The sequence below is a fragment of the Streptomyces sp. NPDC033216 genome, assembly GCF_055577115.1.
On record NZ_JBVIQK010000006.1, the window covers coordinates 282,407 to 371,441 of the forward strand.

Consider the following 89,035-nt stretch of genomic DNA (forward strand, 5'->3'; position numbering starts at 1 on the left):
GGCGAACCGGCCGATGGTGAAGCCGGCGATGGCGTGCTCGGTCCCGAAGTCGAACCCGAGGATGTTGAGGTTCGGGATGGAGGAGATGCCGTTGGAGCCGTTGGTGAGGTCGGGTCCGGAGGTGCCGTCGAGGTTGTTGGCGGTGATGCGGAAGATCTCGCCGAAGCCGAGGGTGACGATGGCGAGGTAGTCGCCGCGCAGTCGCAGCGTCGGGGCGCCGATGAGGACGCCGAAGACGAGCGAGGCGGCGGCGCCGACCAGGACGGCGGCCCAGAACGGGAAGTGCACGTCGAAGGGGGAGCTGGGGGAGCCGGAGACCAGGGCCGCGGCGTAGGCGCCGACACCGAGGAAGGCGACGTATCCGAGGTCGAGCAGGCCGGCGAGGCCGACGACGATGTTGAGGCCGAGGGCGACGGTGCCGAAGATCAGGATGTAGACGCCGACGGTGGCGTACTGGTCGTCGGTCTGGGTGAAGGGGAACATCGCGGCCGCGACGAAGGCGCCGCAGATGGTGATGTTCTGGTGCCGGGCGGTGATCTGGGAGGCCTGGGCGACGAGGCCCGCCTTGTTGAGCGCGGCGAAGCCGAAGGCGGCGGTGATCAGGAAGCCGATGAAGAGCTCGTCGTACTCGGTGCCGATGCCGTAGGTGAACACGGTGAGGCCGAGGCCGAGGACGGCGACGATGATGAGGATCTCGGCGTAGGAGGGCAGGGCGCCGACGGGGCGGGCGGTGCCTCCGGCGAAGGCGGCCTTGGTGATGTCCCGGCCGCCGCGCAGGCGGTGGCGGAACAGTTCCCAGCCGGTGTCGTCCGGGTCGTGGGGTTCGGGCTCGGGCCGCTCGAAGGGGAGGGCGAGAGCGCCGAGAAGGCCGACCAGGGAGGCGAGGGCGGCGATGTAGCCGCCGGGCTCCAGGTTGACGACGCCGCCGAGGTCGACGGTGATCGCGATGACCGTGTACCAGACGGTGGCGAAGGCGGCGAGGGCGGCGAACTTGATCGCACCGTCGGCGCCGGCCGGGGTGAGCCAGCCGAGGCCCTTCACACCGTAGGAGGACAGGCCGAAGAGGGTGGTGAGGGCGCCGCCGATGAGGGCGAGCACCTGAAGACCGCCGGGGTAGCCGTAGACGGTGAGGTCGCCGGGGAAGGCGTCCGTCCAGGTCCAGGCGAGGAAGGTGGAGACGACGGTGAGGGCGCCGCCGCCGGTGGCGAGGGCGCGGCCGAGGTGCGGCGGGATGCCGATGAGGCCGGTGGCCGGCCCGGAGGCGGGGGTGTTCGGGATCCCGGGTGCGGTGGTCTGTGTGGTCATCGGTGTCACGCCCTGTCCGCGACGCGCTCGCCGAGCAGGCCTTGTGGCCTGAACAGCAGTACGAGGATGAGAAGTACGAAGGCCCAGACGTCGGCCCAGGACTGGCTGCCGAACTGGTCCATGCCGGGGATGTCGGCGATGTAGGCGGTGGCCAGGGTTTCGGCGATGCCGAGGACGACGCCGCCGATCATGGCGCCGTAGATGTTGCCGATGCCGCCGAGGACCGCCGCGGTGAAGGCCTTGAGGCCGAGGATGAAGCCCATGCGGTAGTCGATCTGCCCGTACTTCAGGCCGTAGGCGACACCGCCGACGGCGGCGAAGACGGCGCCGAGGGCGAAGGCGATCACGATGATGCGGTCGGTGTTGACGCCCATGAGCTTGGCGGTGTCCGGGTCCTGCGCGGTGGCCTGCATGCCGCGTCCGGTACGGGTCTTCATGACGAAGTAGGCGAGGACGGCCATGCTGATGGGGGCGGCGGCGAGCAGGAAGACATCACCGGTCTGGATGGTGATGTCGCCGAGGTGGAAGGGGCCGCCCTCGATCTGGGGGAAGGTACGGGCCGACGTGGCCTCCGGGTACCAGGCCCAGACCGCCTGCTGGAGGGCCAGGGAGAGCCCGATGGCGGTGATGAGGGGGGCGAGGCGGGGTGCGCCGCGCAGGGGGCGGTAGGCGAACCGTTCCGCTCCGATGGCGACGAGGGCGGCGACCAGCATGGCGCCGATGAGCATGAGCGGCAGGGCTATCCACATGGTCGTGCCGTTGGGCAGTATCCAGAGGTAGACGGAGAGAGCCCCGAAGGCGCCCGTCATGAAGATCTCGCCGTGGGCGAAGTTGATGAGCTGGACGATGCCGTAGACCATCGTGTAGCCAATGGCGACCAGCCCGTACATGGATCCCAGTAGCAGGCCGTTGACCAGCTGCTGCGGCAGTTCGTTCACCGCATGTCCTCCGAGACGTTCGGATGATTTCGACGGATGTGTCCGGATGTGAGTCCGCGCGGGGCGCCAGTGGAACAGCGCCCCGCGCGGCTCGTGTGATGCGGGGTGGGTCAGCCGGTGTAGGTGCCGGACTTCACCGACTTCCACGTACCGTTCTCGACGGCGTACACGGTGAGCTGCTTGTTGGTGGCGTCACCGAACTCGTCGAAGGAGACCTTGCCGGTCACACCGTCGAAGGAGACGTTCTGCATGGCGGCGGTGACCTTGGCGCGGGCGTCGTCCGGAAGCTTGCCGTCGTTGTCGTCGACGACCTTCTTCACGGCCTCGATGATCGCCCAGGCCGAGTCGTAGGAGTAGCCGCCGTAGGCCTCGTAGGCCTCCTTGTAGCCACCGTTCTTGTAGTTGGCGACGAACTCCTTGGCGGAGGGCAGCTGCTCGACCGGCGCGCCGACCGACGTGGCCAGGTCACCGGCGGCGGAGGCGCCGGCCAGCTTGATGAAGTCGGCGCTGTAGATGCCGTCGCCGCCGACCACGGGGATCTTGGCGCCGGCGGCCTTGATCTGCTTGCTCAGCGGACCGGCCTGCGGGTACTCGCCGCCGTAGTAGACGACGTCGGCGCCGGAATTCTTGACCTTCGTGGCGATGGCCGAGAAGTCCTTGCTGTCCGGGTTGATGTGCTCGGTGCCCGCGACCGCGCCGCCCAGCTTCTTGAACTCCTCGGTGAAGGTGGCGGCCAGGCCGGCGCCGTAGGTCTTCTTGTCGTCGATGACGAAGACCTTCTTCTTCTTGGCGTCGTTGAACAGGTACTGGGCCGCGAACGGGCCCTGGACGGCGTCCGTGGTCGCGGTGCGGAAGTACGAGTTGTAGACGCGCTTCTTGGAGTTCTGCCAGTCGGTGCCCTGGGTGAGCGCCGGGTTGGTGTTGGCCGGGGAGACCTCGACCAGTTTGGCGTCGTCGAAGACCTTCTGCATGGACTCGGCGACGGAGGAGTTCAGCGGGCCGACCACACCGAGGACGGACTTGTCGGCGACCAGCTTGGTGGCGTTCTGCTGGCCCGAGGACGGCTGCGCCTGGTCGTCGAGCGCCTCGATCTTGAAGGTGACGCCGTCGACGTACTTCTTCTTGTTGGCCGTCTTGGCGGCGAGGTCGACGGAGTTCTTGATGCCGAGACCCAGCGCGGAGAGATCGCCGGTCAGCGGGGCGTCGACGCCGATGGTGACGGTCGTGCCGCCGCCGCTGTCGGAACCCTTGTCGTCGCTGTCGCGCGAGCCGCAGGCAGTGAGGGTGAGTGCTCCCGCGGACAGCGCAGCGGTGATGGCGATAAGCGAACGTTGACGCACGTTCCAGTCCTTTCCGTGGGCGGCCCTCCCCCCTGGAAGAGGCCGAGTCGAGCGCTGCGGCCGAAGGGGTATTCCAGCTGCGCGGTGACTGGCCGTGACTCTAAACGGGTGAAGGTGACGCGGAGGAGGCTCTGGCCCATGATGTGACGCTCTTGTTATGACACGAGGTAATGCAGAGCGGTACTGAGGGGGTGGAACCGAGGAATTCAGGCCGATTCGCCCTGTCCGCATGCTGAGAATCCGCAGGACGGACCCTGCTGGTTTCAGGAGTCTCAGGCATTTTGGTGATTACGGGGATTCGTTGCTACAGGCGACTTGTAGGGCCTGGGAGAGGTCCTGCGCATACCGGGGGCCGAGGATGAAACTGTGGTCCTGCATTGCGCGCGCATTACGCAGAGTTACATCCAGGAAAGGCAGTCCGGCGTCGTCCGGCACATTTCCGCAGTCCGTCACATGCATCGTGACGACGATCCTGCGGGCGGAACCCGCTTCCGTGCGGAAAGGTGCTCGCGGCTGCGACGTCAGGAAGATTCCGGCGTACGGCTGCGCCAGCCGCGTCGTCGTGACCGGCGGACCCGCCGCCACGCTCAGCAGCACCTCCAGCGCGAACGTCTTCGGCCGGGTGCCCGGCGGCACCGGGATCCGCCCCAGATACTCGACGTCCACGACCTGGGAGGGGAACGGCGGCTCGGGTACGGCCAGTTGACGCTCCCGCGGTCGGGTCGCCCAGAGCAGACCGCCGCCGACCAGGAGGGCGACGGCCGTCAGCGCCCCGAGAACGGCGCGACGGTGACGCCCGTGGAAGAGGACCGGCCGGCTGCCCGTAGCGCCCGTCCCCGGGGCGTCCTCGGCCTCCCACGCGCGCGTGCCCTCGCCCGGTTCCACGGGCCCCACACCGCCGCTCACCGCCACGGAGTCCCGCCCGCAACGCCCGAGGGGTAGCGGGCGGCACAGGCGTCGCGCGACCGCCGGCCGATCAACTCGTGCGCCGCGCGGGCGCCTTCGCGCTTCTTCTCGGCCCGCGCGGCGTCCACGACCGACCGCAGGATCTCGTACTGGCCGTTGGACAGCCCCATCGACTGGTAGTCCCCGTAGGTGCCGCCGTCCAGCACCTCGCGCGACCAGTGGGCGACGATCCGGGCGCACAGCACCTCGGGGGGAGTCGCGGAGGGCGACGGCGTGTGGTGTGCCCCCGTGGCGCCGGAGCCGGCGCAGGCAGTCGCCAGCAGCCCCGCCCCCAGGGCCGTTCCCAGCCGTCGCGCTGTCCCGAGCCGTCGTGCCGTAGCGGGCCCTCGTGCCGTAGCAGGCCCTCTCGCCGCCCCCGGCCGGAGGGGCCCTCCCGTTGCCATGCCCCGACGCTAGGCCGCGAGGGCGGCAGCGGGCAACGGGGCGGACGGCGGGCCGCGGAACGAGGCGTCGGCGGCCTCAGCCGGCCGCGGGCGCCGCCTCGCCGGGGTTCACCTCGCGCAGCAGACACGTCAGCCGTGCCGTGCACACCCGCTTGTCCGCCTCGTCACTGATCACGATCTCGTACGTCGCCGTGGACCGGCCCCGGTGCACGGGCGTGGCCACGCCGGTGACCAGGCCGGAGCGGGCGCCGCGGTGGTGGGTGCAGTTGAGGTCGACGCCGACGGCGAGCTTGGAGCTGCCGCCGTGCAGCATGGCACCGACCGAACCGAGGGTCTCCGCGAGGACCGCCGAGGCGCCGCCGTGCAGCAGTCCGTACGGCTGGGTGTTGCCCTCGACCGGCATGGTGCCGACGACCCGCTCGGCGGACGCCTCGACGATCTGCACCCCCATGCGGGTGCCCAGGTGCCCGGCGGAGAAGAGGGCGCGCAGGTCGACGCCGAGCGCCGCGTACTCGTCGATGACCTCTTGCGGGAACTTCACATGCTGCTGCTCGCCCATCGGGACCTGCTCCGTTCGTCGTGACCAGGGTCGTGACCCGTACGGTTGCCGTACTGCTGAGCGAACGCTCAGTCGGTGGCCGATTGTTCCAGACGGACGACGACGGACTTGCTGGCCGGGGTGTTGCTCGTGTCCGCGGTGGCGTCCAGCGGCACCAGGACGTTGGTCTCCGGGTAGTACGCCGCCGCGCAGCCCCGCGCCGTCGGATAGCACACCACGCGGAAGCCGGGCGCCCGTCGCTCGACCCCGTCCCGCCACTCGCTCACCAGGTCCACGTACGAGCCGTCGGCGAGGCCGAGCGCGTCGGCGTCCTCGGGGTTGACGAGGACGACCCGGCGGCCGTTCGTGATGCCCCGGTAACGGTCGTCCAGCCCGTAGACGGTGGTGTTGTACTGGTCGTGCGAGCGCAGCGTCTGCAACAGGAGGCGGCCGGTGGGCAGCTGAGGGAACTCGACCGGCGCCGCGGTGAAGTTGGCCTTGCCGGTGGCGGTGGGGAAGCGGCGCTCGTCGCGCGGGGCGTGTGGCAGCGCGAAGCCGCCGGGCCGGGCGACGCGCGCGTTGAAGTCCTCGAAGCCGGGGATCACGCGCGCGATGCGGTCCCGGATGGTCGCGTAGTCCTTCTCGAACTCCTCCCACGGCACCCGGCTGTCCTCGCCCAGCACCCGGCGCGCCAGCCGGCACACGATCGCCGGCTCGGACAGCAGTCGCGCGCTCGCGGGCGCCAGCCGGCCACGGGAGGCGTGCACCATGCCCATGGAGTCCTCGACGGTCACGAACTGCTCGCCGCCGCCCTGCACGTCACGCTCGGTGCGGCCGAGCGTCGGCAGGATCAGGGCGCGCGCGCCCGTGACGACATGCGAGCGGTTGAGCTTCGTCGACACGTGCACCGTCAGCCGGGCCCGCCGCATCGCCGCCTCGGTGACCTCCGTGTCCGGGGAGGCGGACACGAAGTTGCCGCCCATGGCGAAGAAGACCTTCGCCTCGCCGTCCCGCAGCGCCCGGATGGCCCGCACGACGTCGAAGCCGTGCTCGCGCGGCGGCGCGAAGCCGAACTCCCGCTCCAGGGCGTCCAGGAAGCCCGGAGCCGGGCGCTCGAAGATGCCCATGGTGCGGTCGCCCTGCACGTTCGAATGGCCGCGCACCGGGCACACCCCCGCGCCCGGACGGCCGATGTTGCCGCGCAACAGCAGGAAGTTGACCACCTCGCGGATGGTCGGCACGGAGTGCTTGTGCTGGGTGAGGCCCATCGCCCAGCACACGATGGTGCGCTCCGAGGCGAGCACCATGCGCAGCGCCTCCTCGATCTCCGCGCGCGTGAGACCCGTCGCGGCGAGCGTCTCGTCCCAGTCGGCGGCACGGGCGGCCGCGGCGAACTCCTCGTAACCGTGGGTGTGCTCGGCGACGAACCGCTCGTCGACCGCACCCTCCGTCTCGAGGATCAGCTTGTTGAGGAGACGGAACAGGGCCTGGTCGCCGCCGAGACGGATCTGGAGGAACAGATCGGTGAGGGCGGCGCCCTTGAGCATGCCCTGCGGGGTCTGCGGGTTCTTGAAGCGTTCCAGGCCCGCCTCGGGCAGCGGGTTCACGCTCATGATCCGCGCGCCGTTGGCCTTGGCCTTCTCCAGGGCGGAGAGCATGCGTGGATGGTTGGTGCCCGGGTTCTGACCGGCCACGATGATCAGGTCGGCCCGGTAGAGGTCCTCCAGCAGGACGCTGCCCTTGCCGATGCCGATCGTCTCCGTGAGAGCCGAGCCGGACGACTCGTGGCACATGTTGGAGCAGTCGGGCAGGTTGTTGGTGCCCCACTCACGCGCGAAGAGCTGGTAGAGGAACGCCGCTTCGTTGCTCGTACGGCCCGAGGTGTAGAACACGGCCTCGTGGGGGGAGGCCAGGGCGGCCATCTCCTCGGCGATGATGTCGAAGGCACGCTCCCAGGAGACCGGCTCGTAGTGGTCGCCGCCCTCGGGCAGGTACATCGGGTGCGTGAGCCGGCCCTGCTGGCCCAGCCAGTAGCCGCTGCGGTTCGCCAGGTCGGCGACCGGGTGCGCGGCGAAGAACTCCGGGGTGACCCGGCGCAGGGTGGCCTCCTCGGCCACCGCCTTCGCGCCGTTCTCACAGAACTCCGCGGCGTGCCGGTGGTCCGGCTCCGGCCAGGCGCAGCCCGGACAGTCGAAGCCGTCCTTCTGATTGACGCGCAGCAGCGTCAGCGCGGTCCGCTTCACCCCCATCTGCTGCTGCGCGATCCGCAAGGTGTGCCCGATGGCCGGCAGCCCCGCCGCCGCGTGCTTCGGCTCGGCGACCTGGGGCGCGTCCTGAACCGGGTCGGCCTTGGGCGGCTTCGTTGCCATCGAGGCACTCCTTCACTGACACGGGTGACCACTCCCACCGATCCTCGCACGCGGCACCGACACGGAGGACGCGCGGACGGACGGGGACGGGAGCGACGGAGGACGCGCGGGCCGGTGGGGACGGGAGCGACGGTTGCCGGGTGGCGGAGGCGTTCGGTGAAGGGACGCATGCCGCGTGGTGTACGGCGGGGGCCGGGGCACCGGCGTCCGCTTCGGTGCGCGTCGCGCGCAAGGGGGCGCCGCGGCGCCGGCGTCACCCGTGGGGCGGTGACGTGGTCGCGCCCGAGGGCACGGCGAGCTGACGCGGGTGCGTGTGGGAGGCCTGCGCGGCGGCCTGTGCAAGCACCGGCCCTGCCGCCGACACGGGCGGCTCCCGGGCCGAGGGGCGCTGCCCTTCCGCCGGACGGCTCGGTGAGCGGCTGTGCGGCCGTGGTCACCGACCGTGTCCGGGCGCCGTCCCCGGGCCGCTCAGCCGCCGGAGGCACGCGTGGGCCGGAGTGTCAGTGGGGCGTGGCAGGATCGGGGGCGTGGCAGAAACAGCATCGAAGAAGACCGAGAACACCTCCGGCGCCGACCGGCCCCGCCTGATGCTCATGGACGGGCACTCGCTGGCCTACCGCGCGTTCTTCGCGCTGCCCGCGGAGAACTTCACCACCGCGACCGGCCAGCCGACGAACGCGATCTACGGCTTCGCGTCGATGTTGGCGAACACCCTGCGTGACGAGTCGCCCACGCACTTCGCGGTGGCCTTCGACGTCTCCCGCAAGACCTGGCGCTCCGAGGAGTTCACCGAGTACAAGGCGAACCGCTCCAAGACGCCGGACGAGTTCAAGGGCCAGGTCGAGCTGATCGGGGAGCTGCTCGACGCGATGCACGTCTCGCGGTTCGCGATCGACGGCTTCGAGGCCGACGACGTGATCGCCACGCTCGCCACCCAGGCCGAGGCCGAGGGCTTCGAGGTGCTGATCGTCACCGGCGACCGCGACTCCTTCCAGCTCGTCAGCGAGCACACCACGGTGCTGTATCCCACGAAGGGCGTCTCCGAGCTGACCCGCTTCACGCCGGAGAAGGTCGTCGAGAAGTACGGCCTGACGCCCGCCCAGTACCCCGACTTCGCGGCACTGCGCGGCGACCCGTCGGACAACCTCCCCGGCATCCCGGGCGTCGGCGAGAAGACCGCCGCGAAGTGGATCAACCAGTTCGGTTCGTTCGCGGAGCTGGTCGAGCGGGTCGACGAGGTCAAGGGCAAGGCCGGACAGAACCTCCGCGACCACCTGGAGTCCGTCAAGCTCAACCGGCGCCTGACGGAGATGGTCCGCACCGTCGAGCTGCCCCACACGGTCCGTGACCTCGAGCGCGCCCCGTACGACCGCACGGCCGTCGCCGTGGTCCTGGACACCCTGGAGATCCGGAACCCGTCGCTGCGCGAGCGGCTGCTGGCGGTCGACCCGGGCGCCCAGGAGGCCGAGACGACCCCGGTCGTCGCGCCCGGTGTGGCACTGGACGGCACGGTGCTGGGCACGGGCGAGCTGACCGGCTGGCTCTCCGAGCACGGCGGCGAGCCTCTCGGTGTCGCCACCGTCGACACCTGGGGCCTGGGCGCCGGCTCGGTCGCGGAGGTCGCGCTCGCCGCGGCAGGCGGACCGGCCGCCTGGTTCGACCCGTCCGAGCTGGACGAGGCCGACGAGCACACGTGGGCCGCCTGGCTGGCCGCAGAGGACCGCCCCAAGGTCCTGCACAACGCCAAGGGCGCCATGCGCGTCTTCGCCGAGCACGGCTGGAGCGTCGCCGGCGTCTCCATGGACACCGCGCTCGCCGCCTACCTGGTCAAGCCGGGCCGCCGCTCCTTCGACCTCGACGCGCTGTCGCTGGAGTACCTGGGCCGGGAGCTGGCCCCGCCCGCCGCGGCCGACGGCCAGCTCGCCTTCGGCGCGGACGACGGCGCCGAGGCCGAAGCCCTGATGGTGCAGGCCCGCGCGATCCTCGACCTCGGCGAGGCCTTCCGGGGCCGGCTGGAGGAGGTGGGCGCGGCGGACCTTCTCCAGGACATGGAGCTGCCCACCTCCGCCCTCCTCGCGCGCCTGGAGCGGCACGGCATCGCGGCGGACCGGGCCCACCTGGAGGCCATGGAGCAGATGTTCGCGGGCGCCGTCCAGCAGGCGGTGAAGGAGGCGCACGCCGCCGCCGGACACGAGTTCAACCTCGGTTCGCCCAAGCAGCTCCAGGAGGTCCTCTTCGGCGAGCTGGGCCTGCCCAGGACGAAGAAGACCAAGACCGGTTACACGACGGACGCCGACGCCCTGGCGTGGCTCGCCGCCCAGACGGACAACGAGCTGCCGGTGATCATGCTCCGGCACCGCGAGCAGGCCAAACTCCGCGTCACCGTCGAGGGCCTGATCAAGACGATCGCCGCCGACGGCCGCATCCACACCACCTTCAACCAGACGGTCGCCGCGACCGGCCGCCTGTCGTCCACGGACCCGAACCTCCAGAACATCCCGGTCCGCACGGACGAGGGCCGGGCGATCCGGAGGGGTTTCGTCGTCGGTGAGGGCTTCGAGTCCCTGATGACGGCCGACTACAGCCAGATCGAACTGCGGGTGATGGCACATCTCTCCGAGGACGAGGGCCTCATCGAGGCGTTCACCTCCGGCGAGGATTTGCACACCACGGCCGCCTCCCAGGTCTTCGGCGTCGAACGGGACGCCGTGGACGCGGAGATGCGCCGCAAGATCAAGGCGATGTCGTACGGACTGGCGTACGGCCTGTCGGCGTTCGGCCTGTCCCAGCAGCTGAACATCGACGCGGGCGAGGCCCGCGCCCTGATGGACGCCTACTTCGAGCGCTTCGGCGGCGTACGGGACTACCTGCGCCGGGCGGTCGAGGAGGCACGGGCGACGGGCTACACGGCGACGCTCTTCGGGCGCCGCCGCTATCTCCCCGACCTCAACAGCGACAACCGTCAGCGCCGCGAGGCGGCCGAGCGGATGGCCCTCAACGCTCCGATCCAGGGCACTGCGGCGGACATCGTCAAGATCGCCATGCTCAAGGTGGACGCGGCCCTGCGGAAGGCGGACCTGAAGTCCCGCATGCTCCTCCAGGTCCACGACGAGATCGTCCTGGAGATCGCCCCCGGCGAGCGGCCGGCCGTGGAGGAACTGGTCCGCCGCGAGATGGCCGACGCGGTCCACCTCAGGGCCCCCCTGGACGTCTCGGTGGGTGCGGGCCGCGACTGGGAGTCGGCAGCCCACTGACCCACAGCGCCGGAGCCGAGAGGGACCCCGCCGGGCAAGCGGGGTCCCTCTCCTTGCCCGTGCCCCCGCGCGGCTGCGGCGCCTCTCCTCGGCCCGCGCGGCTTCCCCGTCGTTCCCGCTCGCCCGCCCACCGGCGCGCCCGGACGCCCCCCCCGTCTCCCGTCCCCCTCTCCCATCGCCCCGTCACCCCGGGTACATCCCCTGAAGGGACCTCACCCACGTGGCCCTCGAGAAGGCGGCCTCGTGAGCTCCCGGCCGCCAGGATGCGGCCATGGGTATACGCATGCTTCACCGCCGGAAGGCCTCCGCACGCGTTCACGCCACGGCCGCCGCCGGAACACGGGGCGGTCCTGACGCGACGCCTTCCGAGCGGCCGTCTCCGGCCCTTGCGCCCGGCGCCGCCACGCCCCGCCTCCCCGGGTCCCCCCTCAGGACGCCGCACCGGACGGCCGTGCGCCTCCGACGCCGCGCCCTCGCGCTCCTCAGCCGTCGGGGCGGCACTCGGCGCCTCGCGGCCGCGCTCGCACGCGGCTGCCTGGCCCTCGCCCTCGGTGCCCGGCCCCGACGCCGCAGGCCGCGGGCGGGACGCCGTATCACCGTCTTCGTCGCGAGCGCGACACCTGACGCCGACCGTTTCCGCGGGTGCTGACCCAGGTCGGCGGTCGTCCCGCTCCCGCCTCCTCAACCGACGCCGACCTCATCCCCCTGCCGCGAGCCCCGCCCCGCCCCGCGCCACACCCGCACCCGCACCGCACCCGCGTACAGCAGGACCCCCAGCACCAGCCCCGCCCCCGCTCCGAAGCACAGGGTCGGGATCAGCTCGTAGGGCTTGCTGCCCGGTCCGCGGACATCCCACCAGCGGAGCGTTCGGCGAGCGGCAGCCGCCAGGGCGAAGCCGCCGATCACGGCCGCGGCCCACCAGCGGTCGCGCGCCGACAGCACCGGCACGCCGAGTGGCTCGGCCGCGGGGGTCCGGCGCAGCGCGTGCGTGACGAACGTACCGATCACGACCGCCGCGACGGCCGAACCGCCGTACTGGAGGTACCAGTACAGCGGGGAGCCCGCGACCGACTCGCCGAGGACGGGGAACACCCGCATGCCCCACCGGTCGAGGTGGGTGAAGGCGTCCCAGACGACGTGCGTCAGGGCGCCGAGGACCGCGGACGCGTACCACCGGGCCACCGCGGACGGCCGGACGCGCGCGTGTGGCACCCCGCAGCGCGTCAGGACGGCCGTGCGGCCCTGCCGCGCGCGTGGCAGCAGCGCCACGAGCGGCTCACGCACCGACAGCCACAATCCCACCAGCGCCCAGGCGAGGAGCACGTCGACGGTCAGGACGCCCGGGAAGGAGTGCGTGACGTCGCCGAACTCCATCGCTCCGGGCCGGACACTCGCCGCGTAGTAGGTCATGTCGGGAGCGAACGACCCGGCGACGAGGACGGCGGGCACCAGGCGTCCGCGGCCGGTGCCGTCGGCGCGAACGGCGGGCAGCACGGCCGCCGCATGACTCAGCGTGAACGGCAACGAGGCTCCCCGGCACGGATGTTGCCGGACCCGCCGGCCCGGACATCGACGACCCGACCAGTATGCGGGACGCCTCCCGCGCCCCACGGCTTATGGCCGGGTGGTGAAGACCCCCCTCGAACGGGTGCCGGTCGCACCGAAGTTGTCGTAGGGTCGCCTGGGCCGCCACCCGCGCGAACGGCGGTCGGACAACCGAACAGACCAGCGCAAATCGCCCGTGACCGAAACTCTCGCGGCCGGTCGGTCGTCTCCCAGGGGGCGAGCGAGGCAGGGCGTCCCACGGGACGGCGAGACAGAGGAAGACGGGCAATCGAGTGTCCACGGGAGGGGTTCACTTCATGTCGGCGCATTTCGGCAGCAGGCTGCGCAAGGGTGCGGTCAACACCACCGTGGCCGCATTGGCCGTCGCGGCTCTGGCCGCCTCCCAGGCGCCGGACGTCACGGCCGGCGGCGCGGGCGGGCGGACGGCCGCGGACGCCCCGTCCGCCGACAGCGGCTCCGCGACCGGCACCGACGAGAGCGCCACCGGCAACTCGCCGTACTACACGGACCTGCCGCCGCTGAACAGCCCCACCCCGGCGCCGAGTCAGAGCACCGGCATCACCCCGGCCGGCACCGGCGGCACGGAGGCCGGCATCCCCGCGACCGTCCTGGACGCCTACAAGAAGGCCGCGGCGGCGCTCGCCGGTTCCAAGCCCGGCTGCAACATGCCGTGGGAACTCCTCGCGGCCATCGGCAAGGTGGAGTCGGGCCACGCCCGCGGCGGCAACGTCGACGCCGACGGCACCACCCGCTCCGCGATCCTCGGCCCGGTCCTCGACGGCAACGGCTTCGCCGACATCAGCGACACCGACAACGGCGCTTTCGACGGCGACACCGTGCACGACCGCGCCGTCGGCCCCATGCAGTTCATCCCGTCCACCTGGGAGTGGGCCGGCCGTGACGGCAACGGCGACGGCACGAAGGACCCCAACAACGTCTACGACGCCGCGCTGGCCGCCGGTCACTACCTGTGCCGCTTCAGCTGGGACATGTCCACCGACGCCGGCCTGCGCAGCGCGATCCTGAGCTACAACAACTCGACCGACTACTACAACACCGTCGTGTCGTGGCTGGAGTACTACCGCAAGGGCACGCACGAGGTCCCGGACGGCGCCGGCACCCTGCCGGACAACCGCAGCGACGAGAACGGCGGCGGCACGGCCACCTCGCCGTTCCCCGACCTGTCGCCCGAGCCGCCCACGAAGACCCCGCCCCCCGCGACCACCCCGCCCCCCGCGACCAACCCGCCGACCACCCCGCCCCCCGCGACCAACCCGCCGACCACCACGCCCCCCGCGACCACCCCGCCTCCCGCGACGACCCCGACGGACTCCGTCCACCACCTGGAGGACGCGGGCACGGCACGCCTCACCGCCATGGCAGGCGACGTGTTCGGCGACCGGATCGGCACCCGCGCCGAGACCAAGGCCGGCACGGCCGTCGCCAAGGTCCGGGTCCGTTTCACGATCGTCGGCGACACCGACGCACGCTTCACGGGCGGTGAGAGCGTCGCCACGGTCATCACCGACCGCCGGGGCATCGCCACCGCGCCCGCCCTCCAGGCGGGCGAGAAGACCGGCTCCTTCACGGTCCGCGCCACCGTCGTGGGCCGTACGGTCGCGGCCGTGAGCTACTCGGCCAAGGTCACCGCGCGCGCCGCCGACGCCCTGGCCCGCCTCGGCTCGACTGCCCTGACCTGCGTCGCGGGCGGCGAGTTCGCCGACCGGGTCGAGGTGAAGGCCACCTACAAGGGCGCCGTGGCGGGCAAGGTGGATGCCACCGCCACGCTCGTGAAGTCGGCCGACGACCCGACCGCGAACGGCAAGGGTCCCTACTTCAAGGACGCCGCCGGCAACCCGGTCCGCACCCTGACGGACCTCCGCACCGACACGAACGGCGTGCTGACCCTCCCGAAGCTGTACGCGGACGACGCCGCCGGCACGTACCTGCTGCGCGTCACCACCGAGGGCGGCGCCACGCTCACGGTCGAACTGACCGTCACGGCGGCACCGCCGTCCACGCCGACTCCCTCGGACACCCCCTCCGGCACTCCCTCGGACACCCCCTCCGGCACTCCCTCGGGGAGCACCTCCCCGAGCCCCTCCGGAGCGACGACGACCGGCTTGTAGCAACCACCACCGCACCACCGCAGGCGCCCCGCTCCACGCGAGCGGGGCGCCGTCGTCGTGCGCGACGTGTTCTCATCCCGCCCGCCCGTTGCTACGGTGCCGGATCTGACGACCAGTCAGTTCTACTGGCACCTCCGCGGGAGGCCCGCATGCGCGCCCTGATCGCCGCCGCGACCGGCCTCGCCCTCGCGTTCGCCCTGGTCCTCACCCTCGTCGCCCTGGGCACCCCGACCGGCGAGACCTCCCCGAAACCACTGCTGACGACGGTGCCCGCACACCCGTGACCACTCTGGGAGGGAGGCCGACATGCGCCGCAAGGCCGGCCTGATCCTGCTCGCCCTCGCCGTGTTCTTCACGGCGCTGTCCCCGCTGCTGCGCTGGTACGCCTTCCCCCGCCTGGCCAAGGTCCCCGCCAACGCCTACCAGGCCATGGTGCTGGAGGCCCACGACGCCACCCTCCTCGACTACGGCACGATGACCGCCCGCACCGTCCCCAAGGTCACCGTCGTGCAGACCCTCAAGGGCAACGTGGAGGAGTCGGAGCGGATCGAACGCACGGCGGGCCGCGACGTCGTCGTCTGGGACGGCCTGTCCTACGTCCAGGGCCCCGACGGCAAGATGGTCTCCCGCATCCCCGAGCGCTACATCTTCGACGCCCACACCCAAGAACCCGTCCACGCCACCGGGGAGATGGTCGACGGCACCCCCGTCCGCCGCGAGGGCCTGGAGTTCAAATGGCCCTTCCGCGCGGAGAAACGCGACTACGCGTACTTCGACGCGCAGGCCCGTGTCACCGCCCCCATCCACTACAAGGGCACCGAGAGGTTCCGCGGCCTGGAGGTCTACCGCTTCGAGCAGACCATCCCCTGGACCCAGGTCCCCATGCCCAGGACGATGCCCGTCGCCGGGATCACCCCCGAGACCGTCGCCAGGACCGGCACCACCCGCTGGTACACCACCGTCCGCAGGTTCTGGGTCGAACCCGTCACCGGCGCCCCCGTCCACGGCGAGGAGATCCACCGGGAGGAACTGCGCGGCGGCACCCTCCTCGGCGACCGCGACAGGGTGACGGCCTTCGCCGGCCACGTGAAGATGCGCGAGGACTACATCGAGCACACCGTCGACCTGGTCGGCGCCAACCGCACCCTGGTCCTGCTGATGACGTCCTACCTGCCCTGGGGCTTCCTCGCCCTCGGCGGCCTGCTCCTCGCCCTCTCGCTGTACCTGGAGGCCCGCGGCCGGCGCCCCGCCGGCCCGGAGCCTGTCCCCGCCGCCGACGCCGAACCGGTCACCGCCTGAGCCGCGCGTTGGTGTGCCGGGTCGGCTCGGCACCGGCCGGGTCCTCCGGCCACGGATGCTTGGGATACCGGCCCCGCAGCTCCGCCCGCACGCCCTTGTAGCCGTCCTTCCAGAAGGAGGCGAGGTCGGCGGTCACGGCGGCGGGCCGTCCGGCGGGGGACAGCAGGTGCACCAGCAACGGCACCCCCGCCACCCGCGGCGACTCCTGTAGCCCGAACATCTCCTGGAGCTTCACCGCCAGCACCGGCTGTCCGGGGTCCGCGTAGTCGATTCGGATTGCGGACCCACTCGGCACCGTCATCCGCTCCGGCGCCAGTTCGTCCAGCCGCGCCGCCTCCCCGGACGCCCAGGGGAGCAGCCGCGCGAGCGCCTTCCCGGCGTCGATCCGCGCCAGGTCGCCGCGCCGCCGGGCCCGGCTCAGCTCGGGCTCCAGCCACTCGTCCACGCGCGCGTGCAGCGCCGCGTCGGAAACGTCCGGCCACGGCTCCCCGAGACGCGACCTCAGGAACGCCAGTCGCTGCCGCAGCCCCTGCGCCTCCGCCGACCACCGAAGCAGCCCCGGCCCCTCCTCCCGCAGCCCCTCGAGCAACGCCTCCCGCAGGAGCCCGGCGTCGGCGTCGCGCAGCGGCCGCGCCGCCAGCTCCACGGCCCCGAGCCGCTCGACCCGCCGGGCCACGACGTCCCCGTCGAACCAGTGGACCTCCTCGCGCACGTCGAGCAGCGCGCCGGCCGCGAACCGGGCGATCTCCTCGTCGACGACCGCCGCGAGCTGCACCCGCGCGTGTCCCTTGCCTACCGGCCGGTCGGCGACGGCGACCGCGATCCACGGGGCGCCACGCAGCCCCGAGCCGTCCCGCACCTCGGCCCGCGTCCCGGACACCATCAGGTACGAGCCGCCGTCGGCCCTGGCGACCCGCTCCGGGAAGGCGAGAGCGGCGACCACACCGACCCGGCCGTCCTCGCGGGCCGGCGCCGACGGACCCCCGACGGCCCCCTCCACCGGGCCGGAGAACTCCGTCGCCACCGCCCGCAGCCGCCGTACCTCCGCCCGCCAGCGTCCCGCATACGCGTCACTCCCGCGCCGGGCGGCGCGCAGCGCCCCCGCGAGATCGTCGCCGTACTCCCGCGGAGCCTCCTCGCTCAGCAGGGCGACCACCTCCGCCGCCCGTTCCGCCCCCATCAGCGTCGCCCCGTCGAGCAGCGCCCGCCCCAGGCGTGGATGCAACCCGGCCCGCGTCAGCCGGACCCCGCGCTCCGTCGCCCGGCCCGCCGTGTCCACCGCCCCGACCGCCCTCAGCAGCCGGCCCGCCGCCGCCATCGCCCCGCCCGGCGGCGGATCCAGCAGCGCGAGCCCGGACGCCCCGGGATCGCCCCAGCAGGCCGCCTGGAGGGCGAACGCCGTCAGGTCGGCCACCTTGATCTCCGGCGACGGGAACCGGGGCAGGCGGGCGTTCTCGGCCTCCGCCCAGCACCGGTACACCACCCCCGGCGCCTCACGTCCGGCCCGCCCGGCCCGCTGCCGTCCCGCCGCGACCGACGCCCGCACCGTGGCCAGCGCGCTCAGTCCCCGCGCGTGATCCACCCGCGGCTCCCGCGCCAACCCCGAGTCGACGACCACCCGCACGCCCGGCACCGTCAGGGACGACTCGGCGACGGACGTGGCCAGCACGACCCGGCGACGCTCCCCGGGAGCCAGCACCGCGTCCTGCACCGCCGCGGAAGCCCGCCCGTGCACCTGGAGCACGTCCACCCCGTCCAGATCCCCGAGCCGCCCCGCCACCCGCGCTATCTCACCGACCCCCGGCAGGAAGCACAGCACGTCCCCCGGCCGCTCCTCCAGCGCCCGCCGCACCACCGACGCCACGTGCGCCAGCAGCGCGGGGTCCACCCACATGCCGTGCGGCGGCCGCACCGGCCGGATGGGCGGCACCCACACCACCTCGACGTCGTACGACGATCCGTGGGCCTCGACCACCGGCGCGCCGCCCAGCAGCCGGGACCAGCTCGCCGTGTCGGTCGTGGCCGACGCGGCGACCAGCCCCAACTCGGGGCGGAGCGTCTCACGCACGTCCCACAGGAAGGCGGCCGCCGTGTCCGCGTCCAGATGCCGTTCGTGGCACTCGTCCAGCACCACCACGTCGACCCCGGTCAGCTCCTGGTCGCGCTGGAGGCGCTGGATCAGCACACCGGTGGTGACGACCTCCACGCGCGTGTGCCGTCCGACGACACGCTCGCCCCGCACGGTGTAGCCGACACGCTCGCCGGCCCGCTCACCGAGCAGCCACGCCATCCGCCGGGCCGCAGCCCGCGCCGCGATCCGACGTGGCTCCGCCACCACCACCCGCCGCACCGGCCCCTCACCCACCAGCCCGGCCAGCGCCAACGGCACCAGCGTCGTCTTGCCGGTACCGGGCGGCGCCGCCAGCACGGCGGTCCCCCGCCCGGCCAGGGCGTCGCGCAGAGCGGGCAGGGCGGCCCGCACGGGCAGCGCGTCCAGGGCGTCGTAACGGATCACGCCACCCAGTGTCGTACGCCGCAGGAGACGCCCACGCACGCGCGTACCGGCACGGGCGGGCGCGCGTGGGCGTACAGGCGCGCTTACGCCTACAGGGAGGAAGCCGTGCGGATCAGTCCCGCTCGCAGACGAAGATCGCCGTTCCCGGGATCAGACCGCCGCGCAGCGGCGACCAGCCGCCCCACTCCGCCGTGTTCCAGACCGGCCACTCCGGCTCGACCAGGTCCACCAGCCGGAAGCCTCCCGCCACGACGTCACGGACCCGGTCGCCGATCGTCCGGTGGTGCTCGACGTACACCGCCCGGCCCTGGTCGTCCTGCTCGACGTAGGGCGTGCGGTCGAAGTACGACGAGGCGACGGACAGGCCCTCGGGGCCCGGCTCGTCAGGGAAGGCCCAGCGGATCGGATGGGTCACCGAGAAGACGAAGCGTCCGCCCGGCCGCAGCACCCGGCGCACCTCCTTCAGAACCAGCACCGGCTCGGCGACGAAGGGCAGCGCGCCGTACGCCGAACAGGCCAGGTCGAAGGAGCCGTCCGCGAACGGCAGGACGGCCGCGTCGGCGCACACCAGGGGGAACGCCGCGCCGATCCGCAGCGCGTGCTGGAGCTGGCGGTGGGAGACGTCCAGGGCGACCGGGCGGGCACCCTGGGCGGCCAGCCAGCGCGCGCACTGGGCCGCGCCGGCGCCGATCTCGAGGACCGCCTTTCCCTTCAGGTCCTCCGGCGGGCCGAGCAGCTCGGCCTCCACCTCGTCCAGGCCCTCGGGACCCCACACGAAGCGGTCGTCGCCGAGGAAAGTGCCATGTTCGATCTGGTACTCGTCCGCGTTGCGGTCCCACCACCCGCGGTTGGCGCGCGCGCTCTCCGCGACACCGGCCTCGCGGCGGGTGGCTTCCGGCTCGAGGGCCGGCTCAACCTCCGGCTCGAACTCCGGCTCGGACGATACGGGCTCTTGGATGACCGGCTCCCTCGTCGTAATCTTCCGTCCAACCGGCCTCAGGGGGCGCCGTCCCGGTAACCCCGGAAGGGGACTTCCCGCGGTCCGTTTGGCCTCGGAAGAGAGGTTGTGTGCCGGGATTGCGGCGATCCGCCCCGGGTGTGCGCCTTCGCGCATTGACCCTGCCCGGCTGCCCCCGTATGCTACAAGTTGCGCTGCGGGCCTGCGCACCTCAGACGTAGCAGGTTGCGCTCGCATCTGTATGTATGTCCCCTCGGTTGTCGAGGCGCCATCACCGGTTCGGTGAGGCGCTTCCTTGGCTGTCCGGCCTTCTGCAGAGCGAAACGGGCTCCCGGCGTAAGCAGTACCTACGACTCTCTGTCCGTACCGGAGCCCTTTCCCACATGACGAGCAGCACCGAGACCACCGCCACCACCCCGCAGGTTGCGGTCAACGACATCGGTAACGAGGAAGCTTTCCTCGCCGCGATCGACGAGACGATCAAGTACTTCAACGACGGCGACATCGTCGACGGCGTCATCGTGAAGGTCGACCGGGACGAGGTCCTGCTCGACATCGGTTACAAGACCGAAGGTGTCATCCCGAGCCGCGAGCTCTCGATCAAGCACGACGTCGACCCGAACGACGTGGTCGCCGTCGGCGACGAGATCGAAGCCCTCGTTCTCCAGAAGGAGGACAAGGAAGGCCGCCTGATCCTCTCGAAGAAGCGCGCCCAGTACGAGCGCGCCTGGGGCACCATCGAGAAGATCAAGGAAGAGGACGGCATCGTCACCGGTACCGTCATCGAGGTCGTCAAGGGTGGTCTCATCCTCGACATCGGCCTCCGTGGCTTCCTGCCGGCTTCCCTCGTCGAGATGCGCCGTGTCCGCGACCTCCAGCCCTACGTGGGCAAGGAGCTCGAGGCCAAGATCATCGAGCTGGACAAGAACCGCAACAACGTGGTCCTGTCCCGCCGTGCCTGGCTGGAGCAGACCCAGTCCGAGGTTCGCCAGACGTTCCTCACCACCCTCCAGAAGGGTCAGGTCCGCTCCGGCGTCGTGTCCTCGATCGTCAACTTCGGTGCCTTCGTGGACCTGGGTGGCGTCGACGGCCTGGTGCACGTCTCCGAGCTCTCCTGGAAGCACATCGACCACCCCTCCGAGGTTGTCGAGGTCGGCCAGGAAGTCACCGTCGAGGTTCTCGACGTGGACATGGACCGCGAGCGTGTCTCCCTGTCGCTGAAGGCGACGCAGGAAGACCCGTGGCAGCAGTTCGCCCGCACCCACCAGATCGGCCAGGTCGTGCCCGGCAAGGTCACGAAGCTGGTTCCGTTCGGTGCGTTCGTCCGCGTGGACGAGGGCATCGAGGGTCTGGTCCACATCTCCGAGCTGGCCGAGCGCCACGTGGAGATCCCGGAGCAGGTCGTCCAGGTCAACGACGAGATCTTCGTCAAGGTCATCGACATCGACCTCGAGCGTCGTCGCATCAGCCTCTCGCTGAAGCAGGCCAACGAGGCGTTCGGCAGCGACCCGGCCTCGGTCGAGTTCGACCCGACCCTGTACGGCATGGCCGCGTCGTACGACGACCAGGGCAACTACATCTACCCCGAGGGCTTCGACCCCGAGACCAACGACTGGCTCGAGGGCTACGAGACCCAGCGGGAGGCGTGGGAGCACCAGTACGCCGAGGCGCAGACCCGCTTCGAGCAGCACCAGCAGCAGGTCATCAAGTCCCGCGAGGCCGACGCTGCCGCTGCCGCCGAGGGTGGCGAGGCTGCCGCTCCGGCCGCGTCCGGTGGCGGTGGCGGTGGTTCGTACTCCTCCGAGGGTGCGGACACCTCCGGTGCCCTCGCTTCGGACGAGGCGCTCGCCGCGCTCCGCGAGAAGCTGGCCGGTGGGCAGAGCTGAACGCCCACTGAGCACTAGCTCATGACTGAGGGCCCGCACCTTTCGAGGTGCGGGCCCTCAGTGCTGTTCCGTGCGGACGTCGGTTCCTGGCGGACGACGAGCCGTCGCGGCGGAGCCACCCGCGAGACGACCTGCGGGACGCACGAGCAGCTGACGGGACGTCACCCGGCACCGGGACTTCCCGGTCGTCCTCGGGTCTTCGTTCCAGAGCCGGAGGACGGACCTCCGCACGCCGGACGGTGACCGCCCTCCCCACGCGCGTCCCGGCTTACCGGCCCGGCCCTCCCGCGCAGGTCGCACGAAGTCACCGCTCATGTCGTTGCCCCTCCCTGGACCGGGAGTCACGCGTTCGCTCGCCGGTCACTGGCCGCCCCCTGATCAGGGGGCGTGGGCCGGGAATGCCCACGCCGGACCGGACGTTGTCCAGTACGAACACGAGGAGGAGCGGTCCAAGTGCTTGATCCGCAGGGTTTGTACGCATGGGAGCCGAAGGGCCTGGCCGTCGTCGACATGGCGCTCGCCCAGGAGTCGGCCGGACTTGTCATGCTCTACCACTTCGACGGATACATCGACGCGGGGGAGACCGGCGACCAGATCGTCGACCGGCTCCTCGACTCGCTGCCCCACCAGGTCGTCGCCCGCTTCGACCACGACCGGCTGGTGGACTACCGCGCCCGTCGCCCGCTGCTGACCTTCCAGCACGACCGGTGGACGGACTACGAGGAACCGACCATCGAGGTCAGGCTCGTCCAGGACGCCACCGGAGCGCCCTTCCTGCTGCTGTCCGGCCCCGAGCCGGACGTCGAGTGGGAGCGCTTCGCTGTCGCCGTGAAGCAGATCGTGGAGCGCCTCGGCGTGCGCCTGTCGGTGAACTTCCACGGCATTCCCATGGGCGTCCCGCACACCCGCCCCGTGGGCCTCACCCCGCACGGCAACCGCACCGACCTCGTACCGGGGCAGCGCAGTCCCTTCGAAGAGGCTCAGGTGCCGGGCAGCGCCGAGGCTCTCGTCGAGTACCGCCTCATGGAGGCCGGACACGACATCCTGGGCGTCGCCGCGCACGTCCCGCACTACATCGCGCGTTCCGCCTACCCGGACGCCGCGCTGACCGTCCTGGAGGCCATCACGGCCGCCACCGGCCTCGTCCTGCCGAGCGTCGCGCACGCCCTTCGCACGGACGCACACCGCACCCAGACCGAGATCGACCGCCAGATCCAGGAGGGCGACGAGGAGCTGACGGCCCTCGTCCAGGGCCTGGAGCACCAGTACGACGCCGCCGCGGGCGCCGAGACCCGCGGCAACATGCTCGCCGAGCCGGTCGACATCCCGTCCGCCGACGAGATCGGGCGGGAGTTCGAGAAGTTCCTGGCCGAGCGGGAAGGCGAGGGCTGAGGCAGGCAGGGCGCACCCGCGGGGTCTGCCGCGTGCGCCGCGGGCGGCAGGCCCTAAGCTTCCCGTCATGCTGAAGGTGGGCCTGACCGGCGGAATCGGCGCCGGCAAGAGCGAGGTGTCGCGGCTGCTCGTGGAGTGCGGCGCCGTACTGATCGACGCGGACCGCATCGCGCGCGAGGTCGTCGCGCCGGGGACGCCCGGCCTCGCGGCGGTCGTCGAGACCTTCGGCGAGGGCATCCTCGCCGACGACGGCAGCCTCGACCGGCCAGGGCTCGGTGCGATCGTCTTCGCCGACTCCGACAGGCTCGCCGCGCTCAACGCGATCGTGCACCCCCTGGTCGGTGCCCGCTCGCGCGAACTGGAGACCGCCGCCCCCGAGGACGCCGTCGTCGTCCACGACGTCCCCCTCCTCACGGAGAACGGGCTCGCCCCCCTGTACGACGTGGTGGTGGTCGTCGACGCCGACCCCGCCACCCAACTCGACCGGCTCGTGCGGCTGCGTGGCATGAGGGAAGAGGACGCCCGCGCGCGGATGGCCGCACAGGCGACCCGTGAGCAGCGCCGGCGGATCGCCGACATCGTCATCGCCAACGACGTACCGCTGCCCGACCTGGAGCGACGCGTGAAGGACGTATGGGCCGACCTGGTCCGCCGGGCGCACGCATCCGGGCGGTCCGGCCACCCGTCCGGCGAGCGGTCGAAGGAATAGCGGCCGCAGCCGTGCGCGTTGAACGCTACGAGTGAGGGAAGGAATTTTCCGTGCCCGAAACCAGCGGTCCGACCGGACGTACTCCGGAGACGCACGTCATCGACTTCCGCGCGGCCGAGCAACTTCTGGCCGCACGGGATCCGCGGGGCGCGGTGAAGCTGCTAGACGGCGTCATCGCCGCGTATCCCGAGAACACCGCCGCCCGGCTGCTGCGGGCGCGCGCCTTCTTCGCCGCCGCGCAACTGCGGCCCGCCGAACTGGAGTTCACGATCGTCCTGGAGCGGGAGCCGGACAACGCGTTCGCCCACTTCGCGCTCGCCCGCACCTACGAGCGGCAGGGCCGCGCCGACCAGGCCAAACGCCACTTCCGTCTGGCCGCCGCGCTGGACCCGAACCCGCAGTACCTGAAGGCGGCACGGTTCGAGTCCTAGCGGTCGTCGGGCCACTGGTGGTCGATTCAGCGGTCGTCGAGTCCTGGCCTGGTCTCGCCCTCAGGGGTGGTGCTGCTCCGGCGGCCGGTACGGCGGGACGTCGGGGCCCGGCTGGTAGTGGGGCCCCTGGCGAAGATGCCTGCTGATCCTCGACAGGTCGATGCCGATCACCAGCCACAGCACCCCGCAGGCGATCGCCCAGCCGGGACGCCCCACGAGCGCGAAAGCGACCGTCCCGAAGATCGCCCAGAGCAGCCCCCACACACTCAGCCACAGCCTCATCCTCAGAGCACTGCGCGCTGTCACCGGCTCACTGCCCGTACGCATCGGATCATCACTCCTCTCTGCAACGTACTCCTCGGTCCGGACGTTCTCCAGGGGGGCAGGGGGGCAGGGGGGCAGGGGGGGCAGGGACCGAGGGCCGGGAGGCGGGGCGAGGGTCCGGGGTGGGGCGAAGAGAGGCGTCCCATCGAGGTCACCGCGTTCACCGCGTTCACCGAAAGCGCGACCCTCACTCGAACGAATGAACCGGCGGAGTGGGGGAACGGCCGTACGGGCATGGGCCGTTGGACGGGTATGAGGCTGGAAATGCGAGAGGGGCACGACGGGACGGGCCCCGGTGCCATCACCCCCGACGGCTGCGCGGTCGAGCTGTACAGCCGCCTTCCGGTGGGTGACGAGCCCGACATCATCACCGCCGCCGTTCCCGCGGGCGCGCACATCCTGGAGCTGGGCAGCGGCGTCGGCCGCGTGACCCACCCGCTCCTGGAGCGCGGGTTCACGGTGACGGCGGTCGACGAGTCCGCCGAGATGCTCGACCGCGTCCGGGGGGCGCGCACCCTGTGCGGCCCCATCGAGGCCCTCAACCTGGACGAGACCTTCGACGTGGTGATGCTCGCGTCGTTCCTCGTCCACGCGGGGGACGAGGAGGTCAGACGCGGCTTGCTGCGCACCTGTGCCCGGCACATGGCGAAGGACGGGTGTGTCCTGATCCAGCGGGAGGGCGAGGACTACCACACCGACCTGCCCCGGGAGCGCATTCACCCGAGCGGCTTCACCACGCGGATCCTGTCGGCCGAACCCGTCGGTGACGGCGTCAACTCGGTGCGCGCGGAGTACGTGTTCCCGGACGCCACATGGACCCAGACATTCCGCTCCCGGCCCCTGACCAGGGACCAGTTCGAGGAGGCACTGGCGGAGGCGGGACTGAAGGTGGACCGGTATCTGACCGAGGACCGCGTATGGGTGAGGGCGGTGAAGCGATGAAGAGCGGCGGAGACCGATGAGTTCACGGTGGGGGAGCGGTCCTTGTCTCCGACACATGACGAACCGCTTCCCCCAGGAGACCCTGTGCCCGAGACCACGGCCCCCCTCCCCTCCGCCGCCACCACCCGCCCCGAGTCCCGGACCGCCGGACGACGGCGGGCCCGCATCGCACTGCACGGCCTGGAGGTGCTGCTCGCCCTCTTCTACGGGATCGCCAGCGCACTGCCGAAGCTGATCGCCCATCCGTCGGCGGCCGAGGGCTTCGACAAGCTCGGCTGGGGCGCCACCGGCATGTACGCCATCGGTGTCCTCGAGCTGGCCGGTGCCGTGGCCCTGCTGATCCCGGTGCTCCGGTCGGTGGCCGCGGTCTCCCTGGGGGCGCTCATGGTGGGTGCGTTCATCGTGACGATCGTCGCCATGGACGGGCAGAACGCGGCGACACCCCTCGTCCTGCTCGTCCCGCTGGGCCTCATCGCCTGGGCGCGACGCGACTCCGTGAAGGATCTGCTGCGGCTGGTGCGGCGCACACCGGCGACCATCTGATCCTTCGGTCCCGGCGCCACCGTCCTACCGTGGGCCCATGGACTCGGACGACTATCTGGACACGCATCCCCTTCCCGCCTTGGACCGGCGGGTCGCGGGGTGCCGGGCCTGTCCCCGGCTCGTCGAGTGGCGGGAGGAGGTGGCCCGTACGAAGCGGGCGGCCTTCGCCGACCAGACGTACTGGGGGCGGCCGGTGCCGGGGTTCGGTCCGGCCGACGCGCGGTTGCTGATCGTGGGGCTGGCCCCGGCCGCGCACGGCGGGAATCGCACGGGCCGTATGTTCACGGGCGACCGCTCCGGAGACGTGCTGTACCAGGCGCTGTACGACGTGGGGCTCGCCTCGCAGCCGACCTCCGTGTCCGCCCACGACGGCTTGGCCCTCCACGGGGTGCGGGTCACCTCGCCCGTGCACTGCGCGCCGCCCGCGAACAAGCCGACCCCGCGGGAGCGGGACGCCTGTCGCCCCTGGCTCGTCCAGGAGTTGCGGCTGCTGCGGCCGACCCTGCGGGCAGCCGTCGTGCTGGGGGGATTCGGCTGGCAGGCCACGCTGCCGGCGTTCGCGGAGGCGGGGTGGGCCGTGCCCCGGCCCCGGCCGGCCTTCGCGCACGGGGCACGGGTGCCACTCGACGGCCTGCACCTCTTCGGCTGCTTCCATGTCAGCCAGCGCAACACCTTCACCGGACGCCTGACCCCGGAGATGCTGCGGGAGGTGCTGAGTACGGCGGCGACGGCGGCGGGCCTGAGCTGACCGGCCCGACCGTGCCGGGCCGCGCCCGATCGGTGGGGTCCGGCCTGTTACCGAAGAGATGCCGCAGCGTGGAGCGGTGGCCGGTGGCCGGTGGCCGGTAGCCGGTGGACCGGTAGTCGGTGAAGCGGTCGGCGTGGGCCGCGACCGCGTACTGGTCGTGATGTACCAGCGCTCCGGTCCAGCCCCGCATCCGCAGTCCGGCCAACGACACGTACCGTCGTTCGTCCTCCGCGTACCTCACAGCCTCCGACTCCCCCCGCAGTCCCGCCCCGTCGTGACACTCCGTGACGACACGTCCATTGAAGCGCGCCCCACTGACAATCGCCCTCGCCGCGATAACCGCTGGACGGACACGGGCCTCGGGCGCCACCCTTCCTCCCATGCGCACCAAGCATCTGGGCCGTTTCTCGGCGGCGGACTTCTAGCGGGCCGCGCCGGAAGTCCCGGCGGGCTCGCGGAGGTCTGCCATGTCCCGCACCGTTCACCACATCCGCCCCCGGCACCGCAACCATCACCCGGCTCCCTGGTCGACCCGGTGGGCCGGTCTACGTTCCGGGCACCGCCTCGTCCAACTCCGCCTCACCACCGAGGAGTCGGCCCGCGCGCGGCGCGAGGGCCGCCGCCCGCGCCGCGTCCCCGTCGCGTGCGCCTTCACCGCGTACACCTATCCGCGCTCTCTCGGGGCGGGAGTCGACGGCCCGTACGAGTCGCGCGCCCGAGCAGCCCTGGCCGTCTTCCGCACGACCGCCCGCAACCGTCTGCGCGCGGCCCCGCCCGGCGCCCTGCTCGACGTCGCCGAGGACCTGGACCACCCGCCGACCCGCCACCGTCACCGAGACATCTGGGACTTCTGATGGACGCAGCCTTCCTCCACGCCACCACCGACCGCCTGGCCGCCCTTCCCGGCGTCCGCGCTGTCGCCCTCGGCGGCTCCCGCGCCCAGGGCACGCACCGCCCCGACAGCGACTGGGACCTGGCCGTCTACTACCGGGGCGCCTTCGACCCGGCCGACCTGCGGGCCGTCGGCTGGGAGGGCGAGGTGTCGGAGATCGGCGCGTGGGGCGGCGGCGTCTTCAACGGCGGCGCCTGGCTCACCATCGACGGACGGCGCGTCGACGTCCACTACCGTGACCTGGACGTCGTCGCCCACGAACTGGGCGAGGCGGAGCAGGGCCGTTTCCGCGTGGAACCACTGTTGTTCCACCTCGCGGGCATCCCGAGCTATCTCATCGTCGCCGAGCTGGCGATCAACCAAGTGCTGCACGGGGAGCTGCCGCGACCGGCCGCCTACCCGGGCAGGCTCCGCCGCACGGCATGCGACCGCTGGTACGGCGCCGCTAGCGCCACCCTCGCCTACGCGACCGCCCACCACACGGCCCAGGACCGGCGCACGGAGGCCGCGGGCGCCCTGGCCGTCGCCGCCGCCCAGGCCGGGCACGCGGTGCTCGCCGCGCGGGGGGAGTGGGTGACGAACGAGAAGCGGCTGCTGGAGCGGGCCGGGCTGCGGGGCGTCGACGACCTTGTCGCCCGGATCGTCCACGGCGGCGTCCCGGAGGCGCTCGACCGGGCCCGACTCCTCTTCGAGGAGACGGTGGCGGCGGCCGAGGCCACGCGCGCGTGAGAAGTCGCGACCACCCCGGGCGCCGCCCAGGCAGTTGCGTTCATCACCACAGTTGCGTTCATAAAGAATCCGGGATCCGACCCAGGCGTCACCTTCCCGCAACGTGGCTGTCCCACCTTCTCCAGAAGCAACCCGTACCGTGGAGACCCAGTCCGAGCAGCAGCCCCGGTCACCGTCGCCCGAAGGCACTCCCCGCCCTCGTCCGAACGGAGCCATGTGTCCCCGCGTTCCGCCGTTGCCGATCGCACCATCGCCGCCCTGCCCCCCTGGCTCGCGCACGCCCTGCGGGCCCAGCGGGGACCCGTCCCGTGGAGCGCGGTCGTACGGGGCGCGCTCGCCGCCGGGCCGCTCCTGCTCATCGCCGTTCTCGCCGGCCGTACGTCCCTCGGAGTCGTCGCCGCCATCGCCGCCATGCTCGCCGGGATCAACGACCGCCCCGGCAGCCGGCGCGCCGCCGTCCGGCGGCTCGGGGCGCCCGCGCTCGCCGGGGCGGCCGGACTCCTCGTCGGGACGTACGCCGGGGACCACGTCGGCGCGGTCGCGCTGACGCTCGTGCTCACCGCCCTGGGCCTCCTCGCCGGGGGCATGAGCGCCATCGGGCCCGTCGCCTCGGGAGGCGGAACCCAACTCCTCGTCGCCGCGGCCGTCGGCGCCGGGATGCCGCTGCCCGACAGCGGCTGGGCGCGGGCCCTGGCCTTCCTCGCCGGTGCCGGATGGCTTATCGTGCTGCGGCTCGCCCTGCCCACCCCCGGCGCACTGGCCGGGGATTTCCGCTTCGACGGGGAACGGGCGGCCGTGGCTGGCGTGTACGAGGCCGTCGCCGCTCTCCTCGACGCCGTCGGCAGCGAGCACGCCACCGCCCGCCGCGCCGCCCTCACCGCTGCCCTCGACCACGCCGAGGACGCCCTGGCCGGCCCCCGGCTGCGCCGCTACGCCAGTTCAGCGGCCGAGCGCCGACTGCACGCCCAGTACGCCGCCGCCCTGCCCCTGGCCGAGGCGGCCACCGCCCTCGCCTGGGCCGGCGGCCCCCTCACCGACCGGGTCGCCGAGGGACCCCGGCGCCTCGCCGCCGCCGTACGGGAGAGCACGGCCACCGGGCCGCTGCCCGCGCCCGCCCGGTCGGCGCCCGCGCTGCGCGCCCTCGACGACGCCCTGCTTCAGGCCGCCCACGCCTTCGACCAGGGCGACGGCGCGGACCTGCACACCCGCCGGCGCGGTGCCCGGGACCTGCTGCGGACCGTCTTCGGGGCCGGCGGGCGCGAGTACGGGCTGCGGGTCGCCCTCTGCTTCGGCGCCAGCGCCGCCATCGCCCAGGCCCTGCACCACTCCCACTGGTACGGGCAGCACACGCACTGGTACTGGCTGCCCGCCACCGCGGTCTTCCTCGTCAAGCCCGACCTGGGGCCGCTCGTCTCCCGCGTACTGTGCCGGGCCGCGGGTACCGTCCTCGGGGCGCTGATCTTCGCGGGGCTCGCGGTGGTGCTGCCGCACCCGGAGGGGCTGGTGGCGCTGGTCGCCGTCTGCGGGGCGCTGATCCCCGTCTCCACCCGGCACTTCGCAGCCCAGACCGCCGTCGTCACGGTCCTCGTCCTGTCGCTCGTCATGGCCGGCGGGGAGCCGCAGGCGTCCGTCGGGCGGATCGGGGAGACGCTGCTGGCCTGTGCGATCGTGCTGTTGGTCGGTCATCTGCCGATGCCTGGGGAGCGCGGCGGTCATGTGCGTGCCCGGCTCGCGTCCGCCGCGGGCGCCGCGCACCTCTACCTCGTTCACGTGCTGGACGGCTCGGACGACCGCGCCGCCCGCTGGACCCTGCGCCGCGAGGCCTACCGGACGCTCGCCGAGGCCCGTGCCGCCATCGCCCTCTCGGCCGCCGAACTGCCCGCGCTCGCCCGGCACACCGAAGGTACCGACGAGGTCGCCGCCCTCCTCGAACGCCTCGTCGACACGACCACCGCCGCCGCCGTCCACCTCGACGACACCGGACGGCTCGACCGCCGCCACCGCGACCGGCTCACCGAACTCCTCGAAGAACTGGCCGCGCACCGGGAACGGGTGGGGCTGCCGACGGGCGTCACGGGCCGGGCCGTCACGGTCTGACCGGAACCCCGTGCTCTTCCGGGCACCGGACGAGCCGACGTAGGACCGGAGCGGGCTGTCGAAGCCCTCCAGGCACCGTCGTGGAGCCGGGCGAGCCGTCGTGGGGCCGTCGGGCTCGCCACGGAAGGTGCCGCCTCCGACGGCAACCTCGACGTCCGGGAGTGGACGCGAGGACTCGACGGGCTCGGCTCCACCACCAGGCTGCTCGACCTGACGGCCCTCGGCCGCAAGGAGCACTGGGAGGAGCCGAAGGGGCGGTCGTCGACTCTCGGCGCGCCGGCGGGCGGTGCGCGCGTTCGCTATCACGACGTGTACGAATTCTGGCGCGTAGAGTAACCGGCGTGTTCACGAGGTGACCGGATCCTCACACTCCGCGTTGAACTTGTGTCAACTACGTCTCAGTCCCGTCACTGACCGAGGCGTTCCACCTCCGACAGCGTTAACTCCTACAGGTACAACGCTTATCGGAGGTGTGCGAGATGGTGAACGGGCGAACAGTGCTCGAACGCTTTCCCGCGGGCGGGCCGCGCGGGTCGTGGCCCGCTGAGGAGTTCGCGCAGGCGCGGCGCATGGAGGGACTGGCAGCCGAGGTTGTCATGGACCTCGCGACCGACACGTTCCTGGTGGTCGTCCGCGGCGGCGAGGCCACCGACTGACGCCGTGGTCAGCCCGCGTTCGAGGCGGACACCGGACCCGTCGACGGGGTGGTGAACTGCTCCGCCTGAAGCGCGTACAGCTCCGCGTAGACCCCGCCCTTGGCCAGCAGCTCCTCCGGAGTTCCGGACTCCACGAGCCGGCCCTGCTCCAGGACGTGCACCAGGTCCGCGTGCCGGACGGACGCCAGCCGGTGGGTGATCAGCACGACCGTCTGGCCGCCGTCGGCCAGCGCGCGGATCTTCTCGAAGACCTCCAGCTCCGCCCGCGCGTCCAGGGCCGCCGTCGGCTCGTCCACGATCAGGATGCGGCCACGCCGGTACGCCGCCCGTGCGATGCCCAGCCGCTGCCACTGACCGCCGGACAGTTCATGTCCGCCGCTGAAGTGGCGGGCCAGCAGAGTGTCCAGGCCGCGCGGCAGATCCGCGACCACCTCCTCGGCGCCCGCCTCGCCGATCGCGTCGGCCAGCCGCTCCTCGGTCAACGGCGCCGATGAGCGGCCGACGGCCACGTTGACCCGGGCCGTGAACGGCCACCGCTTGAAGTCCTGCGCCACCATCGCGATGCGCTCCGCCAGCCGGCGCCGGTCGGCGTCGGCCGCGTCCACGCCGTCCCACAGGATCCGCCCCTCATCCGGCCGGTACAGCCCCGCCAGCAGCTTCACCAGGGTCGTCTTGCCGGAGCCGTTCTCCCCGACGAGCGCGATGATCCGGCCGAGCGGCAGGGTGAGTGTCACGTCGTCCAGGGCGGGCCGGGCGGACTCCCCCGGATAGCGGAAGGAGACGTTCTCGAAGCGGATCTCCCGAGGATCCTCCGGCAGGGCGCTGCCGCCCTCCGGGATCGCCCGTTCGGCCGCCTCCACGTACAGGCGTTGCAGATCGCCCACGAACAGCGCTTCCTCGTGGAGCTGGTTGACCTCCAGGACCAGCGTGTTCAGGCTCGCCGACCCGCTGCGGATCGCGATGACGGCCGTGCCGGCCACCGCCAGCGCCATCGTCCCGGTGAGCAGCAGACCGCCGAGCGTGGCGTACGTCGCCAGCGTGGCCAGGCCCGTCCAGGCCGCCGCGAACAAGCCGGTGCGGGCGGCGAGCCGGGCCAGGCGGGCCTGCTCCGCCTCCGCGGTCTCCGACATCGCCCGGAAGTGCCGCAGCAGGAAGGGGCCGACTCCGTGGACGCGGATCTCGGGGGCCGCCGCCGGCTCGGTGAGCAGGCCCGCGAGCAGGTGGCCCGCGCGCGCGTGCTGCACCCAGGTGTGGAAGGACTCGTAGCGGCGCCGCGCGTTCGTCAGGGCGCTCCAGGCGCTGGGCAGCGTCATGGTGGCCAGCAGCGGGTGCAGGACGGTCAGCACGCCGGCGGCCGCGATCAGCGAGATCAGCGCGTTCACCACGCGCGTGCCGTGACTGATCATGTAGCGGCTGGACCGGGCGCCGTACTGCGCGGTGTCCAGCAGCTTGTGGAAGGCGTGGTCCTCGATCGCGGCCAGCTCCACGGCGGCCGCCCGCTCCAGGTACCGCTCGGTCGCCACCCGCTCCACCTTGGGCTCGAGACGCCCGGTCGCGTACGTCGACGCGGCCCGCAGCACCACGGCGACGAGCAGGACGGCGGCCACGACGGCCAGTGCGGGGGCCGCGCCGCGCAGCCGGTCCTCGATCGGGCCGCCGGCGATGAGCCGGCCGAGCACGGTGTTCACCGCCAGCAGGCTGACCGCCTGCGCCACGCCCCGGCCCAGCTCGGCGGCCACCACGATCCGGGCCGCCTGCGGATCGGCGTGCCGGGCCAGCCGGAGACTGGCGGACAGGAGGGACGGCAGCCGGGTCACCATGGCGCGGAAATTCAGCTCCAGGAACGCGTCCCGGTGCTGGTTCCACCCCATGTCGTAGCGGAGCGGGCCCCCGAAGAGCAGGCGCTCCGACTCCGACACCTCGCGTTCGTCACGACCCTTTTGTCCCGGCGCCTTCCGCACCCTCGGCCTCCCCCGATCGTGGACGGATGGCCACTATCGCGGGCGGAGCTTCGGGAGGGCAGGGCGCGGGACCAGGTCGGGCGCCGCGCGCGGGCGTACGCCGTGGGTGGAGGCGGGAGTCGGTCAGGGTCGTGCGGCCGACGCGCGTGCGCGTGTCACGCGCTGATCGGCCGTGACCAGGTGGGCGGGGTGTCCGTGAGGCGGCACAGGGTCAGATAGAGGGGGATGGGCGGGGTGTACGGCAGTGTGCCGTCCGGCCGGTGGATGAGACCGGGAACCTGCGGGGAATCCGGCACGATCGCGCCCGTGGCGTACCGCGCCGGGGCGGGCCAGTCCAGGGCGTAGTCGGAGTCCGTCGGGACGAGCCACCACCAGTGCGCCTCGTCGGCGTACACGCAGCCCACGCGCGGGAGGCGGGGCAGGACCAGCGGACCCAACCGCGCCGGGACGGCTACGGCGTCGCAGCCCAGCGGCGCCGTCATGCCCTCGGGAACAGTGAGCCGGTGCGGAGCCCGCGAAGTGTCGCCGACGGAGCCGCGCCGCAGGCGCACGAGTGTGTCCAGGGTGAGCACCCCGATCCGGCCGGTGACGGCGCTCACGCCGTGTCCCGGTCGCGCGGTGGGGAGCCCAGGGGACCCGCGCCGGGGTGTGGGCGCCAGGCGGGTGCCCCGTTCGTCAGGTCGAACGCGTGGTCGGTGCGGTCGGCCGGTGCCGAGGCCACGCCGGTCCCCGGCCCGCGGTGCCACTGCGGCGCGACGCGGGACAGCGGGCCGTCGGAGAGGCGCGGGAGCCGGCCGGGGGTCCCGCTCGACCGGGGGTCGGCCCGGCCGTCGGCGGCCGGAGTGTGGTGGGGCCGGTGTGCGTGGCCGGGGGCGCGGGCTCCCGTGGGGTGCGCCCTGTGCGTCTGCTCGGCGGGCCCCGGGCCGCGGTGCGCCGCGTCTCCTTGATCACCTTGTTCGGTGGGGGGCTCGCCCCCGTCGTCCGAGCCGTCGGCGGGGTCCGGCTTCGGGCGGGCGCCCCAGCCGAGGTCGGCGCGCGGCGCGGAGGCCGGGTGACCGCCGTCGGAGGCGGCGAGGCCCTCGTGCCGCTCGGCCGGGTCCGCGCAGGAGGCGGGCGCCTCCTGCCGGGGCAGGTCGGCCCAGACCAGCAGGCCGGGACCGTGTTCCTGGGCGCCCCAGGAGTGACAGAGGGCGTCGACGAGGAACAGGCCCCGTCCGTGCTCCTCATCGGGGCGCTGCGGCGAGGGATGCGGCTCACCTGGCGCGCAGCCCTCGTCGCGCACGGCTATGCGCACGTGGTCGTCGCCGTCGTACAGCTCGCAGACGACCACGCCGCTCGCCGTGTGCACGATGGCGTTGGTGACCAGCTCGGATATGACCAGGGCAGCCGTGTCGCAGGTGTCCTCGCACACCGACCAGCCGGTCAGCCGGGCCCGGGCCAGGCGTCTGGCCTGCGCTGGGGAGCCCGGATGTGCGGCCAGCTCGAATCGGAACCGACGCTCGGCAGCGGCCTGGTCAGGGCCTGCTCCCGCGGCGGCACCGAGACCCTGGGGGTGGCCTGCGGCGTCTGTTCCTAAGGGCGCGGACGGAATCACGCTTGCCACTATCGCCCCGCCGTGAACACTTGGCAAGTGTCACTCTGAAAAATGCAGAGTGCTGTGTGACGCGGTGAAGCGCCGTGGCACACTGCTCGCAACAGCATGTCGAGCGGCGCCAGTTGGGATCACCGGAGATCCGTATTCAGTCGTACGTATCTTCGAATCAGGTCTTCGCGTGGCGCCGCAGGGCTGTCGGGATCTTTTCGTGACCGGCCGACCGGACCAAGTGGCCCGTCGGTCGGCTCTTGGTGGAGGTGGGGCGTGAGCGAACCGCGGTCCGCGCCGACGGTGGGACAGGTGGTACTCGGCCGACGTCTGCTGGACCTGCGGGAACGCGCCGGGCTCAAGCGCGAGGAGGCGGCCCGCATCCTCCGTGTCGCGCCCGCCACGGTCCGCCGTATGGAGATGGCCGAGGTCTCGCTCAAGATCCCGTACCTCCAGCTGCTGCTGAAGGCCTACGGCGTCACCGACGCGGAGGCCGAGGGCTTCGTCCAGCTCGCCGAGGAGGCCAACAAGCCCGGCTGGTGGCAGCGTTTCCACGACATCCTCCCCGGCTGGTTCTCGATGCACGTCAGCCTGGAGGGCGCGGCCGCCCTGATCCGCCAGTACGAACCGCATTTCGTCCCCGGCCTGCTACAGACCGAGGACTACGCGCGCGGAGTGCTGAGGTCCGGAGCCATCGGCCAGACCCGTCCGGAGGACATCGAGCGCCACGTCGACCTGCGTATGCGACGCCAGGGCCTGCTCACCCGTGCGGACGCGCCCCGGCTGTGGGTCGTCATGGACGAGACCGTGCTGCGCCGCCCGGTGGGCGGCCCGGAGGTGATGCGCGCGCAGATCGACAAGCTGCTCGACGCCACGAAGCTGCCCAACGTGACGCTCCAGGTCGCCCCGTTCTCCTCGGGGCCGCACCCCGGTACGTACGGGCCCTTCGTGCTGTTCCGATTCGCCATGCCCGAACTTCCGGACCTGGTTTACAGCGAGTACCTGACCGGTGCCGTCTACCTGGACGCGCGCACCGAGGTGGCGACCCATCTCGAGGTCATGGACCGCATGGCGGCGCAGGCCGCTACGGCACATCGCACGAAGGAGATCCTCCGGGATCTCCGCAAGGAGCTGTGAATGGATCGCATCAAGTCCCCGACCAGGCCGCGTGGCCGCGCTCAGCGGATCTACAACGGCATGCCCGCGAGGGAACTGGGCAGCGAGGGCTGGCACAAGCCGTGGAGCGGCGGCAACGGAGGCAACTGCCTGGAGGCCATGAAGCTCGCCGACGGCCGGATCGCCGTCCGTCAGTCCACCGACCCCGACGGCCCGGCGCTGATCTACACCTCCGACGAGATGACGGCCTTCATCGAGGGAGCGAAGGCGGGAGAGGCGGACTTCCTGTTGTCCTGAACCGACCCACCTGTTCCTTCTTCCTGTGCACTCTTTGTTCAACTTCCCTATCTTGGTGCTGACTTGATCATTATTCGTGTCACATGCCCATGGAGTTCCTCATGACCGGGCCAGAGCCCGCCGGCGCCTTCGAGATCGACACCAGCAAGCCCCATCCCGCGCGGATGTACGACTGGTACCTCGGCGGCAAGGACAACTACCCCGTGGACGAGGCGATGGGCCGGCAGATGCTGGCGCTCGATCCCCGCGTACCGGTGATGGCCAGAGTCAACCGGGCGTTCATGCACCGCGCCACGCGCTGGCTCGCGGGGAACGGCGTACGGCAGTTCCTCGACATCGGCACGGGCATTCCGACCGAGCCGAACCTCCATCAGGTCGCCCAGCAGGTCGCGCCCGACGCCCGCGTCGTCTACTGCGACAACGACCCGATCGTCCTGGCCCACGCGGCCGCGCTGCTGCGCAGCACACCCGAGGGCGTCACCGAATACCTTCAGGCGGACGTCCGTGACCCGGCCGCCATCATCGAGGGCGCCAGGAAGATCCTGGACTTCCAACGTCCCGTGGCGCTGTCCCTGATCGCGCTGCTGCACTTCGTCTCCGACGAGGACGGGGCCCACGAACTGGTCGACCGGCTGCTGGCCGCACTCCCCTCGGGCAGCTACCTGATGATGACCCACGCCACCGCCGACTTCACGCCGGAGGAGTCCGCGGCGGCCACGGCGAAGCTGAAGGCGGCCGGCGTCACGCTGGCACTGCGCTCCCGCGAGAAGTTCGGCCGCTTCTTCGACGGGCTGGAACTGGTCGAACCGGGTGTCGCGGTCGTGCCCGAGTGGCACCCCGAACTCGGCGAGCCGGTACCCGGCCAGGACGACGGCGTCATTCCCGGCTACGGGGCGGTGGCACGCAAGCCGTAGCGTGTGTGCGGGCGGGGCGTCCCGGCGCGCAACGCGGCGCAACGGCGGGCCCCCGGTCGGACCCGGGACCCATGCGCGGGGCGTCCACCCGGCGGCTGACGGGACGGCCTCGCGCCACGCCAGGCGGCGTGGGCCAGGGTGCGCAGGTGGGGGACCACCGCGGCCTGGGTGTCGGGAGCCCCGGACGTGGTGGGGGACCACCGCCTGGGTGTCGGGAGCCCCGGACGCTCGGCCTCGCTCCGGCCGAGAAGCGGCCCGTGGCCGCGTCCGCAGCACCCACGGGCGGCCGACACGCGAGGCACGGCGGCGACCGTAGGCCCGCCGCGTGGTTCCTCCTGCGGGGCGGACTCCGCCCCCTCATCCCCGCGCAGGGGGGGGGCGGCACGCCGGAGCCTCCTCCACAGGCAGGTCGGCGCCGCGGCGGGCCGGGTCCCCGGTACCTACGGCAGCACGCCGCGCAGTGCCTCCAGCGCGGCCCCGTACGCGTGCTCGGGCGGCGTCGCGTACCCCACGACGAGACCGTCCCGCGCCTCCATGGCCGTATCCGGATGCCGGAAACCGGCCAGACCGTCCAACGCGATGCCCCGCCGGGCGGCCGCCTCGACGGTGGCCCGCTCGGTGCCCGGCGGCAGCCGCACCACCGCGTGCAGCCCTGCCGCGACCCCCGTGATCTCGGCTCGCGGCGCGTGCTCGGCGAGCGCCGCGACCAGACGGTCCCGGCGCCCCCGGTACCGCTGGCGCATACGCCGCACGTGCCGGTCGTAGGCCCCGGAGACGATGAAGTCGGCCAGACTCAGCTGGTCCGGGACGCTCGCCCAGGCCTCCCGGTCGCCCTTGGCCGCGAGGACATCGCCGACGTAGCGCTGCGGCAGCACCATCCAGCCCAACCGCAGCGCCGGCGACAGGCTCTTGCTGACCGAGCCGAGGTGGATCACGCGCTCGGGATCCAGGCCCTGGAGCGCGCCCACGGGCTTGCGGTCGTAGCGGAACTCGCCGTCGTAGTCGTCCTCCAGCACCACCGTGCCACGCGCGCGTGCCCAGTCGATCACGGCGGCCCGGCGACTCGCGTGCAGCGGACCGCCGGTCGGGAACTGATGTGCGGGCGTGAGCAGCACGCCCCGCTCGCGCCCCAGCAGGTCGACCCGCGCCCCGTCCTCGTCGAGGGGCAGAGGCGCCGTCCGCACGCCCGACGCGGCCAGCAACTCACGGTGGAACGCCAGCCCGTACGCCTCCACCGCCAGCGGACCGCGCAACACCCCGCCCCGACCGGACAGCAGCCGCAGCGCGTGCCCGAAGCCGGAGCAGATCACGATGCGATCGGGGTCGGTGCGCACACCGCGCGCGCGTGCCAGGTACTCGGCGAGCGCCTCGCGCAACTCGCGGCGCCCGGCGGGATCGCCCGGCCCGAACACCTCGTTGGGCGCCTGCTGGAGCGCCCGCCGGTAGGACGCCAGCCAGGCCGCGCGCGGGAACGCCGACGCGTCCGGGGTGCCCTGCCGGAGGTCGTGCCGAGGGCCACGCGCGCGTGGAGGTGCCGTGACCGGCGTTCGCACGGCGTGGCGCAGGGGTTCCGTGCGGTCGGCGACTCGCGTTCCCGACCCCTGCCGAGCCGTCAGCCAGCCCTCCGCCACCAGTTCCGCGTAGGCGTCGGCCACCGTGTTGCGGGCGACCCCGAGATCTGCGGCGAGCGAGCGGTACGGCGGCAGCCGGGTGCCGGGAGGAAGGCGCCCCCCGCTCACGGCCTCGCGCAGCGCCCGGATCAGCGCGGCCCGCCGCCCGCCCGGACCGGGCAACTCCAGATGCAGGTCGACACCGATCCGCTCAGCGGAATTGACCCATGATTCCTTCATGGACAAGCACCCTACAGAGGGTCTTTCCGGTCGATGGATCGCATTGATCCGTGTGACGGCGACGGACACGAGCGGGCTGCCGCCGGCGGACCGGCGGGGCGGTCACCGGCCGCCCGTGGGTCGACGGGGCGGACACCGGCCGCACGGTCATGGGTCGTCGGTGGGCCGGCCGCACGGTCATCGGTCGTCCGTGGACCGGCGGGGCGGTCACCGGCCGCCCGTGTCCTGCACGCTCATCGGCCGGTCGTACGGTCCGATGGGTGCCGGCAGCCGTGAGCTGCCCGTCAGATGGCGGTCGACGGCCGCGGCGACCGCCCGTCCCTCCGCGATCGCCCACACGATCAGCGACTGCCCGCGGGCGGCGTCCCCGGCGGCGAACACGCCGGGCACGTTCGTCGCGAAGCCCGCGTCCCGGGCGATCGTGCCACGCGACTCCAGCGCCAGCCCCAGCTGCTCGATGAGCCCGTCGTCCCGATCCGGGCCGGAGAAGCCGAGGGCGAGCAGCACGAGATCGGCGGGGAGCGCCCGCGCGGTGCCCTCCACCGGCCGCCGCCTCGCGTCGACCTCGATGAGGTGCAGCGCCCGGACGTGCCCGTTCTCGTCGCCGGTGAAGCGGAGGGTGGACGCCGCGAACAGGCGCGCGTCCGCGTCCGCCGCCGGCGCGACGCCCAGGTCGCGGGCCTCCTCGTGCGCGGCGGACAGCCGGTAGACCTTCGGGTACGTCGGCCACGGATCGGTGTCCTCGTCGCGTTCGGCGCCCGGCTGGGCGTAGATGTCCAGCTGGGTCACGGACGCGGCGCCCTCCCGGATCGCCGTGCCCAGACAGTCGGCACCCGTGTCGCCGCCGCCGACGATGACGACGTGCTTGCCCGCAGCGGACATCGGGGACCGCTCCAGATCACCCTCGCACACCCGGTTGGCCAGCGGCAGATACTCCATCGCCTGCTGGATGCCGGTCAACTCCCGTCCCGGTACGTGCAGTTCTCGCCACTCGGTCGCTCCCGTGGCGATCACCACGGCGTCGTAACGCGTCCGTAGGTCCTCGGCCATGACGTCCCGCCCGATCGTGGTCGACGTACGGAACTTCGTGCCCTCCGCCCGCATCTGCTCGATCCGGCGCTCCAGATGCCGCTTCCCCATCTTGAACTCGGGGATGCCGTACCGCATCAGCCCGCCGACCCGGTCGTCCTTCTCGTAGACGGCGACCGTGTGCCCGGCCCGCGTCAACTGCTGGGCGGCGGCCAGCCCGGTGGGCCCGGAGCCGATCACCGCCACCGTCCGGCCGGACAGCCGGTCCGGCGGCCGGGGCGGGGTGAGGCCCTCCGCCCAGGCCCGGTCGGCGATGGCGACCTCGACGTTCTTGATGGTGACGGCGGGCTGGTTGATGGCGAGCACGCACCCGGCCTCGCACGGTGCGGGACACAATCGCCCGGTGAACTCGGGGAAGTTGTTCGTCGCGTGCAACCGCTCGCTCGCCGCCCGCCAGTCCTCACGGGAGACCAGGTCGTTCCACTCGGGAATCAGATTGCCCAGCGGGCAGGCGTCGTGGCAGAACGGGACGCCGCAGTCCATGCAGCGGTCGGCCTGTTCGCTGATGATGGGGAGCAGCGCCCCGGGGACGTACACCTCGTCCCAGTCACGGACCCGCTCCCCGATCGGCCTGCGCTGCCAGTCCTGGCGGGGCGTGGTCATGAATCCCTTGGGATCGGCCATGGCCGTCTTCCTCGCGTGCGCTTACGACGGGGCCGTGCGGCATCGGGCGGCACTCTTGACGCCACGATACGTCCCCTGCCCGCCCCGCGCAGAGCGCCGGACAGCGCTTGCTGCGGGCGGGCCCGGCCGTCAGGTCAGAGCCAGCGCGTATGCGAGGGCGGCGGCGGTCGAGGCGACCGTGCGGACGTGGTTCCAGGCCGTCCACTCGCGCACGTACGCAGGCCAGTAGGAGGCCGCCTCCGAGGTGCCGGACGCCACTCCGAGCAGCGCGTTGTTGCGGGGCACGTTCGCGATCACGGTCACCCCGAACGAGCCGAACAGATACAGCGCGCTGCCCAGCAGCAGCTCCACCGTCCCCTCGTCCGGCCACCGCAGGAACGTCACCACCGCGATCACCGCACAGAGCGCCGCGGTGCCGACGAACAGGAGCATGAAGGCCGGCCTCACCGCCGTCACGTTGATCGCCTTCATCGCGGCGACGCCCTGTGCGGGCGGCAGCGCGGCCAGGCCCCTCATCACGAAGGTCGAGAACCCGCAGAAGACCCCCGCCACCAATCCGGTCCCGAGCACCCCCAGCACCGCCAGCACGAGACACGGTCCCTCGTTCACGTCGTCCTCCCACGCTCCGCCGGTCACCGGCCCGTTTTCGGCCGTCCCCACCAGTGAAGTGCCCCGGCCGAACGGTCACCATCGCCGAGAGCCTCGGGGGCATACGCGAACGTCCAGAGCGGGCCGGGCCGGGGAGGGGAGGATCGGGACGGGGCGGCCAGGCGGGTCGGGGCGACGACGCGGGGACGTCGCGCCGCCTCAGCGACCGGCGGCGTCGGCCCTCGCCTCCCGTCCCCACTCGCGCAGCACCGCCGCCACGCCCGCCGCGATCCGCTGCCGGGCCTCCCGCCGCGGCACCCCGCTCATCAGCAACCCGTCGTACGAGGTGTCCAGATGCCGTACGGACGCCACCACCGCCGAGACGACCGCCCCCTCCGACAACGCCCGTCCGGCGGCACTGCGCCCCACCCGCCCGCTGCCGCGTACCGACGCGTGCGCGGCGATCGCCCCGGCCCGGTCCGGCGGGCAGCCGGGAAGCAGCCGCAGGATCTCCGCCGCGAACGCCTCGGCGAACCGCGCGTCCTGTGCCGCCCGCCGCCGGGCGTCCCGCACCCGGCGCCGCCTGCGCGCCTCGGCGTCGGCCAGGCATCGCGCTTCCGCTCGCACCAGCCCCACATCCTCGACGAGGACGCCCTGCCGCTCGTAGCGCCCCTTGCGGCGGTTGAACCGCACGACGACCACCGAGAGCGTGCTCTCCTCCCGCGCCCTGCGGGTGAGCGCCGTGTCCCCGCGCGGCAGGAACACCAGATGCCCCAGGTCCGCGCAGCCGAGGCAGTGCGGCGCGCCGTCCTCGACGACGAGCATCGGCAGCGGCCCGCGCCGGCAGCCGGCACAGTGCCGCCGCCGCGACGGCTGGATCACGACAAGCCCGTTACGGGGCAGGGGACTTGAGAGGTCCTGCATACCCGCGGCATTCCCCCTCCCGAGCCGGGCACCACACGATCACTCCGCCGAGTCGCAACGCTCCTACGGCGTGTTCACCGCCACCGCGTACGGTGGGGCGTCGACGCCTCGATCGCGGCCGGCGCCGGAACCGGCCCGCCGTTCCGCCGTCGGAACCGGCCCGCCGTTCCGCCGTCGGCACCGGCCCGCCGTTCCGGCACCGGAACCGGCTTCCCCTCCGTCACCGTCACCGCCCGCCGTCCTGCCCTTTCCGTGTGGGCGACGCGTGGACCGGCGTGGTCGTCCGCTGTCCGTAGGGCGGCTCCCGTCGCTGCCCGGGGGGGTCCGCGCCGGTTTCACCGAACCTCGTGCCCCACTGAGCGACCCCTCGGTGACGGTGGTAGTCAGGCAGGCGTGTGCCGGGCCGTCGTGCTGGGCGCTGCGTGAGGGCGTCCATACGGTTCCTCACGGTGGGCTCCGCCGCGGCCACGACGACCAGGACGGGCGTGGTGGCCAGGAGACTGCCTTCGACGCCCTGTGCCCATCGTCCTGGGGGTGAAGGGCGCTGCGAAACTCCTTCCGGAACCAGGAGCCGCTGCATGTCTGCCGCCCCTCGCAGGAGGGCGGCAGCCGCCCCGTGCGAGGTATCGCTACTTCCCCTTCCCCCTGATCAGGAAGAAGGCGACAACCGCGCCTCCGAGGAGCAACATGATGACGGTCGCCGGCCAGTTGTCGGTTATCGCCGCTGCCTGTGGGTGCATGTCTTCTCCTCGAACCTCTCCGTCGAGAACCCCGCCGGCCCAGTACGCTCCGTCGACGCCCGGATCCATCGCGCGGGAAGCTTTCGATGCCTTGGTTGCCGAATCCGACCTCGCCTCCGACGAGACCGACAGCGACACCTGCCGCGATTTCGGACGCCCTCCTGTCCTCCTGGCGCCTCCAGCAGCTTCCATGCCCGCCCATGCCTACGGCGGCCGGACCGAGGCCGACGGCCTGCCCACCCGTGGGACGGACACGGCGGCAGGTCCGACAGCCCGGCCGCCACGCGAGAGGCACTCGCCGTCTGACAAGCCGAGGAGGTCCGAACCGGCGGGGGGTCGATGCGGTCGACCGGGCGTCGGCCTGCGGGCCGTCACGCCCAGGGTGCGCAGCGAGCCCCCGCGCAGGACGCGTCCGGCCCGGCTCCTGTCGCATCATGGGCCGTGTGCGACTCGAAGCGATCACCTGGGAACGGCTCGGCGACCTCCTTGCCGACCGCCTGCTCGACCTGAAGCCGGAGGACGGCGGCCCCTGGCCGCGCATCGCCTTCGACGGTGCCCCGGCGGCCCGCCCCGGAGACCTCGCCGACCGTGTCGCCGAGGTGCTGCGAATACGCGGCCGCCCCTCCCGCGTCGTCGACACCCAGGGCTTCCTGCGCCCTGCGTCCGTCCGCCTGGAGTACGGCCATCACGACGTCGAAAGCTTTTACGACGGCTGGTTCGACACCGGCGCCCTGTGGCGTGAGGTGTTCGGCCCCCTCGAAGCCGGAGGCGACGGACGGATCCTGCCCGACCTGTGGGACCCGGTCACCGACCGCGCCACCCGTAGCGCCTACGTCCAACTCCCGCCCGGTGGGTTGCTGTTGCTGCACGGTCCCTTTCTGCTGCGGCACTGGTTCCCCTTCGACCTGACCGTCCACGTCCTCCTCTCCCCGCCCGCCCTGCGCCGCCGCACCCCCGAGGCGGACCGGTGGACGCTGCCCGCCTTCGAGCGCTACGACCGGGAGGCCGACCCGGCGGCCACGGCCGACGTCCTGGTCCGCGCGGACGATCCGCGACATCCGGCGTGGAACGGGTGATTGGCCACTGATCCGCGACGCTGTCGCCGCCAACCCCTTTTGGATGCACGTGCATGGAACTAGGGTGCTGTCATGACGGTTTCCTCCAGCACTCCCGTCACCCTGGACGCCTCGGTCCGCACCCTGCTCGATGGCAAGAACTTCGCGTCCGTCGCCACGCTCGGCGCCGACGGGGCTCCCCACAACTCGGTCGTCTGGATCAAACGTGAGGGCGACACCGTCCTGTTCTCCTCCACCGACGGACGCCAGAAGGTGCGCAACCTCCGCCGCGACCCTCGCATCAGCCTTTCGGTCTTCGACCTCGCCGACCCCTGCACGTCCGTGGAGATCCGCGGCACCGCCGAGATCCTCCCCGACGACGGCAAGCGTCTGCCCCACGAGCTGTCGCACAAGTACCTGGGCATCGACCCGCCGGCCGAGAAGGACGACGAGGTGCGTCTGATCATCCGCGTCGTGCCGAGGAAGGTCGTCGGGTTCTCGGCTTGAACCCCTGCCGGCCTCGACCGCTCCCGGTGGGCGCCGCGCCGCAGCCGGGGCCCGACCGCCGCCTGCCTTCCGGCTGCTCACAGGCCCGACCGCCGCCTGCCTTCGGATCTGCTCACAGGCCCGACCCCCGCCTGCTTTCCGGCTGCTCACAGGCCCGACCCCCGCCTGCCTTCCGGTCCGCTCGCCAACCCGACCCCCGCCTGCCTTCCGGTCCGCTCGCCAACCCGACCCCCGCCTGCCTTTCGATCCATCCGCTTACTGCTGCGTACTGCTGCCTCCTGCCTGTCGCGTGCCGCCGGACGTGCGGTCGGTGACCGGCCCGGAGAGAATGGGACGCCGGGACACGAGAGTGCAGGGCGCCGGGACAGTGGCGTACACCGCGTCGCGCCGGCCGTCCGCACCGGGAGGTACACCATGACCACCGCCGGACAGATCATGCACCGGGGCGCCCAGTGGATCCCCGCCCACGAGACCCTCGACCGCGCCGCCCAGTTGATGCGTGAGCTCAACGTCGGTGCCCTTCCCATCAGCGACGAGAACGAACGGCTCTGCGGCATCCTCACCGACCGCGACATCGTGGTGGGCTGCGTGGCCATGGGACACGACCCCGCCAAGGTCACCGCCGGTCAGATGGCCAAGGGAACCCCGCGCTGGGTCGACGCCGACGCCGATGTCAGCGAGGTGCTCCAGGAGATGCAGGGCCACCAGATCAAGCGGCTGCCGGTGATCGAGAACAAGCGCCTCGTGGGCATGATCAGCGAGGCGGACCTCGCCCAGCATCTGACCGATGATCAGATGGCTGCCTGGGCCGAGAGTGTCTACGCCAGGACCGGCAGCCCCCGGTCCTGACGCGGGCCGGCCACCTGCAACCGCTTCATCAGAGCCAGCCGTTGCGCCGGAAGCCTCGGTACAACGCCAGGCAGACGAGGGTTATCAGCCCGATGGCCATGCCGTAGCCGTACTTCCAGTGCAGTTCCGGCATGTGGTCGAAGTTCATGCCGTAGACCCCGCAGATCATCGTCGGCACGGCGACGATCGCGGCCCAGGCGGTGATCTTGCGCATGTCCTCGTTCTGCGCGACGGTGACCTGGGCGAGGTGCGCCTGGAGGATCGAGTTGAGCAGTTCGTCGAAGGCCGCGATCTGCTCCGTGGCGCGTAGCAGGTGGTCGGAGACGTCCCGGAAGTAGGCCTGTATCTCGGGGTCGACCACCCGCATCGGCCGGGCCGCGAGATCCTGGAGCGGTCGGCTCAGCGGCATCACGGCCCGCTTCAGCTCCAGGAGTTCCCGCTTGAGCTGGTAGATGCGACCGGGGTCGGCCCGCGCGCCGTTCTCCGTGAAGACGTCCGTCTCGACCTGGTCGATGTCGCCCTGTACGGCGTCGATGACGGTGAGGAAGTCGTCGACCACATGGTCCGCGACCGCGTGCAGCACCGCCGACGGTCCCTTGGCGAGCTGGCCGGGATCGGACTCCAACTCCTCGCGCAGCGGGCCCAGCGAGCCATGCCTCCCATGGCGCACGGTGATGACGAAGTCCTGGCCGACGAACACCATGATCTCGCCGGTGTCGACCACCTCGCTGGTCGACGTGAGCTGCTCGTGCTCGACATAACAGACCGTCTTGAACACGGCGAACAATGTCTCGCCGTACCGCTCCACCTTCGGGCGCTGGTGCGCCTCGACCGCGTCCTCCACTGCCAGTGGATGCAGGTCGAAGAGATCGGCGATGTCCGCGAACTCCGCGTTCGTCGGCTCGTGGAGGCCGAGCCAGACGAACCCCTGCCCGCTCTTGCGCATCCCCTCCACGGTGTCCACCAGATCGCCGCCTACCGGGGCGCGCGTGCCCTCGCGATAGGTCACGCAGTTCACCACCGAGGAACCCAGCGGGGACCGCGCCGGGTGGCTCAGGTCGACCCGCGCGCGCCGGCGGGCCAGCCGCGCCACCCCTCTCAGTCCGCCGACCCCACGCAGGCCAGTGACCTTCCGCAGATTCCCCGCCATGGTCATCCCGACCTCCTCCTGTGGATCCCCCGTGCGTGATCCCACGCCGTGGCGCGCCAGTCTGCCAGGCTCGCGCAGACCGCCGGCAAGCCTGTGGAAAAGGGGACGTTCCGCTTGGTTCCCGCCTGTGGACAGCCTGAAGTGGGTCTGCCCCGGAGACGGCCTTCCATCCCCTTCGACACCCCGTCAGGGCGCCTTCGGCCACCGCGTCCCGGTCGCGTCGCCCGCCTCGGCCAACCAGGACAACTGGGATGATCGCCGTATGACGCGAACCGACCGGTACCTCCTCGACAACCAGCGGACCGAGGCGGGGGAGCGATTCGACGCCTTCGCCACCCTCTTCGACCCCACGACGTTCCGGCACCTGGAGGGCCTGGGCGTGGGACCCGGCTGGCGCTGCTGGGAGGTCGGCGCGGGCGGCACCTCGGTGGTGTCCTGGTTGGCGAAGAGGGTCGGCCCCACCGGCAAGGTCGTCGCCACCGACATCGACACGTCTCGACTGACCCCCACCGCCCGCCCGCCGGTCGAGGTACGGGTGCACGACGTAGGCGCCGAGGAGCCGCCCGCGGAGGGCTTCGACCTGGTCCACGCCCGGCTGGTGCTCGTCCATGTGCCGGAGCGTGAACGGGCTCTGCGCTCCATGGTCAAGGCCCTGCGGCCGGGCGGGCGGCTCCTGCTGGAGGACGCGGACCCCGCCCTCCAGCCGTTGCTCTGCCCCGACGAGCACGGCCCCGAGCAGCAGTTGGCGAACCGCCTGCGGCACGGCTTCCGCAAGCTCCTGGCCGACCGCGGCGCCGATCTCTCCTACGGCCGCAGGCTCCCGCGCCTGCTCCGCGAGGCGGGACTGCACCACGTAGAGGCCGACGCCCACTTCCCCCTCACCTCGCCCGCCTGCGCCGCCCTCGAGTCCGCGACGGTCCGCCAGATCCGCGCCGGTCTCGTGGCCGCCGGCCTCGCGACCGACGAGGACATCGACCGCCACCTCGCGAACGTCGCCTCCGGTGGCCTGGATCTCGCGACGGCCCCGATGATCTCGGCGTGGGGGAGAAAGGCTTAGGGCAGGCCACCAAGCCTCGCCCACCGGGGAGCAACAGGGCATCCGTCCCTCCTCCTCGCGCCTGTCCGGGGGCGGCCACGCAAGCGAGGGACCACAGCTCGACCAGGGCGGTGCGGTCAGCAGCCCACAGCCACAAGAGTCCTCACCGAAGACACCGGCCGGGTAGGCCGGAAACAGGGCACAAGTACTGTCGGAAAGCCGGCTGTGGCCGTCGACCGAGGCGGTTGAGGCGAGGTCGCCGCGCCGGAGGTGCGGGGATCAGCCGGGGGGTGGGCCCGGCCGATCGATCACAAGAAGGGGCTGAGTCGTGAAAAACCTCTATCCCACCATCGAACGGGAACTTCCATCCCGCTGGTCACGCTGCGTCTCACCGCCTCCGGTTGCGTCCCCACCGGACCTTGCCGGACGTTGAGGGCACGGTGCGTTTCCAGGGGACTGGAGAGGACCGGGCCATGTCGTGACGGGTGGCGGTGGTGTGATGCGGTCTCCCGGCCCCGAGTGCGGCGGCATCTCGTCTCGGACGGCGACGGCGCGCTGTGGTCGCCGGCGCCGATGGTGTTCCTGTGCACCTCGCCGCGCCTCCGACGGTGTCGCTGCGGTCAACCGCACCGGCCAGGCGGCCCTGCCCCACCTCGTCGTACGACCGGCGCCGCGCCGTCATCGAGCATGGCCCGTGGCCACCGCTCCCACGGCCGCCGGCGGCCGGCCGCCCACCCGCTCCACCGCCAACGCGCCCGCCCCGCACCCCTCGACCGCGGCCTGCGCGGGCTCGGCACCCATGAGCAGGGCGGCGAGGAACGCGCCGGAGAAGGCGTCGCCCGCGCCCGTGGTGTCCCTCGGTGTGGCCGGGACCGCGGGGACGCGGGCGACCACGGCGCCGCCCTGGGCCACCAGGGCTCCGTCCGCCCCCAGCTTCGCCACCACCAGCGGGACCCGGCGGCTGAGTTCGGCGGCCGCGTCCGCCCCGTCGTCCGAGCCGGTCAGCAGACATGCCTCGTCCCGGCTGGGCAGCAGTACGTCCACGCCCCGCACCAGGGCCAGGAAGCGGTCGGCGCCCAGCTCGGCCAGGAACCCCGCCGACGCCGGGTCCAGGCTCACCGGCACCCCACGCGCGTGAGCCGCCCCCAACGCCGTCCGCACCAACGCCCGCCCCGACGCGGAGAACAGCAGGTATCCCGACAGGTGCAGCCGGACGACGCCGTCGAGCAGCGCGTCCGACCAGTCGTCCGGTTCGAGGCGCAGGGAGGCGCCGCTGTCGGTGAGGAACGTCCGCTCGGCCGCCGCTCCCATGTCGACCAGGCAGATCACCGTCCCGGTCGGCGCCTCGGGATCGACGACGAGCAGGGGCCGTACCCCGCAGGCCACCAGCTCCCGTTCGTGCCAGGCCGCCGCCTCCGCTCCCACCCGACCGAGCAGCCGTACGTCCGCACCACCCCGGTGCGCCGCCCAGCACGCCACGTTGGCGCCCGCGCCGCCCGGCAGGGTCCGGACCACCGCGGCCGTGTCCGTCCCCGAGGCCAGCGGCCCCCGATGGCGCGCGACGACGTCCGTCACCACATCGCCGACGACCAGCAGCGCCCCGCCCTGCCGTCGCCCCGCTCCGGGAGCGGCACCCGAACCCGCCCGCGGTCCGGAGCCGTCGGAGCCCCGATCCGCCCTTGCCCCCGCGCCCCTCACGCCCCGGTCCACGCCGAGGCGATCCGCGCCGCCAGCCGTACGTTGCCGCGCACCGCCGCCAGGTTGGCCCTCAGGGAGGCACCGTCCGTGTGGCGGACCAGGTGATCGAGGAGGAACGGCGTGACGGCCTGACCCGCGACCTCCTCCGCGGCACAGGCCTCCAGCGCGTCCGCGAGCACACGCGCGTGCAGCGCCGGATCCAACTGTTCCTCCTCCGGCACCGGGTTCGCGACGATCAGCGCCGACTCCGGTCCGCCGAGCGAGTCCTGAGCCCGCATCACGTCCGCCACCTGACCGGGACTCTCCAGCGTCCAGTCCACCGGATGCCCTGAGTCGGACAGGTAGAAGCCGGGAAAGCGGTCCGTGCCGTATCCGGCGACGGCGACACCCAACGTCTCCAGCCGCTGCAACGTGGCCGGCACGTCCAGGATCGACCTCACCCCCGCGCACACCACGGTGATCCGGGTGCGCGCCAGCAGGCCCAGATCGGCCGATTCGTCCTGGGTGACCGTCCACTCCCGGTGCACTCCGCCGAGCCCGCCCGTCGCGAACACCCGCACCCCGGCCAGAGCCGCGAGCAGCGCGGTCGCCGACACCGTGGTCGCCCCACTCGCCCCCGAGGCCACCGCGAGCGGCAGGTCGCGGTGGCCCAGCTTGCGGATCCCGTCCTCGTTGGCGACCCGTTCCAACTGCTCCTTGTCGAGGCCGACACGAGGCCGCCCGTCCAGCACGGCGATGGTCGCCGGTACGGCGCCCTCCTCGCGCACCACCGCCTCCAGCTCCCGCGCCACCCGCAGGTTGCGCGGGCGTGGCAGACCGTGGGCGATGATCGTGGACTCCAGCGCGACCACGGGTCGACCCGTGTCGACCGCCTCCCGTACCTCTTCCGACACCACCAGCACCACGTGCCCGCCTCCAGTCCGTCGGTCTTCCCTCATCTCTGGCGGGCGGCGCGCCCGGCCAAACCCTTGCGGCCTGTGGGGGACCGCACCAGCCTGGGAGGCATGACCGACAACCCGCCCCGCCTCGACCACGTCGTCCTGTGGGTGCACGACCCACTTGCCGCGGCAGACTTCTACGAGAACATCGTCGGCCTGGCACCCGTCCGGCTCGCCGCCTTCGCCGCGGGCGAGGAACCCTTCCCCTCCGTCCGGGTCGACGACGGGACCCTCCTCGACCTCATGCCGCTGACCATGGTGAAGGGCATGACGATGCTCCCCGGAGCGGCCGACAGTGCCGGACATCCCGTGAACCACATCTGCCTCGCGTTGTCCCGGACCGCCTTCGACGGCCTGCACAGCCGACTCGCCGCGCACGCCGTCCCCGTCTCGGACGTCTCGTACGGCTCCTTCGGTGCCCGCGGCGAGGCCACCCGCAGCCTCTACTTCCGCGATCCCGACGGCAACGTCGTCGAGATCCGGCACTACGACTGACGCGGGACCGGTACGCCCGCGCCACCCGGCTCAGACCTCGCCGGCCGCACCCGTCGCGCCCCTGGTCCGCGTGACCAGGGCCAGTGTCGCCAGGGGCACGAGCAGGCATGCCGCGGCGGCGTTCAGCCACGCGTAGCTCGCCTGGGCGACCACCAGCCCGGCGAGCGCCCCACCGACGCCCGCCGAGGTGTTCATCGTGAGGTCGGACAGGCCCTGCGCGGCGGCACGGGCGGCCTGCGGCACGGCGTCCGTCAGCAGCGCCGAACCCGACACCAGCCCGGCCGACCAGCCGAGGCCCAGCACGAAGAGCCCGGCGGCGATACGCCCGTGACTGTCGCCCGCCGTCCCCGCCAGGAACATCCCGCAAGCCAGCAGTCCCGCCGCCAGCCCCGTCACGGACAGCCGCCCCACCCGGTCCGCCAGCCGTCCCATCAACGGCGAGAACGCGTACATGCCCGCGATGTGCCCGCTGATGACCAGCCCGATCAGGTCGATGCCCGCCCCGTGACGGGCGAGGTCGACCGGGGTCATCGACATCACCGAGACCATCACGGTGTGCGACACGGCCACCGTCACGAGCGCGAGCCGTGCGCGGGGCGATGCGGCGACCGCGGCCAGTCCCGCGCGCAACGAACGCGCCTCGGCGGACCGCTCGTCCTCGGGCGTGAGCGCCCGAGCCGTCAGCAGCGGATCGGGGCGCAGCAGTACGGCCACCAGGATCCCCGACATCAGGAACGTCCCGGCCGCCCACAGGAACGGCCCCGCGGCCTGCGGTATCCCCAGCCCGGACACGCTACGGCCGGCGGGAGCCGCGATGTTGGGCCCCAGCACCGCGCCGATCGTGGTCGCCCACACGACGAGGGAGATGGCCCGCGCCCGCCGCTGCGGCTCGGCCAGATCGGCCGCCGCGAACCGGGCCTGGAGGTTCGCCGACGATGCCGCGCCGAACGCGGCCATGCCGCCCAGCAGCAGCGGAAAACTCCCCGTGCGCGCGGCCACCACCACGACGACGGCACCCAGTGCGCCCACCAGGTAACCCAGCACCAGCCCCGGCCGGCGGCCCCGAGCGGTCATCAGCGCGGCCATCGGCATCGACAGCACGGCCGTACCGGCGACGGTCGCGGTCGGCGCGAGACCGGCCAGCGCCTCGGTGCCACCGACCCGCTGGGCCAGAACGGTGCCCAGCGCGAGGCCCGTGGAGACACCGAGCCCGCCGAGGATCTGGCTCGTGACCAGTACGGCGGTCGTACGGCGCCGCAGTGCGGGCAGGCCGGCGGCGGTGACGGGCGCGACGGGAGCACGCTCGACGGCGGTCACGCCGTACACCGAGCCGGGCCGCGGCCGCCGTACCGCACGGCGCCACAACCTGTGACGTGGCCGGTGCGGCGGGCGGGGACCCGGTCGTGCCCAGGTCTGCGGTGGATGGTCATCGGAGCAGTCTCCCCCCTGCCGTGCAGCCTGCCCAGATGCCCGCTCGGCCGCTCAGAACAGCGGCTCGGGCAGGACTCCCTCCAGGGCGAGCAGCCTGCGCTTGGCCTCCAGGCCGCCGCCGAACCCACCGATCCCGCCGTCGCTCTCCACGACCCGGTGGCAGGGCACGACGACGGGCAGCGGATTGGCGCCCATCGCCGCCCCCACCGCCTGCGCGGCACCGGGCTGGCCCACGCGCTTGGCGAGATCTCCGTAGCCCACGACCGCGCCGTACGGGACCGAGGCCAGTTCTCGCAGCACCTGCCGGTTGAAGCCGGAGATCAGCGACCAGTCCAGGGGCAGCTCGAAGTCGCGCCGATCGCCGGCGAAGTAGGCACCGACCTGGCGTATCGCCTCGGACAGCAGCGGTGATCCGGGTGACTCGACGGGTTCGGCGCCCAGCCGGTCCGCGAGGCGGCCGAGCGCCTTCTCCCGCACCGCTTCGTCGGCGTGGAACACGACGTTGACCAGGCCCTCACGGGTCGCGGCAAGCAACAGCGGCCCGATGCCGGTGCCGACGACGGCCCATACGACCTGCTGCTCGTACTGCCCATGGCTGTCCATGCGCCCACCGTACGACCCGCCACTGACAGCGCCCCGGTCCGACGGAGGACACGGCGCCGGGCCGGCTGTGGGGTCAGTCCCAGTACAGGGCCCGCGCCACCACGTCCGGCTTGTCGGTGATGATGCCGTCGACGCCGTACTCGGCCATCGCCTTGGCCGTCGCCGCGTCGTCGACGGTCCAGACGAAGATCCTCAGCAGGTGGCCGTGCGGTCCTTCGACCGCGTGCACGGCGGAGACGTACTCCGGGGAGAGAGACACGTACGAGGGATTGATCAGGTCGGTGAACGTCGCGTAACCGGGCAGGTCCCGCACCGGCGGCTTGCCCAGCAGGCCGGTCGTCACCGACGGCTCCAGGTCGTGGACGGCCCGCAGACTGCCCGCGCTGAAGCTCTGCACGACCAGCCGGCCGACGAGATGCTCCCGGTCCAGCCACCCCTCGTCGGCGAGCACCTCGAGGACGTCCTGTTCGATCCCCGGGTACAGCTCGGGGTTCTTGATCTCCAGCAGCAGTTTCTGGTCGTGATGTTCGACACGGCGGAGGTACTCCCGAAGCGTCGGCACGCGCGCACCGGCGTACGCGGGGCCGAACCAGCTGCCCGCGTCGAGCTGCGCGACCTCGGCCGCGGTGAAGTCCTTCACCTTCCACGGAGCCCGGCCGGGAAAGACCTCTTCGACGTCGGTGGTCCGGTCGAGACCGTCGTCGTGGATGACCACGAGTTCGCCGTCCTCGGTGCGCTGGACGTCGTTCTCCACCCAGCGAACGCCGAGGTCGGCGGCCGCGTCGACGGCCGCCAGCGTGTTCTCGGGAGCCTGCGCGGAAGCGCCCCGGTGGGCGATCACCGAGGGCTTCCCGACGATGCCCGCCCGGGCGTCGTGGACGGGGAGCAGGAGGGCGACGACGCCCACCAGAGCGGTGGTCGTCGCGGCGACTGCGCGCGCGTGCATGCGTACTCCTCGCATCGGCCGATCACATACAGCTCCACTGTGACAGCAGAAGGTGAACGGCGGTGCGTGCGACAGGACCCCACGATGCAGGTTGACGGCCGACACCGCTCACGGGTGCGGCACATTGGGGCAAGGCCGTGTTTCTTTGCCGGAGAATCGTTCGACCGTTCCAGTGGCAGTCATACTGCTCTGCGTCAAACCCTGACCGCTCACGCGGTCCCGGGTACGGGGGCGCGCGCTCCAGGCATTCCAGCAACAGGGCGGAAGGGCAACCGCGCATGCACGGCACGGTCGACGGATTCAGCTACGGGCTCGTCACACCGCTGGTGGCCTACCTCATGGCCTGCCTCGGCGGTGCCCTCGGCCTGCGCTGCACGACCAGGGCACTGCTCGTCGCCCACTCCTGGCGCCCCGGATGGCTCGCCCTCGGCGCGGTCGCGATCGGCTCCGGCATCTGGACCATGCACTTCGTCGCCATGATGGGCTTCACCGTCGCGGGCGCCCCGATCCACTACGACAAGCCCATGACCTACGCCAGTCTCGGCGTCGCCGTCGTCATGGTGGGCCTCGGGATCTTCATCGTCGGCTACCAGGGCGCGACCGGCACCGCGCTGTTCACCGGAGGCACCATCACCGGCCTCGGGATCGCGTCGATGCACTACCTGGGCATGGCCGGCATGCGCTTCGACGGCAAGTTCGAGTACGACACCCTCACCGTGGGCGTCTCCGTGGCCATAGCCATGGCCGCCGCCACCGCGGCGCTGTGGGCCGCCGGGCAGGTCAGGGGCTTGCTGTGGAGCGTGGGCGCCAGCCTCGTCATGGGACTGGCCGTCACCGGCATGCACTACACCGGGATGGCCGCCCTCAGCGTCCACCTGCACACCACGGGCTCGCCGTCCGCGGGCGACTCGCCCGCCGGTCTCCTGGCGCCCATGCTGATCGGCCCGCTCGCGTTCCTCTGCCTCGCCGGCGTCGTGGTCATGTTCGACCCGCTCATGGTCATGGGCAAGCCCGACTGGACACCCGCCGAGCACAAGCCCGGCGTCCCGGCCCACCCGCAGGCCCCGCACCCCGCCGGCCGACCCGGACTCCGCGCCCGCCGCAAGGTGGCCCTCCATGAGGGCCGGACCCCGCAGAACCGCTGATCGGACCGCGTTGTCAGCGGTGGGTCGTACGGTTGATGGCATGCGGCCCGTTTCCCACATCGAACGCACGGTGGCGCCTTTCGAGGTCGTCAGCCCCTACCAGCCCAGCGGTGACCAGCCGGCGGCCATCGCCGAGCTGGCAAAGCGCATCGAGGCCGGTGAGAAGGACGTCGTCCTCCTGGGCGCGACCGGCACCGGCAAGTCCGCCACGACCGCGTGGATGATCGAGAAGCTCCAGCGCCCCACGCTCGTGATGGCGCCGAACAAGACGCTGGCCGCCCAGCTGGCGAACGAGTTCCGTGAGCTCCTGCCGAACAACGCGGTGGAGTACTTCGTCTCGTACTACGACTACTACCAGCCCGAGGCGTACGTCCCGCAGTCGGACACCTACATCGAGAAGGACTCCTCGATCAACGAGGAGGTCGAGCGCCTCCGCCACTCCGCGACCAACTCGCTGCTGACCCGCCGCGACGTCATCGTCGTCGCCTCGGTCTCCTGCATCTACGGCCTCGGCACGCCCCAGGAGTACGTGGACCGCATGGTCACCCTCAAGGTCGGCGAGGAGATCGACCGCGACCAGCTGCTGCGCCGCTTCGTGGACATCCAGTACACGCGCAACGACACGGCCTTCACCCGCGGCACCTTCCGGGTCCGCGGCGACACCATCGAGATCTTCCCGGTCTACGAGGAACTGGCCGTCCGCATCGAGATGTTCGGCGACGAGATCGAGGCCCTGTCGACCCTCCACCCGCTCACCGGCGAGATCATCAGCGACGACGAGCAGCTCTACGTCTTCCCCGCCACCCACTACGTCGCCGGCCCGGAGCGCCTGGAGCGCGCGGTCAACGACATCGAGAAGGAGCTGGGCGAGCGCCTCGCCGAACTCGAGAAGCAGGGCAAGCTCCTCGAGGCCCAGCGCCTGCGCATGCGCACCACGTACGACATCGAGATGCTCCGCCAGATCGGCAGCTGCTCGGGCGTGGAGAACTACTCGATGCACTTCGACGGCCGCCTGCCCGGCTCCCCGCCGAACACCCTGCTCGACTACTTCCCCGACGACTTCCTGCTCGTCATCGACGAGTCCCATGTCACCGTCCCGCAGATCGGCGCCATGTACGAGGGTGACGCCTCCCGCAAGCGCACCCTCGTCGACCACGGCTTCCGGCTGCCCTCCGCCCTCGACAACCGCCCGCTGAAGTGGGAGGAGTTCCAGGAGCGCATCGGGCAGACCGTGTACCTGTCGGCGACGCCCGGCAAGTACGAACTCTCGCGCGGGGACGGCGTCGTCGAGCAGATCATCCGTCCCACCGGCCTCATCGACCCCGAGATCGTCGTCAAGCCCACCGAGGGCCAGATCGACGACCTGGTGCACGAGATCCGCACGCGTGTCGAGAAGGACGAGCGCGTCCTGGTCACCACCCTCACCAAGAAGATGTCGGAGGACCTCACCGACTACTTCCTGGAACTCGGCATCCAGGTGCGCTATCTGCACAGCGACGTCGACACCCTGCGCCGGATCGAGTTGCTGCGCGAACTGCGGGCCGGCGAGTTCGACGTGCTGGTCGGCATCAACCTGCTGCGGGAGGGCCTCGACCTGCCCGAGGTGTCCCTGGTGGCGATCCTCGACGCCGACAAGGAGGGCTTCCTGCGCTCCGGCACCTCGCTGATCCAGACCATCGGCCGCGCCGCGCGCAACGTCTCCGGCCAGGTCCACATGTACGCCGACAAGATCACCCCGGGCATGGAGCGGGCCATCGAGGAGACCAACCGCCGCCGGGAGAAGCAGATCGCCTACAACACGGCGCACGGCATCGACCCGCAGCCGCTCCGCAAGAAGATCAACGACATCGTCGCGCAGATCGCGCGCGAGGAGGTCGACACCGAACAGCTGCTGGGCTCCGGATACCGCGCGAAGAAGGACGGCGGCGGCACCAAGGCACCGGTGCCCTCCCTCGGCGGGAAGGCGGCCAAGGGTGCGAAATCGGCCAAGTCCGCGAGGGGGAAGGCCAAGGAGACGGTCCCGACCGACCGCCCCGCCGCCGAACTCGCCGAGCAGATCGAGGAGATGACGGCGCGGATGCGGGCGGCAGCCGCGGATCTCCAGTTCGAGGTCGCCGCCCGACTGCGCGACGAGGTATCCGAGATGAAGAAGGAACTGCGCCAGATGAAGGAGGCGGGTCTCGCCTGACGGGCCGTGCGAAACCCGGTCACCGTACGCGCTGTGTTGCAAGAACGACACAAAGTGCGGTCCTGGGTACGGCACCGCCAGTGCTCTTGCGTAGGGTTTTCGTCAACCGCGGGGACCGCGGCAACAGGGGACAGTCCGAGAGGGGAATCAGCGCGTGACCGTCAACATGACCAAGGGTCAGGCCATCAGTCTGCAGAAGACCGACGGAGGCAGCCTGACCGCGGTGCGCATGGGTCTCGGATGGCAGGCTGCCCCCCGGCGCGGCCTGTTCGGCTCCCGCACCCGGGAGATCGACCTCGATGCCTCCGCGGTCCTCTTCGCGGACAAGCAGCCGGTCGACGTCGTCTTCTTCCGCCACCTGGTGAGCGACGACGGTTCCGTCCGTCACACCGGCGACAACCTGGTCGGCGGCGTCGGGCAGGGCGGCGACGACGAGGCGATCCTCGTCGACCTGTCCCGCGTCCCGGTCCACATCGACCAGATCGTCTTCACGGTGAACTCCTTCACCGGCCAGACCTTCCAGGAGGTGCAGAACGCGTTCTGCCGCCTTGTCGACGAGACCAACGGTCAGGAGCTGGCGCGCTACACGCTCGCGGGCGGTGGCGCCTACACGGCCCAGATCATGGCCAAGGTGCACCGGGTGGGCGCGGGCTGGAACATGACGGCCCTCGGAACCCCCGCCAACGGCCGCACCTTCCAGGACCTGATGCCGGCCATCGTGCCCACGCTGTAACCGGGGCGAGCGGCACACGACGACACGACACGCGACGCAGGGGGGACCACAGGCGATGACGGCCGAGCTGGTGCGGGGTCAGAACCACCCGCTCTCCGAAGTCCGCCTCGAGATCAGGGTCCAGGCCGGCACCCCGGTCGTGGCGGCGGCCACTCTCGGCGACGAGAGCGGCAGGATCCAGGGCGTGGAGTGGGTCGCCCACCCCGGCGCACCCACCCTGCCCGGTCTCGAGGTCTCCCGGCAGGCGGCCGCCGACCATCGCCTCGCGGTGGACCTGGACGCCGTCGCGGAGGGCGTGCACCGCGTGAGCGTCCTGCTCGCCCTGCCCACCGGGGCGGGCGGACCGGTCGACTTCGGCTCCCTCGCGGCCCCCTTCGTCGCCGTCACCGGCCTTGACGGCCGCGAGGTGGCCGGTTTCCTCCTGACCGGCCTCGGACCCGAGTCGGCCGTCGTCGCCCTGGAGCTGTACCGGCGCCAGGGTGCCTGGAAGGTCCGCGCGGTCGGCCAGGGGTACGCGGGCGGTCTCGCCGCTCTCCTCACCGACCAGGGCCTGGCGCAGGCCCAGCAGCTCGCGACCGGCATCGACGAGGCCGTGGCCCGAGGCCTGGCCCGCTCGGTGCCGGCCCCGCCGCCCACAGCCGACGGCGACCGCTCCCGGCAGGCGGCCACCTCCGCCCTCGGCCCCGACCAGGGCGGATCTCCTTACGGGGGGCAGGGCACCCAGGGGGTCCCCGGCCCGTACCAGGGCCCGCGGGGCGACCAGGCCCCGCAGGGCGCCGCGGAAGCCACGGGGGGCTACCCCGCGGGACCCGCGGACGCCGCGGCGACGACCCAGCCGGGCGGCCCGGCCACGGCCGGCGCCGGCCCCGTCGACTACAGCCACCCGCGCCGACGGAACACCGCCCCGCCGCCCCCGCCCGCCGCGGCCCCGGCCGAGCCCGGCAGGCCCGCGCAGCCGGTCGCGGGCGACGCCACCGGCTGGTCCATGGAGGAGCGGCTGTACAACCAGGTCTGGGGGATGTTCGAGGACCTGGCCCGCAGCACGGCCGCGTACCGCAGCGCCGTCGACTTCGCCGACACGCGCATGGAGAGGGAACTCGACGAGGTCCTGTCCGACCCGCGCAGCCGCATCGGCGGCCAGGGCGACGCCGCCCGCGAGACCGCTCGCGCCAAGCACGCCCAGCTCGTCGACCAGGCCCGGCAGGTGCTGGACCGGGACCTCGCCCAGCTCGCCGCCGAGGCCGACGTCGTCGAGCCGGCACTGCCCCCTGCCTTCGCGCGCTGGGACAACCCCGCCTGGCACGCCTACCGCGTCCCGACGGAGATGCCCATGGCCCTGCGGCTGGGCGACCTCCACCTGCCCGAGAGCGACCAGCTGCGCATCCCCATGCTCATCCGCCTCCCGCTGGAGCGTGGTCTGTGGGTCGACAGCGGGCGGACGGGGTCGCCGGACGGCTCGTTCCTCGACTCCCACGAGCTGCGCCGTCTCGCGCTCGACTCGGCGGTGGCGCACACGGTCCGGCTGCTGGCGGTGCATCCGGCCGACGAGTTCACGGTGCACGTCGTCGACCCTGCCGGTTCGGGCGCCCAGGCGCTCGCCCCGCTGGTGCGGAGCGGCGTGCTCGCGGCGCCGCCCGCCGCGGGCTCGGCCGGTGTAACGGACGTTCTCGCCCGGCTCACGCAACATGTGGACCTGGTACAGATGGCGGTGCGCGGGGGTGCCGCCGACTCGCTCCCGCCCGGCTTCGACACCGCTCAGCAGCTCCTGGTAGTCAACGACTTCCCGCACGGCTTCGACGACCGTGCCGTGACGCAGCTCCGCTACCTCGCGGACGAGGGCCCGTCCGTCGGCGTCCACCTGATGATGGTGGCCGACCGCGAGGACGCCTCCGGTTACGGTCCCGTGCTGGACCCGCTGTGGCGCGGGCTGATGCGGCTGACTCCGGCGCCGGACGATCACCTCGCCGATCCCTGGGTCGGGCATGTCTGGACGTACGAACCACCTCTCCTGCCGGCCGGCAGCCAGGTCCTCCCGCAGGTCCTGGCGCAGGTCGTCGAGGCCCGCCGCCGGTGGCGGGGTTGATCACTTCCACGGCTTCACCAAGTATCCGTAAAAGCCTCTGACCAGGAGACTTGGCTTTCCTTTTGCCAATCGCTTTACCTTTCCTTGGTAATTGGGTACTGTTTTCCGTACGGAGGGGAGTACTCCCTACCAGTTGCGGCGTACCCGTCAAGACGGATCAGGCCTGATCCCGGGGCGTCGGCCCGTGTGGCTCCGCGTGCATGCCGCGCGCCGGGACCCGGGGTGGAAGAGACCTCCGGCAGCGCGACGACGCTGATCATCTGCCGTTACGTACTGCCGGAGGCGCAGTGGATGTTTCCGTGACCCTGTGGGTCCTGACCATCGTGGGCCTAGCCGCCCTCATCGCGATCGACTTCTTCATCGGTCGCAAGCCGCATGACGTGTCGATCAAGGAAGCCGGTATCTGGACCGTCGTCTGGATCGTCCTGGCCTGCCTGTTCGGGCTCGGCCTGCTCTTCTTCAGCGGGGGCCGGCCCGCCGGAGAGTTCTTCGCGGGCTTCATCACCGAGAAGTCGCTCAGCGTCGACAACCTCTTCGTCTTCGTCCTGATCATGGCGAAGTTCGCCGTCCCGTCGCAGTACCAGCAGCGGGTTCTGCTCATCGGCGTCCTCATAGCCCTGGTCCTGCGGGCGATCTTCATCGCCGCGGGCGCCGCGATCCTCGCCAGCTTCTCCTGGGTGTTCTACCTCTTCGGCGCCTTCCTGATCTGGACCGCCTGGAAGCTCATCCAGGAGGCCCGGGCGGACCAGGAGGACGAGGAGTTCGAGGAGAACAAGCTGCTCAAGGCCGCCGAGCGCAGGTTCGGTGTCGCCGACCGCTACCACGGCACCAAGCTGTGGATCGAGCAGAACGGCAAGCGGGTCATGACCCCGATGCTGGTCGTGATGCTCGCGATCGGCACCACCGACGTGCTCTTCGCGCTCGACTCGATCCCCGCGATCTTCGGCCTGACGCAGGACCCGTACATCGTGTTCACGGCCAACGCGTTCGCGCTGATGGGCCTCAGGCAGCTGTACTTCCTCATCGGTGGACTGCTGAGGAAGCTCGTCCACCTCAGCTACGGCTTGTCGATCATCCTCGGTTTCATCGGCGTGAAGCTGGTGCTGCACGCCCTGCACGAGTCCGGGGTCCATGTCCCCGAGATCAGCATCCCGGTCTCGCTCGGCGTCATCTGCTCCGTCCTGATCGTCACCACGATCACCAGCCTGCTGGCCTCCAGGAAGCAGGCGACGGCCGAGAAGACGCAGACCGGGAGCGAAGGCAACCCGAAGGACAGCATCGACGTCTGATCACGCATGACGGAGGAACGGGCTCCGGGAGCGGTGCGCGGCGACACGCCGGGCACCGCTCCCGCGCTGCGCAGCCCGGAATGCGCGGCCCCGACCGCTCTGCAACGATCGCTGCATGATCGCTCGGCTCCGGTCGCTCACGTCCCGCTGGACGGCCCTCGTGCCCGCGCTCGCCGTCGTTCTGCTGGTCCTGACCTGGGGCCGTGACCTTGCGCCGGCCGTCGTCGCCCTGGTCACGGTCGTCCTCGCCGGAGCGGTCCTGGCAGCCGTGCACCACGCGGAGGTCGTCGCCCACCGAGTCGGTGAACCGTTCGGCTCCCTGGTGCTCGCGGTCGCCGTGACGATCATCGAGGTCGCCCTCATCGTCACGCTGATGGTGGACGGCGGCGACAAGGGCTCGACCCTCGCAAGGGACACGGTCTTCGCCGCCGTGATGATCACCTGCAACGGCATCGTCGGGCTGTGTCTCCTCGTCGCCTCCCTGCGCCACGGCACGGCGATCTTCAATCCGGAGGGCACCGGTGCCGCCCTGGCTACCGTCGCCACCCTGGCCACCCTCAGCCTGGTCCTGCCGACCTTCACCACCAGCAAGCCGGGCCCGGAGTTCTCCAGCGCCCAGCTCACCTTCGCGGCCCTGTCCTCACTCGTCCTCTACGGCCTGTTCGTGGCGACCCAGACCGTCCGGCACCGCGACTACTTCCTCCCGATCACGCGGCAGGGCGAGGTGATCACGGGGGACGACCACGCCGCCGTGCCTTCGTCGCGGACCGCATCCCTCAGCCTGAGCCTGCTGGGCCTGGCCCTGATCGGCGTGGTGGGGCTGGCCAAAGGGGTCTCGCCCACCATCGAGGACGGCGTGGAGGCCGCCGGGCTTCATCACGCCGTCGTCGGTGTGATCATCGCGCTGCTCGTGCTGCTCCCCGAGACCATCGCCGCGTTGCGCTCCGCCCGCCGCGACCGGGTGCAGACCAGCCTCAACCTCGCGCTGGGCTCCGCGATGGCCAGCATCGGTCTGACCATCCCGGCGGTCGCCCTGGCCTCGGTCTGGCTCTCCGGCCCGCTCGTCCTCGGCCTGGACCCCACCGACATGGTGCTGCTCGCACTGACCGTCGTCGTCAGCTCCCTGACGGTCGTGCCGAGAAGGGCCACGCCGCTCCAGGGCGGCGTGCATCTGGTGCTGTTCGCCGCGTATCTGGAGCTGGCGATCAATCCCTAGCGCCAGGGCCCCGACACGGCACGACCGAAGGACGCGACCGTCGTACGCGCCTTCCCCGCCCGATGTGGCCCTCGGCTCCGGGCCCGGGCCTTGTGTTCGGCCCCGTGCCCCAGCCGCCCGGTGTTCACCCTCCTGCCGGGAACCCGGCCGGCGCCTGTGCCTACGGCGGGGCGGCGACCCGAGCACCCGGTGTCGCGCCCCGCGCCCGCTGGGCGCGCGGCTCAGTAGGTGACGGTGATGCGCCGCGCCGGGCCGTCCACACGGATCGTCCCGCCGTAAGGAAGGACGAGCTGCGGGTCCGTGTGGCCGAAGTCCACGTCGAAGACGGCGAGGGTGTCAGGCGCATACATCTCGAGCGCGCGCAAAACCGCCTCACGTTGCTCCGCGGCGTACCGGGCGCCCTCAGCGGGACTGTTGGGGTGCTCGAAGGACCAGGTCTTGGCGCGGGCCATCAGGAAGGCGGGGAACCGCTGGAGGAGGCCGCGTTCGCCCATGCTGCGCAGGATCCGGAAGACCTCCGTGGCACTGGGCAGTTCTTCCGAGGTCTCCAGGAACAGCACGCCGCCGTCGTACACCGACAAGTCGTGGGAGATCTCGCGGTCGGCCATCAGGAGCCAGGCGAGGATCTCCAGGTTGCCGCCCCAGCCGGGCCCCTCGACCACGCGGTCGGCGTTGCGCCAGGTCCAGCCGGTGCCCGGCCGGGTCTGCGGTTCCGACTCGAAGGTCGCCGGGTCGGCCCAGTCGCGGTTGACGTCGTTCCAGCGCTCGACGGGCCGCAGTTCGTACGGGCCCGAGGTGAACAGGGCCGCCCGCAGGGAGTCCGCGGTCAGGGTGTCCATGGCCACCGGCCGCCCGAGCTGGACCATCACGCTGGCGCCGTGGTACCCGACGATTCCGGTGTTGTACAGGTAGGAGAGCAGGTTGGTGTTGTCGCTCGTCCCGAAGAACGGCTTCGGGTTGGCCCGGATCACCTCGCGGTCCAGCAGCGGCAGGACGGTGATCTGGTCGTCGCCGCCGATCGACGCGATGACCGCTCTGACGGCGGGGTCGGCGAAGGCCGCGTGGATGTCGTCGGCCCGCTCCCGCGGCGTCGCCCCCATCTTGCGGGTCGTCGGGTACTCGACCGGCTCGAGGCCGAACTCGGTGCGCAGCCGCTCCAGACCCAGTTCGTAGGGGACCGGGAAGAGTCCCGGGAGACCGGCGCCCGGCGAGAGGACGGCGATGCGGTCACCGGGCGAGGGTTTGGGAGGATACGACAGTGTGGTCATGCCAGGAGGCTAGGACTTCATGCCCCGCTGTTTCACCGTGATAAACCGGGTCCGAGCAGCGGTCCGGCAGGCCGCCCCACACCGAACGGACCGGAGGAAACCGTGCCCCGCACCCTGGCCGACGCCCCCATCATGATTCTCAACGGCCCCAATCTGAACCTTCTGGGGCAGCGCCAGCCGGAGATCTACGGCTCCGACACGCTGGCCGACGTCGAGGCGGTCTGCGCGAAGGCCGCGACGGCGCACGGCGGCACGGTGGACTTCCGGCAGTCCAACCACGAGGGCGAGTTGGTGGACTGGATCCACGAGGCGCGGCGGAACCACTGCGGCATCGTGATCAATCCCGGCGCGTACTCGCACACCTCGATCGCGATTCTCGACGCGCTCCACACCTGCGACGGACTGCCGGTGCTGGAGGTCCACATCTCCAACATCCACCAGCGGGAGTCCTTCCGGCACCACTCGTACGTCTCCCTGCGCGCCGACGGCGTCATCGCGGGCTGCGGGGTGCAGGGTTACGTGTTCGCCGTGGAGCGCGTCGCCGCCCTGGCGGGCGTGGGGCAGGCGAGCACGTGAGCACCGGCCTCCCGTAGGACCGGCTCCGGCTCCGGCTCTCGGGCAGGCGCCCCTCGCCGGCGTCCGTCAAAGGCGTCCGGCCTCCACGATCCGCCGCAGGAAGCGCCGCGTGCGCTCGTGCCGGGGATCGCCGAGAACCTGCTCGGGAGTGCCGTGCTCCAGCACCACGCCTGCGTCCAGAAAACAGACCTGGTCGGCGACCTCGCGGGCGAAGCCCATCTCGTGCGTGGCCAGCACCATGGTCATGCCGTCTCCCTTCAGGTCACGCACGACGTTCAGGACCTCGCCCACCAGCTCCGGATCGAGGGCCGCGGTGATCTCGTCGAGCAGCAGCAGCCGGGGACGTACGGCCAGGGCACGCACGATGGCGACACGCTGCTGCTGACCGCCGCTGAGCCTGTCCGGGTACTCGCCCGCCTTTCCGCCCAGCCCGAGCCGCTCCAGCAGCTCCCTGGCCTGTTCCTCGGCTTCCGCGCGGGGGACGCCGTGCACCCGGCGAGGAGCCAGTGTGATGTTCTCCAGCACCGTCATGTGCGGGAACAGGTTGTACGCCTGGAACACCACGCCGATCCGGCGCCGTACCGCGTCCGGGTCGGCTCGCGGGTGGGTGATCTCCTCGCCGTCCAGCCAGATCGCGCCGTCGTCGATGTCCTCCAGCAGGTTGGCGCAGCGCAGCAGGGTGGACTTGCCGGAGCCGGAGGCGCCGATCAGCGCGGTCACCGTGTGCGGGGCGACTCCCAGGTCGACGTCACGCAGGACGACGGAGCCGCCGAAGGTCTTGCGGACGGCCTCCATCCGCAGCACGGGGGAGTCGCCGGGCGCGGGCGCGTCGCTCATGTCGTTCCTCCCTGGGCCCGCTGACGGTCCATCCGGGCCGTCAGCCAGTCCGTGAACCGGGTCATCGGGATGGTCAGCGCCACGAAGACCAGCCCCGCGACGACGTACGGCGTGTAGTTGAGGCTGCGGCCCACGATGATGTCCGCGGCGCGTACGGCGTCGATCGCACCGCCGATCGACACCAGACCGGTGTCCTTCTGGAGGGACACCAGGTCGTTCAGCAGCGGAGGCACCTGACGGCGCACGGCCTGGGGGAGCACGACGTGGCGCAGGGCCTGCCGGTTGCTCAGGCCCAGCGAGCGGGCCGCGGCGCGCTGCGAGGGGTGGACGGACTCGATGCCGGCGCGGAACACCTCGGCCACGTACGCCGAGTACGTCAGCGTCAGCGCCGTCCCGCCGAGCAGGACCGGGTCGACGGTCACGCCCTGAAGGCGCAGGGCCGGCACGCCCAGCACCACGATCATCAGGTTGATGATCAGCGGCAGACCGCGGAAGAAATCGGTGTAGGCGGCCGCGAGCACCCGCAGCGGGAAGAAGACGGGGCCGCGCAGAGTGCGGGCGACGGCGATGAGCATGCCGAGCACCAGCACGGCGGCTCCGCAGACCAGCAGCAGCCGGACGTTCAGCCACAGTCCTTCGAGGACCTCGGGGAACGCCTCGCGCGCGTACCGCCCGTCGAAGAACGTCTCCTTGGTGCGTTCCCAGCCCGGCGCGCTCACCACGACCAGGTAGAGGACGACGCCGGTGACCAGGGTGGAGACGGCGGCGATCGCCGTCGCGCGGCGGGCACGCGCGCGTTGGTGCCGCTCGCGCTCCAGACGCCGTTGCGAGGGCACGTACCCGTCGCCCGCGTTCGTGCCACCGTTGTCGTCGGCTCCGTCCGGCCCCGACCGCTCCTTCACGAGTGTCACTTGAGCACCGGGGCGTCGACGGCGTCGGCGAGCCACCGCTGCTCGATCTCGGCCAGCGTGCCGTTCTCGCGGAGGGTGTCCACGGCCTCGGTCACGCAGGCGGTGAGGGCGCTGCCCTTGTCCAGCACGAGCCCGAACTGCTCCGGAGTACCGCCCTTGTTCTCGAACTGCCCGACGATCCTTGCGTCCGTGACCTCGGCCGCGGTGATGTAGAAGGCGGTCGGCAGGTCGGTGACGACGGCGTCGACCTGACCGTTCCTCAGCGCCGACTTGGCCTGGTCGTTCTTGGCGTAGACGGCCGCGTCGCCCTTCGGCTTCACCACGTCGTCGATGTAGTCGAGGCTGGTGGTGCCGACCTGGGCGCCCAGCTTGAGCCCCTTGAGGTCGGCGATGCTCTTCGCGCTCGCGGCCCTGGAACCCTTCAGCGCGATGACGGCCTGGCGTACGTCGTAGTAGCCGGACGAGAAGTCCACGGCCTTCTTGCGCTCGTCGCTGATGGACACCTGGTTGATGTCGAAGTCGAAGGTCTTCGCACCGGGCGCGAACGCCTTGTTGAAGGGCACGCTCTGCCAGACGACGGCGCTCTTGTCGTATCCCAGCTGCTCCGCCACGGCGTAGGCCACGGCCGACTCGAAGCCCTCACCGCTCGCGGGCTTGCCGCCCTTGAACCACGGCTCGTACGCCGGCTCGTCGGTGGCGATCGTCAGCGTGCCGGAGGTCCTGGTGGGCAGCTCGCCCTTGGCGCAGGTGCCTCCGGCCGAACCGGACGGAGAGGCGGCGGCCTTCTCCTCCGGCTGCGGGGCGCAGCCGACGGTGGTGGCGAGGAGGGCGGCGGTGACGCCGGCGACAGCGTGGCGCAGGGTTCGGGGGGCAGGGCGCATGGCGGGAGACTGGCAGCGAACGCCGTGTTTGTCGAGGTCACAGGAGGGTCTTCCCGCATGGTGGGAACGGGTGTTGCAGTCTTGTGAACACCGGGGCGAGAACGCGCCGGGGCCGTCGGCCGAGGGCGGCTGACGCAGACCGGCGGCCCGTGCCGTGCCGGAGCCGTCGTCCCGCGCGGGGCTGCCATCGGTCGACCGCGTCAGCAGGTGCGCGGGAGGCGCCCGCGAGCCGTCGGCACGGCTTTCACGCGGGGCGCGCACGCGACCGTGCGCGCCCCGTGGGAGCCGTGCAAACGCCGTCGACGGCCCTCGCGGCAGGTACGGGCGGCACTCACCACCCGCGGGCGTGCCACTCCGGCAGGTGCGGGCGCTCGTCGCCCAGCGTGGTGTCGTCGCCGTGTCCCGGGTAGACCCAGGTCTCGTCCGGGAGCACGTCGAAGATCTTCGTCTCGACGTCGTGGATCAGACGGGCGAACGCCTCGGGGTCCTTGCGGGTGTTGCCCACGCCGCCCGGGAAGAGACAGTCACCCGTGAACACGTGCGGGTGTCCGTGCGGGTCGTCGTACACGAGGGCGATCGAGCCCGGTGTGTGTCCCACGAGATGACGCGCGGTGAGCTGCACATGGCCCACCCGGACCACGTCACCGTCGTCGAGCAGGACGTCGGTCGGCACCGGAATGCCCTCGGCGTCCTCCCGGCCGGCGTACGTCCGCGCGCGCGTGGCCGCGACGACCTCGGCGAGCGCCTGCCAGTGATCTCGGTGGCGATGCGTGGTGACGACGGAGGCGATGCCGTCGTCACCGATCGTGCCGAGCAGCGTCCGGGCGTCGTCGGCCGCGTCGATCAGCAGCTGCTCGTCCGTGGCCCGGCATCGCAACAGATAGGCGTTGTTGCCCATGGGGCCGACCGCGATCTTGGTGATCATCAGGTCCTTGAGCTCGTGCACGTCCGCCGGACCGCCGACGCGCACCTCTCCGCTGTACGTCATGACCGCCAGCCTATAGCGGGGGCAGGGCCGGGAGCGGCCCGCCGCCGACGGTGAGCGCGGAGCCGCCGCGGCGCCCGGCGAGCCATCCCAGAAGGTCGGCGCCAGAGCCCGTGACGGTCACCTCCGGACCGTTCTCCTCCCGGCCGGTGCGCCACACGCGCGTGCCGTCCGTGAGACGCGTCGGCGGGACGTCGCGGTGACCGGCGAACCGCTCCGCGAGGAAGTCGATCTCCCGCACGAGGAACTCCTCCGGCAGATCCTCCAACTCGTGGCCGATCCCGAGGTCCACGTGGTGCAGCTCCACCTCCGCCCATCGCCGGAAGGGCACCCTCGCCGCCGCGTCGGTGACGCCGTTGCGCAGCTCGACCGTGCGCGACCAGTCGGCGGGGGCGGCGCCGGCCTCCTGGAAGCGGGCGGCGCTGTCCCGGAGGTCCGCGAGCTGGACGTCCAGGGCGCGCGGGGCGTCCCGCTCGATGTCGGCGTCCCGCACGGTGGCGTCCACGTACATGGGACGGCCCTGGAGGACGTTCACCAGGGCGTCGGCGTTGCGGGCGAGGTGGGCGAGAACGTGGCCGCGGCTCCAGCCGGGCAGGCGTGACGACTGCGTCACGGACGCGTCGTCCAGCTTGGCGACCGCGGTGAGGAGCCGCTCCGTCGCGTCACGTACAGACTCCAGGTCATGAGCGTGATCAATCATGGTGCTGACCCTAGCCCCGCCACACCTTCGGGTGAAGGTGGTCGGCGATGCCCGCAATTCGAATGTGCGTGCTATAAGGTCGATGGCGGCGTCGGGCATGCTGGAGGGCAGGGGATTGTTGTCACCCCGTGAATCCGACCGGCGTTGTCAGTGGCTCCCCCTAGTCTGGAAGTGACGGGGGCCCCGCCCCTGTCACTTCTCTCAAGAAAGGTGCGGACCGGCGTGGCCGACCGTCTCATCGTCCGTGGCGCGCGCGAGCACAACCTCAAGAATGTCTCGCTCGACCTGCCGCGCGACTCGCTCATCGTCTTCACGGGCCTCTCAGGGTCGGGCAAGTCCTCGCTGGCCTTCGACACGATCTTCGCCGAGGGGCAGCGGCGCTACGTCGAGTCCCTCTCCTCGTACGCCCGTCAGTTCCTCGGCCAGATGGACAAGCCGGACGTCGACTTCATCGAGGGCCTCTCCCCGGCGGTCTCCATCGACCAGAAGTCGACCTCGCGCAACCCGCGCTCCACGGTCGGCACCATCACCGAGGTCTACGACTACCTGCGTCTGCTCTTCGCGCGCATCGGCAAGCCGCACTGTCCCGAGTGCGGACGCCCCATCTCGCGCCAGTCGCCGCAGGCCATCGTCGACAAGGTGCTGGAGCTGCCCGAGGGCAGCCGCTTCCAGGTGCTGTCGCCGCTCGTCCGCGAGCGCAAGGGCGAGTTCGTCGACCTGTTCGCCGACCTCCAGACCAAGGGCTACAGCCGCGCGCGGGTGGACGGCGAGACCGTCCAGCTCTCCGATCCGCCCACGCTGAAGAAGCAGGAGAAGCACACCATCGAGGTGGTCATCGACCGCCTCACGGTGAAGGAGTCCGCCAAGCGCCGGCTCACCGACTCCGTGGAGACGGCCCTCGGCCTGTCCGGCGGCATGGTGGTGCTCGACTTCGTCGACCTGCCCGAGGGTGACCCCGAGCGCGAGCGCATGTACTCCGAGCACCTGTACTGCGCGTACGACGACCTCTCCTTCGAGGAGCTGGAGCCCCGCTCCTTCTCCTTCAACTCGCCCTTCGGCGCCTGCCCCGACTGCTCCGGCATCGGCACGCGCATGGAGGTCGACCCCGAACTGATCGTCCCCGACCCGGACAAGTCGCTCGACGAGGGCGCCATCCACCCCTGGTCCCACGGGCACACCAAGGACTACTTCGGACGCCTGATCGGGGCCCTCGCGGACGCCTTGGGGTTCCGCACCGACATCCCGTTCGCCGGGCTGCCGCAGCGCGCCAGGAAGGCCCTCCTCCACGGCCACAAGACGCAGATCGAGGTCCGCTACCGCAACCGGTACGGCCGCGAGCGCGTGTACACGACGCCGTTCGAAGGCGCCGTTCCGTTCGTGAAGCGCCGGCACAGCGAGGCGGAGAGCGACGCCAGCCGCGAGCGCTTCGAGGGCTACATGCGCGAGGTGCCCTGCCCCACCTGCGAGGGCACCCGCCTCAAGCCGATCGTCCTCGCGGTCACGGTCATGGGGAAGTCCATCGCCGAGGTCTCCGGGATGTCGATCAGCGACTGCGCGGACTTCCTGGGCGAGCTGAAGCTCGACGCGCGTGACAAGAAGATCGCCGAGCGCGTACTGAAGGAGGTCAACGAGCGACTGCGGTTCCTGGTCGACGTGGGCCTGGACTACCTCTCGCTCAACCGCGCCGCCGGCACGCTCTCCGGCGGCGAGGCACAGCGCATCCGCCTGGCCACCCAGATCGGCTCCGGCCTCGTCGGCGTGCTGTACGTCCTCGACGAGCCGTCCATCGGCCTGCACCAGCGCGACAACCACCGGCTGATCGAGACCCTCGTCCGACTGCGCGACATGGGCAACACGCTCATCGTCGTCGAGCACGACGAGGACACCATCAAGGTCGCCGACTGGATCGTCGACATCGGCCCCGGCGCCGGTGAGCACGGCGGCAAGGTCGTGCACAGCGGCTCCCTGAAGGAGCTGCTCGCCAACGACGAGTCACAGACCGGGCAGTACCTGTCCGGCAAGAAGGCCATCCCGCTGCCCGACATCCGGCGCCCGCGCGACCCGGCACGGCAGCTCACGGTGCGTGGCGCCCGCGAGAACAACCTGCGGGACATCGACGTCTCCTTCCCGCTGGGCGTCTTCACCGCGGTCACGGGCGTGTCCGGCTCCGGCAAGTCGACGCTGGTCAACGACATCCTGTACACGCACCTGGCCCGCGAACTGAACGGCGCGAGGAACGTGCCGGGACGCCACACGCGCGTGGACGGCGACGACCTCGTCGACAAGGTCGTCCACGTCGACCAGTCGCCCATCGGCCGCACCCCACGATCGAATCCGGCGACCTACACCGGCGTCTTCGACCACGTCCGCAGGTTGTTCGCCGAGACCACCGAGGCGAAGGTCCGCGGATACCTGCCGGGCCGCTTCTCCTTCAACGTCAAGGGCGGCCGCTGCGAGAACTGCGCGGGCGACGGCACCATCAAGATCGAGATGAACTTCCTCCCGGACGTCTACGTCCCGTGCGAGGTCTGCCACGGTGCCCGCTACAACCGGGAGACCCTGGAGGTCCACTACAAGGGCAAGTCCATCGCCGACGTCCTGAACATGCCGATCGAGGAGGCGACCGAGTTCTTCGAGGCCGTCCCCGCGATCGCCCGCCACCTCAACACGCTCAAGGACGTCGGTCTCGGCTACGTCCGCCTCGGCCAGTCCGCGACGACCCTGTCCGGTGGTGAGGCACAGCGCGTCAAGCTCGCCAGCGAGTTGCAGCGCCGCTCCACCGGCCGCACGGTCTACGTCCTGGACGAACCGACGACGGGTCTGCACTTCGAGGACATCAGCAAGCTCCTGAAGGTCCTCTCCGGCCTCGTGGAGAAGGGCAACTCGGTCATCGTCATCGAGCACAACCTCGATGTGATCAAGACCGCCGACTGGGTCGTCGACATGGGTCCCGAGGGCGGCGCGGGCGGCGGCATCGTCGTCGCCGAGGGAACGCCGGAGGAGGTGGCCGGAGTCCCGGCCAGCCACACCGGCAAGTTCCTGCGCGAGGTCCTCGGCGACCGCGTCAGCGACGCGCCGCCGGTCAAGGCCCCGCGCAAGACGGCGGCGAAGAAGGCGGTCGCGGCCAGGACCACGACGAGGAAGACGGCGACGGCCAGGACGACCGCCACCGCCGACAGCACGGCGACGAAGAAGGCCGCCGGGGCCACGACCAAGGCGACGGGCGCGAAGAAGGCGACACGGAAGTAGGGCCGACACGGCAGTGGGCCGACAACGAAGTGGGCCGACAAGGACGTGGGCCGGCGCCCCGCGGATAACTCCCCGCGGGGCGTCGGCCGTTCACAGCTCGCCGAGTTCGGACGGGTACGGCGGTTCCGCGCCCGCCCGCGAGCAGGTGATGGCCGCCGCGCGGGCCGCGAAGCGCAGCAGCCGTTCCCAGCCGTCACGGCCCAGGTCCGCGAGGACCGCCGGCGACAGGGCGTCCTGGACCCACAGGGCGTGCAGCAGTGCCGCGTTCACGGTGTCGCCGGCGCCGATGGTGTCCACGACGTCGACCTTCTCGCCGGGCACCGCGTACACGGATCCGTCCCGGGTGAAGGCGGTCAGCCCGTCACCGCCGTACGTGATCACGACGGCGGAGGGTCCGGCGGCCAGCCAGTCGCGCGGGGTGCCGCCCAGCCAGAGGGCGTCCTCCTCGGAGAGCTTCAGCAGGGAGACCGAGGGCAGCCAGCTCCGGAAGCGCGCCCGGTAGGCGTCGGCGTCAGGGATCAGACCCGGGCGGATGTTCGGGTCCAGGGCGGTGAACAGCCCCTGCGCCGCCGCCGTACGCATCAGCTCCTCGTACGCGCTCGCGCCCGGCTCCAGGACGAGCGAGCAGGTGCCGAAGGACACCGCCCGCGTTGCGGAGGGCAGGCCGGCCGGGGCGGTGAACAGCCGGTCGGCGGTGCCCTCGACGTAGAAGGAGTAGGCGGCCGAGCCGTCCCCGTCGAGCGTGGCGACCGCGAGCGTGGTCGGCTCCGCGCCGCGCTGCACCGCCGACACGTCCACCCCCGAGTCCCGCAGCCTGCCGAGGAGCGCCTCGCCGAAGGCGTCGTGGGACGTGCGGGAACAGAAGGCGGTGGGGGAGCCGAGCCGGCCGAGGGCCACGGCCGTGTTGTACGGGCCGCCGCCGAGGGCCGGCTGTAGAGCCGCGAGGGCGCCAGAGCCCTGCGGTACCAGGTCGATCAGGGCCTCACCGGCGACGACGATCACGGGCGTTCCTCTCTCCGGTGGCTCGGCGAGCGCACCACTCGGGCTCTCGGTGGCCAAGCGTCGCACGAGCCCGGGGTCCGGGCGTGGTCTCCCATCGGGCGGTGGACGTCCACGCTGACGCAAGCGTTCCCGTCCGCACAACCCCGCCCCTCCCTTCGCGGGGCCCGGCGCAACCCGTGGCATTTCGTGCCAACCCGCCGCCGTCCGGTGTGGTCCCTCCCGGTATCGTGCGCGGGGCAGCGGCCCGCCGGCCGCGTGCCGCACGGCCGTCCCCCACGGCCGGCCCCTGCCTCCGCCGCCCCGAACCCTGGAGTCCGCATGCCCGCCCGCCCGTCAGCGACCCGCCGTACCGTCCTGCGGGGAGCGGCCCTCGCGCCTGCCGCGGGGCTCGGTCTGGCCGCCTGTTCCCCGACCGGTGGGACCACCGCGCCCGCCACGCCGACCGCGCCCGTCGAGCTGGGGGCGGACGGCGAGGTCGCGAAGGGGGGAGCCAAGCTCTACCGGGACCACAACGTGGTGGTCAGCCGGTCCGCGAGCGGTGCACTGAAGGCGTACAGCACGATCTGCACGCACGCGGGTTGCCCCATCAACAAGCTTGAAGGGACGACTCTGATCTGCCCCTGCCACGGCAGCGAGTTCGACGCCGCGACCGGCGAGGTGCTGCGGGAACCGGCGACCGAACCGCTGAACGAACTCCCGGTCAGGACCGAGCACGGCAGGATCGTGTCGGGGCCCGCCTCCTGACCCGCGCGCCGCCCGGCCCGGTCGGCACCCACCGGTGAGCCGGCCGTCCCTTCACTCCCAGTCCCACCCGATGCCCACCATGCCCGACCGTACCCGGGGCTCCACGAGGTGCACGGATCGGTGGCGGCGGCTCAGGACGAGTTCCTGGCGTGCGCCGCGCGGGGCCGCCGCGGACTGCCGCGTGAAGCGGTGGCAGCGCACCGGCACGGCGTTCTCGTCGAACCGGACCTGGAGGGCGTACTGGCCGCCCGGGGCGCCGAAGCCGCGGACGTACTCGCGGGAGACCCCGGCGGTGCCGTCCTCGACGCCGTAGCCGAAGAGGAAGGTGTCACCGGCGCGCAGGCGGGTGTCGAAGAGGAGCTCGGCCACGAGGACCCCGGTGCCGTGGTGCCGGCGGACGCGGCCGGTCCGGCAGTTCTCCAGGGCGTGCACGGTCATCCGTTCCGGGACGCAGCCGGGGTCTCCGTGGTGGACGGCGACGAAACGGTCGACGCCGTCGCGGTGGGCGCGCACGATGTGCTGCGACTCGCGTTCCAGCAGCTCGTGGCACGCCCCGACACGGACCCGCTCATGGTGGCCCAGGGTGTGCAGCCCGTCGTCCAGCGGGCACTCCAGTTCGACGAGCAGCTTGTCCAGGACGTCCGAGGCCTCCAGGAACGACCGGTAGCTACGTCCGGTCGGCCGCCCGGCGGCCGCCTTCTCCTCGGTCTCCGCGAGCAGCCGGATCAGGGACTCGTCCGGCAGCTGGAGGATCTCCTCCAGGGCCCGTACGGCCCGCAGCGACTCCGGACGCTGCGGGCGCCGGGCCCCCTGCTGCCAGTAGCTCAGGCTCGTGACGCCGAGCTTGACCCCGTGCCGCGACAGATGGTGCTGGACGCGCTGGAGGGGCAGCCCGCGGGCGGCGATCGCGGCCCGCAGGGCGACGTGGAAGGGGCCGCCTCGCAGAACCGTGTCCAGTTCGGCGCCGGTGCCACCGGAGGAGGACTGCGTGTCGGTCTCCGTGACGGTGAGCGCGTCGGCGTCCGCGTGCTGTGGGGCCTGCGGCATGCAGGGGCCTTTCTGTGAATGCTCGCGACGGCTGGTCGGACCGTTCGCGCGGGTGACCGGGCCGCCCCGTGACGAGGGGCGCGCCTTCACGTCCGTGGCGCCTGGTTCACCGCCCGGAGTTCCCCCGCATTGAAGCGCGTTGACAAAGTCCCGACAACAGTGGCCGCGGCAACGCGGCGCGGCCGTGGCCGAGTGGGCGCCCCCTTCCCGGACTCTCCACGCACCGTTGTCCACAGCCCCGTCGGACTGTCACCGCGCGCCAGTAGGGTGTGAGACATGGCCGACCCCTCCAGCTACCGCCCCAAGCCGGGACAGATCCCCGACTCTCCCGGGGTGTACCGATTCCGCGACGAGCACCGCCGGGTGATCTACGTCGGAAAGGCGAAAAGCCTGCGCCAGCGCCTGGCGAACTACTTCCAGGACCTGGCCGGCCTCCACCCGCGCACCCGCACCATGGTCACCACGGCCGCGTCCGTGGAGTGGACCGTGGTGTCCACGGAGGTCGAGGCGCTCCAGCTGGAGTACTCGTGGATCAAGGAGTACGACCCCCGGTTCAACGTCAAGTACCGCGACGACAAGAGCTACCCGTACCTCGCGGTGACGATGAACGAGGAGTTCCCGCGCGCGCAGGTGATGCGCGGGCACAAGAAGAAGGGCGTCAGGTACTTCGGCCCGTACGCGCACGCGTGGGCGATCCGGGACACCGTCGACCTCCTCCTGCGGGTCTTCCCGGTCCGCACCTGCTCGGCCGGCGTCTTCAGGAACGCCGCCCGCACCGGCCGCCCCTGTCTGCTCGGATACATCGGCAAGTGCTCCGCGCCCTGCGTCGGCCGGATCACTCCCGACGACCACTGGGAGCTGGCGGACGAGTTCTGCGACTTCATGACCGGCCGCACCGGCACCTACCTCCGCCGTCTGGAGAAGCAGATGACGGACGCGGCCGAGGAGATGGAGTACGAGCGGGCCGCCCGCCTGCGCGACGACATAGAGGCCCTGAAGAAGGCCATGGAGAAGAACGCGGTCGTGCTCGCCGACGCGACCGACGCCGATCTGATCGCGGTCGCCGAGGACGAGCTGGAGGCCGCCGTCCAGATCTTCCACGTCCGTGGCGGACGCGTCCGCGGCCAGCGCGGTTGGGTCACCGACAAGGTCGAGGAGATCACCACCGGCGCCCTCGTCGAGCACGCCCTCCAGCAGCTCTACGGCGAGGAGACCGGCGACGCGGTGCCCAAGGAGGTCCTGGTCCCCGCCCTGCCCGATCCGCTGGAGCCGGTGCAGGAGTGGCTCACCGCCCGCCGCGGATCCAACGTCTCCCTGCGCATCCCGCAGCGCGGTGACAAGCGGGCCCTGATGGAGACCGTGGAGCGCAACGCCCAGCACGGCCTCGTCCTGCACAAGACCAAGCGCGCCTCCGACCTCACCACGCGCTCGCGCGCGCTGGAGGAGATCGCCGAGGCCCTGGACCTGGACAGCGCCCCGCTGAGGATCGAGTGCTACGACATCTCGCACCTCCAGGGTGACGACGTCGTGGCCTCGATGGTCGTCTTCGAGGACGGCCTGGCCCGCAAGAGTGAGTACCGCCGCTTCCAGATCAAGGGCTTCGAGGGCCAGGACGACGTGCGCTCCATGCACGAGGTGATCACCCGCCGCTTCCGCCGCTACCTCGCCGACAAGGAGCGGACGGGCGAGTGGGGCGACGGCGACGCGGACGCCACGGACGGTTCCGCCGAGACTTCCGCCGGAGCCGGAGCCGGAGCCGGAGCCGGAGCCGGAGCCGGAGTCGCGGCCGTCGACGGCCCGGTGGCCAGCAGTCTCACCGAGGACGACGGCCGGCCCAGGCGGTTCGCCTACCCGCCCCAGCTGGTCGTCGTCGACGGCGGACAGCCCCAGGTCGCGGCTGCCAAGCGGGCGCTGGACGAGCTGGGCATCGACGACATCGCCGTCTGTGGCCTCGCCAAGCGCCTGGAGGAGGTCTGGCTGCCGGACGACGACGATCCGGTCGTCCTGCCCCGCACCAGCGAAGGCCTCTATCTGCTCCAGCGGGTCCGTGACGAGGCCCACCGCTTCGCGATCACCTATCAGCGGACCAAGCGGGCCAAGCGGTTCCGCGCCGGCCCGCTGGACGACGTGCCGGGACTCGGCGAGACGCGCAAGCAGGCACTCATCAAGCACTTCGGTTCGATGAAACGGCTGCGTTCCGCGACGATCGACCAGATCTGCGAGGTGCCCGGCATAGGTCGAAAGACGGCCGAGACCATCGTCGCGGCCTTCGCCCAGGCGGCTCCGCCCGCACCCGCCGTGAACACGGCGACCGGAGAGATCATGGATGAGGAGGAGCCCGGCACGACGGGCTCCCCCGGGGAGCCCGTGGCCGCGGGCGTCCCGGAAGACCGACGGGGGCAGGAGACATGACCGAGCACGAGGCACGACCCGCACCGAAGCCAGAACCGACGCCCACGGCGCCGCCCGCGCCGCCCGCCGAGGCCGCCCCGCAGCAGGCGCACAGCCGGACGGGCGAGGACCGCCCCCGGCACCACCCCCAGCGCGACGCGGGCCCCGCCGGGGCCGAACACCCCGCGGACGCCCCCAGCGCCGCACACACCGCAGGTCACGAAGACGGAGCACAGGTGAGTACCGACGTCACGCCGCCCGGGATCCCCGAGGCGGCCATCCCAGAGCTGGTGATCATCTCCGGCATGTCCGGGGCCGGCCGCTCGACGGCCGCCAAGTGTCTGGAGGACCTCGGCTGGTTCGTCGTCGACAACCTCCCGCCCGCGCTGATCCCCACCATGGTGGAGCTGGGCGCACGTTCCCAGGGCAACGTGGCGCGGATCGCGGTGGTCGTCGACGTACGGGGCCGCCGCTTCTTCGACAACCTCCGCGAGTCCCTCGCCGACCTCGAGGCCAAGGGCGTCACCCGGCGGATCGTGTTCCTGGAGTCCTCCGACGACGCCCTGGTGCGCCGCTTCGAGTCCGTGCGCCGCCCGCACCCCCTCCAGGGCGACGGCCGCATCGTCGACGGCATCGCCGCCGAGCGCGAACTGCTGCGTGAGCTGCGCGGCGACGCCGACCTGGTGATCGACACCTCCAGCCTCAACGTGCACGAGCTGCGCGCCAAGATGGACGCGCAGTTCGCCGGCGACGAGGAGCCCGAGCTGCGGGCCACCGTGATGTCCTTCGGCTTCAAGTACGGCCTTCCCGTGGACGCCGACCTGGTCGTGGACATGCGCTTCCTGCCCAACCCGCACTGGGTCCCGGAACTGCGCCCCTTCACCGGGCTCAACGAGGAGGTCTCCGCGTACGTCCTCAACCAGCCCGGAGCCAAGGAGTTCCTCGACCGGTACGCCGAACTCCTCCGGCTGATCGCCGCGGGCTACCGCCGGGAGGGCAAGCGCTATGTGACCATCGCGGTCGGCTGTACGGGCGGCAAGCACCGCTCGGTCGCGATGTCGGAGAAGCTCGCCGCGCGCCTCGCGGCCGAGGGCGTGGAGACGGTGGTCGTGCACCGGGACATGGGACGGGAATGACAGGACGTACTCCGCGGCTGGGCCGGCTGCGCAGAATGGCGCCGGCGGGGCGCACGAGCCGGCCGGTCGAGGCCCGCGGCGGCAAACCGCGCCGCCGCGGCACCCAGCCCAAGGTCGTCGCCCTCGGCGGCGGCATGGGTCTGTCCGCCTCGCTCACCGCACTGCGCCGGATCACCGGCGACCTCACCGGTGTCGTCACCGTGGCCGACGACGGCGGTTCCAGCGGGCGCCTGCGCGACGAGCTGGGCGTACTGCCGCCCGGCGACCTGCGCAAGGCCCTGGCCGCCCTGTGCGGTGACGACGACTGGGGCCAGACGTGGGCCCGGGTCATCCAGCACCGCTTCCAGTCGCAGGGCGAGATCAACGGCCACGCCGTCGGCAACCTGCTGATCGTCGCCCTGTGGGAGCAGCTCGGCGACCATGTCAAGGCCCTGGACCTGGTCGGCAAGCTCCTGGGCGCACAGGGACGCGTGCTGCCCATGTCCGCCGTGCCGCTGGAACTCCAGGCGCTGGTCAAGGGGCACGATCCGGACCGCCCCGAAGACGTCGACACCGTGCGCGGGCAGGCGACCGTCGCGCTCACCACCGGCGAGGTCCAGTCGGTGCACCTCGTGCCGTCCGATCCGCCGGCCGTCCCCGAGGCGGTGGCAGCCGTCCTCGACGCGGACTGGGTGGTGCTCGGCCCCGGCTCCTGGTTCTCGTCGGTCATTCCGCACCTGCTGGTGCCCGAACTGCTGGACGCGCTCACCGAGACCAAGGCACGCCGGGTACTCTCCCTCAATCTCGCGCCGCAACCGGGAGAAACCGAGGGCTTCTCCCCGCAGCGTCATTTGGAGGTTTTGGGACGACACGCCCCTAAACTCGCCCTGGACGTGGTGCTGGCCGACGAGGCCGCCGTGCCCGACCGCGACTCCCTGACCGATGCCGCCAAACGTTTCGGGGCCGCGGTCGAGCTGGCGCCGGTCGCCCGGCCCGATGGGACCCCGAGGCACGACCCGGAGCTGTTGGCCGCCGCGTACGACCGTATTTTTCGGATGCATGGAAGGATCGGCCCATGGCGATGACGGCAGCGGTGAAGGACGAGATCTCCCGGCTCCCCGTCACCCGGACCTGCTGCAGGAAGGCGGAGGTCTCCGCCATCCTGCGGTTCGCCGGCGGCCTCCACCTGGTGAGCGGGCGGATTGTGATCGAGGCGGAGCTGGACACCGCGATGGCGGCCCGTCGGCTCAAGCGGGACATTCTGGAGATCTTCGGCCACAGCTCGGAGCTGATCGTGATGGCGCCCGGCGGTCTGCGCCGCGGCTCGCGTTACGTCGTACGGGTGGTCGCGGGCGGTGACCAGCTGGCCCGCCAGACCGGCCTCGTGGACGGCCGCGGGCGCCCCATCCGCGGGTTGCCCCCGCAGGTGGTCTCCGGCGCCACCTGTGACGCGGAGGCGGCCTGGCGAGGGGCCTTCCTGGCGCACGGCTCGCTCACGGAGCCCGGCCGGTCCTCGTCCCTGGAGGTCACCTGCCCGGGTCCCGAGGCCGCGCTCGCGCTGGTCGGCGCCGCCCGTCGGCTGTCGATCGGCGCCAAGGCCCGTGAGGTGCGCGGAGTCGACCGGGTCGTGGTCCGCGACGGCGACGCGATCGGCGCGCTGCTCACCCGCCTCGGCGCCCACGAGTCGGTGCTGGCCTGGGAGGAGCGCCGGATGCGCCGTGAGGTGCGCGCCACGGCGAACCGTCTCGCCAACTTCGACGACGCCAACCTGCGCCGCTCCGCGCGTGCCGCCGTCGCCGCCGGGGCCCGTGTCCAGCGTGCCCTGGAGATCCTCGGCGACGAGGTGCCCGAGCACCTCGCCGCGGCCGGCCGGCTGCGCATGGAGCACAAGCAGGCATCCCTGGAGGAGCTGGGCGCGCTCGCCGACCCCCCGCTGACCAAGGACGCGGTCGCCGGCCGGATCCGCCGGCTCCTCGCGATGGCCGACAAGCGCGCCTCGGACCTCGGCATCCCGGGCACCGACGCCAACCTCAGCGAGGAGCTCGCCGACAACCTGGTGGGTTGAGGACCTGCGGGCTCGGTCGGACGGCGGCCTGGCGGGCCGGGCGCCTGGTCGGGTCCGGCTGGCCGACCACCTGGTGGGCCGAGCACCGCGCGGGCAGGGTGGCCCGGTGGCTGGGCGTCTGGTCGGTCCCGACGCCCTGAAGGCCGGGCGCCCGAATGCCGGACGGCCCGGCGCCCCGGCGGCCCGAAGGACCCACGGCCGGAAGCCGCGAGGCCGGACGCCCCGAGAGCCCGAGGACCGACGGTCCGACGGGCTGGGCGCCCGATCCGGCTCGGTGGAGGCAGCCCGGCGGGCCAACCCCGACATGCTCGATCCGCCGGTCGGTCCGGGGCCGGTCGGTTCGAACCGGTCGGCGGCCACTCCGGTCGGGTCCGGGGCCGGTCGGTTCGGGTCTGGTCGGCGGCCGCTCCGGTCGGTCCGGGGTCGGTCGGTTCGGGTCTGGTCGGCGGCCGCTCCGGTCGGTCCGGGGTCGGTCGGTTCGGGTCTGGTCGGCGGCCGCTCCGGTCGGTCCGGGGCCGGTTGCCACGGTTCGACGGCGCGCCGGTGCCGGTGCCCCCAGGGGGCCGTCGGCACCGGCCTTCCCGCTTCCGGAACGCCCGCGCCGACGGCAACTCGCGATCCATGGCCCCTTCTTGACGCACCCTTGACTCGATCATGAACAGTCATGAGCCTGACTGTGTTCGCTGCTGTGGCGGACTCACGCAAGGGGGGTTCATGAGACGTAGAGCGAGATCGATCCTCGCTGTCGGCGCGCTCCTGATAGGCGGAGCGAGCATCGCACCCATCGCCCAGGCGCAGCCCGGAAGTTCCTCCGACACGTCCGACGCGGACGAGGTCAAGGTCTTCCGCGCCGAGGTCACCAAGAAGCAGGTACCCCTGCTTCTGGCGGCCGGTCAGGACGGCCACGAACTCAGTGAGCAGGCACCCGAACAGGGAACCGCCACCGTCGAGGTGTACCTCACCGACGACCAGGCGCGGAAGCTCGAGAAGCAGGGCGTCCCGCTCACCGAGCACACCCTCTCGGCCAAGGCGGAGAACCGCGTGGCAGCCGCGGCCGACGGAGTGTTCCGGCCGTACAGCGGCAGCGGCGGCCTCAAGGAGGAGATCCTCCGCACCGCCCAGCGCAACCCCGGTCTCACCAAGGTCGTCTCCATCGGCAAGACGGTCCGGGGCCAGGACATCCTCGCACTCAAGCTCACGAAGAACGCGAAGAGGTCCGAGGACGGTTCCAAGCCCTCGGTGCTGTACATGTCCAACCAGCACGCGCGCGAGTGGATCACCCCGGAGATGACCCGGCGGCTGATGCACCACTATCTCGACAGCTACCGGACCGACCAGCGCATCAAGAAGCTCGTCGACTCGACCGAGTTGTGGTTCGTCCTGTCGGCCAACCCCGACGGCTACGACTACACCTTCCAGGACCCCGCGAACCGCCTGTGGCGCAAGAACCTGCGGGACGTCAACGCCGACGGTGAGATCCGCACCGGCGACGGCGTCGACCTGAACCGCAACTTCGCCTACAAGTGGGGCTACGACGACGAGGGTTCGTCGCCCAACCCCACCAGTCAGACCTACCGCGGCGCGGGCCCGAACTCCGAGCCCGAGACCAAGGCGCTGGACGCCTTCGAGAAGCGCATCGGCTTCGCCTACGGCATCAACTACCACTCCGCGGCGGAACTCCTCCTCTACGGCGTCGGCTGGCAGGTCGCCACCGACACCCCCGACGACGTCGCGTACAGGGCGCTGGCGGGCACCCCGGAGAACTCCGCGGTCCCCGGCTACCGCCCGCAGGTCTCCTCGGAGCTGTACACCACCAACGGAGAGGCCGACGGCCACGCCTCCAACGTCAACGGCACAGCGATGTTCACCCCCGAGATGTCGACCTGCCAGACGGTCTCGAACCTCTCCCCGGACGACCAGTGGAACGCCGCCGACTGCCAGTCGGTGTTCAACTTCCCGGACGACGAGAAGCTGATCCAGCAGGAGTTCGAGAAGAACATCCCCTTCGCGCTGTCCGTCGCCGAGAGCGCCGCCCGCCCCGACCGGCCGAAGTCCTCCATCGGCCTGAGCGCCGCCGACTTCACCCCGGCCGGCTTCACCACGTCGTACTCGCGCGGCGCCGACCAGGAGGTCTCCGTCGTCGTACGGAAGGCGATCCGCGACAAGGAACTCAGGTACCGCGTCAACGGAGGCCGCACCTACGACCAGGCGCTCAAGCCCTGGAAGGGCGGCGAGACCTTCGGCGGCGAGGACAACCTCTTCTACGACGAGTACCGGGCGAAGGTCCAGGACGGCGAACCCGGCGACAAGGTAGAGGTGTGGTTCACCGGCGAGACGAGCGGCGGCAAGAAGGTAGCCAGCCCGCACTTCACCTACACCGTCGCCGAACGGCCGCGGGCCGACGTCCTCGTCGTCGCCGAGGAGGGCGCGACCGCCACCCGGGCGCGGACGTACGTCGACGCGCTGAAGGCCAACGGCCGCCGAGCGGTCGTCTGGGACGTGGCCGCGCAGGGCGCGCCCGACGCGCTCGGCGTGCTGAGCCACTTCGGCACGGTCGTCCACTACACGGGTGCGAGCGTCCCCGGCAACCCGACCCAGCTGGAACTGCGCGCCTTCCTCAACGAGGGCGGCAAGCTCATCGAGGCCGGCGAACTGGCCGGCGGCAACGTCGACCTGGGCGACGGCACTCCGTCCAACGACTTCAGCCAGTACTACCTGGGCGCCTACTCCCGTACGTCCACCCCCGGCGCCACCGGATTCACCGGCTCCGGAGCCCTCGACGGGTACACCGGCCTGCTCGCCGGCGCTCCCGGCAACCCGCTGGACCGGGCCGGCACCTACGGCGTCACCTCCGACGAGCTGCCCGCCGCCACGTATCCGCAGTTCGCGAGCGCGGGCGCGGGGCAGTTCGCCGGGACCGTGAACCCGTACGGGCCCTACGCGGGCACGTCCATGGCGGCCGCCGTCCACACCGACGACGCCTACAAGCGACTCACCCGCACCATCGACCTCACCGGCGTCACCGCCGCCGACCGGCCCGCCCTGCGCACCCAGCTGCTGTGGGACACCGAACCGGGTTACGACAACGCGCTGGTCGAGATCCACACGGTCGGGGCCGACGACTGGACGACGCTGCCCGAGGCGGGCGGCGCCACCGGGACCGCCGTACCCGCCGAGTGCGGGGCCGGGTACTACATCGGGGAACACCCCCAGCTCCGCCACTACCTGACCCTGACCGCGAACGAGTGCACCGCGAGCGGCACCACCGGCTCGTGGAACGCCCTCACCGGAGCCTCCAGCGGCTGGCAGCAGGTGAACTTCGACCTGAGCGCCTACGCCGGGAAGTCCGTCGAGGTCTCCCTCAGTTACGTCACCGACCCGGGCAGCGGCGGCCACGGCGTCCTCGCCGACGACGCCTCGCTCGTCGTCGGAGGCACCGCCACCCGGACCGAGGGCTTCGAGACCTCCCTCGGCGCCTGGCAGGCCGCCGGACCGCCCCCGGGGAGCCCGGCCGTCCTGAAGGACTGGGCGCGCACCGGCACGCTGTTCCAGACCTACGGAGCGGTCACCACCGACGACACGGTGCTGCTGGGCTTCGGTCTGGAGCACGTCGCCGCGGCGGCCGACCGAGCCGCGCTCATCGGAAAGGCCCTCGACTCACTTGACGACTGACGTCGACCGGCACCGAATGGCACGCGGCGGTCAAGGGCAGACGACGCAGGGTGACCGAATCGGGTGATCGGCCCTTCGCGGCGGGGCGGTCCGTACCCCTACTGGTGGGTACGGGCCGCCTCGCCGGGTATGGGCGAAGTCGATGTCACCCCGGCGGCCTGGGAGAGGTAGGGTCGGGGGTGGTCGGGGACATCCCAAATACAGCTCGCCGGCACCTCATGGCCGGCGTACCAACGAGGAGATCGGTTCGTGACGATCCGCGTAGGCATCAACGGCTTTGGCCGCATCGGTCGTAACTACTTCCGCGCGCTGCTGGAGCAGGGTGCTGACATCGAGATCGTGGCTGTCAACGACCTGGGTGACACCGCGACAACCGCTCACCTGCTCAAGTACGACACCATCCTGGGCCGTCTGAAGGCCGAGGTGTCGCACACCGCCGACACGATCACCGTCGACGGCCACACCATCAAGGTCCTGTCCGAGCGCAACCCCGCCGACATTCCGTGGGGCGACCTCGGCGTCGACATCGTCATCGAGTCGACGGGCATCTTCACGAAGAAGGACGACGCCGAGAAGCACATCGCCGGCGGCGCCAAGAAGGTCCTCATCTCGGCTCCGGCCAAGGGCGAGGACATCACCATCGTGATGGGCGTCAACCAGGACAAGTACGACGCGGCGAACCACCACGTCATCTCCAACGCCTCCTGCACCACCAACTGTGTGGCGCCGATGGCCAAGGTCCTCGACGAGAACTTCGGCATCGTCAAGGGTCTGATGACGACGGTCCACGCGTACACCAACGACCAGCGCATCCTGGACTTCCCGCACTCGGACCTGCGCCGCGCCCGTGCCGCCGCCGAGAACATCATCCCGACCACGACGGGTGCCGCCAAGGCCACCGCCCTGGTCCTGCCCCAGCTCAAGGGCAAGCTCGACGGCATCGCGATGCGCGTCCCGGTCCCGACCGGCTCGGCCACCGACCTGGTCGTGACCCTCCAGCGCGAGGTCACCAAGGACGAGGTCAACGCGGCCTTCAAGAAGGCCGCCGACGACGGCGACCTGAAGGGCTACCTGTCCTACACCGAGGACCCGATCGTCTCCTCCGACATCGTCGGCGACCCGGCCTCCTGCACCTTCGACTCCTCCCTGACCATGGTCCAGGAGGGCAACTCGGTGAAGATCCTCGGCTGGTACGACAACGAGTGGGGCTACTCCAACCGCCTCGTCGACCTGACGGTCTTCGTCGGCAACCAGCTCTGATCGACAGAGCAGGCACCTCGATGTGAAGGCAGGGCCCGGACGGCGCGGGGACGCGCCGTCCGGGCCCTGCCTCGCGTGCGGATCGGCCCTGTCTACGATCACGGAGCAACACGAGCCCTCCTGGGAGCCCCTTACATGAAGACGATCGACGAACTCCTCTCCGAAGGCGTGGCCGGCAAGCGGGTCTTCGTCCGCGCCGACCTCAACGTGCCGCTGGACGGCGGCACCATCACCGACGACGGCCGTATCCGCGCCGTCCTCCCGACCGTCAAGGCCCTCGCGGACGCGGGCGCCAAGGTGGTCGTCGCCTCGCACCTGGGCCGCCCCAAGGGGGCCCCGGACCCGGCCTTCTCGCTCGCCCCGGCCGCCACACGCCTGGGTGAACTCCTCGGCACCGACGTGGCCTTCGCGACCGACACGGTCGGCGACTCCGCCCGCTCCACCGTCGCGGGCCTGACCGACGGCCAGGTCGCCGTCATCGAGAACCTGCGCTTCAACGCGGGCGAGACGGCCAAGGACGACGCCGAGCGCGGAGCCTTCGCCGACCAGCTGGCCGAACTCGCCGACGTGTACGTGGGTGACGGTTTCGGTGCCGTCCACCGCAAGCACGCCTCGGTCTTCGACCTCCCGGCCCGGCTGCCGCACGCCGCCGGCTACCTCATCGCCACCGAGGTCGGCGTCCTGAAGAAGCTCACCGAGGACGTACGGCGGCCCTACGTCGTCGCCCTCGGCGGTTCCAAGGTCTCCGACAAGCTCGCCGTCATCGACCAACTGCTCGGCAAGGCGGACCGCCTCCTCATCGGCGGCGGCATGGTGTTCACCTTCCTGAAGGCCAAGGGGTACGAGGTCGGCGCCTCCCTGCTCCAGGAGGACCAGATCCCGGTCGTCCAGGAGTACGTCGAGCGGGCGGAGAAGAACGGCGTCGAGCTGGTCCTCCCCGTCGACGTGCTGACCTCCACCGCGTTCCCGGACCTGAAGACCAAGGCGCCGTCGCACCCCGAGACCGTCGCCGCGGACGCCATTCCCGCCGGCCAGCTGGGACTGGACATCGGCCCCGAGACCCGCAAGCTGTACGCCTCGAAGCTCGCCGACGCCGCCACCGTCTTCTGGAACGGCCCGATGGGCGTCTTCGAGCACCCCGACTACGCCGAGGGCACCAAGGCGGTCGCCCAGGCCCTCCTCGACTCACCGGCCTTCACGGTCGTCGGCGGTGGCGACTCCGCCGCGGCCGTCCGCCTGCTGGGCTTCGACGAGAACGCATTCGGCCACATCTCGACCGGCGGCGGCGCCTCCCTCGAATACCTCGAGGGCAAGACGCTCCCCGGCCTCGCCGCACTGGAGGACTGACCCCGCATGAGCACCCGTACGCCGCTGATGGCGGGCAACTGGAAGATGAACCTCAACCACCTCGAGGCCATCGCCCACACCCAGAAGCTCGCCTTCGCCCTGGCCGACAAGGACTACGAGGCCGTCGAGGTCGCCGTCCTGCCGCCCTTCACCGACCTGCGCTCCGTGCAGACGCTGGTCGAGCACGACAAGCTCAAGATCAAGTACGGCGCCCAGGACATCTCCGCGCAGGACGGCGGCGCCTACACCGGCGAGATCTCCGGTCCGATGCTCGCCAAGCTGCGGTGCACCTACGTCGCGATCGGCCACTCCGAGCGCCGTCAGTACCACGGCGAGACCGACGAGCAGGTGAACGCCAAGGTCAAGGCCGCCTACAAGCACGGCCTCACCCCGATCCTGTGCGTCGGCGAGGAGCTGGACGTCCGCGAGGCGGGCAACCACGTCTCGCACACCCTCTCCCAGGTCGAGGGTGGTCTGAAGGACGTCCCGGCCGAGCAGGCCGAGACGATCGTGATCGCCTACGAGCCGGTGTGGGCCATCGGCACCGGCAAGGTCTGCGGCGCCGAGGACGCCCAGGAGGTCTGCGCCGCCATCCGCGGGAAGCTGGCCGAGCTGTACTCCCAGGACGTGGCCGACAAGGTCCGCATCCAGTACGGCGGCTCCGTGAAGTCGGGCAACGTCGCCGAGATCATGGCGCAGGCCGACATCGACGGCGCGCTGGTCGGCGGCGCTTCGCTGGACCACGAGGAGTTCGTCAAGATCGTGCGCTTCCGCGATCAGTGACCTGGCTGTGAGTAGGCGGTAGCGGCGATCCGTCGTACCCTTGCGGGGGCACAGCGCAGAAGCTGTGCCCCCGTCGTCATCCGAATCCGAGGAAGTTGGTCCAGCCGTGGTTTTGGGGTTCTCGATCGCCCTGATCGTCTTCAGCCTGCTGCTGATGCTGCTGGTGCTGATGCACAAGGGGAAGGGCGGCGGTCTCTCCGACATGTTCGGCGGCGGCATGCAGTCCTCCGTCGGCGGCTCCTCGGTCGCCGAGCGCAACCTGGACCGCATCACCGTCGTGATCGGTCTGCTCTGGTTCGCGAGCATCATCGTCCTCGGCATCCTGATCAAGACGAACGGCTGAAAAGCCCGTCGCAGGCACACATTCCGTACGTATGGCCCCATGTTCGGTACGCGCAGCTGAGCGCGGCCTATCATGGGGCTTGCGTCTACGTGTGGGGGGTTGTAGCTCCAATCACTGGACGTGCGTTGGGCCTTACGTAGACTGAGGCGCTCGCAGTGAAGCGAAACGCCGACTCGCTTTGCGGCACCATCACGCAGGGAGTTACGACCGTGGCAAGTGGCAACGCGATCCGAGGAAGCCGGGTCGGGGCGGGGCCGATGGGCGAGGCCGAGCGCGGCGAGTCCGCGCCGCGTCTGCGCATCTCCTTCTGGTGCTCCAACGGGCACGAGACGCAGCCCAGCTTCGCCAGCGACGCGCAGGTACCCGATACCTGGGACTGCCCGCGCTGCGGCTTCCCGGCCGGCCAGGACCGGGACAACCCCCCGGCACCGCCGCGCACCGAGCCCTACAAGACGCACCTCGCCTATGTGCGGGAGCGGCGCAGCGACGCGGACGGCGAGGCGATCCTCGCCGAGGCGCTCGCCAAACTGCGGGGCGAGATCTAGGAGTTGAGTACCGGCCAGGTGCCCCAGGCACTTGGCCGCACCTGTACCGCGCACCCGTCGCGCGCGCCGGCGGGCCGACCGCCGCCGAGTGGGCCGTCCGTGCGCCCCGCGGCGCTCCACCCCCGCTCCGCCTTCTTCACCCTTTCGGCCCTCCCGCTGACACCCGCGGGCCGCGCGGACGTACCTGTTGTCGCACCGCGGGACGGCCCTACGACAGCTCGCGTCCGACGCTGATCAATTAGGTTGGGAACGCAGCGGGACAAGATGCGCGGCACGGACAGGTGAGAAAAGAGGGCTGGGTCCGACATGAACGCAGACGGCCGTACGAGGCTCAACCAGACGCCCGAGTGGACCGCTCTGGCCAAGCACCGTGAGGAACTCGGCGAGGTGCAGCTGCGTGAGCTGTTCGCCACCGACCCCGGGCGTGGCAGCGGGTACACACTGCGGGTCGGGGACCTGCACATCGACTACTCCAAGCAGCTCGTCACCGACGAGACGCTGCGGCTGCTGCGCGCGCTGGCGGCCGCCACCGACGTCTTCGGTCTGCGGGACGCCATGTTCCGCGGCGAGAAGATCAACACGACCGAGGACCGGGCGGTCCTGCACACCGCGCTGCGCGCCCCGCGCGACGCGGTGATCGAGGTGGACGGTGAGAACGTCGTGCCCGGGGTGCACGCCGTCCTCGACCGGATGGCCGGCTTCGCCGAGCGCGTCCGCTCCGGCGAGTGGACCGGCCACACCGGCAGGCGCATCCGCAACGTGGTCAACATCGGCATCGGCGGCTCCGACCTCGGCCCCGCCATGGCCTACGAGGTGCTGCGCAGCTACACCGACCGCGACCTCACGGTCCGCTTCGTGTCGAACGTGGACGGCGCCGACCTGCACGAGGCCACCCGGGACCTGGACCCGGCCGAGACGCTGTTCATCATCGCGTCGAAGACGTTCACCACGATCGAGACGATCACGAACGCGACGTCCGCCCGCACCTGGCTGCTGGCCGCGCTCGGCGGGGAAGAGGCCGCCGTCGCCAAGCACTTCGTCGCCCTGTCGACGAACGCCGAGAAGGTCACCGGCTTCGGCATCGACACGGCCAACATGTTCGAGTTCTGGGACTGGGTCGGCGGCCGTTACTCGTTCGACTCGGCGATCGGCCTGTCCCTGATGATCGCCATCGGCCCGGACCGCTTCCGCGAGATGCTCGACGGCTTCCGGATCGTCGACGACCACTTCCGCACCGCGCCCGCCGAGGCCAACGCCCCGCTGCTGCTGGGCCTGCTGGGTGTCTGGTACGGCAACTTCTTCGACGCCCAGTCGCACGCCGTGCTGCCCTACAGCCACTACCTGTCGAAGTTCACCGC

Annotated in this window: 74 protein-coding genes and 2 pseudogenes (1 of these 76 only partly in view); 44 read left to right on the forward strand and 32 right to left on the reverse strand. The window is 71.7% G+C overall.

Annotation, left to right across the window (positions count from 1 at the left end):
* From ACZ5Y0_RS15175 to ACZ5Y0_RS15205, 7 genes are all read right to left on the reverse strand, one after another.
* On the reverse strand, positions 1-1,305 hold the 5' portion of the coding sequence (locus tag ACZ5Y0_RS15175; protein WP_469129111.1) for a branched-chain amino acid ABC transporter permease. It extends 522 nt beyond the left edge of the window; only the first 1,305 of its 1,827 coding nucleotides appear in the window; its start codon is at positions 1,303-1,305; its stop codon lies off the left edge, out of view.
* 5 nt (positions 1,306-1,310) lie between these two features.
* On the reverse strand, positions 1,311-2,243 hold the full coding sequence (locus ACZ5Y0_RS15180) for a branched-chain amino acid ABC transporter permease (protein WP_469129112.1): 933 nt from the start codon (positions 2,241-2,243) through the stop codon (positions 1,311-1,313).
* A gap of 110 nt (positions 2,244-2,353) precedes the next feature.
* Entirely contained in the window at positions 2,354-3,583 is a 1,230-nt protein-coding gene (locus tag ACZ5Y0_RS15185; protein ID WP_469129113.1) for a branched-chain amino acid ABC transporter substrate-binding protein, read from the reverse strand.
* 288 nt (positions 3,584-3,871) lie between these two features.
* Positions 3,872-4,489 (reverse strand): flagellar basal body-associated FliL family protein, encoded by a 618-nt coding sequence (locus tag ACZ5Y0_RS15190; RefSeq protein ID WP_469129114.1) that lies wholly within the window; start codon positions 4,487-4,489, stop codon positions 3,872-3,874.
* Positions 4,486-4,734 (reverse strand): hypothetical protein, encoded by a 249-nt coding sequence (locus tag ACZ5Y0_RS15195; RefSeq protein ID WP_469129115.1) that lies wholly within the window; start codon positions 4,732-4,734, stop codon positions 4,486-4,488. The genes ACZ5Y0_RS15190 and ACZ5Y0_RS15195 overlap by 4 nt, the downstream gene beginning before the upstream one ends.
* 274 nt (positions 4,735-5,008) lie before the next feature.
* Positions 5,009-5,491, reverse strand: a complete 483-nt coding sequence (locus tag ACZ5Y0_RS15200) for a PaaI family thioesterase (protein WP_469129116.1) — start codon at positions 5,489-5,491, stop codon at positions 5,009-5,011.
* A 68-nt stretch (positions 5,492-5,559) separates the two neighbouring features.
* A complete protein-coding gene (locus ACZ5Y0_RS15205; RefSeq protein ID WP_469129117.1) occupies positions 5,560-7,839 on the reverse strand; it encodes an FdhF/YdeP family oxidoreductase in 2,280 nt (759 codons plus the stop codon).
* A 527-nt stretch (positions 7,840-8,366) separates the two neighbouring features.
* Between ACZ5Y0_RS15205 and polA the strand changes: the two genes are divergently transcribed.
* Positions 8,367-11,093, forward strand: coding sequence for a DNA polymerase I (gene polA / locus ACZ5Y0_RS15210; RefSeq protein WP_469129118.1), 2,727 nt, complete (start codon positions 8,367-8,369; stop codon positions 11,091-11,093).
* A 681-nt stretch (positions 11,094-11,774) separates the two neighbouring features.
* Here the strand turns inward: polA and ACZ5Y0_RS15215 are convergent.
* Positions 11,775-12,617 carry a DUF4184 family protein gene (locus tag ACZ5Y0_RS15215; protein WP_469129119.1) on the reverse strand — a complete coding sequence of 281 codons (843 nt, stop codon included), beginning with the start codon at positions 12,615-12,617 and terminating at the stop codon, positions 11,775-11,777.
* 338 nt (positions 12,618-12,955) lie between these two features.
* On the opposite strand from ACZ5Y0_RS15215, the gene ACZ5Y0_RS15220 reads away from it, so the two are divergent.
* The 3 genes from ACZ5Y0_RS15220 to pgfA all read left to right on the forward strand — a co-directional run bounded on the left by ACZ5Y0_RS15220 (position 12,956) and on the right by pgfA (position 16,087).
* A complete protein-coding gene (locus ACZ5Y0_RS15220; RefSeq protein WP_469129120.1) occupies positions 12,956-14,788 on the forward strand; it encodes a lytic transglycosylase domain-containing protein in 1,833 nt (610 codons plus the stop codon).
* A gap of 149 nt (positions 14,789-14,937) precedes the next feature.
* Positions 14,938-15,072, forward strand: a complete 135-nt coding sequence (locus tag ACZ5Y0_RS15225) for an SPW_0924 family protein (RefSeq protein WP_469129121.1) — start codon at positions 14,938-14,940, stop codon at positions 15,070-15,072.
* Between the two features lie 22 nt (positions 15,073-15,094).
* Positions 15,095-16,087: a cell envelope lipid trafficking protein PgfA gene (pgfA, locus tag ACZ5Y0_RS15230; protein ID WP_469129122.1), complete on the forward strand. Its 993-nt coding sequence runs from the start codon at positions 15,095-15,097 to the stop codon at positions 16,085-16,087.
* On the opposite strand, the gene hrpB is transcribed toward pgfA, so the two are convergent.
* Positions 16,077-18,602, reverse strand: a complete 2,526-nt coding sequence (hrpB, locus tag ACZ5Y0_RS15235) for an ATP-dependent helicase HrpB (protein ID WP_469129123.1) — start codon at positions 18,600-18,602, stop codon at positions 16,077-16,079. The two genes, pgfA and hrpB, sit on opposite strands and share 11 nt — an antisense overlap.
* 112 nt (positions 18,603-18,714) lie before the next feature.
* Positions 18,715-19,716, reverse strand: a complete 1,002-nt coding sequence (locus tag ACZ5Y0_RS15240; RefSeq protein WP_469129124.1) for a class I SAM-dependent methyltransferase — start codon at positions 19,714-19,716, stop codon at positions 18,715-18,717.
* A 227-nt stretch (positions 19,717-19,943) separates the two neighbouring features.
* Between ACZ5Y0_RS15240 and rpsA the strand changes: the two genes are divergently transcribed.
* From rpsA to ACZ5Y0_RS15260, 4 genes are all read left to right on the forward strand, one after another.
* Positions 19,944-21,446 (forward strand): 30S ribosomal protein S1, encoded by a 1,503-nt coding sequence (gene rpsA, locus ACZ5Y0_RS15245; RefSeq protein ID WP_469129125.1) that lies wholly within the window; start codon positions 19,944-19,946, stop codon positions 21,444-21,446.
* Between the two features lie 453 nt (positions 21,447-21,899).
* A complete protein-coding gene (locus tag ACZ5Y0_RS15250) occupies positions 21,900-22,838 on the forward strand; it encodes a PAC2 family protein (protein ID WP_467517038.1) in 939 nt (312 codons plus the stop codon).
* Between the two features lie 67 nt (positions 22,839-22,905).
* Positions 22,906-23,547, forward strand: a complete 642-nt coding sequence (gene coaE / locus ACZ5Y0_RS15255; protein WP_469129126.1) for a dephospho-CoA kinase — start codon at positions 22,906-22,908, stop codon at positions 23,545-23,547.
* A gap of 50 nt (positions 23,548-23,597) precedes the next feature.
* Complete coding sequence (locus tag ACZ5Y0_RS15260; RefSeq protein ID WP_469129127.1) at positions 23,598-23,978, forward strand: tetratricopeptide repeat protein; 381 nt, start codon at positions 23,598-23,600, stop codon at positions 23,976-23,978.
* A gap of 60 nt (positions 23,979-24,038) precedes the next feature.
* Here ACZ5Y0_RS15260 and ACZ5Y0_RS15265 read toward each other — a convergent pair whose 3' ends face one another.
* Positions 24,039-24,305 carry a DUF6343 family protein gene (locus ACZ5Y0_RS15265; protein ID WP_469129128.1) on the reverse strand — a complete coding sequence of 89 codons (267 nt, stop codon included), beginning with the start codon at positions 24,303-24,305 and terminating at the stop codon, positions 24,039-24,041.
* Positions 24,306-24,566: 261 nt separating this feature from the next.
* On the opposite strand from ACZ5Y0_RS15265, the gene ACZ5Y0_RS15270 reads away from it, so the two are divergent.
* From ACZ5Y0_RS15270 to ACZ5Y0_RS15305, 8 genes and pseudogenes are all read left to right on the forward strand, one after another.
* Positions 24,567-25,244, forward strand: coding sequence for a class I SAM-dependent methyltransferase (locus ACZ5Y0_RS15270; RefSeq protein ID WP_469129129.1), 678 nt, complete (start codon positions 24,567-24,569; stop codon positions 25,242-25,244).
* Between the two features lie 84 nt (positions 25,245-25,328).
* Entirely contained in the window at positions 25,329-25,787 is a 459-nt protein-coding gene (locus ACZ5Y0_RS15275; protein ID WP_469129130.1) for a DoxX family protein, read from the forward strand.
* A 37-nt stretch (positions 25,788-25,824) separates the two neighbouring features.
* Positions 25,825-26,535, forward strand: coding sequence for a uracil-DNA glycosylase (locus ACZ5Y0_RS15280; protein ID WP_469129131.1), 711 nt, complete (start codon positions 25,825-25,827; stop codon positions 26,533-26,535).
* A 467-nt stretch (positions 26,536-27,002) separates the two neighbouring features.
* Positions 27,003-27,389 carry a hypothetical protein gene (locus ACZ5Y0_RS15285; protein ID WP_469129132.1) on the forward strand — a complete coding sequence of 129 codons (387 nt, stop codon included), beginning with the start codon at positions 27,003-27,005 and terminating at the stop codon, positions 27,387-27,389.
* Positions 27,389-28,156, forward strand: a complete 768-nt coding sequence (locus ACZ5Y0_RS15290) for a nucleotidyltransferase family protein (RefSeq protein WP_469129133.1) — start codon at positions 27,389-27,391, stop codon at positions 28,154-28,156. Before ACZ5Y0_RS15285 ends, ACZ5Y0_RS15290 begins: the two co-directional genes overlap by 1 nt.
* Before the next feature lie 216 nt (positions 28,157-28,372).
* On the forward strand, positions 28,373-30,253 hold the full coding sequence (locus ACZ5Y0_RS15295; RefSeq protein WP_469129134.1) for an FUSC family protein: 1,881 nt from the start codon (positions 28,373-28,375) through the stop codon (positions 30,251-30,253).
* A gap of 162 nt (positions 30,254-30,415) precedes the next feature.
* Positions 30,416-30,589 (forward strand): annotated as a pseudogene (locus ACZ5Y0_RS15300) (DUF899 domain-containing protein); the annotation flags it as partial.
* Between the two features lie 143 nt (positions 30,590-30,732).
* On the forward strand, positions 30,733-30,909 hold the full coding sequence (locus ACZ5Y0_RS15305; protein ID WP_392246092.1) for a hypothetical protein: 177 nt from the start codon (positions 30,733-30,735) through the stop codon (positions 30,907-30,909).
* 8 nt (positions 30,910-30,917) lie between these two features.
* Here the strand turns inward: ACZ5Y0_RS15305 and ACZ5Y0_RS15310 are convergent, their stop codons facing one another.
* The 3 genes and pseudogenes from ACZ5Y0_RS15310 to ACZ5Y0_RS15320 all read right to left on the reverse strand — a co-directional run.
* Positions 30,918-32,780 (reverse strand): ABC transporter ATP-binding protein, encoded by a 1,863-nt coding sequence (locus ACZ5Y0_RS15310; RefSeq protein ID WP_469129189.1) that lies wholly within the window; start codon positions 32,778-32,780, stop codon positions 30,918-30,920.
* A 245-nt stretch (positions 32,781-33,025) separates the two neighbouring features.
* Complete coding sequence (locus ACZ5Y0_RS15315) at positions 33,026-33,469, reverse strand: hypothetical protein (RefSeq protein WP_469129135.1); 444 nt, start codon at positions 33,467-33,469, stop codon at positions 33,026-33,028.
* Positions 33,470-33,840: 371 nt separating this feature from the next.
* Positions 33,841-34,500: pseudogene (locus ACZ5Y0_RS15320) on the reverse strand (ATP-binding protein); the annotation flags it as partial.
* A gap of 228 nt (positions 34,501-34,728) precedes the next feature.
* On the opposite strand from ACZ5Y0_RS15320, the gene ACZ5Y0_RS15325 reads away from it, so the two are divergent.
* The 3 genes from ACZ5Y0_RS15325 to ACZ5Y0_RS15335 all read left to right on the forward strand — a co-directional run bounded on the left by ACZ5Y0_RS15325 (position 34,729) and on the right by ACZ5Y0_RS15335 (position 36,779).
* Complete coding sequence (locus ACZ5Y0_RS15325) at positions 34,729-35,589, forward strand: helix-turn-helix domain-containing protein (RefSeq protein WP_469129136.1); 861 nt, start codon at positions 34,729-34,731, stop codon at positions 35,587-35,589.
* Entirely contained in the window at positions 35,590-35,865 is a 276-nt protein-coding gene (locus ACZ5Y0_RS15330; RefSeq protein ID WP_469129137.1) for a DUF397 domain-containing protein, read from the forward strand. It begins immediately after the preceding gene.
* A 101-nt stretch (positions 35,866-35,966) separates the two neighbouring features.
* The gene (locus ACZ5Y0_RS15335; protein ID WP_469129138.1) at positions 35,967-36,779 is read left to right on the forward strand and encodes an SAM-dependent methyltransferase; all 813 of its coding nucleotides are present in this window, start codon (positions 35,967-35,969) and stop codon (positions 36,777-36,779) included.
* Positions 36,780-37,219: 440 nt separating this feature from the next.
* On the opposite strand, the gene pdxR is transcribed toward ACZ5Y0_RS15335, so the two are convergent.
* The 4 genes from pdxR to ACZ5Y0_RS15355 all read right to left on the reverse strand — a co-directional run bounded on the left by pdxR (position 37,220) and on the right by ACZ5Y0_RS15355 (position 41,854).
* Positions 37,220-38,629: a MocR-like pyridoxine biosynthesis transcription factor PdxR gene (gene pdxR / locus ACZ5Y0_RS15340; protein WP_469129139.1), complete on the reverse strand. Its 1,410-nt coding sequence runs from the start codon at positions 38,627-38,629 to the stop codon at positions 37,220-37,222.
* A gap of 207 nt (positions 38,630-38,836) precedes the next feature.
* Entirely contained in the window at positions 38,837-40,342 is a 1,506-nt protein-coding gene (locus ACZ5Y0_RS15345) for a glutamate synthase subunit beta (RefSeq protein WP_469129140.1), read from the reverse strand.
* A gap of 129 nt (positions 40,343-40,471) precedes the next feature.
* Entirely contained in the window at positions 40,472-40,951 is a 480-nt protein-coding gene (locus tag ACZ5Y0_RS15350) for an anthrone oxygenase family protein (RefSeq protein WP_469129141.1), read from the reverse strand.
* Between the two features lie 198 nt (positions 40,952-41,149).
* Entirely contained in the window at positions 41,150-41,854 is a 705-nt protein-coding gene (locus ACZ5Y0_RS15355) for a DUF2293 domain-containing protein (RefSeq protein ID WP_469129142.1), read from the reverse strand.
* 1,174 nt (positions 41,855-43,028) lie between these two features.
* On the opposite strand from ACZ5Y0_RS15355, the gene ACZ5Y0_RS15360 reads away from it, so the two are divergent.
* The 3 genes from ACZ5Y0_RS15360 to ACZ5Y0_RS15370 all read left to right on the forward strand — a co-directional run bounded on the left by ACZ5Y0_RS15360 (position 43,029) and on the right by ACZ5Y0_RS15370 (position 45,005).
* Positions 43,029-43,670: a nucleoside/nucleotide kinase family protein gene (locus ACZ5Y0_RS15360; RefSeq protein ID WP_469129143.1), complete on the forward strand. Its 642-nt coding sequence runs from the start codon at positions 43,029-43,031 to the stop codon at positions 43,668-43,670.
* Between the two features lie 72 nt (positions 43,671-43,742).
* Positions 43,743-44,156 carry a PPOX class F420-dependent oxidoreductase gene (locus ACZ5Y0_RS15365; protein ID WP_469129144.1) on the forward strand — a complete coding sequence of 138 codons (414 nt, stop codon included), beginning with the start codon at positions 43,743-43,745 and terminating at the stop codon, positions 44,154-44,156.
* Between the two features lie 414 nt (positions 44,157-44,570).
* Positions 44,571-45,005 (forward strand): CBS domain-containing protein, encoded by a 435-nt coding sequence (locus ACZ5Y0_RS15370; RefSeq protein ID WP_469129145.1) that lies wholly within the window; start codon positions 44,571-44,573, stop codon positions 45,003-45,005.
* 28 nt (positions 45,006-45,033) lie between these two features.
* Here ACZ5Y0_RS15370 and ACZ5Y0_RS15375 read toward each other — a convergent pair whose 3' ends face one another.
* Positions 45,034-46,161, reverse strand: a complete 1,128-nt coding sequence (locus tag ACZ5Y0_RS15375) for a magnesium and cobalt transport protein CorA (protein ID WP_469129146.1) — start codon at positions 46,159-46,161, stop codon at positions 45,034-45,036.
* A gap of 256 nt (positions 46,162-46,417) precedes the next feature.
* On the opposite strand from ACZ5Y0_RS15375, the gene ACZ5Y0_RS15380 reads away from it, so the two are divergent.
* Complete coding sequence (locus ACZ5Y0_RS15380; protein ID WP_469129147.1) at positions 46,418-47,212, forward strand: methyltransferase; 795 nt, start codon at positions 46,418-46,420, stop codon at positions 47,210-47,212.
* A 657-nt stretch (positions 47,213-47,869) separates the two neighbouring features.
* Here ACZ5Y0_RS15380 and ACZ5Y0_RS15385 read toward each other — a convergent pair.
* Both ACZ5Y0_RS15385 and ACZ5Y0_RS15390 read right to left on the reverse strand, forming a co-directional pair.
* Positions 47,870-48,787: a carbohydrate kinase family protein gene (locus tag ACZ5Y0_RS15385; RefSeq protein WP_469129190.1), complete on the reverse strand. Its 918-nt coding sequence runs from the start codon at positions 48,785-48,787 to the stop codon at positions 47,870-47,872.
* Between the two features lie 98 nt (positions 48,788-48,885).
* The gene (locus tag ACZ5Y0_RS15390; RefSeq protein WP_469129148.1) at positions 48,886-49,794 is read right to left on the reverse strand and encodes a pseudouridine-5'-phosphate glycosidase; all 909 of its coding nucleotides are present in this window, start codon (positions 49,792-49,794) and stop codon (positions 48,886-48,888) included.
* A 99-nt stretch (positions 49,795-49,893) separates the two neighbouring features.
* Here ACZ5Y0_RS15390 and ACZ5Y0_RS15395 point away from each other — a divergent pair, with 99 nt between their 5' ends.
* Entirely contained in the window at positions 49,894-50,322 is a 429-nt protein-coding gene (locus ACZ5Y0_RS15395; protein ID WP_469129149.1) for a VOC family protein, read from the forward strand.
* Between the two features lie 30 nt (positions 50,323-50,352).
* On the opposite strand, the gene ACZ5Y0_RS15400 is transcribed toward ACZ5Y0_RS15395, so the two are convergent.
* The 3 genes from ACZ5Y0_RS15400 to ACZ5Y0_RS15410 form a co-directional block, all read right to left on the reverse strand.
* The gene (locus tag ACZ5Y0_RS15400; RefSeq protein WP_469129150.1) at positions 50,353-51,639 is read right to left on the reverse strand and encodes an MFS transporter; all 1,287 of its coding nucleotides are present in this window, start codon (positions 51,637-51,639) and stop codon (positions 50,353-50,355) included.
* Between the two features lie 165 nt (positions 51,640-51,804).
* Positions 51,805-52,356, reverse strand: a complete 552-nt coding sequence (locus ACZ5Y0_RS15405; RefSeq protein WP_469129151.1) for a methylated-DNA--[protein]-cysteine S-methyltransferase — start codon at positions 52,354-52,356, stop codon at positions 51,805-51,807.
* Between the two features lie 73 nt (positions 52,357-52,429).
* Positions 52,430-53,302: a glycerophosphodiester phosphodiesterase gene (locus tag ACZ5Y0_RS15410; protein WP_469129152.1), complete on the reverse strand. Its 873-nt coding sequence runs from the start codon at positions 53,300-53,302 to the stop codon at positions 52,430-52,432.
* A gap of 278 nt (positions 53,303-53,580) precedes the next feature.
* On the opposite strand from ACZ5Y0_RS15410, the gene ACZ5Y0_RS15415 reads away from it, so the two are divergent.
* From ACZ5Y0_RS15415 to ACZ5Y0_RS15440, 6 genes are all read left to right on the forward strand, one after another.
* A complete protein-coding gene (locus tag ACZ5Y0_RS15415) occupies positions 53,581-54,447 on the forward strand; it encodes an MHYT domain-containing protein (protein ID WP_469129153.1) in 867 nt (288 codons plus the stop codon).
* A 40-nt stretch (positions 54,448-54,487) separates the two neighbouring features.
* A complete protein-coding gene (uvrB, locus tag ACZ5Y0_RS15420; RefSeq protein WP_469129154.1) occupies positions 54,488-56,635 on the forward strand; it encodes an excinuclease ABC subunit UvrB in 2,148 nt (715 codons plus the stop codon).
* Positions 56,636-56,789: 154 nt separating this feature from the next.
* On the forward strand, positions 56,790-57,368 hold the full coding sequence (locus ACZ5Y0_RS15425) for a TerD family protein (RefSeq protein ID WP_469129155.1): 579 nt from the start codon (positions 56,790-56,792) through the stop codon (positions 57,366-57,368).
* 55 nt (positions 57,369-57,423) lie between these two features.
* Positions 57,424-59,451, forward strand: coding sequence for a TerD family protein (locus ACZ5Y0_RS15430; RefSeq protein WP_469129156.1), 2,028 nt, complete (start codon positions 57,424-57,426; stop codon positions 59,449-59,451).
* A gap of 287 nt (positions 59,452-59,738) precedes the next feature.
* Complete coding sequence (locus tag ACZ5Y0_RS15435; protein ID WP_469129157.1) at positions 59,739-60,740, forward strand: TerC family protein; 1,002 nt, start codon at positions 59,739-59,741, stop codon at positions 60,738-60,740.
* A gap of 115 nt (positions 60,741-60,855) precedes the next feature.
* Entirely contained in the window at positions 60,856-61,956 is a 1,101-nt protein-coding gene (locus ACZ5Y0_RS15440) for a calcium:cation antiporter (RefSeq protein WP_469129158.1), read from the forward strand.
* Positions 61,957-62,177: 221 nt separating this feature from the next.
* Here the strand turns inward: ACZ5Y0_RS15440 and ACZ5Y0_RS15445 are convergent, their stop codons facing one another.
* Entirely contained in the window at positions 62,178-63,224 is a 1,047-nt protein-coding gene (locus ACZ5Y0_RS15445) for a S66 family peptidase (protein WP_469129159.1), read from the reverse strand.
* A gap of 102 nt (positions 63,225-63,326) precedes the next feature.
* Between ACZ5Y0_RS15445 and aroQ the strand changes: the two genes are divergently transcribed.
* Positions 63,327-63,800: a type II 3-dehydroquinate dehydratase gene (aroQ, locus tag ACZ5Y0_RS15450; RefSeq protein WP_469129160.1), complete on the forward strand. Its 474-nt coding sequence runs from the start codon at positions 63,327-63,329 to the stop codon at positions 63,798-63,800.
* Between the two features lie 66 nt (positions 63,801-63,866).
* Here aroQ and ACZ5Y0_RS15455 read toward each other — a convergent pair whose 3' ends face one another.
* From ACZ5Y0_RS15455 to ACZ5Y0_RS15475, 5 genes are all read right to left on the reverse strand, one after another.
* Entirely contained in the window at positions 63,867-64,637 is a 771-nt protein-coding gene (locus tag ACZ5Y0_RS15455) for an amino acid ABC transporter ATP-binding protein (RefSeq protein WP_469129161.1), read from the reverse strand.
* Positions 64,634-65,548 (reverse strand): amino acid ABC transporter permease, encoded by a 915-nt coding sequence (locus ACZ5Y0_RS15460; RefSeq protein WP_469129162.1) that lies wholly within the window; start codon positions 65,546-65,548, stop codon positions 64,634-64,636. The genes ACZ5Y0_RS15455 and ACZ5Y0_RS15460 overlap by 4 nt, the downstream gene beginning before the upstream one ends.
* The gene (locus ACZ5Y0_RS15465) at positions 65,545-66,429 is read right to left on the reverse strand and encodes an ABC transporter substrate-binding protein (protein ID WP_469129163.1); all 885 of its coding nucleotides are present in this window, start codon (positions 66,427-66,429) and stop codon (positions 65,545-65,547) included. Before ACZ5Y0_RS15465 ends, ACZ5Y0_RS15460 begins: the two co-directional genes overlap by 4 nt.
* A 331-nt stretch (positions 66,430-66,760) precedes the next feature.
* Positions 66,761-67,417, reverse strand: a complete 657-nt coding sequence (locus tag ACZ5Y0_RS15470; protein ID WP_469129164.1) for an MBL fold metallo-hydrolase — start codon at positions 67,415-67,417, stop codon at positions 66,761-66,763.
* 10 nt (positions 67,418-67,427) lie between these two features.
* On the reverse strand, positions 67,428-68,114 hold the full coding sequence (locus ACZ5Y0_RS15475) for a maleylpyruvate isomerase family mycothiol-dependent enzyme (RefSeq protein WP_469129165.1): 687 nt from the start codon (positions 68,112-68,114) through the stop codon (positions 67,428-67,430).
* Positions 68,115-68,336: 222 nt separating this feature from the next.
* Between ACZ5Y0_RS15475 and uvrA the strand changes: the two genes are divergently transcribed.
* Positions 68,337-71,363, forward strand: a complete 3,027-nt coding sequence (gene uvrA, locus ACZ5Y0_RS15480; protein ID WP_469129166.1) for an excinuclease ABC subunit UvrA — start codon at positions 68,337-68,339, stop codon at positions 71,361-71,363.
* Positions 71,364-71,453: 90 nt separating this feature from the next.
* Here the strand turns inward: uvrA and ACZ5Y0_RS15485 are convergent, their stop codons facing one another.
* The gene (locus ACZ5Y0_RS15485) at positions 71,454-72,365 is read right to left on the reverse strand and encodes a carbohydrate kinase family protein (RefSeq protein WP_469129167.1); all 912 of its coding nucleotides are present in this window, start codon (positions 72,363-72,365) and stop codon (positions 71,454-71,456) included.
* Between the two features lie 318 nt (positions 72,366-72,683).
* Between ACZ5Y0_RS15485 and ACZ5Y0_RS15490 the strand changes: the two genes are divergently transcribed.
* Positions 72,684-73,109, forward strand: a complete 426-nt coding sequence (locus ACZ5Y0_RS15490) for a Rieske (2Fe-2S) protein (protein ID WP_469129168.1) — start codon at positions 72,684-72,686, stop codon at positions 73,107-73,109.
* Positions 73,110-73,160: 51 nt separating this feature from the next.
* Here ACZ5Y0_RS15490 and ACZ5Y0_RS15495 read toward each other — a convergent pair whose 3' ends face one another.
* Positions 73,161-74,156 carry a hypothetical protein gene (locus ACZ5Y0_RS15495; protein WP_469129169.1) on the reverse strand — a complete coding sequence of 332 codons (996 nt, stop codon included), beginning with the start codon at positions 74,154-74,156 and terminating at the stop codon, positions 73,161-73,163.
* A 276-nt stretch (positions 74,157-74,432) separates the two neighbouring features.
* On the opposite strand from ACZ5Y0_RS15495, the gene uvrC reads away from it, so the two are divergent.
* The 11 genes from uvrC to pgi form a co-directional block, all read left to right on the forward strand.
* The gene (uvrC, locus tag ACZ5Y0_RS15500; protein ID WP_469129170.1) at positions 74,433-76,568 is read left to right on the forward strand and encodes an excinuclease ABC subunit UvrC; all 2,136 of its coding nucleotides are present in this window, start codon (positions 74,433-74,435) and stop codon (positions 76,566-76,568) included.
* Complete coding sequence (rapZ, locus tag ACZ5Y0_RS15505) at positions 76,565-77,683, forward strand: RNase adapter RapZ (protein WP_469129171.1); 1,119 nt, start codon at positions 76,565-76,567, stop codon at positions 77,681-77,683. The genes uvrC and rapZ overlap by 4 nt, the downstream gene beginning before the upstream one ends.
* On the forward strand, positions 77,680-78,747 hold the full coding sequence (locus ACZ5Y0_RS15510) for a gluconeogenesis factor YvcK family protein (RefSeq protein WP_469129172.1): 1,068 nt from the start codon (positions 77,680-77,682) through the stop codon (positions 78,745-78,747). The genes rapZ and ACZ5Y0_RS15510 overlap by 4 nt, the downstream gene beginning before the upstream one ends.
* The gene (gene whiA, locus ACZ5Y0_RS15515; RefSeq protein WP_469129173.1) at positions 78,738-79,727 is read left to right on the forward strand and encodes a DNA-binding protein WhiA; all 990 of its coding nucleotides are present in this window, start codon (positions 78,738-78,740) and stop codon (positions 79,725-79,727) included. The genes ACZ5Y0_RS15510 and whiA overlap by 10 nt, the downstream gene beginning before the upstream one ends.
* 714 nt (positions 79,728-80,441) lie before the next feature.
* On the forward strand, positions 80,442-83,399 hold the full coding sequence (locus ACZ5Y0_RS15520; protein ID WP_469129174.1) for a M14 family metallopeptidase: 2,958 nt from the start codon (positions 80,442-80,444) through the stop codon (positions 83,397-83,399).
* Between the two features lie 249 nt (positions 83,400-83,648).
* Complete coding sequence (gene gap, locus ACZ5Y0_RS15525) at positions 83,649-84,659, forward strand: type I glyceraldehyde-3-phosphate dehydrogenase (protein WP_469129175.1); 1,011 nt, start codon at positions 83,649-83,651, stop codon at positions 84,657-84,659.
* Positions 84,660-84,794: 135 nt separating this feature from the next.
* Complete coding sequence (locus ACZ5Y0_RS15530; RefSeq protein WP_469129176.1) at positions 84,795-86,006, forward strand: phosphoglycerate kinase; 1,212 nt, start codon at positions 84,795-84,797, stop codon at positions 86,004-86,006.
* Positions 86,007-86,012: 6 nt separating this feature from the next.
* Positions 86,013-86,789, forward strand: a complete 777-nt coding sequence (gene tpiA, locus ACZ5Y0_RS15535; RefSeq protein WP_469129177.1) for a triose-phosphate isomerase — start codon at positions 86,013-86,015, stop codon at positions 86,787-86,789.
* 106 nt (positions 86,790-86,895) lie between these two features.
* Entirely contained in the window at positions 86,896-87,132 is a 237-nt protein-coding gene (gene secG, locus ACZ5Y0_RS15540; RefSeq protein WP_469129178.1) for a preprotein translocase subunit SecG, read from the forward strand.
* A 209-nt stretch (positions 87,133-87,341) separates the two neighbouring features.
* A complete protein-coding gene (locus ACZ5Y0_RS15545) occupies positions 87,342-87,677 on the forward strand; it encodes an RNA polymerase-binding protein RbpA (protein ID WP_010352468.1) in 336 nt (111 codons plus the stop codon).
* Between the two features lie 306 nt (positions 87,678-87,983).
* A partial coding sequence (gene pgi / locus ACZ5Y0_RS15550) for a glucose-6-phosphate isomerase (protein WP_469129179.1) occupies positions 87,984-89,035 on the forward strand: 1,052 nt, incomplete at its 3' end.

Bases quoted from the DNA above. Each gene is read 5' to 3' on its own strand.
- ACZ5Y0_RS15200 (WP_469129116.1), bottom strand. From the start codon at position 5,491: ATGGGCGAGCAGCAGCATGTGAAGTTCCCGCAAGAGGTCATCGACGAG.
- ACZ5Y0_RS15205 (WP_469129117.1), bottom strand. From the start codon at position 7,839: ATGGCAACGAAGCCGCCCAAGGCCGACCCGGTTCAGGACGCGCCCCAG.
- ACZ5Y0_RS15220 (WP_469129120.1), top strand. From the start codon at position 12,956: ATGTCGGCGCATTTCGGCAGCAGGCTGCGCAAGGGTGCGGTCAACACC.
- ACZ5Y0_RS15225 (WP_469129121.1), top strand. From the start codon at position 14,938: ATGCGCGCCCTGATCGCCGCCGCGACCGGCCTCGCCCTCGCGTTCGCC.
- pgfA (WP_469129122.1), top strand. From the start codon at position 15,095: ATGCGCCGCAAGGCCGGCCTGATCCTGCTCGCCCTCGCCGTGTTCTTC.
- ACZ5Y0_RS15240 (WP_469129124.1), bottom strand. From the start codon at position 19,716: ATGCGCGAAGGCGCACACCCGGGGCGGATCGCCGCAATCCCGGCACAC.
- rpsA (WP_469129125.1), top strand. From the start codon at position 19,944: ATGACGAGCAGCACCGAGACCACCGCCACCACCCCGCAGGTTGCGGTC.
- coaE (WP_469129126.1), top strand. From the start codon at position 22,906: ATGCTGAAGGTGGGCCTGACCGGCGGAATCGGCGCCGGCAAGAGCGAG.
- ACZ5Y0_RS15265 (WP_469129128.1), bottom strand. From the start codon at position 24,305: ATGCGTACGGGCAGTGAGCCGGTGACAGCGCGCAGTGCTCTGAGGATG.
- ACZ5Y0_RS15270 (WP_469129129.1), top strand. From the start codon at position 24,567: ATGCGAGAGGGGCACGACGGGACGGGCCCCGGTGCCATCACCCCCGAC.
- ACZ5Y0_RS15280 (WP_469129131.1), top strand. From the start codon at position 25,825: ATGGACTCGGACGACTATCTGGACACGCATCCCCTTCCCGCCTTGGAC.
- ACZ5Y0_RS15285 (WP_469129132.1), top strand. From the start codon at position 27,003: ATGTCCCGCACCGTTCACCACATCCGCCCCCGGCACCGCAACCATCAC.
- ACZ5Y0_RS15290 (WP_469129133.1), top strand. From the start codon at position 27,389: ATGGACGCAGCCTTCCTCCACGCCACCACCGACCGCCTGGCCGCCCTT.
- ACZ5Y0_RS15305 (WP_392246092.1), top strand. From the start codon at position 30,733: ATGGTGAACGGGCGAACAGTGCTCGAACGCTTTCCCGCGGGCGGGCCG.
- ACZ5Y0_RS15310 (WP_469129189.1), bottom strand. From the start codon at position 32,780: ATGGGGTGGAACCAGCACCGGGACGCGTTCCTGGAGCTGAATTTCCGC.
- ACZ5Y0_RS15330 (WP_469129137.1), top strand. From the start codon at position 35,590: ATGGATCGCATCAAGTCCCCGACCAGGCCGCGTGGCCGCGCTCAGCGG.
- ACZ5Y0_RS15335 (WP_469129138.1), top strand. From the start codon at position 35,967: ATGACCGGGCCAGAGCCCGCCGGCGCCTTCGAGATCGACACCAGCAAG.
- pdxR (WP_469129139.1), bottom strand. From the start codon at position 38,629: ATGAAGGAATCATGGGTCAATTCCGCTGAGCGGATCGGTGTCGACCTG.
- ACZ5Y0_RS15345 (WP_469129140.1), bottom strand. From the start codon at position 40,342: ATGGCCGATCCCAAGGGATTCATGACCACGCCCCGCCAGGACTGGCAG.
- ACZ5Y0_RS15355 (WP_469129142.1), bottom strand. From the start codon at position 41,854: ATGCAGGACCTCTCAAGTCCCCTGCCCCGTAACGGGCTTGTCGTGATC.
- ACZ5Y0_RS15360 (WP_469129143.1), top strand. From the start codon at position 43,029: ATGGGCCGTGTGCGACTCGAAGCGATCACCTGGGAACGGCTCGGCGAC.
- ACZ5Y0_RS15365 (WP_469129144.1), top strand. From the start codon at position 43,743: ATGACGGTTTCCTCCAGCACTCCCGTCACCCTGGACGCCTCGGTCCGC.
- ACZ5Y0_RS15370 (WP_469129145.1), top strand. From the start codon at position 44,571: ATGACCACCGCCGGACAGATCATGCACCGGGGCGCCCAGTGGATCCCC.
- ACZ5Y0_RS15375 (WP_469129146.1), bottom strand. From the start codon at position 46,161: ATGACCATGGCGGGGAATCTGCGGAAGGTCACTGGCCTGCGTGGGGTC.
- ACZ5Y0_RS15380 (WP_469129147.1), top strand. From the start codon at position 46,418: ATGACGCGAACCGACCGGTACCTCCTCGACAACCAGCGGACCGAGGCG.
- ACZ5Y0_RS15395 (WP_469129149.1), top strand. From the start codon at position 49,894: ATGACCGACAACCCGCCCCGCCTCGACCACGTCGTCCTGTGGGTGCAC.
- ACZ5Y0_RS15405 (WP_469129151.1), bottom strand. From the start codon at position 52,356: ATGGACAGCCATGGGCAGTACGAGCAGCAGGTCGTATGGGCCGTCGTC.
- ACZ5Y0_RS15410 (WP_469129152.1), bottom strand. From the start codon at position 53,302: ATGCACGCGCGCGCAGTCGCCGCGACGACCACCGCTCTGGTGGGCGTC.
- ACZ5Y0_RS15415 (WP_469129153.1), top strand. From the start codon at position 53,581: ATGCACGGCACGGTCGACGGATTCAGCTACGGGCTCGTCACACCGCTG.
- uvrB (WP_469129154.1), top strand. From the start codon at position 54,488: ATGCGGCCCGTTTCCCACATCGAACGCACGGTGGCGCCTTTCGAGGTC.
- ACZ5Y0_RS15430 (WP_469129156.1), top strand. From the start codon at position 57,424: ATGACGGCCGAGCTGGTGCGGGGTCAGAACCACCCGCTCTCCGAAGTC.
- ACZ5Y0_RS15440 (WP_469129158.1), top strand. From the start codon at position 60,856: ATGATCGCTCGGCTCCGGTCGCTCACGTCCCGCTGGACGGCCCTCGTG.
- ACZ5Y0_RS15445 (WP_469129159.1), bottom strand. From the start codon at position 63,224: ATGACCACACTGTCGTATCCTCCCAAACCCTCGCCCGGTGACCGCATC.
- ACZ5Y0_RS15455 (WP_469129161.1), bottom strand. From the start codon at position 64,637: ATGAGCGACGCGCCCGCGCCCGGCGACTCCCCCGTGCTGCGGATGGAG.
- ACZ5Y0_RS15465 (WP_469129163.1), bottom strand. From the start codon at position 66,429: ATGCGCCCTGCCCCCCGAACCCTGCGCCACGCTGTCGCCGGCGTCACC.
- ACZ5Y0_RS15470 (WP_469129164.1), bottom strand. From the start codon at position 67,417: ATGACGTACAGCGGAGAGGTGCGCGTCGGCGGTCCGGCGGACGTGCAC.
- ACZ5Y0_RS15475 (WP_469129165.1), bottom strand. From the start codon at position 68,114: ATGATTGATCACGCTCATGACCTGGAGTCTGTACGTGACGCGACGGAG.
- ACZ5Y0_RS15490 (WP_469129168.1), top strand. From the start codon at position 72,684: ATGCCCGCCCGCCCGTCAGCGACCCGCCGTACCGTCCTGCGGGGAGCG.
- ACZ5Y0_RS15495 (WP_469129169.1), bottom strand. From the start codon at position 74,156: ATGCCGCAGGCCCCACAGCACGCGGACGCCGACGCGCTCACCGTCACG.
- uvrC (WP_469129170.1), top strand. From the start codon at position 74,433: ATGGCCGACCCCTCCAGCTACCGCCCCAAGCCGGGACAGATCCCCGAC.
- rapZ (WP_469129171.1), top strand. From the start codon at position 76,565: ATGACCGAGCACGAGGCACGACCCGCACCGAAGCCAGAACCGACGCCC.
- ACZ5Y0_RS15510 (WP_469129172.1), top strand. From the start codon at position 77,680: ATGACAGGACGTACTCCGCGGCTGGGCCGGCTGCGCAGAATGGCGCCG.
- whiA (WP_469129173.1), top strand. From the start codon at position 78,738: ATGGCGATGACGGCAGCGGTGAAGGACGAGATCTCCCGGCTCCCCGTC.
- ACZ5Y0_RS15520 (WP_469129174.1), top strand. From the start codon at position 80,442: ATGAGACGTAGAGCGAGATCGATCCTCGCTGTCGGCGCGCTCCTGATA.
- ACZ5Y0_RS15530 (WP_469129176.1), top strand. From the start codon at position 84,795: ATGAAGACGATCGACGAACTCCTCTCCGAAGGCGTGGCCGGCAAGCGG.
- tpiA (WP_469129177.1), top strand. From the start codon at position 86,013: ATGAGCACCCGTACGCCGCTGATGGCGGGCAACTGGAAGATGAACCTC.